The organism is Chryseobacterium sp. FR048 (assembly GCF_056844665.1).
Genome location: NZ_JBXDSE010000005.1, coordinates 1 through 115,343, shown reverse-complemented (window position 1 = coordinate 115,343; position 115,343 = coordinate 1). Strand labels below are relative to the sequence as shown.

Genomic DNA, 115,343 nt, shown 5'->3' with positions numbered 1-115,343 from the left:
CGGCATAATCTACGATGCCAATCACCGATTCTCGTAAGAAAATGGGCGTGTTGGAAGCAATTACAGCAGTTGCCCAGGAAGTATCCCTTGCTTTGGAAATAGCAAAATCGAGTACAGCATTATCCTTTCCGTTGGCAAGCTGATCGATAAGGTTTACAGGGTAACATATTTTATTTAAAGAATCCTGAACATTCTGATTGATGGAAGCAATGACATTATTAATATTTTCAAAATCTGTCTTTAGTGGATTTATTTTCCGGTAGGGCATGATGGTGGCGGCAGAAATGCCAAGGTCCAGATTGATATGAGCATTCATACCCAGGAAAATGTGCTGCAGGATCAGCAGGTTTTTATTTTTAGTTGCTTCAAAAGCGATATACCAGGAATTGGAACATTTTTCCCCTTTGTGATAGCTTTCCCATGCCTGAAGGTATCTTTGTGCAAAAGCAATATCCAGCAAGGTCATTCTTGTTCCGTCTTCAAATTTCTTCTGCTGAATTCCTTTCAGTACCTGTGCGGTCATGATCCGGTAAGTACAGGCGAAATATCCTGCAGAACTTTTGTTTTCTTTACACCAGATGATGATTTCATCCAGTTTTTTAAGGACTTCTTCAATAGTTTTCATGGCGGGTTTTGTTTATTTAAAGATACTAAAAAAGTGAGCCGGAAAGCTCACCTTGTTTATTGTTTATCAGATGATGGGGTCGATGTTAATCGGATCAGGAAAAGGTTCAAGAACCAATGGTTTGCACATTGCTGCTGGTTGGCAAGTTCCTCCCATACAGACAAAATTAGTCATCGTGGTGGTGCCGTCAGGACATCTGATCATGCCTTCACCGTGGCATCCTCCCGGGCATTCTGGCAAATGTAAATACCCGCCAAATACATCTTTCAACTCTGTTCTTGAAAGTCTTGTTAAGTTCTTTTTCATGGTTTAATTTTTTTTGTTTAGTAAAATAATTTATTCTTAACACTCTTATAATTAAATAAGTAAGTTTAAAAACATTAAACTAAAATAGTAAATTATTCTATGATAATTGAATTAATTTATGATAAATGTTGAAAATAAGCGTTATATTTTTTGAAATGCCAAATAAGTTTAAAATAGAAAAAGGTCAATTGGACTTGAAATCTAACGATGAAATAGTTAGTGATGTGACTTCTGTTTATTTGTGTTTTAGGATCATGTCTGATCTGGCTGCCGTAAATAAATTTACTTCTTCAGGATTTTCAATGTTCTTTTTAAGGTAATATTACGGGTTTTCCTTTGTGATCTCTTCGTGATGTTTTAAATACAATGGTAAAGCAGCAGATCCATACCACGGGAAAATTTCATAACTAAAGACTCCGGCTTGTACAGCGGGATCTGTTTTTACCCATTGCTCAGCTTCTTCTTTAGACTTTGTATTGAAAATAAACATACCCCGGTAGTTCTCTTTATTCTTTTCGAGGAAAGGTCCGGCTACAACAATTTTACCTTCATCTGCCAGTTTTCCGATATTGGCCATGTGGCCTTTCATGAGTTCTCCCATTTTAGCTTTGTCATCAATTTTTGCAGAACCTGTTGTTAGCATGACAATAGTATAAGGTTTCATTCCATATTGATCAGCTCCTAAAGAAGTAGCAAGTTCCTGATTATATTTAGGTTTTTCTGTTTTCTTTTCCTGAGCGAAGGACAATGTTGATATAAGGAGGGATGCCGTTAGTAATATTCCTGATTTCATTTTGTTTGTTTTGATAAATATAGTAAAAGCTTATAGATTTTTTTAACTTGAATTTCTAATAATGATATAATAAAAAAAACCTCGATGATTACGAGGTTTTTTTATTATTGTTCCGATAAGATTACTAGTCTTTAATTCTCAAAAACTCCTTAGCCAGTTCAATCATTTTAGGATCACCGGTATATTTTCCATGTTCATCTGAAAGTTTTACTGTTGGAATCCATTCCTTATTAGGAGCCTGTACTCCGATCAGTTTCATCACGATATTCATAGGTTTCAATCCTACATCGTTGGTAAGGTTGGTTCCTATTCCGAAAGAGATCCCTATTTTTCCTCTGCAGTAGTTGGTGATTTCTTCCACTTTTTCAAGATTTAAAGCATCAGAGAAGATGATGTATTTAAACATTGGATTGATGCCGTTCTTCTGATAGTGAGCAATAGTTTTATCAGCAAACTCAAGAGCATCACCACTGTCATGGCGCACCCCATCAAAGAGTTTTGCGAATTTTTTGTCAAACTGCTGGAAGAAAACATCAGTAGTATAAGTATCTGAAAGAGCTACTCCGAGATCACCTCTGTATACATCTACCCAGTGTTCCAAAGCGAGTTCGTTGGCCATTTTGAATCCGTATTCTGCAGCATGGAACATAAACCATTCGTGCGCATGGGTTCCTATTGGTTTTACGCCATATTTCATAGCAAAATGTACATTTGAGCTTCCGATAAAAGTAGAATCTTTTTTCTGATTCAAAGCTTCCATCACCAGGTTTTGTACTTTATAAGAATGTCTTCTTCTGGTCCCGAATTCTGCAAAAGTAACACCCAGTCTGCCCAATGAATCTGCCTTTTCAAGCGTCTTGCTCATCACCACCTCATTAGAATCCCTTTCCATATGGTTCATTTCATAATGAAGCTCACTGATAAGGGCCAGCAAAGGAACTTCCCACAGAATCGTTCTGTACCAAAGCCCTTCTACCGTTACAGAAAGATCACCGCCTTCCTGATGAATCTTCACTTCAGAAGGATCATAATGATAACCTTCTAAAAAATCAAGATAAGGAAGGTCGATATAAGGACAGGTTTTTGCCATGAATTTCTTTTCATCCTTGGTAAGTTTAAGTTCTGCCATTTTATTGACCGCTTCTCTTAAAGCAGCATCAAAGCCTTCCGGAAAGTGGTGTTTTCCCCTGTTAATAAATTCGTATTTGACAATAGAACCAGGAAAAAGTTTTACCACTGCATTCTGCATGGTTATTTTATAAAAATCATTATCAAGAATGGAGTTCAGTCTTACGTCGTTCATAATATGTGTAATTTTAACGCAAATATAAAAATAAAAAATAAAATCGCCTAAATGTAAGGCGATTTTTTTGAAATATTTCAATGCTTTTGATGGACTTATTTCCCAAGATAAGAATTATACATCCAAACTTCTTTTTCCTGCTCGGTGATATAATCGCTCATCTGAGAGTTGGTACCTTCGTCACCTGCTTCATCAGTAATGTCTAAAAGTTCTCTCTGAAGGTCGATCACTACTTTGAAAGAGCTTAAGATCTGTTCTACACTTTTGGTGCCATCCGTTACTTCTTTGCTTTCTTTAATAGTGGCCACTTTTAAATAGTCAGAATAGTTATGAGCGGGAGTAGCTCCTAATGTCAGGATTCTTTCTGCAATTTCGTCAATCTTTAAAACCAGACTGTTGTACAACTCTTCAAACTTCGGGTGAAGGGTAAAGAACTGGTCTCCCTTGATGTTCCAGTGAGAGCCTCTGGTATTCTGATAGAATACGGAGTAATTCGCTAAAAGTACATTTAATTTTTCTGAAATCTTTTTACAATCAGCTTCTTTAAGGCCGATGATACTAGCATTTTTCATATGTATATATTTATTTTTCTGAAGTTTATCTTTTGTGTATTTCAAATTTACGAAATATCGTGCCGAACACCACCGGATGTCGATAGATGCTAACTATAAGGTGTTTTTTGAAAATAATTCAGATAAATTTGTTTAATATTGCAGATGATCAAGAGCTTTTTAACAACTGTGGCTTTATTTTTCGGGATAGGTCTGATCTATCTGTTGATGATGCTGTCCAAAACCGAAAATTATTTTACCTATATATTGGATGATGCTTATATTCATCTTGCCATAGCTAAAAATTTTGCACTGCATGGAGTTTGGGGAGTAACACCATATACTTTTTCTTCATCCTCTTCATCTCCTGTTTTTACTCTTATTCTGAGTGGTCTTATTTATATATTTGGAAATAATGAGCTGATTCCTTTGATCTTTAATGCGGTATGTATATTCTTTACCATTTACTTTCTGAATACCTATTATGCTCTATTTTACAGTAAAAATAAATCCATAGTAATAGCCAGCCTTTTTACATTGCTTTTTACATCGGTTCTTTTTCTTCTTTTTTCAGGGATGGAACATATGCTGCAGGTGACAGTTATAGTAATCAATATTCTTTCCTTTGAAAAATGGGTGAGGTCAGAATGGAACAACTCAAAAGCTGCCGGATGGTTTTTTCTTTCCCTTGCTTTGCTAGGGCTGATAAGATTTGAAAGCATGTTTTATTTTGTATCCCTTATTGTCATCGCCTTATTGCTGAAAAGAATAAAACTGGCTGCTCAGGTATTGATTTTCGGCTTTCTGCCAATCCTGATCTTTGGGTATTTTACCTATCAGCATACCGGTTATTTTTTTCCCAACTCAGTATTGATAAAAGGATTGAGATTTGATTTTTCAGGAAACTATGTCCCGCAAATAGTTGATATTATTTTATTCAAAATTGTATACAACCCATACTTCTATAATGCTGCTTTGTTTCCGTTGTTGATTTCCTTTGTTTTTATTGGGAGGGATCTTAAAAATAAATTGAGCTTTCAGGAATTAATCACTAAAAATTTCCTTCTCATAGTGTGGATCATTACTTTGCTGATGCACAGTATTTTCAGTCAGCTTAACAATTTCTACAGATATGAGGCTTATATATTGACGGGATTTGCCATGGCATTGGTTCCAAGGTTTAAGAACTTTGCCTTTTGGTCAAAACAAAACAGAATATTATCCGGTCTGGCTGTCTCCTCATTTGCTGCATTGATGTTGAAAATCGGGATGGTGAGTTTTTTAATTGTAACTGGCAGTAAAAATATCTATGAACAGCAGATACAGTCTGCAAGGTTTCTGGAAAAATATTACAAAGAATCTAAAGTTGTGGCGAATGATATAGGGGCAATCTGTTACTTTACAGATATTCATTTGTTTGATTTTGTAGGACTGGGATCAAAGGAAATTGTTCCTTTGAGAATGCGTAAAAATGAAACAGATGATGAGATTGAAGATTTTTTAACCGATTATCTTTCTAAGAATAGGTATCAACTGGCTATCGCTTATGAAGAATGGCTGGACGGGCATGTTCCGGAAAACTGGAAAAAAGTGGCCGAGTTAAAAATAAAAGGACGTAGTGCTGTGTTAGGAAAAAAACACCTGTTTATCTATGCTGTAGATCCTGCTATTTATTATTCCTTAAAAGAAAATGTGAGAAACTTTCAATGGAATAAGAATGTGGAAGTAAGGATTATTGACTAAGCTTCCTGAGAAAATATATAATAAGTAGTCTTACAAAAGTTTAAGTACTATTGTATTTTGAAGTGACGGATATGAATTCTAAAACAAGAGTGGGGAAGCTGGCGGTTTATTTCGCGTTTTGAATCAGAATACAAATTTCATAATTATTTAATATTCGTTTTTTTAAGAGCTGAAAAATCATTTTTTTAAGCTCTTTTCCGCATATATATTATACTTCTTTGATGGCCACAAAGAAACCTGTTTGTTTTTTGATGTAAGTATTTGATTTTAATTTTCATATAAGTATTTGCAGATTAAAAAAATATTCCTATTTTTGCACCCTAAAATAAAAAGCAATTAAATGCCTACTATTCAACAATTAGTAAGAAAAGGAAGAGCCACGCTTGCCAAGAAGAGCAAATCGGCTGCCCTTGATTCTTGTCCACAAAGACGTGGAGTATGTACGAGAGTATATACTACTACACCTAAGAAACCTAACTCTGCACTTAGAAAAGTTGCAAGGGTAAGACTTTCTAACGGTAAAGAAGTTAACGCCTATATCCCGGGCGAAGGACATAATCTTCAAGAGCACTCGATAGTATTGGTTAGAGGCGGAAGGGTGAAAGACCTACCGGGAGTACGTTACCACATCGTAAGAGGTGCATTAGACACAGCTGGTGTAAATGGAAGAACTCAGAGAAGATCTAAGTACGGAGCTAAGAGACCTAAACCAGGACAAGCTGCTGCAGCTCCTGCAAAAGGAAAGAAAAAATAATCATTAAATAAGGTACAGAAGCAATGAGAAAGACAAAAGCGAAAAAAAGACCGTTGTTACCAGATCCGAAATTTAATGATCAATTGGTAACGAGATTCGTAAACAACCTAATGCTAGACGGTAAGAAGTCTATCGCATTCAAAATTTTCTATGATGCATTAGACATCGTTGAAACTAAAAAAGGAGATAACGAAAAAACTGCACTTGAAATCTGGAAAGATGCACTTACAAATGTAATGCCTCACGTAGAAGTACGTTCTAGAAGAGTAGGTGGAGCTAACTTCCAAATCCCTATGCCAATCAGAGCTGATAGAAAAATTTCTATGGCAATGAAATGGTTAATTAGCTACTCTAAAAAGAGAAATGATAAGTCTATGGCTTTGAAATTAGCTAATGAAGTTGTAGCTGCTTCAAGAGAAGAAGGTGCAGCTTTCAAAAAGAAAACTGATACTCACAAAATGGCGGAAGCTAACAAAGCGTTTTCACACTTTAAATTCTAATCTGAAATGGGTAGAGATCTTAAATTTACAAGAAATATTGGTATTGCTGCTCACATTGACGCGGGTAAGACTACCACTACAGAAAGGATTTTATTCTATACAGGGGTAAACCACAAAATTGGAGAGGTTCACGATGGTGCTTCTACAATGGACTGGATGGAGCAGGAAGCAGAAAGAGGTATTACTATTACTTCTGCTGCAACTACTTGTTCTTGGAACTTCCCAACAGATCAGGGAAAACCTCTTGCAGATACTAAGCCTTACCACTTCAACATTATCGATACACCGGGACACGTTGACTTCACTGTAGAAGTAAACAGATCTTTAAGAGTATTAGATGGATTGGTATTCTTATTCTCAGCAGTAGATGGAGTTGAGCCTCAGTCTGAAACAAACTGGAGACTTGCTGACAACTACAAGGTTGCTAGAATGGGATTCGTAAACAAAATGGACAGACAAGGTGCTGACTTCCTTAACGTGGTAAACCAGGTTAAAGAAATGTTAGGATCTAACGCAGTTCCAATCGTTTTACCAATCGGTGCTGAAGAAGACTTTAAAGGTGTTGTAGACTTAATTAAAAACAGAGCGATCATCTGGGATGAAGCTGGACAAGGTGCTACTTTCGAGGTAGTTCCAATTCCTGAAGACATGAAAGATGAAGTTCTTGAATATAGAGAGAAATTAGTAGAAGCTGTTTCTGAATATGACGAAACTTTGATGGAGAAATTCTTCGAAGATCCGGATTCAATTACAGAAGAAGAAATCAATGCTGCATTGAGAGCTGCTACTATCGATTTATCTATTATCCCAATGACTTGTGGTTCTTCATTCAAGAATAAAGGAGTACAGTTTATGTTGGATGCAGTATGTAAATACTTGCCTTCTCCATTGGATAAAGATGATATCAAAGGTACTGACCCAAGAACAGACGCTGAAATTACAAGAAAGCCATCTGTAGATGAGCCTTTCTCTGCTCTGGCATTTAAGATTGCTACTGACCCGTTCGTGGGAAGATTAGCATTCTTCAGAGCATATTCTGGAAGACTAGATGCTGGTTCTTATATCTTGAACACTCGTTCAGGAGATAAAGAAAGAATCTCTAGAATCTATCAGATGCACGCTAACAAGCAAAACCCGGTAGAATATATTGAAGCTGGTGATATTGGTGCAGCGGTAGGATTCAAGTCTATCAAAACTGGTGATACGATGTGTGACGAGAAAAACCCAATCGTTCTTGAATCGATGGTTTTCCCTGATCCGGTAATCGGTATCGCTGTTGAGCCTAAAACTAAAGCTGACCAAGATAAAATGGGTAACGCTCTAGCTAAATTGGCTGAAGAAGATCCAACGTTTACTGTTAGAACTGACGAGGCTTCTGGACAAACGATCATCTCTGGTATGGGTGAGCTTCACTTAGATATCATTGTAGACCGTATGAAGAGAGAATTCAAGGTTGAAGTAAACCAAGGACAACCTCAGGTAGAGTACAAAGAAAACTTAACAAAAGTTGCTCAACACAGAGAAGTTTACAAAAAACAATCTGGTGGTAAAGGTAAATTTGCTGACATTGTATTTGAACTAGGACCTGCAGACGAAGGTAAAGTTGGTTTAGAATTCATCAATGAGATCAAAGGTGGTAACGTTCCTAGAGAATTCGTTCCTGCTATTGAAAAAGGATTTAAAGCTGCAATGAAGAACGGTCCATTGGCTGGTTTCGAAGTTGAAGGTATTAAAGTTACTCTTAAAGATGGATCTTTCCACGCGGTGGATTCTGATGCACTTTCTTTCGAAATGGCTGCTAAATTAGGATTTAAAGAAGCGGGACGTGCTGCTAAGCCAGTAATTATGGAGCCTATTATGAAACTGGAAGTTGTAACTCCGGAAGAATATATGGGTAACATCATTGGTGACCTTAACAAGAGAAGAGGTACAATCAGTGGTCAGGAAGAGAAAAATGGAGCTGTTGTAATCAAAGGTTCTGTTCCACTTTCTGAAATGTTTGGATATGTAACAACTCTAAGAACACTTTCATCAGGAAGAGCTACTTCTTCTATGGAATTAGAGAAGTACCAAGCTACTCCACAAAACGTTGCTGAAGAAATCATAGCTAAAGCAAAAGGTTAATTTTTAAATTAAAGAAATGTCACAAAGAATCAGAATAAAACTAAAATCTTACGATTACAACTTGGTAGACAAGTCTGCTGAGAAAATCGTAAAAACGGTAAAGGCTACTGGTGCTGTTGTAAACGGTCCAATTCCATTGCCAACGAATAAGAGAATCTTCACAGTGTTGAGATCTCCGCACGTAAACAAGAAAGCAAGAGAGCAGTTCCAATTATCAGCTCACAAGAGACTAATGGATATCTACTCTTCTTCTTCTAAAACTGTTGATGCTCTAATGAAATTAGAACTTCCTTCAGGAGTTGACGTTGAAATTAAAGTGTGATAACTGCATACTTTGCAATGATTATAGAATCCGTCCCTTTTTTGGGACGGATTTTTTTATTATAATTTTTCAAAAAGATATTGATCTATGAGGTAGAATCAAACTTTAGTTATATTTTTGGCCAAACTCATATTATGAAAAAACTAATACTCTTATTATTTCCTTTACTATTTAGTGCCCAGACACATCGCTTTGTTTATTTGCTTCAATATAAGAAAGATTCGCTCGCACAAGATTTTACCAAAGCCAATATGGTTTTGGACGTCAATCCTAATGATGTCAAATTTTATCCTTATTCTTATGCTCAAACTGATTCTCTGAATATTGTTCGTGGCCAGAGAAGTGCAAGATGGGATGATGACCTTCCTACCATTATCAGAAAGAAAAACTCTTTTGAAAATACCTCATTGATTTTGATGAATGATTTCTTTTCTTTAAAATCTACTGATAAAATGAATTGGACGCTTCTGAATGATACAAAAGTTGATGGACAGTATAATTTACAGAAAGCAACAACAATCTTTGGAGGTAGAAAATGGGTAGCCTGGTTTTGTAAAGACATCAATTTGAGTGAAGGCCCATACAAGTTCCGTGGACTTCCGGGGCTCATCTTTGAAATAGAAGACACTCATAAAAATTATATTTTCAAACTGGCTAAAAGCTTGAAGTTCCCAAAGACCTATGAAACCCCATTCCTGAATAGTTTTGCAGGGAAAAAACCTATTCCTGTGACTGAGAAGATCATTGCAAAAAAACAGTTGGAACTCTACAATGATCCATTGCAAGATATTGCAGAAGCATTTAAATCAAATACTAATCCAGACAACACATTTTACGTTTTAGGAGTACAGGTAAAAAGCATAGACCAGTTGAAAGGAATGTCTGATGAAAGAAGGAAAATGATGCTCAAAGAAAATAATCCGATCGAAATTGATAAAGCTGTAAAATATCCTCTGAATTAAAAAAATTAACAACACCCAATAATTATATCCCTCCTTTCTACAGGAGGGTTTTTTGTGATGAAATGTCTGAAAAGTGAGATATATTAAATCTTATAATTTACAAAAAAATTATAAGATGAATAAAGTAGTATCCTTTTCTCTGTTGTTACTTAGTTGTAGTTTATACATATTAATATAATAAATATATTATTATGTATTGCAAGGTTCTTCTTTGTTTGTATATTTGTTAAAAATATTACTATGAAAAGATATTTGCTAATCATGTTATTAATGAGTTTCTGTGTAAAATCACAAACACAGCGGTTTATCTATGAGTTGCAGTTTAAAATGGACAGTACAAAAGACGTCCATGAGAAGATCAATTTTGTTCTGGATGTCAACCCAAAAGAAGTGAAATTTTACGAGTATGATTACCTTAAAGCTGATTCCATCAACAAGGTCAACGGAAATTATGCCCATCATTACGGAGGCTGGTTTCCGTCTGTAAAAAGAGAAAAAAATACATTTAAAAATCAAAATTATGAATTGATTGGGCAGGATATGTTCACCTATTCCTCAGATGATATATTGACCTGGAAGCTGGCAGACGAAACCAAAAAATTCGGTGACTATACCTTACAGAAAGCTACCACTCATTTCGGGAAAAGAGATTGGACGGCCTGGTTTACTAAAGAGGTAAACGTTTCAGAGGGGCCTTACAAATTTAGAGGGCTTCCCGGATTGATTTTCCAGTTAGAGGATTCAAAATCCAATTATATTTTTACTTTAGTCAAAAACAAAAACTTAAAAGATACTTACAATACCGTTGGTTTTATTGAAACATTTTACGGGATAAAACCATTAGAGATTTCCGAAAAAATGCGAATGAAAAAAAGACTCGAATTGTACAATGACCCCTTAATTGAGATGAGAAGAAGCTTTAAAGAAAACTCAGGAATAACCATGAATGTCATGGGTACAAAAGTTACCCATATCGAACAGTTTAAAGATCTTTCCGAAAAAGTACAGGAGTTTCTCAGGAAAACTAATAATCCGATAGATCTCAATACAGCAGTTAAATATTAATTGATAATGATAAAATAGGCAACCTTAAAACAGGTTGCTTTTTTTGTGGTTTGTTATTTTGATTGATAATAAGGATTTGATTCATTTACTTTAATGATTGATAGAGTATAGTTAAAGATCCTTAGCATATTTCCGGATGCCCTTTTAATCTGACATTTATAGTTCTGCAGTAGGTGACATATGTCAGTTTGATTTATTTATTTAGAATTAATAAAAATAATAATTTTGCAAAAAATTATCAGATGAATAAAGTAGTATCCTTTTCTCTGCTGTTATTGGGTGGGGTTCTTGCAAATGCACAGAAGACGAATGATTCGATCAAACACAAAAAGATCGAAGAAGTAGAACTGTTTGGTGAAAGAAAGAAACAGCCGCAAGGTTTGGAAGCAATCACAAGATTGCCGTTGAAAACCAGAGATCAGATTCAGAGTATTTCTGTGATCTCCCATAAAGCAATTGAAGAATTAGGAGCACTTACAGTCACTGATGTTGCTAAGAATGTACCGGGAGTAACATTGTTCTCCAGCTACGGTGGTGGAAGTGAAAGTATGTCGATCAGAGGATACCGTGGAGTTCCTGTACTGAAGAACGGTGTTCAGATGGATTCTGATTTCCGTACGGCAGGATTGATGACGGATATGCAGGGAGTAGAAAGCATTCAGGTGATTAAAGGTTCTGCTGCAGTAAGCCAGGGTATCGGTAATGGATTAGGTTCTGCAGGGGGAGTGATCAACGTGGTGACGAAAAGACCTCAGTTCATTGATCAGACCAATGTCGGATTCCGTTACGGAAGCTGGGATTTTTACAGACCTACAGTAGATTTCCAGAGAGTTTTGGATTCTCAGGGGAAAGTCGCTGTAAGATTCAACGGAGCCTATCAGAATAACAATTCATTCAGAAGCCATGTAAAAGGAGAAAGAATCTATGTGAATCCTTCAATAGCTTTCCGTCCGGATGATAAGACCTACATCAATGTAGAGATGGATTACTTACATGACAAAAGAACTCCGGACAGAGGAACCATCAACCTGGCGCCTGGAGATACAGAAGCATTATACCATATGCCAAAAGGAAAATTCCTTGGATATACTTCAGATTTTGCCACTACAGAAACATATAATTTTGCGACTACAGCCATTCGTCAGCTTAATGATAAACTGAAAGTGAGAGTTGCTTTCGTCAACTCTACAAGCAATTCAGCGAATGAAGCTTCATCAATATCTTTACCAACGGGAGGTACAAATTATAATATAAGACAGCGTACTATTGGTAAATCCGAATCATTGGACATCAACAGAGTTTTACAATTGGATTTCATCGGTGAACAGGTAAAAACGGGATTCATCAAGCACACCTTCCAGGTTGGATTTGACTGGAGAGAGACAGAGACCTCTTCTGTAACGTATGAAGCGTACAAAAACTCTATTGCTGATGCCAACCTGATTACGGCAAGACCAACAGAAATAAACGGTGTAAAGTATGCTGCCAACCCATTAGATACATTTGATGTAGTGAACGGATCTATTCCAAATACTCTTCCCGTAAATGTTGTTTATAAAAGTCTTGGACGTTCCAATGCGGTGATGACTCCAAGCATCGGAGCAATGGCACAGGATGTCATGTCGATCGGTAAATATGTAAAAGCACATTTAGGGGTAAGATACAGCAGATTGAATGGTTCAGCTAATGAAACTGTTGATACATGGAACCCATCTTTCGGATTGATCCTTTCTCCAATTGAAAATATTAATGTATTTGGATCTTATACAACAACGACTTCATTGAGATCTTCCAATAATATTCTTCAGGTTGGAGGATTGGTAGGACCATCACAGACAAGACAATGGGAAGCAGGGATCAAGTCAGACTGGTTCAATGAACGTCTGAGATTCAATGTTACTTATTTTGACATCAATACCGATAATCTTTCATTCCAGATCCTGGATAAAAATTATAATCCTATAAAAGATAAACAGAATAATATCCTTTACGGATTGGCTGGTAATCTGAAAAGAAAAGGGGTAGAAGTAGAGTTGATCGGAAGAATTTTACCTAACCTTCAGGTGATGTCCGGATGGGCGTATTTAGATGCTCAGTATCAGGATAGCCCGGCATACATCAACGGGTCAAGACCAATGAATGCTCCGAAACATACTGCCAACGCATGGTTGAATTATAAATTCAACAGAGGAATCTTAGATAGAGTAGATATTGGTGCAGGTATTTATTATGTAGGGAAACGTCCTGTAGATGAGTGGACTCAGAAAACATTTACAGCCGGACACATCAATAGTGTAAAAGCAGGAGATCAACCTTTCGATATGCCTGAATATACTACGGTAGATGCTCAGGTAGGTTATTCACTGAAAAACGGAATGGGCGTAAGAGTATTCTTCAACAATATCTTTGATAGTGTAGGGTACAGCTCTTATTTCAGAGGTGGATATATCGATCAGATTCAGCCAAGAAACTTTGCCGTACAGGTAAACTATAAATTCTAATCAACAAATCATCAATTATGAAAAGTGTAAAAACAGTATTCTTAGCATTAGCTCTTGGAGCGGTTACCATGTCATGTTCAGGAGATAAGAAGAAAGGAATTGACTATAACGAGTTCAAAACCGAAGTACAGCTTACCCCGGATCAGGTAAAAAGTTTCGATGAGATCACTAAAAAATACCAGGACCTTCAGGAGCAGAACTTCCAGGCTGCAAAAGCACAGGGAGGAAATATGGACCGTGTGGCCTTAGGCATCAAAAGTGAAGAACTGAGAGCACAACAGGCTCTTGAAATGGCTAAAGTACTGGATGGTCCTCAAATGGAAAAATTCAATAAATTCGTTGATGAAAATTCCAGAAAAAGACCAAGATATGATAATGCTCTTTTAGAAAGAATAAAAGCAGAAGCTCAGCTTTCAGAAGATGAATTCAAAGTGGTAAACGCAGCCAATGATGCATTCGAAAAAGCATTCAACGATGCCCATGATGTGTACCACGGAAATAATGATCTGGCCAAAGAATATTGGGAGAAATTTGATACGCAGAGAAAAGCTGCTATTCAGAAAGCACTGACTCCGGAGCACTATACAAAATTCGAAGAAATTGTGAAGGATGTACAGTTCAAAGGAAGAAAATAACTTTAAACATTCATATTAATTTTAATTTAAAGAACATTAAGATCGTCAAAGGTCTTAATGTTTTTGTCATTAATACCCCAGATGAAAACATTATTTAAAAGTCTTTACAGGAAAAGAAGGAAAAATGAATCAGTCACCAAATATCTGACGTGGCTGTTGCATCTCTGGCTGGGGCTTTTATCATCTATAATTGTTTTTGTGATGTGTGTCACCGGTTGTCTGTATGCATTCAAAAATCAGATTACCGATTTTACTAACCGGGATAAAGTATATATCAGTCCAGATTTTGATAAGGTAAAAAATCCTGATCTGATCCAGGCTGAGCTCTTGAAACAGAATAAGGAGCTTACCTCGATGATGATTCCTGATGATAAAGGGAGATCCTATATGATTGGCTACCGTGAAAATCAGCTGGACAAAAGTGCTTATTACAATCAGTATACGGGCAAGATACTTGGGCAGCCGGAAGTAGGATCGGGCAGGTTCTTTGAAATGGTTCTCGATCTCCATAGAAATCTGATGATGGGAAATGTGGGCCGCCAGATCGTAGGAGCATCGGTATTGATTTTTTGCGTTCTCCTGATTTCTGGTTTGATCCTTTGGCTTCCTAAAAAACTCAAGTTTCTGAAACAGGGCTTAACCGTCATGTGGAAAGCCAAATTTCAGCGGGTCAATTATGACCTTCATAATACCCTTGGTTTTTATACTTTTCTGATGCTCTTCTTTATTGCGGTGACCGGATTGTACGTCACGTATCCCTGGGTGAAAAATGGTATTATCGTTAGTTTGGGCGGATCTTCAATAGACAATATTTCTAAGGAGAAAGATAATGGTGATGATGCCTTTGGAGGCCTTCTGGAAGATATGCTTCAGAAGCAGGATGAAAAGAAAAACCTTAAAGATGTAGCTTCGGCTTCCATCGATGAGATTTTGAAACTTTCCGATCAGCATCTTCCTTACAAGGCGGTGACCAGTATAGAACTTCCAAATAAAGACAATCCCAGGTACGTCGTTATTAAAACCAATACCAATAATCTACTGGGGATGATGCTTCCTGATGAAGTCACTTTTGATAAAACCGGCGTTTTTAAAACCAAAGAATTATTTGCTGATAAACCTTTGAACAAACAGTTTACCTCTCTGGCTAAGCCATTGCATACCGGAGAAATTATGGGATTGCCGAGTATTATATTGTACTTTATTATATCCCTAATCGGATGTTCATTGCCCATTACAGGATTTCTGATCTGGTGGCACAGATATAGAAAGATAAATCATAAATAAGTTTTTTTGAAGAGGGCAGAAAGAAGCTTCAGCTTTACATCCCTCACTTTTTCATTTTATCTCTTTGATGTCAAGTTAATTTTATACATTTATTAATATAAAAGTAATTGGTATGAATCATAGGAATAATAATTTTTTCGAAAAATTTTCTAACTGGGCCGTAAAATTTACCGGAAGCCAGTTTGCATTTCTTGGCGCTATGTTTATTGTGATCGCATGGGCTGTTACCGGTCCGTTTTTTCATTATTCTGAAACATGGCAGCTCGTTATCAATACCGGAACTACCATTATTACCTTTCTTATGGTTTTTCTTATTCAGAAAGCACAGAATAAAGACTCAAAAGCGATACAGATTAAACTGAACGAGCTCATTGCTGCTCACGAAAAGGCAAGCAACCGGATTGTAGATATTGAAGACCTTACAGAAATGGAACTGGACCAGCTTCATCACTATTATGAACAGCTTGCCCAGTTGGCCAAGAATGATTTGGATATACATACTTCTCACTCTATTGATGCGGCACAGAGAAATCATGATTATAAACATGAGTTTTTTAGAAGAAAGCATGAAGAATGGTTGCAGAAAAATAATAAACCCTCGCAATAACGAGGGTTTGTACTACTACAATATTTTAAATATATAAGGTCGTCTTAAATACTGGCCTATTGAAAAAGCAAATATTGCAACTAAAAATATCCATTGATTATACTTTATCAGCCAATAAACAAATGGCAAACTAATAAGCAACCACTCAAAAATTAATATATAATTTGTGTATTGCGACTTTTTGTCAAAACTAAAGAATAGAACGTCTAATAAAGCAATTAGCATCGAAAACCCTAGCCAAAAGGGAAGGTCGTAAACAATTAAACTTCCAAAAGTATTATAGAGCGCATCCTTTAAAGTTGCAATACCTGGAACTAACTCAGAAATAAACAGCCATCCAAACATAAAGATATACACCGTTAAAATATTGACCCAGTTTGTCAATGCAATTTTTAATACTTTTTTCATAATTATTTTTGTTTTTGAGTAGGTTGAGAGATGAATCGTTTATTCCAATCTTTTATACTATAAGTTGTTTTTCCTTCTTTAACTCCTGTAAAATTGCCTTTCTTATCTGTAGTAATTATAAAGTTAAAACGGGTAATAGGCCTTTCATTTTTGAATGGTAATTCCGTGAAGGGTCCAAAATCTTTATCAACTCCTGCCGCTATTTGTCCCACTCCAATAAATAAATTATTCCCTGAAGAATCTGTAATAAAGGCTTCTGTACTAGGGAAATTATCTCCTCTCAGAGAACCACTGACTGAAAGAGTACCTTCTTTTTCATTTTCAGTAATAGAAAAATTTGAAAATATGTCAATTTCTGGTGTACCAGGTGGAGTAAGTGGATTAGCCGCTCCAACATGGGAACCAAAATCAAATGTTGTATTATCCCCTTTTGAACTTATCACAGAATCTCTTGTAAATCTAACCGAAGGTATTGCTGTCTTTTTATTACTGGGATCGGATGTTTTCCAAGTCGGACTACTCCAGGCATTCGTTGTGATTGATGTTTTATCAGTATCAAAATTTATTACCTGATGCACTCTAGCTGAGACATTTCCTGTTGAGTAACCTCTATTATCTCCGTGGTACCCAAATCCAAAATGTTTAAACGGAGCAAACCCTCTTATTGTAATTGGGTATGGCCAGCTATCATTTGTAATAGCCTGCGAGCTGTACATTGCTGATTTTATATCTAGATAATTACGCATCTGATCAACGTTCAAAGTCGTCATAAAACTTTTTTCAACCTCTTTAGTCTCAGGATGATTAAAATTGCCGGTTCTTGCCAGGCTTTCTTGAAGTTTTTTATATAGTAATTCTGAACCTGAGTTCGAATGAGGAGTCATTGGCCGTTGCATTTGCTGGTGAGGCTTATTACTTGCTTCTACAGGGTGTATTGATTTCATGTTTTAATAGTTTTTAAGATTCGAAATTCGCCTTTTTTTTGGAGAATTCCTTGTTTTTGAAGGGATGATTCCTGTAGATGCAATAAGAAGTTTTTCCAAAGTTTAGGATAGCCTTTTACTGTATTTGTAAATGTATTGATATTTTTGAAATATCAGAAAATTCCGAATAGGGTAATTCAATGTTAGGGACTTTGAACAGCAAAAAGACCTCACAAACTTTAGATTAAGATCATTATTCTATTTTTTTAAATATGTAATTATATACGTTATATTCAATTTCTAAAACATCTTTACTATCTTTTGGTTTTTCCCAATAAGCAGTCGAAACACCAATATCAGGTTTTGAGAATATCATATCTGACTCATTGTGATCAGTAAACAACAAAAAATTATTACATGTAATGGTTTTCCCGTCTGCTTCAATGGTTCCATTCGTTTCATATAACACTTGTTTTTTATCTTTAGAATAAACTTTATTGTTAAATGTAAAGTCTGAATTCAATTTTAGTATCGAAGCCTCTCCTGATGGAAATGTATATAAATATGTTCCTGGCAAGTATTTTTTTGCATCTTTTTCACTATAATAGTCACAGCTGGATAAACCGATAGAAAATAGTAGTATGAATACAAACTTTACAAACGTATTATTTTTCATAGTATTTTATTAAATTATTATGTTTTTAGTTGAATAAATTAGTTACTTGTCTTGCGAGAGCAGCCTTATGTAGCTTGGTTGTCAGATTATAATTGACTTGTATTGTTCTCATATATCCATTGGGACCATAATAGTTGTTGGGAATAGTAGCCTTGCCAGAATATTTACCTTTAACCGGAGGGTTTCTAGTGCCCGATGTTGCACCCATATAATCTGTACAAGTTACTTTTACAGTATAAGTATCTATAAGATTGCCACGATCCACTTTTATAATGCTTGCCTTTGCAACAAAACTTCCATGAAATGTACTTGTTGGATTAGTAAGAATGGTACTTAAAGCATCCGCCATATATTCCGCATCATCAAGCCATTGACTTCCAGTGTTGAATTTTTTAGGATTATTTCGGCTGACATCCTTGGATCTGGTACCATCTTTTAAATAAAGGCCCAAAAGCTCTTCGATGCCAAAATATATTTCATCAATTCGTAAGAATTGTTTTCCCATTTTAGAATTTTCATCAAAATTTCTCACGGCTTTACCTGTTCCAAATACCCATTGATAAAACAACGAATATGGGTCAACTTCCTTGTCTGACTTTTCACGGGAAAGTCCTCCTCCGGAAGCAGCATTAACCGTTTCAGCAATTCTTTGATATTTTAACCTGTAAGCCTTTTGCTCCTTGGATTCTTTTCTTCCGCACGTACCACATGTTCTTTGTTTAGGTGAACCGTCTGAGTTAAGTGCTTTCAGTTTCATGTCATTATAAAGACGCAACTGATCAACACTTAAAATCATCATATAGCTTTTTTCAAACTTTTTAGTCTCAGGATGATTGATATTGCCGGTTCTGTCTAGGCTTTCTTTGAGTTTTTTATATAGTGTTTCTGCATTAAGATTTGAAGGATGAGTGGTCTGCTTTTTCGCCTGCTGGTGGGGCTTGTTACCTTTTTCTACAGCATTTGTTGATTTCATGGTTTTAGTATTTTAAATTTTAAGGTTCAAAATTCAACCTTTTTCTCAAAAAACTCTTCCTTTTTAAGAAGAGTTTTCCGTAGTTGCGATAAAAAGCCTGTCTATTACTATTACCTCATAAAATAACTAAAATAAGAACAGCTACCCATTAGATTCTTTGTTGTTTCAGTATCTGAATACTGTGCTTTCAGCTGAGCAAAATAAGTTCTGTATTTCTGGTTTCTCAGATTATCCATCTCTTTTTGGCGGGCATCTTCTTTTTCAGACCACTTCGGATCAGAATAATCGAAGTCTTTTGGAGCTTTAGCTTCATACTGGTAGTATTTACCCTGCTCTGCACTCGCCATCTGGAATAGAATTCTAGCCTTTTCTTCTTTATTCTTAGAAAACTTAAGGGCTTTTTGGTAATAGTTGATGGCTAAATCAAAATTATCAGGTTCTATGTAAGACGTATCAAGGAAGTTTTTATAATAATACTTATACGGATTACCTTTATCATTATTCCAGAAGTAATATTTCCCGCCATTACTATTGTCAATGTCCATTACAAACAATTGACGGTAATAGCCTAAAATAGAAGTATTATACAGCAGGTTTCCGATAAGCTGATTGGCTCTTGCTGCTTTTTCATCATTACCCGTTCCAATCTTTTTAAGCTGGATCAGAATGTCTGTCAGTTCCAGTTTATTCATATTGCTTTTGATGAAAGGGAAATCTGTAAAACCTTCAGATTTCATAGACTCATCTGCTGTACTTTGGTAGCTTTCCCATACATTATGACCGAAAACTAAATCAGAAATATTATTGAACCCATCATAATTTTTTCCATTATATACAAGTTTTTCATAGTTCCCGGTTTGAGGATTGTATCTCTCATAATCCTGTCTTGGTATTCCTCCAAACTTCTGAGCCTTTTCATAATAGGATTTGGCCTTTTCAAAATCAGCAAGCCGAATTGCTCTGTCACCATAGATCGTATTAAAGAAAGCATCTATATTTCCTACGCTATCCATATTTTTGGCAATAATTTGCTGTTCAAACTGGGTTTTGTTAGGTTTTCTGTAGAACTCTTCAACACTTTGTACCAGGCTGGAGTTCGGGTTGTACTGAAGATCAGAAAGCTTGTTATTCATCAGGAAAGATTTTCCATCCTCTCCCTGAAGGAAGTAACGGTTGGCCATTACGTCTTTTAGGAAATCAGCAGTGGAAGGTGCATTTCCATAATAGTCGTAATCACTGTTGACATTTGCTGTATCTTTTTTCACTTCTTTTTCCACAAAATATTCAGCATAGTCTTTCATCAGATGATCTTCAAAAGCGGCATCCACTTTTGGCTGAGAAACAATGTCATTAAGAACTTTCATTCTTTTAATTTCTTCCAGATACTCAGGGTTGGTGGTTTTGATGTCGTTCAGGATTTCAGTGCTTTCTTTATAGTCTTTCTTTAAAAATTTAAGATAAGCATCTGCAATCTGCCAGTATTCATCTTTTGATTTCTCTTTCGTCTTTGAAGTGAACTTTTCAAGATCATTCAGATAATCTTTAGTCTGATCATCATAGCCGCTATATCCGGTTGTGTAAAAAGGAATTCTGTTGGGATTATTCAATAGCTCATCATCACTTTGGTCCGTTTTACTTCCAGTGGCAGATGAATCCGATTTGGAACCGCCGAAAAGATTTTTGAAAAACCTTACAATTTTCTGCCAGAAAGAGATTTTTTCTTCTTTTACCTCTTTTGCCTCCGTGGTTGTTTTATCTGAAGCGGCGTCTTTTGAAGTATGATTTTCAGTATTTCCCCTGTAGACAGATACTCTTCCATAGGAATCAGAAGTGTAATAATAGGTGGGAAGGTAACTTCTTTCCAGCTCATTGATGCTTCTTACGGCCATTACCTTCAGGATTTCAGAGTCCGGATTGATGTCAAACATCTTTTCCATAGTAGGAATAGGATTGTTGAAATCTTCATACCCTAAAAGGAAGTAAGCCATATTCTTTTCCTCACTCGTATTGGCTCTTTTCATAATATTACTGAAAGAAGCTGTGTCCGAAAGTTTCATAGAAACAAAAGCCGATTCCTTACGGTCCTTACTTTTCATAAATACCTGAAAGAAGTTCCAGTTGGCATCACTGTTCATTTCCATGCCTCTTTGAGCACCTGCCAATTGATCCAAAGCCATATAATAGACGGTACCTTTTAATTTAATAGGCTCAATATAGCTTTTGAAGGCCTGCATCGCTGAGTTATAATTTCTGGTATAATGATTCAGACGTACAAGCTGGTATCCGTAGCGTTGCTTTATTTCAGGATTTCTGGCAGCATTATATAAAGAAGTCAGTGCACTGATCGTTTTATTGTAATCCAGCGCTGTAGCATTCTTTCTGTTCTCATCTCTATTATAGTAAAATGAGTTTTCACTTTCAATATAATTGATACTCATGTAAGGCTCCAGGTATTTGGCCTCAATTAAATAATCAATTCCTTCTTTATATTTCTGATAAAAATTAATTCCAAGTTTTTGTAGAAGAGGGTTGGAGGGAGTTCCGTTTTTCAGTGCATTGAGATCGTTCATGCTTACTTTATAAACAAGATCTTTGGTCTCTGCATAATTTAGCTGATTATTGAAATACTTTTTCCATGTTTCAATATTGTCATCAGGAATCACAGAAGGATTGTAATCCCCAAAAAACCGTGTAGAATAAGTACGAAGAAAAGGAAGGTAAGATTTATCCTTAATGATGCTCTGCGTAAAAAGATTGAAGTATTCATAATCCGGATCCGACCATGCGCAGGCGTTGGAGTTGGTGTAGAAAAGAGATACAACCGCAAGTGAAAGAATATACTTTTTCATAGGGTGTGTAGTGTTTTTTAGTTTTTATAGAGTTATTTTGTAATCTGGCTGCAGATAGAAATTACATAAGATATTGATTATATATTCTCTGTCTTAATCTGTAAAAGATTTAAAATTTCCGATCTAATACAAATTTACTATCTAATTGATAATAAATAATATTAAAGTGAGGTATTTTTTTCTGGAGAAAACGGGTTACGTCTTCCAGCTGTTCTTTCGAAATCTCTTCAACCTTTATTGTAAAACCTTTATTGAGGTAATGTCCGAAATAAAAGCCGTCTTTCAGAACTTCAGCCTCAAAGTCTGACATCTTCTTAAAGTTAGGGTTGTCGAGATCCTTTTTAGAAAGAGCATTGATGAGTTTATGCTTGCCGAGATGATTCGTAATGATTCCCCATGAATAAATAGGTAAAGCCACTTCAATTTTTTTGACAGGGTAGTCTTCCATTTTCGAAAGATAGCTTTTCAGGATATTCACATCCAGAATAGAATTTTTATCTGATTTTTCTAATGGGGAAGAAGTAGAGTAGCACATCAGATAAACTTTATCAACAGGGGGAATTCCTGTTTGTTTTTTATCTTTAACCTGATGAAGGCGTAAAGTGCAGGTAACTTCCTTTCCGGAAATTCTTTTAAGTTCTTTTAAAAATTTAAAATAATCATCCCGTGTGCCTGCTGTCCAGTCGCAGTCGATTTGAATTTCATTATTTATCTTTAAATGGTATTCCTCTGCTTTCTTCTGAACCAGGTGATGAACGCTTTCTGCCAAAAATCTGATTTCTTCCTGACTAATCCCGACTAAAGTTGGATTTGTGATAAAAACAGTTGGCACGATCTGCTTATCCGTCTGGAAACTCTTGTCTTTTGTAATAACAGCAACAGGCTGGAATTTTCCGCCTACCTTATCTACATCGAAAAATCTTGTATATAAAAAAGGAACCGTTGCTTGATCTAAAACCTTCTTTTCTTCCTGGTCAAGTTTCAGATTCGTTTTCCAATAATAAAATGTGTAAGGGTGATTCTCTTTTTCACTGCAGGAAACAATAAAAAATAAAATCCATAAAATCTTTAGTATTTTCATACTGAGGTGTGCAAAATTGATTCTTCAAAAGTAAAGATATTTACCTAAACCATAAACCGTAAAATCCCGGTGATAAAGTGGGAAAATATAATTGGTATTCCCCAATCCTCATTCCTACAAGGAACAAAATCGGTATAACTATTCCCCTCCCTTGGAGGGGTGGCAAATCTTCGATTTGACGGGGTGGTTAAATATTGTCCCTACTCATACAACTCGCTTTCACAATTACACGTATCCTTATCCATACTTTCTTTGGAAGAACAGCAGCCTTCAAGATTCAGAACATTTCCTTTCTCATCGGTCATAAAGATTTTATTCTTATCAAATTTGACAAAGAAAGTTTCTTCCCCTTTTTTGAAATGTACTTTCATGACTTTATTTGGGGCGTATTTCCCGGCATTTACTTCCTCTTTAGTCTCTTTTTGATTGGCCTGGTTCACCTGTACATATCCAAAAAAGACATCTCCGTTTTTTTTCACATCCAGATAATAATGAGGAGTGCCAGTGCCACTGTAGCCTTCCATAATGTCAAAACTTCTGTGGCCTGTAAAGGGAAGTTTGGCCTGTTGTGCCAAAGTGAACATACTTATACACAGAATCATTAAACTGAAAATCTTTTTCATATTTTTTTATTCAAAGTTAAAAATATCTGTCAAACCTATAAACCGTAAAATCCCGGTGATTTATGGTCCATAGCAAATCCTAAACTCTCAAACTCCCTTTTCAACCAGACTCTACAATTTGTAAGAGCATTCCCCTCCCTTGGAGGAGTGTCAAAAATTCAAAGAATTTTTGACGGGGTGGCCTTTTCCTCCATAAAGCAAAAAACCACCCCAAAAGGAGTGGCCTATATCATGAGTTAAAATCAGATTAAAAAACAGTTGCCGCCAACTGAATCCTTGCATACTTATTAGAAGGATTCCACATCGCCATCATAGAAACGGGTAGACTGTAATGGTCTGTGATTTTAATGACCTTTCCGGCTTTTACCCCCACATTGACAATGTCAAAATTATTTTTTCCATTGCTATACAAAAAGGTATTGCCGTTTAATGAAAATCCTGCCCCTACAAAAGCGTCAAGATTTACTTTTTGTCCACTAATCACAGGATAGCTTGCCTGAACATAAGTAGAATACCTGTTCTTTTTATAGCTTCCATCCGGCTCCAGGATCACTTCTCCCGCATTCGCTCCTCCGTACAGCATGATGTCAGCTTCAATATTGATTGGAAAAGACGGTCCGAAGGTATAATTCGTTCTTAAATCGATAATGTGAGCCGTTCTCCTCTGCGAGTAACTGAAAATATCATCTGCAGCCACAGCCGTGTTGATATTCCTTGAGTTGTAAAGATCCCATAATCCGATATAAAAACGTCCGTTAGAATATTGAACATAGTAATTGATCTCCTTATAATGGGTATTGTCTTTATCATCTGCAAGGGCTGAAGCTCCCCAAATACCAATTTTCCATTTCTTTTCAGCATCCAAAGCGTAAGAAAGATTTCCCATGACCACAGGTTTATCCGTGATGATCAATCCTCTCCACAAGTGATTGTTCTGAATATTGGCTGTAAAATCAAGTCTGCCTTCTTTGGAAGTGTTCGTTTCGCTGCTTTCCTGAGAAAATAACTTTCCTGTGCTTAATACAAGCAGGAAGATTCCCTTTAAGATTTTCGTCATTGTATTCTTAGTTTTTTATTTTAACATCGTGAATACTAATGCCGCAAGTACAGCTCCGGTAACAGGTCCTAACACGGGAATCCAGGCATAGCTCCAATCGCTGCTCCCTTTTACCGGAAGAATAGCGTGCATTATTCTTGGTGCAAGATCTCTAGCCGGGTTAATGGCGTATCCTGTAGTTCCTCCCAAAGATAATCCGATTACCCAAACAAGAAACGCGACAGGGATTGCCCCTACAGAGCCAAGACCTACTTTTGCTGACGGATCGGCATGAAGCGAAATACTCGGATCTGAAAAATAAAAGATCACAAAGACAAGGACAAATGTTCCAATGATTTCACTGATAAGATTGGAAGATGTTTTTCTGATAGCAGGACTGGTACTGAAACAGGCCAGTTTGGCGCCTTCGTCTTCAGTAATCGCAAAATGATCCTTATGGAAGAGCCATACAAGAAATGCGCCCAGCATTCCGCCGATCATCTGAGCTGCGATATAAGACGGAACGAGATCCCAAGAGAATTTTCCGGCAGTGGCCAGGCCAATCGTTACAGCGGGATTCAGATGGGCACCGCTTACAGGTCCTGCAACTGTTACCCCTACAAAAACAGCAAGTGCCCATGCGGTGGTAATTACAATCCAGCCTGAATTATTTCCTTTAGTATCTTTCAATACAACGTTGGCTACAACACCATTTCCTAATAATACAAGGAGTGCTGTGCCTATTAATTCTGCAATAAATGGAGTCATGTGAGTTTTTTTAAGGTCAGGAAATTAATCTTCTATCCAGCTTTGAGCACGGGAAACAGCTTTGTTCCACATATGGATCATTTTATCTACTTTTTCTCTTTCCAGTTGAGGATGGAAATCTTTGTCTACAATCCACTGAGCCTGTATTTCATCGATGCTTTTCCAGTATCCTACGGCAAGACCGGCAAGATAAGCAGCACCAAGAGCTGTAGTTTCTAAAGTTTTTGGCCTTGTGATTTTAAATCCGAATAAATTAGACTGTATCTGCATAAGCAGGTCGCTTGCTGAAGCGCCGCCATCTACTCTCAATTCAAGACTTTCTCTTCCGGAATCAGCTTCCATCGCTTTTACAATATCATAAACCTGGAATGCAATTCCTTCTAAAGTAGCTCTGGCAATATGTCCTTCGGTAGTTCCTCTGGTAATGCCTACAACAGTTCCTCTTGCATATTGATCCCAGTGAGGAGCACCTAGTCCGGTAAGAGCAGGGACAAAATAAACACCGCCATTATCTTCAACAGAAGCTGCCAGTTCATTGACCTGATCAGAAGAATCGATCAGCTTAAGCCCGTCTCTCAACCATTGGATAGCAGCTCCGCCTACAAAAACACTTCCTTCTAAAGCATAATTGACTTCTCCATTGATCTTCCATGCTACTGTGGTAAGAAGGTTGTTTTTAGAAGAAACAGCTTCTTTTCCTGTATTCATTAATAAGAAACATCCTGTTCCGTAAGTATTCTTTACCATTCCGGGAGAAGTACACATCTGTCCGAATAAGGCCGCCTGCTGATCTCCTGCGATTCCGGCAATAGGAATTTTAGTGGAAAACAGGGTAGTGGCTGTTTCTCCATATACTTCACTGCTTTGCTTTACTTCAGGAAGGATGGCTTTAGGAATGTTGAATAATTCCAAAAGATCATCGTCCCATTCCAGGGTATGGATGTTCAGGAGCATTGTTCTGCTGGCATTGGATACATCGGTGATGAACATTTTGCCACGGGTAAGTTTCCAGACAAGCCATGTATCAACGGTTCCGAAGCATAATTTTCCGGCTTCTGCTTTTTCTCTTGCTCCATCTACATTGTCGAGAATCCATTTCAGTTTGGTGGCAGAGAAGTAGGCATCCAGTACAAGTCCTGTTTTTTCTTTGATGGTTTCAGCATGCCCCTGTTCTTTCAGCTCATCGCAGTATTTTGAAGTTCTACGATCTTGCCAAACGATAGCATTGTAGATGGGCTCGCCGGTTTCTTTATCCCATACAACAGTAGTTTCCCGTTGATTGGTAATCCCGATGGCGGCTACTTCCAATCCGGAGATTCCTGCTTTTGCTATAATTTCAGCAGCTACGGAGATCTGTGATGACCATATTTCATTCGGGTCGTGTTCTACCCAGCCTGGGGTAGGGAATATCTGTCTGAAGTCTTTCTGAGATACATACCTGATCTCTCCACTGTGGTTGAATAAAATCGCTCTGGAGGAAGTTGTTCCCTGGTCTAGAGCGAGAATTAGTTTTTCATTCATATAGGTAGTGTTAATTTAGGTTAATAACTTTAGGAGAATAAGGAGTTAATAAATAACCTCTCGCCAGATCAATGAATTCATTTTCCTGTTTCTGTGCCCATTCTTCAGAATATCCTTTTTCTTCAGCGATAATTCTGGAAACATTTTGTGCGCTGTCAATCGCTGCTCTTGCATCTAAGAATAAAAGACGTACTCTTCTGGCCAGAATATCCTCAATAGTTTCTGCCATTTCCTGTCTTACGGCCCATACTATTTCTGCTACGGTGAAAGGATGATCCGGGTGGATCTTCTGAGCATAACGTGGGTTGCTTTCCTGTAATGCTTTTATGGCTGGGATGTCTGATCCGTAAACATATAAATGATTGGTTCTGTCTACCTGTTCAGGTTTTACATTCCCATGAATGGAAAGATGTTCCGTTTTAGACGGGGTATTTCCCAGTCTGTGAACTTTCATCGCTTCATTTACCGTATCCTCTGCCATTTTACGGTAAGTGGTCCACTTTCCTCCGATGATGGAGATGAGTCCTGTGTCGGAGGTAACCACTTTATGGCTTCGGGAAACCTCTTTAGTACTTTTGCTTCCGTCTTTGGGAGCGGCAAGCGGACGAAGCCCGGCAAAAACAGATTTTACATCCTCACGGGTTGGTTTTTTAGACAGATATTGTCTTGCGGTATTTAAAACGAAACTGATCTCTTCTTCCAAAGCACGAGGTTCGAAACTTTCATCTTTTAATAAAGTATCCGTGGTTCCTACCAAAGCTCTGTCGTGCCATGGAACAACAAACAGGACTCTGCCGTCTGAAGTTTTCGGGATCATGATCGCATCATCGCTCTTCAGGAAAGATTTATCCAGTACCAAATGGATTCCCTGGCTTGGAACAACGAATTTTCCATGCTTAGGGTTGTTCATATTAAGAATGTCATTGGTAAATACCCCTGTGGCATTGATGACCACGTTTCCATGGATCTGGTATTGTTCCTGGCTGAACTGATCTTCGGCTGTAACCCCGATGATTTTTCCGGAATCATTTTTTAAAAGACCCACTACCTTCATGTAGTTGATAGCTGTTCCTCCTTTTTCAATAATGGTCTGGGTAAGGTTGATTGCCAACCTTGCATCATCAAATTGCCCATCCTGATAAACAACACCGCTCATCAGATGATTTTGTTCAATCGTTGGCAGTTTTTCAACGGTTTTCGATTTGCTGATGTATTTCGTTTTTCCCAAACTTAGTTTTCCGGCAAGGAAATCGTAAACGGATAATCCTATTTTATAATAGATTCCACCCCACCATGTATAATTAGGAATAATGAAAGACTGGTTTTTTACAATATGAGCTGCATTTTTAGCCAAAAGACCTCTTTCTTTCAATGCTTCTTTCACCAATCCTACATCTCCCTGTGCTAAATATCTTACTCCGCCATGTACCAGTTTGGTACTTCTGCTGGATGTTGCTTTCGCAAAGTCATGAGATTCAAGCAATAAAGTTTTGAATCCTCTGCTTACTGCGTCTAATGCCGACCCTAAACCACTAGCTCCACCTCCTATGACAATAAAGTCCCATTCTTTTACATGGGTTAACTTACTGAGTTCTTCGTTTCGTTTCATAAATGTTTCGTTTGTGTTTCGTTTTCAAATATATAAATTAAAAATGAAAGCAAAAAGAAAATAAATGAAATTTTAAGGAACGAAAAAAAAGCGGTACTTTTGAGGAAACGAATAAAATGGAAAAGCTAATTCCAAGGCATGATGAAATATTGAAAGAGCTTGACGAGAAAGGACATGTTCTTGTTCAGGATCTGTGCGAAAAATTTAATGTGTCTTCGGTTACGATCCGAAAGGATCTGAACTATCTTGAAAGTTTAGGACTTCTTTTCAGAAATCATGGTGGAGCCAGTAAGCAGGTAAGGTATGCTTATGAAAAAAATGTTGGAGAAAAGGAAAATATTAATGTGGAGGCAAAGCAGGCTATTGCCAGGGCAGCGCTTTCATTGATTCAGGAAAATGACTGTATTATTCTGGCTTCGGGAACTACAATGCATTATCTCGCGAGGATGCTGGTGAATTTCGGTCCGCTTACGGTATTGACTTCTTCTTTACGGGTGGCTATCGAACTTTGCAATAATCCCAATATTAACATCATTCAATTAGGAGGCGAGGTGAGGAAAAGTTCCACTTCTATAGTAGGTTCTATTTCTGAGGGAATTCTCAAGCAGTTTTCCTGTAATAAACTTTTCCTGGGAGTAGATGGTATTGACCCGGAATTTGGGATCAGTACTTCCAATGCTGCAGAGGCACACCTGAACCAGGTGATGATTGAATGTGCCGATCAGACGATTATTCTTGCCGATTCTTCGAAGCTGAATAAAAAAGGTTTCGGTAAGATCGGATCTCTCGATCAGATCGATTATCTGATTACGGATAATGGAATTTCATCAGAAGACCAGTTGAATTTGGAAGAAATTGGAGTGAGTGTTATCAAATAGAATCATCATATTATGTATGCTGATGGAAAAACGAGTGTTGATTTTGTCATCTTATCTCGTTATGAAATACAAACCTTGTGAATGCACAAGGTTTTTTTATTGAGTGCAGGTAAAATTGTCATCATGACAGATCGGGATGTGATTGTGTTTTTGTTAGCGATCTTATGATTTCAGAAAAAATAAGGAAAAAGTGGCGAAATATTTCATTATCCTGTAGTTATGGCATTTTTTTTGCGTCTTGCAGTTAGCCTTAGCGTTGCTGAAAAGTGTGGTGGAGGTGAAGTGTATTTTTTATGATGAATTCTTTTTTGCAAAACCTGTTCTGTTTTTCGAAAATGATCTAAATGATTAAAAATCAAAATATTTTAATTGAAATATTTGTCAGTTACAAAATTATTCATAAATTTGCACACTCATTTTAGGAGCGTAGTGTGCCTATATCAAAAGTAGAAATCACTTCAGACTTCCGAAAAATGGGAAAAATAAAGGATAAATTTTATTATAATATAAACAATGTCAGGTATTATTGGTAAAAAAATCGGTATGACATCTTTGTTTAACGAAGAAGGGAAAAACATTCCTTGTACAGTTATTCAAGCTGGTCCATGCTCGATTTTACAGGTCAGAACCTTAGAAAACGACGGTTATACAGCTGTGCAGTTAGGTTTCGATGACAAGAGTGAGAAGAACGTTGGTAAAGCGTTAGCTGGTCATTTCAAAAAGGCTGGTTCTACTCCTAAAGCTAAATTAGTAGAATTCCACGATGGATTCTCAGATGCTAAAGTAGGAGAGGAAGTAAATGTTCAACTATTCATCGAAGGTGAATATGTAGACGTAACAGGAACTTCAAAAGGTAAAGGTTTCCAAGGTGTTGTTAAAAGACACGGATTTGGAGGTGTAATGCAGGCAACTCATGGTCAGCACAACAGACTTAGAGCTCCAGGTTCTATCGGTGCTGGATCTGACCCTTCAAGAGTATTCAAAGGGATGAGAATGGCTGGAAGAATGGGAGGTAAGCAGGTAACTGTTCAAAACCTTCAAGTGTTAAAAGTTGATCAAGAACAAAATCTTTTAGTAGTAAAAGGTGCTGTTCCGGGAGCTAAAAATTCTTATGTAATTATCAGAAAATGGAACTAGTAGTATTAAATACATCAGGAAAAGAGACCGGAAGAAAAGTAACTCTAGACGAAACAGTATTCGGAATTGAGCCAAATCAGCACGCGGTTTACTTAGAAGTTAAACAGTACCTTGCTGCACAAAGACAAGGAACTCATAAAGCAAAAGAAAGAAGCGAAATTACTGCTTCTACTAAAAAGCTTAAGAAGCAAAAAGGATCTGGATCTGCTAGATATGGTGATATTAAATCTCCAACTTTCAGAGGTGGAGGTAGAGTATTCGGACCAAAACCAAGAGACTACAGATTCAAATTGAACAAAGCTCTTAAGAGATTAGCTAAGAAATCTGTTTTATCTCAAAAAATGAGAGACAACAGCATTAAAGTTTTAGAAGATTTGAGCTTTGGAGCTCCTAAGACTAAAGATTTCATCAATGTATTAAACGCATTGGAACTTAACGGTAAGAAGTCTTTATTCGTTCTTCCTGAAGCTAACAAGAATGTGTATTTATCTTCAAGAAACTTACCTAAAACTAAAGTAATGAACTTCAACGAAATCAGTTCTTACGATTTAGTAAACGCTGGTGAGATCATTTTCTTAGAAGGTGCAGTTGAAAAATTCCAGGAAAATTTAAAGAAATAAGTCATGTCAGTTATTATTAAACCAGTTATTTCAGAAAAGGCTAACTACCTTACAGATTTAAGAGGTACTTATTCTTTCTTAGTAAACCCTAAGGCGAATAAGATCGAGATCAAAAAGGCTGTTGAAGCAGCTTACGGTGTAAAAGTAGCAGACGTTAACACAATGATTTATGCTCCGAAGGTTTCTTCAAAATACACTAAAAAAGGTCTTCAAGTAGGAAAGACAAACAAATTGAAAAAAGCGGTAATCAAACTTGCTGAAGGTGAGGTTATCGATATTTTTGCTGTAAATTAATTATTAATTATAAATAATAGTAATGTCTGTTAGAAAATTAAAACCTATCACCCCGGGACAGAGATTCAGAATTGTAAACAATTTTGAGGAAATTACTACTAACAAGCCAGAGAAATCTCTAGTTGTTGGTATTAAAAAGTCAGGTGGACGTAACAATACAGGTAAAATGACCATGCGTTACACCGGAGGTGGACACAAAAAGAAATACAGAATTATTGACTTCAAAAGAAACAAAGCAAACGTTGAAGCAACTGTAAAATCTGTAGAATACGATCCAAACAGAACTGCATTTATCGCTTTATTAGAGTATGCTGACGGAGAGAAGAGATATATCATCGCTCCAAACGGTATCAAAGTTGATCAGAAAGTAATTTCTGGTGAAAGCGTAGAGCCAAATGTAGGTAACGCAATGAAGTTGAAAAACATTCCTTTAGGTACTGTAATTTCTTGTGTTGAAATGAAGCCTGGTCAAGGTGCAATTTTAGCAAGAAGTGCTGGTTCTTCAGCTCAATTAACATCTAGAGATGGTAAATATGCAATCATCAAATTGCCTTCAGGAGAATCAAGAATGATCCTTACTGAATGTATGGCAATGATTGGATCAGTTTCCAACTCAGATCACCAATTAACTGTATCAGGTAAGGCTGGTAGAAGCAGATGGTTAGGTAGAAGACCAAGAACAAGAGCGGTTGTAATGAACCCGGTTGATCACCCAATGGGAGGTGGTGAAGGACGTTCTTCAGGAGGTCACCCAAGATCTAGAAACGGTAAACCAGCTAAAGGTTACAAAACTAGAAAGAAAAACAAAGTGTCTAACCGTTACATCGTATCTAAAAGAAAATAATTATGGCAAGATCACTTAAGAAAGGACCGTTCATTCATCATACTTTAGATAAGAAGGTTCAGGCAAATATAGAGTCTGGTAAGAAGACAGTTATCAAAACTTGGTCTAGAGCATCTATGATCTCTCCGGACTTCGTAGGACAAACTATTGCTGTACACAACGGGAAATCTTTTATCCCAGTTTACGTTACAGAAAACATGGTTGGTCACAAGTTAGGCGAATTTTCTCCAACAAGATCTTTCAGAGGTCATGGTGGTAACAAAAACAAAGGAAGCAGATAATCATGGGATCAAGAAAACAAGATAGTTCAATCGCAAGAAAAGAAGCTAACAAAGACGTTGTAAAAGCTTCATTAAATAATTGCCCGTCTTCTCCAAGAAAAATGAGATTAGTTGCTGATATCATTAGAGGAGAGCAGGTAGATAAAGCTCTTTATATCCTAAAATATTCTAAGAAGGATGCTTCTAACAAGTTAGAAAAATTACTTCTTTCTGCTATGGCAAACTGGCAGGTGAAAAACGAAGGTGCGGATATTGAAGAAGCTAACCTTATCGTTAAAGAAATCTTCGTGGATAGCGCAAGACAATTGAAGAGACTAAGACCAGCTCCACAAGGTAGAGGGTATAGAATCAGAAAAAGATCTAACCACGTTACATTAATCTTAGGTAATAAAGAAAATTAATCAAGGTATGGGACAGAAGACAAATCCAATTGGTAATAGATTAGGTATCATCAGAGGATGGGATTCTAACTGGTTTGGTGGAAACGATTATGGAGACAGAATCGCTGAAGACTACAAAATCAGAAGATACCTTGAGGCTAGATTATCTAAAGGTGGTATTTCAAAAATCTATATTGAAAGAACCCTTAAATTAGTAACAGTTACAATCACTACTGCTAGACCGGGATTGATCATCGGTAAAGGAGGTCAGGAAGTTGATAAATTGAAAGAAGAGTTGAAGAAACTTACAGGTAAGGATATTCAAATCAACATTTTCGAAATCAAAAGACCTGAATTAGATGCTGTACTAGTTGCTGATAGTATTTCTAAGCAAATTGAAAACAGAATTTCTTACAGAAGAGCTGTTAAAATGGCAATGGCAAGTACTATGAGAATGGGTGCTGAAGGTATCAAAGTTCAAATCTCTGGTAGATTGAACGGAGCTGAAATGGCAAGATCAGAATCTTTCAAAGAAGGAAGAATTCCATTGTCTACTTTCAGAGCTGATATCGATTACCACTGGGCAGAAGCTCACACTACTTACGGTAGATTAGGGGTAAAAGTATGGATCATGAAAGGAGAAGTTTACGGTAAAAGAGAACTTTCTCCACTAGTGGGACAACAGAAAAAAGGAGGTCAGTCAGACAGAGGAAACAGAGGAGGAGACAGAGACAACAGAAGACCTAGAAAAAACAACAACAATAACAATAATAATTAAAATTTTAGATTAGAAATTTTGAATTTTAAATTACCGTTACTTTTTTAAAATTAAAAAAAATCTAAAATCTAAAATCTAAAATCTAAAATTTAGAAATTATGTTACAACCAAAAAGAACCAAATTCCGTAGAGTTCACAAGATGAAGATGAAGGGGAATGCCCAAAGAGGTAGTCAACTTGCATACGGAACTTTTGGGATCAAAGCAACGGAAGGAGCTTGGATCACAGCTAGACAAATTGAAGCGGCTCGTATCGCTGCGACAAGATATATGAAGAGAGAAGGTCAACTATGGATCAAAATCTTCCCGGATAAGCCAATTACTAAGAAACCAGCCGAAGTAAGGATGGGTAAAGGTAAAGGTGCTGTTGAATACTGGGTAGCTGTAGTAAAACCAGGTAAAATTATGTTCGAAGTTGGTGGAGTTCCTTACGAAGTAGCGAAAGAAGCTCTTAGACTTGCAGCACAGAAATTACCAGTAGTTACTAAATTCGTAGTTGCTAACGATTTTGTTAAACCTCTATAATCTTTGAATACAATGAAAAAAGCTGATATTAAAAATTTAAGCGCGGGTGATATTCAAGCTCAATTAACTGAAGCAAAAGCTCAATATTCTAAATTGAAATTAGCTCATGCGATCAGCCCAATTGAAAACCCGATTCAAATCAGAGATTTGAGAAAGACAATCGCAAGACTAAACACTGAGTTAACTAACAAACAATAATTTCATTTTACAATGGATAGAAATTTAAGAAAAGAAAGAATCGGAGTGGTTTCCAGCAATAAAATGGAAAAAACTATTGTTGTTAGTGAAACTACAAGAGTAAAGCACCCGATGTACGGTAAATTCGTTCTAAAAACGAAAAAATATACTGCACACGACGAGAACAACGAATGCACAGAAGGTGATACAGTTTTGATCCAAGAAACTAGACCTTTGAGCAAGAGCAAGAGATGGAGATTAGTAAGAATCATTGAAAAAGCTAAGTAATAATGTTACAAACAGAATCAAGATTAAAAGTTGCTGATAATACAGGTGCAAAAGAAGTACTAGTTATCAGAGTTCTGGGAGGAACCAGAAGAAGATATGCTTCAGTTGGTGATAAAATCGTTGTTACGATCAAAGATTCTACACCATCAGGAAACGCAAAAAAAGGTCAGGTATCTAAAGCTGTAGTAGTAAGAACTAAAAAAGCAGTAAGAAGAAAAGATGGTTCATACATCAAATTCGACGACAATGCTTGTGTATTACTAAACGCAGCGGGAGAAATGAGAGGAACGCGTGTTTTCGGACCGGTTGCTCGTGAGTTGAGAGACAAAGAATATATGAAAATCATTTCATTAGCTCCTGAAGTACTTTAATTTTTAAAATTTTTTAAAGAAATGTCAAAGTTAAAAATAAAAAGAGGAGATAACGTAATCATTACTACTGGTAAGAAAGATATCAAAGGTAAGACTGGTGAAGTTATTGAAGTGATCAAGAAAGAAGGAAGAGACCCTAGAGTAATTGTTGCAGGACTTAACATCATCAAAAAGCACGTTAAGCCTTCAGCTTCAAACCCTCAAGGAGGAATCGTTGAAAGAGAAGCTTCTATTCATATCTCAAACGTAGCTTTAGTTGGTAAAGACGGAAAAGCGATCAAAATCGGTTACAAAATCGAAGGAGATAAGAAAGTAAGAATTAACAAAAAAACGGGTGAAACTTTATAATTTGAATTAACATGGAATTTATAGCAAGACCCAAAAAAGCATATAAAGAGACAATTGTTCCTGCAATGATGGAAGAATTCGGGTACAAGTCAATCATGCAAGTACCTAGATTAGAGAAAATCGTTGTATCACAAGGTTTAGGAGATGCTACTGCAGATAAGAAAATCATTGATTATGCTGTAGAAGAATTGACAAACATCACAGGTCAGAAAGCAGTAGGTACAATCTCTAAGAAAGACGAAGCTGCATTCAAACTAAGAAAAGGAATGCCTGTAGGTGCAAAAGTAACTTTGAGAGCTCAGAGAATGTATGAGTTCTTAGACAGACTTACTTCTTCTGCTTTACCACGTATTAGAGATTTCTCTGGTATCAAAGCAGATGGTTTCGATGGTAGAGGTAACTACAACTTAGGTATTACTGAGCAAATTATCTTCCCTGAAATCGTAATTGACAAAGTGAAAAAAATCCAAGGGATGGACATCACTTTCGTAACAACTGCGAAAACAGATAAAGAAGCTAAAGCATTATTAACTCACTTCGGTTTACCATTTAAAAAGAACTAAGAAATGGCTAAAGAATCAATGAAAGCGCGTGAGCGCAAAAGAGAAGCACTAGTTGCTAAATACGCTGCTAAAAGACAAGCTCTTAAAGAAGCTGGTGATTACGAAGGACTTCAAAAATTGCCTAAAAATGCTTCTCCTGTAAGATTACACAACAGATGTAAACTAACAGGTAGACCAAGAGGATACATGAGAACGTTTGGTATTTCCAGAGTAACTTTCAGAGAAATGGCTAACAACGGTCTTATCCCAGGTGTAAGAAAAGCTAGCTGGTAATAATCACTAGATAAAAAATCGGAACAATTAAGTTGTTCAGATACTAAAGATAAAAATATCAGACCGAAGATTTCTGACGTCTGATATTTTACTCTTCAAGTCTTTGCAAAACTGATTGTTCTTTAACCAATAATTTATAAAAGAAAAATGGTAACAGATCCAATTTCAGATTTCCTAACAAGAGTAAGGAACGCACAAAGCGCAGGCCACAAAGTGGTGGAAATTCCTGCATCGAAAATCAAAAAGGAGATTACTAAGATCTTATTTGATCAAGGGTATATCTTAAACTACAAGTTTGAAGATAGCGCTGTTCAAGGAGTGATCAAAATCGCTTTAAAGTACGATAAGCAAACTAACAAACCTGCTATTAAGTCTATTCAAAGAGCTTCAAGACCAGGTTTAAGACAGTACAAAGGTTCTGCTGAACTTCCAAGAGTACTAAACGGTTTGGGTATTTCTATCATCTCTACTTCTAAAGGAGTAATGACTGACAAGAAAGCTAGAGAAGAGAAAGTAGGCGGTGAAGTAATCTGCTATGTTTATTAATTTTTAATCAGAGGAAAATGTCAAGAATTGGTAAAGCAATTATAACAATTCCAGCTGGAGTTACAATCACTGAAAACGAAGGTGTAGTAACTGTAAAAGGAGCAAAAGGAGAACTTTCTCAAGAGCTTACAGCAGGAATTACTATAGAACAAAAAGATGGTGAACTTAACGTAAACAGACCATCTGATTCTAAGCAACACAAAGCGCTTCACGGTTTATACAGAGCGTTAATCAACAACATGATTGTTGGTGTAAGTGCAGGTTTCGAAAAGAAACTTGAACTAGTAGGGGTAGGATATAGAGCAGCACACGCAGGTCAAAAACTTGAGCTAGCTTTAGGATTCTCTCACGGTATCGTATTGGAACTTCCAAACGAAGTAAAAGTAGATACATTGACTGAAAAAGGTAAAAACCCAATTATTACTTTAACGTCTCACGACAACCAACTTCTAGGGATGGTAGCTGCAAAGATCCGTTCTTTCAGAAAGCCTGAACCATACAAAGGAAAAGGTGTGAAATTCGTAGGAGAAATTGTTAGACGTAAAGCTGGTAAATCTGCTTAATAAATTATAAGTATTATGGCATTAAGTAAATTAGAAAAAAGAATAAGAATCAAAAGAAGAGTAAGAGGGAAAATCTCTGGTTCTTCTGAATTGCCAAGATTATCTGTATACAAAAGTAATAAGGAAATTTACGCTCAGTTAATCGACGATAAAAATGGTACAACGCTAGCATCTGCTTCTTCTAGAGAAAAAGGTGTAGACGCTAAAGGTACTAAGACTGAAGTTTCTGCTGCTGTTGGTAAAGCTATCGCTGCTAAAGCTATCGCTGCAGGAATCGAAAGTATTGTATTTGACAGAAACGGATTCGTATACCACGGTAGAGTAAAAGCTCTAGCTGACGGTGCAAGAGAAGGAGGACTTAAATTCTAATCATTAAATTTCGGAAAATATGTTAGGACTAGATAATATAGAAAGAGTAAAACCGGGAGGATTAGAATTAAAAGATCGTCTCGTAGCTGTTAACAGAGTAACAAAAGTAACAAAAGGAGGTAGAGCTTTCGGATTTTCTGCTATTGTTGTAGTAGGAAATGAAGAAGGTGTTATCGGTTTCGGATTAGGAAAATCTAAAGAGGTTGCTTCTGCAATTGCTAAAGCAGTTGAAGACGCTAAGAAAAACCTTGTGAAAGTTCCTGTAATGAACCACACTATCCCTCACCAAACTACTGCTAGATACGGTGGTGCAGATATCTTCTTAAGACCTGCTTCTCACGGTACAGGACTTATCGCCGGTGGTGCGGTAAGAGCGGTATTGGAATCTGCTGGTATTCACGATATCCTTTCAAAATCTAAAGGATCTTCTAACCCTCACAACGTAGTGAAAGCTACTTTCAAAGCGTTATTAGACATCAGAAGACCTGAAGAGATTGCTAGAATGAGAGGAATTTCTCTAAGTAAAGTGTTTAACGGTTAATAATTAAAACAATGGCAACAATTAAAGTAAAGCAAGTAAGAAGCGCTATTGGTAGAACAAAAACCCAAAAGAGAACGCTTGAAGCATTAGGATTAAAAAAACTTCACCAAGTTGTAGAGCACGAAGCTACTCCTTCTATCTTAGGAATGATCGCTGCTGTAGGTCACTTACTTGAAGTTCAAAAATAATTTTATAAAAGAGAAATTAAAATGAATTTAAATAACATACAACCAGCTGCAGGATCTACTTTCAACTCAAAGAGAATTGGTAGAGGTCAGGGTTCTGGAAAAGGAGGTACTTCAACAAAAGGACACAAAGGTCAAAAAGCTAGAGCTGGTTATTCTCAGAAAATCGGTTTCGAAGGTGGACAGATGCCTTTACAAAGAAGATTACCGAAATTCGGATTCAAAAACGTAAACAGAAAAGAGTTTAGAGGTGTTAACCTTGATACTATCCAAACTTTAATCGAGAACAAATCCATCACTGGAGAAATCACGAAAGAAGTTTTAGTAGCAAACGGTATCGTTTCTAAAAACGAATTAGTGAAAATTATGGGTAGAGGAGAATTGAAATCTGCGGTTTCAATCTCTGCTGATAAATTCACGAAATCTGCTGAAGAGCTTATTGCTAAAGCAGGTGGAAAAGCAATTACCTTATAATACTTACTAATGAAAGAATTTATACAAACACTTAAAAATATTTGGAGTCTTAAAGAACTTAGAGATAAAATTCTCTTCACTTTAGGGATTATCCTTGTGTATAGATTCGCATCTTATATCTCACTTCCCGCAATTAACCTTGCAGAGGTGGGAGATCTCTTAGAGCATTATAAAAATCAAGGCGGTAACAAGCAAGGAGCAGGTCTCCTTGGCTTGCTTTCGTCGTTTACGGGGGGGGCTTTCAGCCACGCTTCCGTAATGGCGTTAGGTATCATGCCTTATATTTCTGCTTCTATTATTGTTCAGTTGATGGGGATGGCTATTCCTTATCTTCAGAAGCTTCAGAAAGATGGAGAGTCAGGTAGAAATACATTGAACCAAATTACAAGATGGTTAACGATCGGGGTTTGTCTGGTACAGGCACCTTCTTACTTAACTTCTATTACTCAATTATTCTTACCGTATGCTCAGTTCCAATCTGCATATTTTGTAGAACCCAATTCAATCATGTTCTGGCTGCCAAGTATTGTAATCTTGGTAGGTGGTTCAGTATTTGCAATGTGGTTAGGTGAAAAGATTACCGATAAGGGAATCGGAAATGGTATCTCTATCCTTATTATGGTGGGGATCCTTTCAAGATTACCTGAGGCATTCGTACAGGAGATGGCCGTGCAGAACGGAAAAGGAGGAATGGGATCTATCATGATCCTTATTGAAGTATTATTCTGGATGTTGGTAGTTCTTTTAGCAGTGATCTTATCAGTAGCTGTTAGAAAAATTCCAATTCAGTATGTAAGCAGAGCTCAAGCAAGAGGAGGTGTAAACAGAAATCTTATGCAGGGCGCAAGACAATGGATTCCATTGAAAGTAAATGCTGCTGGTGTAATGCCGATTATCTTTGCTCAGGCATTGATGTTCGTACCAGGATTATTAACAAAATTCGATGAGTCTAACACTTTTCTTGCAGGTTTCAAGAATGTTTTTAGCTGGCAGTACAATGTATTGTTTGCGCTATTAATTATTATCTTCTCATTTTTCTATACTGCAATTACTATTCCGGTAAACCAGATGGCTGATGATTTAAAGAGAAACGGAGGTTTAGTACCGAAAGTAAGACCCGGAAAAGAGACCGCTGACTATTTAGATGATATTTTATCAAAAATTACCTTGCCAGGTGCAATTTTTTTATCTATCTTTGCAGTCCTTCCAGCAATTGTGCATGGAAGCTTTGTTCAGACAGATGCGTTTGCCCTATTTTTCGGGGGAACGTCACTATTGATTATGGTGGGTGTAATTTTAGATACAGTTCAACAGATCAATACTTATCTGCTGAACCATCACTATGATGGCTTAATGCAGTCTAAATTGTCAAGAACGACTGGATATTAATTTATGGCAAAACAAAAACATATTGAACAAGATGGCGTTATTACGGAAGCACTTTCGAACGCCCAGTTCCGTGTAGAACTAGAGAATGGGCATATCCTTATTGCTCATATTTCTGGTAAAATGAGAATGCATTATATTAAACTTTTACCTGGTGATAAGGTAAAACTAGAAATGTCTCCCTATGATTTAACAAAAGGGAGAATCACATTTAGATATTAAAACAAATTAGCCAAATGGAATTCTCATTCCATTTGGCATTTGTAAAAAATAAATACTATCAAAATGAAAGTAAGAGCATCAATTAAAAAAAGAAGCGCTGATTGCAAAATCGTACGCAGAAAAGGTGTACTATTCGTAATCAACAAGAAGAACCCAAAATTTAAACAAAGACAAGGTTAATTAAATTATGGCGAGAATTGCAGGTATTGATTTACCAAAAAACAAAAGAGGAGTTATCGGTTTAACTTACATTTATGGTGTTGGAAGAAGTACTTCTTCTGAAATCCTTAAAGCTGCCGGTATCAGCGAAGACAAGAAAGTCAACGAATGGAATGACGATGAATTGGCTGCAATCAGAACTTATATCTTAGAAAACGTAAAAGTAGAAGGAGAATTAAGATCTGAAGTGCAATTGAACATCAAGAGATTGATGGACATAGGATGCCAACGAGGAATACGTCACAGACTTGGATTACCTTTAAGAGGCCAGAGAACGAAAAACAACTCTAGAACCCGAAAAGGAAAGAGAAAAACTGTTGCTAACAAGAAAAAAGCTAGTAAATAATCGTTAGGAATTATGGCAAAACAAACTAAAGTAGTTAAGAAGAGAAAAGTAAAAGTTGAAGCTATTGGTGAAGCACATATTCAAGCTTCTTTCAATAACATCATCATTTCTTTAACAAATAAAAACGGAGAGGTTATCTCTTGGGCTTCTGCCGGTAAAATGGGTTTCAGAGGTTCTAAAAAGAATACTCCATTTGCTGCTCAGATGGCAGCTGAAAATTGCTCTGCTGTAGCTCACGAAGCTGGTTTAAGAAGAGTAAAGGTGTTTGTGAAAGGTCCAGGTGCAGGTAGAGAATCTGCTATCAGATCAATCCACAATTCAGGAATTGAAGTTAGCGAAATCGTTGATGTGACTCCAATGCCACACAACGGATGTAGACCACCAAAAAGAAGAAGAGTTTAATTTTTAGAATTTACCCATTATGGCAAGATATATTGGACCTAAAACTAAGATTGCTAGAAAGTTTGGTGCTGCAATCTACGGAGATGACAAAAACTTCGAAAAAAGAAAAAACCAACCGCCAGGACAACACGGTCCTAACAAAAGAAGAGGTGCTAAAAAATCAGAATACGCAGTTCAGTTAGCTGAAAAACAAAAAGCTAAATATACTTACGGTATCTTAGAAAGACAGTTTGCTAACTTATTTGAAAAAGCACACAGAAGTAAAGGGGTAACAGGGGAAGTTCTATTACAACTTTGTGAATCAAGATTGGATAACGTTGTATACAGATTAGGTTTTGCTAAAACTAGATCTGGTGCAAGACAATTGGTTTCTCACAGACACATCACTGTGAACGGAGAGATTCTTAATATCCCTTCTTACTTGGTAAAAGCTGGTGATGTAATCGCTGTAAGAGAAAAGTCTAAGTCTCTTGAAGTTGTTACCAATGCATTGGCTTCTAAGTCAAACTATGAGTGGTTACAATTCAACGATGAGAAGAAAGAAGGTACTTTCATTTCTGCTCCTGAAAGAATCCAGATTCCGGAGGACATTAAGGAAAACCTTATCGTCGAACTTTACTCTAAATAATTTTTTAATCAAATTTTTGCTCAACCCAATAATATGGCAATTTTACAATTCATAAAACCCGATAAAGTAATTTTACTTAACTCTGATGAATTTAAAGGTCAATTTGAATTCAGACCTTTAGAACCAGGTTTCGGGCTTACAATCGGTAATGCTTTGAGAAGAGTGTTGCTTTCTTCTCTGGAAGGATACGCTATTTCATCTATCAAAATAGAAGGTGTAGAGCACGAATTTTCAACTATTCCAGGAGTAATCGAAGACGTTACCGAAATTATTCTTAACCTTAAGCAGGTAAGATTAAAAGCTGCAGCAGAAGGCCAGGCTAACGAGCAGGTTGTTGCTAAAGTTTCAGGTCAGACGGTTATTACTGCTGGTGATTTAGGAAAATCTATCAATGGATTTGAGGTTCTTAACCCAGATTTAGTGATTTGTAACCTAAACAGTGATGTAACTTTCGAAATTACTTTCAATATTGAAAAAGGAAGAGGGTATGTTCCTTCTGAACAAAATAAGTCAAACAATGCTCCTGTAGGAACTATTGCTATCGACTCTATTTTCACGCCGATCAAGAAAGTACAATACAGCATTGAAAATTATCGTGTAGAGCAAAAAACAGACTACGAAAAACTTGTATTAGATATAGAAACTGACGGGTCTATCAGCCCTCAGAATGCTTTAACAGAAGCTTCTAAGATATTAATTTATCACTTCATGCTATTCTCTGATGAGAGAATCACCCTTGAAACTGAAGCTGTAAAAGCATCTATCCAATATGACGAAGAAACACTTCACACAAGACAACTTCTTAAGTCTAAATTAGCAGATATGGATCTTTCTGTAAGAGCCCTAAACTGTCTGAAAGCAGCTGAAGTAGAAACTCTTGGAGAATTGGTTTCTTACAGTAAGTCTGATTTGATGAAATTCAGAAATTTTGGTAAAAAATCTTTGACAGAACTAGAAGAATTAGTGCATTCAAAAGGTCTTAACTTCGGTTTCGACGTTGCAAAATATAAGTTAGACGCTGATAAATAATTAATAATGAGACACGGTAAAAAATTCAATCACTTAGGAAGAACAGCTTCTCACAGAAGTGCTTTACTTTCTAATATGGCTTGTTCTCTAATTGAGCATAAAAGAATCAACACTACTGTAGCTAAAGCTAAAGCTTTAAGAGTATATGTTGAGCCTCTATTAACAAAAGCAAAAGAAGATACTACACACAACAGAAGAGTAGTATTCTCTTACCTTCAAAATAAATTTGCGGTTGCTGAATTATTCAGAACTGTAGCTCCTAAAATCGCTGAAAGAAACGGTGGTTATACAAGAATCATTAAGACAGGTTTCAGACCAGGTGATGCTGCTGATATGGCTCTTATCGAATTGGTAGATTTCAACGAGCTTTACAACCCTAATGCTGAAGAGAAAAAGACTACAAGAAGAAGCAGAAGATCAACTGCTGCTCCTAAGAAAGCAGAGGTAGCTGATGCTCCTGCAGTAGAAGAAGCTAAAGCTGACACTACTGAAGAGAAAACTGAAGAATAATATTCATTCAGAGATATAATAAAACCATCCGGATTCCGGGTGGTTTTTTTGTTTTATTTCACCTTAGACATCAGAACGATTCCTGTTGCTCCTTTTCAATATATCTTACCAAAAAGAGCCCGGTAAATACTAATATTATAAAAGAGAAACTCGAAAAAAGCTAAAATACTATTTTGTTAAGAGTTCATAAAACAGTCGTAATGATTATTTAAGCACATCAATCAGAACTTAATAGTTGAATAATAAAGAAAATTATGTTTATTATTGATTATTTTCTTCATTTCTTTGACGTTTAATTTATTTTTTTAGAATAAATTTGAAGCCTTAAAAAAAAACTTCTTCATGATCATCGTAAAAGATAAGTTAGGAAAAACAATTTCCGGCGAGAGTGTTAATTTTATAGAAACGCTCAATAAAGAGGGAATTATTGTTCCGGAATACATTATCATTCATTTTACAGCAGACCGCGGTGTTGAAAATTCTATAAACTGGTTTCAGGATCCTATGGCGAAAGCCTCCGCTCATGTTATTATAGACAGAGACGGAAGGATTACTCAAATGGTTGAATTTAACCGAAAAGCATGGCATGCCGGAAGAAGTCGTTGGTCTGACAGATCAGGGTTCAATGATTTTTCTATTGGTATAGAGCTGGAGAATCCCGGAAAACTTACCAAAGTGAATGACAGATTTTATGCATGGTTTGAAAAAGAATATTCAAAAGATGTTGTAGTGGCAGCCAAGCATAAACATGAGAACACGACATCTTATTGGCATAGCTTTACTGAAAAACAACTTGAGGTTTGTTTTCAGGTATGCAAGCTGCTGATGGAAACTTATAATATTAAAGGTATTCTGGGACATGATGATATTGCCCCTTTTAGGAAAAATGATCCGGGACCGGCATTTCCTATGGAAAGCTTTAGATCAAAATTATTCGGAAGAGAAGATGACTCTGCAGACATTTATAAAGTCACGGCAAACAATATCAATATAAGGAAAGGACCGGGTGCTGAATTTGATCCGATCGTACAGCTTAATAAGGATACTGAAGTAGAATTTATCAAAAGTAAACTAGGATGGTTCTATGTGTATGTTTTATTAACAACCCCAAAAGATGAAGAGCCGGTATATGGCTGGATTAATGGTGACCTGCTGACGAAGGTCTAGCCTGATGATATTTGAAAAAGAAATGTCCCTCAAATCCGAGGGACATTTTTGTTTTATATTTTGGTTCTTTTCAGTTCAATGATATTATTACCCTGCTCAAGGTGAAGACTGTCGCCTTTTACTCTTGCAGTCATATCATCTTTTTTATAGATCGTTTCATCCCCTTTCGTTTCAGATTTTGGAAGGGTAAATGTCTTTTTGTTGCTGGTAATCGCTACCGTATTTTCTTTTGGATCATTTTTGAATACTACTTTTACCAGTGTTCCGTCTGTAGCTTTATAAACAAAATCGGTTTTTTCAGTTTTTTGTCCATTGATGTCTACCGTTGACGAACTTTGCGTTACAGAATCTATTTTTCCGTTGGTGTCTGTAATGACGGTTGATGAGCTGTCTGTTTTGATAACGCTTTTGTTTCCGCTTTCACTTTTTTTGCAGCCAATAACTGTTAAGGTAAGTACTGCTCCAAGTACTAAAATACTTTTTCTCATGATTATTTTATTTGATATTCAATATGATTTTTATTCTTTAATTTTACAAAAATCATGCCTTCTAATATGAGAAATTTTAGCCGATATTTATATATAATTCTTTTGGTTTTCCTGGCCAATTCAGCATTTTCCCAAAAAGGGAATTTTGAAATAAAAGAGGGCCATTTTTTATTGAACGGAAAGCCATTTACGATCTATTCAGGAGAAATGCATTATCCCAGAGTTCCATCTGAATATTGGAAACATCGGCTGCAGATGATGAAAGCAATGGGATTGAATACGGTGACTACGTATGTTTTCTGGAATTATCACGAAGAAGCTCCCGGTAAATGGAATTTTTCAGGAGAAAAAGACTTACGGAGATTTATAAAAACAGCACAGGAGGTAGGTTTATATGTCATCATTCGTCCTGGCCCTTATGTTTGTGCAGAATGGGAGTTCGGCGGTTATCCCTGGTGGCTGCAGAAGAATAAGAGTTTAGAAATAAGAAGAGACAATAAGGCTTTTTTGGAAGAATGTGAAAAGTATATCAGTCAGCTGTCGAAGCAGATTGTTCCCTTACAGATTAATAATGGCGGCCCGATTATCATGGTGCAGGCTGAAAACGAGTTTGGATCTTATGTGGCCCAAAGGAAGGATATTCCATTAGAAGAGCATCGGAAATACAGTCATAAAATAAAAGATATGCTTTTGAAAGGCGGTATCTCGGTTCCATTATTTACTTCAGATGGCAGTTCACTTTTTAAAGGAGGTTCTATCGAAGGAGCTTTACCTACTGCCAACGGTGAAAGTGATATTGAAGTCCTCAGGAAAAGCATTAACGAATATAACGGAGGGAAGGGACCTTATATGGTTGCTGAATATTATCCGGGATGGCTGGATCATTGGGCAGAGCCTTTTGTAAAGGTATCCACTGAAGAAGTAGTGAAGCAGACAGACTTGTATATAAAGAATGGAATTTCTTTCAATTACTATATGATTCATGGAGGAACCAACTTTGGTTTTACAAGTGGAGCCAATTATAATAAGGAATTTGACATCCAGCCGGATCTTACCAGCTACGATTATGATGCGCCTATCAGTGAATCAGGCTGGGCAACTCCAAAGTACCATGCTTTAAGGGAAATTTTTGAGAAGATCCATAACGGTAAGCTTCCTGAAATTCCCCAACCAACAAAAGTGATCACCATCCCCAATATTGAGTTTTCAAAAACAAGCAGCCTTTTTGATGTTATTGCCAGGATAAAACCTGTTATAAAAGATCAGCCTCTTACTTTTGAGGATCTGAATATCGGAAACGGATATGTTTTATACCGAAGAAAATTTGATAAGGCTCATAAAGGATTATTGGAAATAAAAGGATTAAGAGACTATGCCAATATCTATGTAAATGGAGTTTGGAAAGGTGAGCTTAACAGGATTCACAAAAAATATGATCTTGAAATCGATCTTAAGTCCGGGGATCAGTTGGATATTCTGGTAGAAAATATGGGCAGGATCAATTATGGAGCTGAGATTGTTCATAATTTAAAAGGAATTATAGAACCTGTAAAAATAAATCAGGCTGACATCACCGGGAATTGGGAGATGTTTCCTCTGCCTTTCAATCAGTTTCCAAAACATATTTCCAATACTAAAAAAATGATCGATGGTTCGCCCATCATTCAGGAAGCAGAATTTAACCTGAATGAAACAGGAGATACTTTTCTGGATATGCGGAATTTTGGAAAAGGGATTGTTTTCATCAATGGAAAGAATCTTGGAAGATACTGGAGTAAAGCAGGTCCGCAGCAAACACTTTATATTCCCGGAGTATGGCTGAAAAAAGGAAAGAATCTTATTCAGATCTTTGAGCAGATTCAATCCCCGAATTCAGTCAGCAGTATTGATCATCCGATCCTGGATCAACTTGCAAAATAATTGATGATTTATTTAAATGAAACTGACTTTTGCAATGGAAAATTGATTAAATTTAATAGACTAAAAACTGACCATAAACAAACACTCAAAATATTAAGATTACACAAAGGTGTAATTGATTCTTATCTGTTTTCTGTTGAAATTTGCTTCAAACAAAAATGACATGAGCATTTCCATCGCCATAGTAGAAGACGAAAAGAACTACAACAATGCGTTGAAGAAGGTGATCAATTACCAAAAAGATATGAAGGTAGTTGCTCAGTTCTTCGATGGAAATACTGCGCTTAAAAATCTTTCTGAAATTTCCCCGGATGTTGTCATGATGGACATTCAGCTTCAGGATATGCTCGGAATAGAAATTATTGAGAAACTCAGAAAGGATATGCCGGATACCCAATTCATCATGTGTACAAGCTTTGAGGATGATGAAAAAATCTTTAATTCTTTAAAAGCTGGTGCTATGGGCTATCTCGTAAAAGGAGAAAGCATGGATAAAATCCTTTCGTCTATCCGGGATGTCCATAGTGGCGGGGCTCCTATGAGTTTTTCTATTGCCAGGAGAGTTCTTAAACATTTCGAAAAGAAACTCCCCGAAATCAAAGGTTTTGATGAACTTACCGAACGTGAAAAGGAAATTCTTGAACTCCTCTCACAAGGACTTCTGTACAAAGAAATTGCTGATAAAACGTTCATCAGTATCGATACGGTAAAAAAACACGTTGGCAATATCTACAGAAAGCTGCATGTCAGCAACAAAGTAGAAGCAATAAATAAATTTAACAATTTCAAAAACTAAGAAATCATGAGTACAAAAAATCTAAAGCTTACCGCAAGCGACATTGACTGGAGCAAAATCAAAATCTATGATCAAAAAATCGCAGGATTAATTTTAGGGGATACCCCTATTATTAAAGAGTACGATGTTCCTCAGGAGCTTCATCAGCTTCATGGTATAAATGTTTATAAAGGCTTTATTGTAAAAAAAAATGGGCAAGAAGTTTTAATACCGGTTACTAGTGAGTTTCCTGCAGGACCGGCTTTTAAAATGGTGAACACGTACAGCCAATTGGTAGAAGATCAATATGAGAAACCGATAATGATTAAAAAATCAGTTGCCGACGATATTTTTTTAAATGAAACTGAAGTTCACATATTTTTAGGAGAAGGAGAAGAGGGCATAGTTTTTATGACTGAAGATAAGGAAGGGAAATATTATATTATTAGTAATTGTGATAATAAAATTGAAATAGAACGGGCAGATTTTTTTAGTAATAGAAATATTTATAATAACGCATTGAAGAGTAAATTAGACGCATATATTCAAAAACAGCTAAATGATCCTACAGAAAGTAATACGAAACGATTTACACTGGCAGATGCTGTTTATAATAAATGCGTGGAAAAACAAGCCGAGGATCCTACACTAAACATAGGAATTGCATGTTATCCGGCAATTCATATGGCAAGTGATGTTTATAAATACAGATTAACTTTTATCATGATATTGGGAAAATATAATGGAACGGATTTTACCCCATTTGAAGATGTTGGGGTTTATGACAGAAACGGTCTTTGCCCTCCAGGAAACTGTTAAATATGACTATACCAGACATTATATATTATAATATAATCAATATAAATTTTATTGTTTCCATAGTGTATAAAAGGCTGTGGAAGCAATTTTTTTTTCTTTATTTCGGAATTACTTTAGTGATTGAAATCATGATTGCTGTTGAAATGAAGATAATCACGTCAAGGATATATAGCTATTTGGATTTATTTTGTATCGCTTATTTTGGATATATTTATTATAAAGAAATTAATAACAGTAATATTATTAAGACTGCTACGCTTATTTTTCTTACAGTAAGTAGTTTTATTATTTTAAACTCTTTTTCTGAGAAAGAATATTCTATTTCTACTGGATATTTTTACTCTGTATTCTTAATTTTTATTGCTTTGTTTTGGTTATATAAAAAGATTTCGAGCGTAGATGAAGAAAATAATATTTTAGATCTACGCTTTTTCTGGTTGAGCAGTTCTTTATTATTTTGGGCTGTTTTCTATATTTTCAGAATGCTTCCTATGTATTTTTTTAACAATACTGATCGTGATTTTTTAACAAAAATTTCTCATATTTTTACCTTTATAAATATCACAACCTATTTATTATTTTTACGTAGTTTATTTTGTAAACAATGAACAATCTGCCCATCGAAATAAAGATCGTATATATAACAGCAATAAGCATAATGATGTTGTTTGTAGGGTTCCTTATTTTTGTTGTTCTCATCTATAACCGGAAACAGTTGTTGCATTTAAAAGAAAAACAACTCAAAGAAGCTGAATACCAAAACCAGCTCCTCCAAAAAGAACTCGAAAAACAAAGATCAATAGAGCAGGAAAGAGAACGTATTTCCCATGATATGCATGATGACCTTGGGGCAGGTATTTCTGCACTGAAGCTTCAGGCAGAATTTCTAAGGCAGAGAGCTGAAGATGCAGAGCTCCAGAATGATATTGACGAACTGCTGAAAACTTCAGAAGAAATGAATATTTCTATGCGGGAAATGCTTTGGAGTCTGAATTCTGGAAATGACACATTAGAGCGTTTTATGGATTATACTACATTGTATGCCGGGAATTTTCTGAAAAAAACAAAAATAGTACTGCATTCAGAATGTAAGGGAATTATTGCAGAAACAGCTATTTCTACAGAGCAGCGAAGGAATTTGTTCTTATGCTTAAAAGAAACGATTAATAATGCTTACAAATATAGCCAGGCAAGTCAGCTAAAACTTTCATTTTCCCAGAATGCCAATATTTTTACCATGGAAATTTCAGATAATGGAATAGGAATTCCTGAAGAATGTCAGGAAGGAAATGGCCTTCGGAATATGAAAAGAAGAATGGAGGAATTAAAGGGTGAATGTGTACTGTCATCTGACAAGACCGGAACCAGCCTGCTCTTCAGGGTTACATTATAAATCAATACAATTTTTATAAACAGCGTCATTTCTAATGGTGCTGTTTTGTTTGTAATATCACCCGTTTGGGTAATTGACATGAATGTTTTTTTGGCAGAACTTTATATCATAAAACTGATAACCATGGAAACTTTAGCTAACGGAAGGTTTCAATATGTAAGAGGAGCCTTTATCAACAGAAATAATACTGGGCAGCCAAATAAAAATCACAGATCAGTACGTTCTGGTTTGCCTCCCAAAGATGATATTTGGATTTGCCGGGCGATTGTTATTATTCTGGGGCTGGTAATCCTGATGATTATTATTGGAGTCTTTGTGCTTTCAATAATAAAAGGAGGAATTAAGGTTGAAGTGATTACCATATGTACAGCCATCTCTTCCGGAGCAATTGGTACTTTGGCAGGGCTTCTGGCCCCATCACCCAATAGGCAATAGCTTAACGATTAAAAACTAATGACCCTATTCTTTAGATTTTTCAATGGATTTAAAGACCGATGTCTCCAATTATTCATCAATATTTGGAGACATTTTTATTGGGAACTGACATTTCCAAACGGATGTATTCTATGAATAAAATTACTGCGTTTATCATAATATAAATTAACTAAAATTTAACTTGGATTTATTTCAAAAAGATCCTCACGGAATACCCCTAAAAGTTAAATTTTGATTAAATTTGTATAAACTAAAAAAAATAAAAAATGAGTGCAATTTCTTACATAGAAGCAAGACAGATTTTAGATTCCAGAGGTAATCCTACCATCGAAGTAGATGTATTCACAGAAAATGGAGCAATGGGGCGTGCAGCTGTACCTTCAGGAGCGTCTACAGGTGAACACGAAGCTGTGGAATTACGTGACGGTGGTTCAGAATATCAGGGAAAGGGAGTTTTGAAAGCTGTTGAAAATGTAAAAGAAGTAATTGCAGAGAATTTAGTTGGGCAGCCGGTTTTCGAGCAAAACTATATCGACCAGATTATGCGTGACCTTGACGGAACGCCTAACAAAGGAAATCTTGGTGCCAATGCAATCCTTGGAGTTTCTTTAGCAGTGGCAAGAGCTGCAGCTGCAGAACTGGGAATGCCTCTTTACAAATATGTAGGTGGGGTAAATGCAAACACCCTTCCTGTACCAATGATGAATGTAATCAACGGTGGTTCTCACTCAGATGCTCCTATCGCATTCCAGGAATTCATGATTATGCCGGTAAAAGCTGATTCTTTCTCTCACGCATTGAGAAAAGGAACAGAAATTTTCCACAACCTTAAGTCGATCCTTAAAGGAAGAGGTCTTTCTACAGCAGTAGGAGACGAAGGAGGTTTTGCTCCAACTTTCAACGGTACTGAGGACGCTTTGGATACTTTACTTCAGGCAATCGAAAAAGCAGGTTATAAGCCAGGTGACGACATCATGTTGGCATTAGACTGTGCCGCTTCAGAATTCTACAAAGACGGTACTTACGATTACAGAAAATTCGAAGGAGACAAAGGAGCGCACAGATCAAGAGAAGAGCAGGTTTCTTACCTTGCAGAATTAGCGGCTAAATATCCAATCATTTCTATCGAAGACGGTATGCAGGAAGATGACTGGGAAGGATGGAAAATGTTAACTGATAAAATCGGTGACAGAGTACAGTTGGTAGGTGATGACTTATTTGTAACAAACGTTGACAGATTATCAAGAGGAGTAAAAGAAGGAATTGCTAACTCAATCCTTGTAAAAGTAAACCAGATTGGTTCCCTTTCTGAAACAATGGCAGCAGTACAGATGGCTCAGAACAACAAGTTCACTTCCGTAATGTCTCACAGATCAGGAGAAACTGAAGATTCTACCATCGCTGATTTAGCAGTAGCTATGAACTGTGGACAGATCAAAACAGGTTCCGCTTCAAGATCAGACAGAATGGCGAAATACAACCAGTTACTAAGAATTGAAGAAGCTCTTGGTGAAACTGCAATTTTCCCAGGTTTAGAAGCATTTAAAATTAAAAGATAATTGAATTTATAAATAACGGCAAGCGATAATTTTTGTTTGCCGTATTTTATGGAAAGTGGTATATTTAAAAAAAATAAATAAATAATGTCAGACAACAAAGTAATATTGAATTACGACGGTAATTCATATGAATATCCAATCGTGGATAGTACTATCGGAGACAGAGGGATTGATATTTCAAAATTAAGAGACCAGACAGGTTTGATCACTCTGGATTTAGGTTACAAAAATACAGGAGCTACTATTAGCGACATCACTTACTTAGACGGAGATAAAGGAGAATTATTCTACAGAGGTTATCCAATCGAGCAGATTGCTGAAAAATCTAACTTCACAGAAGTAATGTATCTTTTATTACATGGAGAATTACCTACTCAGGATCAATTTACTTCTTTCGACAACAACATTAAAAAATATAACTTCATCGCAGACGAAATGAAAAAAATCATTGATGTTTTTCCTCGTTCTGCTCACCCTATGGGAGTTTTATCTTCTTTAACTTCTGCTTTGACAGCCTTCAACCCGAAAGCCGTTAACGTAAACTCTAAAGAAGAAATGGATCACGCTGCTGAGCTGATGATCGCTAAGTTCTCTCACCTTTGTGCTTGGACTTACAGAAAAACTCAAGGTTTACCATTAAACCACGGAGACAACAACCTAAACTACGTAGAAAACTTCTACAAAATGGCATTCAGATTACCAAACGCTGATTTCGAAATCGATCCGGTAGTAGTAAATGCACTAGATAAATTATTAATCCTTCACGCTGACCACGAGCAAAACTGTTCTACTTCTACAGTAAGAATGGTAGGGTCTGCTCACACAGGTCTTTTCGCGTCTATCTCTGCTGGAGTATCTGCACTTTGGGGACCACTTCACGGTGGTGCTAACCAGGCTGTAATCGAAATGCTTGAGCTTATCGAGAAAGATGGTGGTGACGTATCTAAATATGTGGCTAAAGCGAAAGACAAAGGAGATAGCTTCCGTCTAATGGGATTCGGACACAGAGTATACAAAAACTTCGACCCAAGAGCAAAAATCATCAAGAAAGCTGCTGACGACATCCTTAAAGCATTAGGAATCCAGGATAAAGCTCTTGACATTGCAATGCAGTTAGAAAGAGTAGCTCTTGAAGACGAGTACTTCGTAGAAAGAAAACTATATCCAAACGTAGACTTCTACTCTGGTATTATCTACAGAGCGTTAGGAATTCCTACAGAAATGTTTACTGTAATGTTTGCATTAGGAAGACTTCCAGGATGGATTTCTCAGTGGAAAGAAATGAGATTGAAAGGAGACCCAATCGGAAGACCAAGACAGGTTTACCAAGGTGCTCAGGAAAGAAACTACATCGACATCGCAAGCAGATAATATTTGCTTATACCATAAAAGAATCCCAAGGCTTGCTTTGGGATTTTTTGTTTTTAATGATTAGGAGCTATTTCCCGCTATCCACTCGTACTCCTCACGCCTCTGCATTTCCGGCGCATGTTGCGGGGTAACCGTTTCTATCGGGGCTAGGATATAAGCAATGAGATTAGCTGTGGGAGATCTTAAACACGAATTCCACTAATATTTTTTCACAAATAACACGATTTAACCAGACCAAAAATACGGCACAAAGATCTGCGTGAAATTAATTTAATACTTTAATAAATTAATATCAATAGAAACGGATCTTAATCTGTTGGCAAAGAGGTTCATAGATTCATCAATATCAAGATAACTTTTCCGCAATATGATCCACAAAGTTTATCATTCAATAGAAACGGGCTTTAGCCCGTTATCCAATAGACAAAAATTCCATTGGCTTTAGCCAAAACTTAAAATACCCATATTAATTTCAAGAAAACATCAATCTGTCTGAAATTCAATCCAATAATTTATTAAATTTACTCTTGCAGATTATTATAGGCTTTGGCTAAAGCCAGATGAATGAACTCTATAAGTTGAACGGACTAAAGTCCGTTCCTATCGATCCGGTTTGTAAATATATTTGTATCAAAAAAATTAATCAATCATGACTTTCGGACAACAGATGTTATTTTTCTTCAGTGCAGTAGGAGCATTCAATGGACTTCTTCTGGGAATCTACCTGCTGTTTGTCAAAAAACTGAAATACGTACCTGATTTTTTTCTTGGGCTTCTTTTGTTCACACTGAGTTTAAGAGTGGGTATTTCCGTATGTATCTATTTCTATCCTGATTTGCCGAGGCTTATTCCTCATTTGGGATTGTCAGGACTGGTTTATACAGGGCTGGCTTTGTATTATTATGTGAAATCTTCTTTTCAACAGGAACATTTTGATTGGAAGAGCTGTCGCCGTTTGTTTGGAATATTAACCCTGATCTTAGGGGCCGTCGGGTTGCTCTATTTATTTTTTCCGGTGACCTGGGATCATTATTTCGGAGGCTTTATTTATACCGTTTGGTCGATATTTGTGTTTCTTACGGTTTATCAATATTATCTTTATTCAAAACAGAATATCAGAAGTCCCAATAAATTTGTGGTTTCCGTTCTGGTTAGTAATTTGATTATATTTCTTACGTATCAGCTTATTTCTACAGGTTGGGTACAGATCTATTGTGCAGGAGGAAGCCTGGTGTTTTCATTCGTTTTGTATGCTAATTTTCTAATTTTATTCAATAAAAAATACCAGCAGACTCCAATAAAAGAAGTCAGTAGCAGGTATTCTAATAAAAAGATTTCCGGAGAGCAGGCAGATGGCTTTGCGGTGAAACTGGAGCGGTTAATGGATTCAGAAGAACTTTATAAAAACCCGAATCTGAAATTAAGTGATCTGGCTTCCAGAATGAATATATCTGCCCATCAGCTTTCCCAGTTGTTAAATGATAATTTAGGTAAAAGTTTTTCAACCTATATCAATGAATACAGAATTGATGAAGCTTGTGAGAAAATTGAAAACGGATCTTATCTTAAAATTGAAGAGATCGGATATGAAGTAGGATTCAATTCCAAGTCTACATTTTTTTCTACATTTAAGAAAATAAAAAATACAACCCCTCTTTTGTACAAACAATCTCAAACCCCTTCTGAGCCAAGGTTCCAGAGTTCAAATTTATAATTTCGTACTGCGGAATTTCAATTCCAAAACCTCATTTCTACTTTGAGCCTATACTTTTGGATTCATAAAATTAAAAATTATGATATTCAAATTATGGCTTCTGCTGCTATTGCTGTTTCTCTCACTTTTAGGAAAGGCACAGGAAAGAAAATTGCCAGACTCGCTTACAGAATCAAAATCTGTCACAACGAATATTTCAGAAGTTGTTATCCGTTCAGCTCCCCGAAGTACAAAACTTAATGAGGGAAATGTAGTGGTGACCGTCTCCGGAAACAAAGACTTTAAAACATCGGTCAATCTTCTTGACGTTTTGAGAAAAACTCCTGGGGTAACGGTGGATCAGGAAGACGGAATTTTTGTAGGCGGAAGAATAAGTCCGGCGATCCTTGTCGATGGGAAACCTGTTGTGATGAGTAACCAGGAACTTCAGGCCTATTTACGGTCATTATCACCGGAAATGGTAGCTTCTGTAGAAGTCAATACCAATCCATCTGCAAAATACGATGCTGAGTTTAAAGGAATTATTGATATTAAATTAAAAAAGAATACCAACCTCGGCTGGAAAGGAAATTATGGTGCTAATGTATATGTCAACCGGTTTAATTACAGAGAAAATACATTCAACCTTTCTTACACTACAGGAAAAGTTACCTACAATCTTCAGACAGGATATAACAATGGAATGTCCACTTACCGGTACAATGCTGTACAAAGATTGGCTAATACCAATATGATGCGGACCAATACCTATCAGAAAGACGATATTTTGGCTTACAATATACAGGCAGGTGCAGATTTCCGATGGAATGAGAACAATAGAATAGGCTTAAACCTGAGAGGTAATTTTCGGGATAATAACCGCTCCCGTGACGGATCACTTTATACAACTGATAAAAATGAAAGCCAGCTGATTTTTAATACAGTGAGTGAAAATCCTTCTGATTATGGGCAGGATACTTATGGATTGACAACTGATTATTCTTTTCAGAAAAAAGGATTCAGACTCAACTTTCTAGGGAACTACCTTTCAGTGAAAAATAAGCAGAAAGATGATTTCATCAATAGAAATCAACCTGCAAATGAGATTTTGTCTTATTGGAAGTCGGATCTGCTTAATAAAATTGACATTTATACCGCTCAGATTGATGCTTCACAGAAGCTGGGAAATGCAGACATTGAAGCGGGGGTAAAGTTCAGCAGCTCAGATACCAACAATAATATCAGGTATGATACTTTGTCGGTTGCCGGGCAATTCGTATTTGATCCTTCGAGAAGCAATACATTTTCCTATAAAGAAAGAATATGGGCCGGGTATTTGGGCTATCGTCAAAAATTTGGAAAACTCCAGATCAATGCAGGACTAAGATTTGAAAATACAAATAGTATTTCTAATGCAGTTACCATAGATTCTGTCGTTTCAAGAAACTACCTGGAATGGCTGCCGTCTTTCAGTGCAAGCTATGCATTCAATACCTCGAATGAACTTTCCCTTTCATACAGCAGGAGAATGACAAGACCCGTTTTCTCACAGCTTAACCCGTTCCGTTTTTATTTTAGCCCACTGAACTATTGGATAGGAAATCCTTACTTACAGCCTTCTTTTACCAGCCAGATTAAGGCAACTTATCGATATAAAAACTGGATCACAAGTTTTACTCTTGGGAAAGAAAAGGAGGTAATGACACGCTATCCACTATACAATCCGGAAACCAATGTTTTGGAATATTTAGGAACGAATCTTCCTTATAGGAATTTCGCCGTTCTGGAAACCAGTTTCCCTGTTAAAATAGTAAAATGGTGGAACATCACCAGTCAGATTGCCGGATATTACAACTATGAATTCAGACCCTATCTGGATGAGGTTTTTGCAATAGGTATTTACAATTATGAAGTCCGGCTCAATCAGGTTTTTTCACTTCCAAAAGGGTATACGATTAATCTCTTTGCCAATTATGAATCCAGAACCGGAAACAGTCTTTATATAATTAAACCAAGATATACGGTAGACCTGTCCATCCAGAAATCATGGCTTGGCAATACACTCAATACAAAAATTGGGTATAATAACATCTTTGATTCCTATGATCAGCGATTGGAATTCAGACATAAACAGATCATGGATAACCGCTTTACACACTGGTGGGATAGCAGCCGCCTGTTTCTTTCACTCACCTATAATTTTGGAAGCTCGAAATATCAGGCAAAAGAAACTCAGAAAACAGAAGAAGAAAACAGAGCCAGATAAAAAGAAAACCTGCTTTTAAGGCAGGTTTCTTAGTTGATTATGGACATTGGCATCTGTCACACGTCCATATATAACATTTTCCAGTGACATCATCCCATTCGCAGCATCTTCTGTTTCCTGGTGGGATGGCACCTCCCATTAGTGTTTTTTGTTGCTCTCTTCCTAATTTTTGTGCATTTTTCAGCACCGGATTGTTCTTGTTCATGACTTTGTTTTTTTGATGTTAATAGTAAGTTTTTTTTGTCTATAATTGCTCGAGAATTATATCACTAATATAGGAAATTAAATTTAAAAAATATCTGTTTTATCATACTTATGTAGATGAAATATAGTAAGTTGTAGACGTTTTTGCATACTGTATCTATGGTTTGTCTGATAGGAGGTGAATTTTGCTGAAGGCCGCTGCCAGAGGCGGTTAAATTTAATATATAAAATAATCCAAAAGTTTTGCAGATAGAGACCTTTACTTATATTTGTAGTATTGCATAAATCTTTATGAGACTAAACATTAAAAACGAAACGGGAAGGCTGAGGTCAGTAGTACTAGGTCAGCCTAATTCTTTGGGGGCGGTTCCCACACTGGAAGAAAGTTATGACGCCAAGTCATATTACTCAATCGAGCACAACATTTATCCTAAAGAAGAGGATATCATCAATGAAATGAACGCTTTTGAAGCGGTTTTAAAGAAGTATGACGTTGAAGTCCTTCGCCCAAGTATCATAGAAGATTATAACCAGGTTTTTTCAAGAGACGTAGCCTTTGTAATTGACGACAAAATGATCATTTCCAACGTGATTGCTGACAGAGCAGACGAGCAGGAAGCATACAAAAGCGTTTTCGAAAAAGTGGCATGGAGAAAAATTATCAATCTTCCTGAAACAGCCCATATCGAAGGTGGGGATGTCATCGTATGGAATGATTTTATTTTCATAGGTACCTGCTTCAGCGAAGACTACAGAAACTATAAAACGGCGAGAACGAATGAATACGCCATCGAAATCTTAAAAGAATATTTTCCTAAGAAAAGAATCATCGATCTTGAACTGAAGAAAAATGATAAAGTTCCGTTTGAAGGAATTCTGCACCTTGACTGTACCTTCAACCCAATAGGAGAAGATAAGTGTATCATCTATAAAAACGGATTTGTAGATGAAAGTGACTACCGTCTGATCATTGATATTTTTGGAGAAGAAAATTGCTTCCACATCAATGACGAAGAAATGTTTGAAATGTTCCCGAATATTTTCTCTATTTCTCCGGAAATTGTAGTTTCAGACAAAGCCTTTACGAGAATGAATAACCACCTGAGAAACGAGTGGGGAATGACCGTAGAAGAAATCCCTTACAGAGAAATTTCTAAAATGGGCGGATTGTTGAGATGCTCTACGATGCCACTTGTGAGAGAGTAGCGTATTTTGGGTAGACTATTTTTCATATTGGTAGTTTTTCTTGCAGTCATAAAAACTGATGCACAGCTTTTTGACTGGAAGAAAATTTATTCCGGAGATCTTGAAACATACAAACAGTATAATATTAAGACTGCTGTTTTGAAGAAGAATGGAGAAGAAGTCAACAGGATTGAGATATTAGCCAATAAAAATGAAATCATTACTTCCAATATTAATGGAACTTCCTGGCTCATTTATGACAGACAAAATAGGCTATCCCGTGTAATATCTAAGAACACAGAGTTCAGAGTTTCATATTCTGCTGGCGGAATGATCGCTTCTGTGGAAAAAGAGAGCAAAAGCGAAAACGGGGTTCATATTTTTAGAAATTACTGTCCGGATCTTAATAATCCAAAAAGTATCAATTATGAGGCGAACTTTCTGGAGACTAAGACTGGAAAAAATGAGTTTTATAAGAAACGTTTTGTTTTTAATTCCAAAGACTCACTCTTGAGTTTTAATGAGAACACTTCTGAGACCGGATATTATAGATTGTATCGGAATGGAACAAAAGTGAGCAAAACGCTTTTTGAAAAGGGCTTTGAAATAGATTCTTCTTATTATGTGTCACCCAATAGGCTCTACGGCTATAATCATATCCGTAATAAGGAAAGAGATAGTATTATCAAAAGTCAGGATTCAATCTACATTGAAACCTACCTTCGGGGTAAAATAGAAAGCAGAGTGGTAAAGCATAATGATTTACTCTATGATGAAGAGCTTTTTATTCCGGATCATCAGAAGAATAAGTATATTTATTATACAGGTGATGATAAAAGATATGTTCTTTGGGAAATAAGATCTACCAATGCTAATGGGAAAATAAGAAGCAAATATCCCTCGAAAAGATATTATGATCTGATAGATGGGAAATTAGTCAGAAATAAAAGAAAAATTAAAAATGAAATAATAAAGATGCGGAGCTGTGGAGGGGCTTACTACAAAAAAAAAGAAATCTGGATGACAGAATTTGATATTTTTTCGCCCTCAGTTTTGTTTTCAAGAAATATCAGCCAGAGAGTTTCTGATAATCTTGATGCTTCTGAAATTTTTTCTCACGAACTTGGAATTATCTATAATCGATTAAAGTCAGATACATCGGTAAAGAAAGAAGATTACTTAGGAAACAATATCTCTTTATCTCCGAGATTTTATAATTTTCTGACGGAGTTCATCTGCAGAGAAGATTACACGGTTGAAATAACCGACGGAAACGGAAAGGTTTTTACCAGAAGATTCTTTGAGCATCCAGATGAATTTTCAATTATTTTAAATATTTTTAGTAAACAAGAATAAAAAATGCAAACAACAGATACAGTACTAATGATAGAACCGATTGCATTCGGTTACAATGCAGAAACTGCGAAAAACAACTACTTCCAGGTAGAACAGACAGGTTCTGATATTCAGTCAAAAGCTTTGGCGGAGTTCAATACCTTTGTCGGAAAGCTGAGAGAAAAAGGAGTTAATGTTATTACCATCAAAGATACATTAGATCCGCATACACCGGATTCTATTTTCCCGAATAACTGGGTGAGTTTCCATAAAGACGGAAAGGTGGTTTTATATCCGATGTTCGCCTCCAACAGAAGAGTGGAGAGAAGAGAAGATATTCTTGAAAGTATTGAGCAATTAGGTTTTGAAATTGATGAAATTGACGACTGGTCTTTCCCTGAAACACAAGGTCATTTTCTTGAAGGGACGGGAAGTATGATCTTTGACCATGACAATAAAATTGCTTATGGATCAGTTTCTTTAAGACTGGATGAAAAATTGTTCAGAGAATTCTGTGCAAAATACGGTTTCACGCCGGTAGTTTTCCATTCTTATCAGACTGTAGGGACAGAAAGACTTCCTATTTATCACACCAATGTAATGATGTGCGTTGCAGATAAGTTTGTAGTGATCTGTCTTGATTGTATCGATGATGAGCTGGAAAGAGAAAAAGTTATTGAAACCATCAAAAACTCAGGAAAAGAGATCATCGAGATTTCAGAAGAGCAGATGCAGCAGTTTGCAGGAAATATGCTTCAGGTTCAGAACAAAGACGGTAAAAAGTTCCTGGTAATGAGCCAGACAGCTTATCAGTCTTTGACATCAGAACAGGTAGCAGCGATTGAAAAATACTGCGAAATCATTTATTCAGACCTGAATACCATTGAAGTAAACGGAGGAGGAAGTGCAAGATGTATGCTTGCAGAAGTTTTTCTTCCAAAAAAATAATATATTTACGAAAAAATTAATTGAACCCATTATCAAATAAAGGTTTACATATTCTTCTGACTTTGGAAACAGAGTCAGAAGATTTGTTATTAGACAGCAAAGGTTTTCTGGCATTTACAGAAAGTATCCTGAAAACCAAAGACGTGGAGATTGTAGGAATGACCAATCATATTTTTGACAATCAGAGTTTTACTTCGGCAGTATGCCTTAAAGAATCGCATCTTTGCATTCATACATGGCCGGAATTTAAACAACTTACTTTTGATGTTTTTCTGTGCAATTATACACAGGACAATACCTTGAAAGTGGAGCAGATTGCCGATGAAGTGGTTCAATATTTTAAAGCTAATACCATTCAGAAACACAAAATTTACAGATAAAAATGGATCACATCTGTCCCTTTTGCCAAACCAACAATAATGATCTGGCCATTGACTTTTCCGTTGAAGAATTTATCTGCAGCCATTGTGACAGCCTTGTTGAGGTAGGAAAAACTACCAAAAAGAAAGTCATAAAGAAGCCTGTAGAAAATGTTGTTCTGGAAGTAGGGCGCAAGGGGACGCTCTATGGTACGGAATACTGGATTATAAATATCGTCATCAAAAAATACGGTTCATCTACTTTCTGGAGAGAATATTCCCTGAAAGACCGGGCCGGAAATAATGTCTACCTCAGCGAAAGTGATGGACATTGGGTACTTCTTCGGCCTATTGATTTTGCTTTTAAAGAATATCAGTATTATGCTGAGGCAGATGGCAAGAATTACAGATGGTATGAAACCACTCCTTGTACAGTACATGCAGCTACTGGTTTTTTTGAAGATAAACTGTCATTCGGGTTAGCTACCTATAAAGAATATGTGAACGGAGCAGAAATGATCTCCCGGGAAGAGTATGGAAAATCCGTTCAATTCTTCAAAGGGAATCATATTTCAAGAGCGGCGATCAGAAAAGCCTTTGGAATAAAAGATATGCCGTATCGCACCGGAATAGGAATTGTTCAGCCTTTTCCACTTAATGTGAAACAGTGTATCAACATTATGGCTGTCATTGCCTTGTTGATCTGTGTATTGCAGCTGTATGTGGTGACCTCAAGAAACAACCAGACCGTTTTCGAGCAGAATATCAATTTTTCAGATGTTAACGACAAAGAATTGGTCAGCAAAAGCTTTACCCTTTCAGGAGGCTCAGCTCCTCTGAAGATCCATGCCTTTTGCGATGTGGATAACTCCTGGGCCAATGTAGGAATAGGCCTGGTGAATGAAAAGACCAACGAAGTTGTCTATGCTTCTAAAGACATTGAACAATATTCCGGATATGAAGATGGCGAAAGCTGGAGCGAAGGCAGCAAAAGTGAAGATTTCAATATCTGTGGAGTCGCTGCAGGAACTTATCATTTTCTGGTTTCAGCAGAAAAAGAAGGCGGAATAACAGATCCGTTTAAAGCTGGATACAGGCCGGAAAATGGAGATTTTTCAGTTATACAGAATGAAACCGGGACCTATTTTTTGCAGAATGATAAAGACAAAAGCGTTAATAGCTACCATGACAGAGATTCCCTAAAGAACAAAATAATAGAAAGAACAGGCCTTCTGAATAATGTGAAAGCAATGGGAAAAATAGATTCTGTTCTTGTCAATATGGTTCCTGATTATGGGTATCCTAGCAAATATGAGCAGAATGCAGCAATAAAACTTAAAGCTACATGGCTTCCGGTTTCCTTCTGGAACTTTGGAATTGTACTCTTCTTTTTAGCCTTGTTTACTGGATTGACTTATCTGATCAAACGTATTTTTGAAGGGAGCAAATGGAGCAATAGCTCGAATTCACCTTATCCTACCAATTAAGCTATGGAAAAAATCATCAATTATATCAGAAACAACTGGATGCTGTTTGCTATTGGAGGAGTATTTCTGGGCTGGTTCGTTTATCTGACTTTTACAGGAAACCAGTTCTGTGATTGCACCAAAACAGAAAAATATCGTGATGGCACTACAAAAAGCCATTCCAGAGCAGGATTTTACAGATATTATCACAAATAAAAATATAAAACTATGGACAACTTCAATGTATTACCAATATTCAATTCGATTCTTTATTCATTTCTGGGAATCGCTATTTTACTGATCTGTTATTTCATTATAGAAAAACTGACACCGGAAAAAACATGGCACGAGATCGCTCAGAATAAAAATATTGCACTGGCAATTGTTTTCGGAGCATTCATTATCGGAATTTCAATGATTATAAGCGCAGCGATTCATGGATAAAAAGAGGATCCCTCTTGAAATGCTTTTATTGTTCTCGGTATTTGTCATTGCTACATGTGGGTTGATTTATGAATTGGTGGCCGGGGCATTGGCAAGCTACCTGCTAGGAGATTCTGTCAAGCAGTTTTCCTTTATCATCGGTGTTTATCTCTTTTCGATGGGAGTAGGTTCCTATCTGGCAAAATTTATCAAAGGAAATCTCATCGATAAATTCGTGGAGATCGAAATTCTGGTAGGTATTGTGGGGGGGATCAGTTCCGTTGTACTGTTTATTCTTTTCAATACAATGGCTCATTTCGAAGCCGTTCTTTACCTGTTTGTATTCTTTACCGGATGTCTGGTTGGGGTAGAAATTCCTCTTCTGATGAATATCCTCAAAGATCGGATAGGGTTCAAAGATTTGGTTTCGAATGTATTTGCTTTTGATTATATCGGGGCACTCTTGGCTTCCATCCTGTTCCCACTGGTACTTATTCCACATCTTGGAATTGTAAAGACCCCGCTGTTCTTTGGACTGATCAATATTTCAATCGCTATTTTTCTATGCTTTTACCTGACAAGAGAACTGTCGAAACCGATTTCCTTAAAAGTAAAATCTATCGGAGCCTTTATACTTCTTCTTGGTCTTTTTATTTTTTCAGATACCATTCTGTCATATTCAGAAGAGAAGCTGTATGGAGAAAATGTGGTGTACACCAAGAGCTCGCCCTATCAAAGAATTGTTCTGACCAGAAACAGTCATGAATTCCGTCTGTATTTAAATAATAACTTACAGTTTTCCTCTACCGATGAATACCGTTATCATGAAGCGTTGGTACATCCGGCAATGTCAATGGCCAAAAACGTAGATAATGTCCTTATCTTAGGAGGTGGTGATGGTTTTGCCGTACGTGAGGTATTAAAATATAAAGACGTTAAAAAAGTAACCCTTGTAGATCTTGATGGTGAAATGACCAGGTTCTTCAAAAACAATGAGACCATGCGCGGGCTTAATCAGAATTCTTTTTCCAATCCCAAAGTGGAAGTAATCAACAAAGATGCTTATATCTGGGTAAAAGACTGCAAAAAGAAATTCGATGTGATTATCATAGACTTTCCGGATCCATCCAATTACAGCTTAGGAAAACTGTATTCACTGCAATTTTATAAAGAACTTGAGAGGCTGACGACCCCTGATACCAAAATTGTGGTTCAGACGACTTCTCCATACTTTGCCCCGAAATCGTTCTGGTGTATCGAAAAAACAATCAATCAGATTTTTCCTTTCACGGCTGCATATCATACCTATGTACCATCATTTGGAGAGTGGGGATTTTCGATGGCTTCCTTTGAACCGATCAATAACAGAGTCTACAGAAAGCTGCCCAATCTAAGATTTTATGATTATAATTTTTCACAGATGTCTTATTTCAACAAAGATATGAAGGTGAAAGAAGTAGAAGTTAACCGTCTGGATAACCAGATATTAGTGCGTTATTTTGATGAAGAGTGGGGGAAAGTTCAGTAGGAAGGATTTCCTTAAAACTATATTTTTAGGTAGCCTGATGCTTCCTTTTCTGCAGTATTGTGGGAAGAAGGTAAAATCGTTGTTGCTGAAGATCACCGGGACCAATCATGTTCTGGGACATCGGCTTTGGGCAAAAGATTTTCCACAGTTTTCAGAAGTTATCCACACTCAATACCTCATTGTGGGTGGTGGGATTTCAGGGCTTTCTGCAAGCAGATTCCTTAGTTTGAATAATAAGAAAGATTATCTCCTTCTGGAAATGGAAAACCATTTGGGTGGAAACTCTTCCAACGGGCAGAATCAGTTTTCAAAATTTCCTCTGGGAGCCCATTATTTACCTTTACCCAATAAAGAGAATACCGAGATCATAGATTTTCTGAAAGAATGTGAAATTTGTCTGGGAACAGATGAAAACGGAGAGCCTGTTCTTGACGAATATCAGATGACTTTTCCACAGCAGGAAAGACTTTTCTTCAGAAATTCCTGGCAGAACGATATAGTTCCGCAAAAGGGGATTACAATAGAAACTCAGAAAGAGCTTACCCGTTTTTTCAAAATGATGGATACATTTCGGGAAAAGAAAGATATACACGGAAAATATTGGTTTGCTATTCCTGTACATGATTCCAGCAGGCAAGATGAGGTGATAAAGCTTGAAAATATGCTTTTCAGAGATTGGCTTAAAGAACAGAATTACCATTCAGAAGAGCTGATGTGGCTATTGGATTATTCCTGTAGAGATGATTACGGATTGGGTCTTGATTATGTTTCAGCCTGGGCGGGAATTCATTATTTTGCAGGCAGGAAAAACAACTGGAGTAAAACCTATAAAGACCAGGTTTTCACATGGCCGGAAGGAAATGCCAGACTGGCACAGCATTTTTCAAAATATACAGAAGGAAAACACTTATCCGGACATCTTGTTTTTGAGGTGAAGATCAATGATAAAGTTGAGGTATTAAGCTTCGACAGTGTTCAGAAAAAAACAAAAAAGATCATTGCGGATAAAGTACTCTTTGCAACACCGCAATTTGTGAATGAAAGAATATTAGGCGATAAAAGAGCAGATTCATTTCATTACGTTCCGTGGCTTCTTACGACCATTACCTTAAAGAATGAATTTGGGGGTGATGAAGAGCTGGCCTGGGATAATGTGATCTACGGATCGTCAGGCTTAGGTTATATTTACGATCAGCATCAGAACCTCAATCAGAATCTTGGAGAAAAAGTGATTACTTACTATAAAAGTTTTTCCGGTAGCGATTGCAGAAAAGCAAGAAAAGGGCTGTACGCAATGAAAGAAGCAGAACTGAAAACTTTAGTTTTGGAAGATCTGAAGAAAGCGCACCCATTGATAGAAGATTTTATTCTGGAAATGCAGTTTCATAAAATAGGACATGCAATGATCGCTCCGGTTCCCGGCCAGATTTTTGGTACGAAAGCGCAGGCTGCAAAAGAACCTGTAGATCAGAAAATTTTCTTTGCTCATTCTGATCTCTCAGGAATCTCTATTTTTGAAGAAGCTTTTTATCAGGGAATGAGAGCCGCAGAACAAATGATATAAAGCAACCAAAAGCAAATCATCATGAAGCAACCTTGGATTCATAACGCAAAAACAGACGGGTGGCTGATCTTATCACCGCCTTTTCTCGTTCTTTTGATTATTTTCCTTTTTCAGAAACAGATTCAGGACCTGGAAAGCAGCTATTCTTTTTATACATGGCTTTTTCTGATTGTTTTTGTAGACGTTGCCCATGTGTATTCCACACTGTTCAAAACCTATTTTGTAAAAGGAGAAATACAGAAAAGAAAGCTCTTGTATATCGGAATTCCTTTGATAAGCTGGGTTCTTGGAATTATTTTATTTCAGTTTGGAGGCCTTACATTCTGGTCTGTCCTGGCATTGATTGCTGTTTTTCATTTCATCCGTCAGCAGTATGGGTTTATGAGGATCTATGCCCGTTTCGAGCCGAATAACTGGAGCAAAAGAATCGATGAGGTTGCCGTTTATGCAGCGACTATTTATCCCATGTTATACTGGTTTAAGACTCCAAGAGCCTTTACCTGGTTTGTAAACAACGAATTCGACTGGCTTCAGAATCTTCCGGACTATACCGGCTTTATTACCGTTTTATACTTTGGGATATTGATGACCTGGCTGATAAAGACGGCTTTTGAAGCGTTTAAAACAAAACAGCTGAATATTCCTAAAACCGCTCTGATTGCCGGGACTTATCTTTCCTGGTATTTCGGAATTGTTTACTTTAATAATGACCTTCTTTTTACCTTTCTGAACGTTATTTCTCATGGAATTCCTTATATCGCGCTGATCTATATCCGGGAAATCAGACAAAAAGAAAACAGCCAGCTGGACGGATTGCTGATCTTCAAATCTGTAATGGGGATCTTTTTATTTGTAGGAGTCATTCTTGGATTTGCTTTTCTTGAAGAATTCTTATGGGAAACATTGGTTTGGAACGAACATTTTTCCCTGGATTTTACAGTTCCGGAAATCCTCCTTCAGTTTCTGGTTCCACTATTGGTGGTTCCGCAGCTTACCCATTATCTTCTGGATGGTTTTATCTGGAGGAAACCGAAAAAAGTTAGCTAACTTTGCCTCGAATATAAAAATCTAAAAATGAGACAATATCTTTTATCGCTAGCCATTTTCCTCGGAATGTGGGTGAGTGGTCAGCAGAAAACCTTCTGTAACCCCATCAACATCGACTATGGTTATACCCCTTTTGAAGTTTTTTCCAAACAAGGGAAACATCGTGCTACGGCAGATCCGGTAATTGTCAATTTTAAAAATAAACTTTTCCTTTTTTCTACCAATCAGGAAGGATACTGGTACAGTGATGATATGCTGGACTGGAAATTTGTGAAAAGAAAATTCCTGAGAGATAACAAATATATCCATGACCTTAATGCTCCGGCGGTATGGGCTATGAAAGATACGCTTTATGTCTATGGTTCTACCTGGGAGCAGGACTTTCCGATCTGGAAAAGTACCAATCCTACCAAAGACGACTGGAAAATAGCGGTGGATACTTTAAAAGTAGGAGCCTGGGATCCTGCATTTCACTATGATGAAGATCAAAACAAATTGTACCTGTATTGGGGATCCAGCAACGAATGGCCTCTATTGGGAACAGAGGTAAAAGTAAAAAATCTTCAGTCCGAAGGCTTTGTAAAACCAATCATCAAGCTAAAACCTGAAGATCATGGCTGGGAAAGATTCGGGGAATATAACGATAATGTTTTTCTTCAGCCTTTTGTGGAAGGAGCATGGGTGACCAAACATAATGGAAAATACTATATGCAGTATGGAGCGCCGGCTACAGAATTCAGTGGATATTCAGACGGGGTTTATGTGAGCAAAAAACCTTTGGAAGGTTTCGAGTACCAGCAGCATAATCCGTTTTCCTATAAACCCGGAGGTTTTGCAAGAGGAGCGGGGCATGGAGCTACTTTTGAAGATAACTACAAAAACTGGTGGCATGTTTCTACCATTTTTATTTCCACAAAAAATAATTTTGAAAGAAGGTTGGGAATATGGCCTGCCGGATTTGATAAAGACGATGTGATGTATTGTAACACGGCTTATGGAGATTATCCTACTTACCTTCCGCAGTATGCACAGGGAAAAGATTTTACAAAAGGCCTTTTTGCCGGATGGATGTTGCTGAACTATAATAAACCCGTTCAGGTTTCTTCTACTTTAGGAGGTTATCAGCCTAATTATGCGGTAGACGAAGATATTAAAACCTATTGGAGTGCAAAGACCGGAAATTCCGGGGAGTGGTTCCAGACGGATCTTGGTGAAGTATCTGCGATCAATGCCATTCAGATCAATTATGCAGATCAGGATGCTGAATTTATGGGGAAAACTTTAGGGAAAATGCATCAGTATAAGATCTACGGATCAGATGACGGGAAAAAATGGAGCGTCATTGTTGATAAAAGTAAAAATACAAAAGATGTTCCTCACGATTATGTAGAATTGGAAAAGCCGGCTAAAGCAAGATTCCTTAAAATGGAAAATCTGAAAATGCCTACCGGTAAGTTTGCCCTGAGTGGTTTCAGAGTATTCGGGAAAGGAGCAGGAGAGAAGCCTAAAAAAGTAGAAGGATTCGTTCCTTTACGAGCTGATCCCAAAAAGTATGGTGAAAGAAGAAGTATCTGGATGAAATGGCAACAAAACCCCGAAGCTGACGGATACGTGATCTATTGGGGGAAATCTCCTGATAAAATGTATGGAAGTATCATGGTCTATGGTAAAAATGAATACTTCTTTACCGGAGCAGACAGAACGGATGCTTATTATTTCCAGATTGAAGCTTTCAACGCCAACGGAATGTCTGAAAGAACGGAGATTGTAAAATCTGAATAAAACATATTATATTCCTATAAAACAAACGCTTTGATCATTTTCAGAGCGTTTATTTTTTGTCAATTCGTTTCAGAAAAAGATCAATTTTATCAATAAGGAAAAGATCATTGGGAGAACGATCCCAATCCAGATGTCCTCCGTTGAATTCATAAGTCTCGTGTATTACATTGTTTTTACTTAAGACAGAATCCAGGATCTTTCCTTGGGCTGCAGGAATCACACGGTCTGTTTTTCCGTAATAGGAAAGGGTAGGAGGAGTGTTTTGCGTAATCCAGTGGATGGGGCTGGCAAAATCAATACGTGATATGCCTGGTTCAGGTATATGGGGATCCACAAGTCTTCTTTCTACAAATGAATATTCCTGGTAGCTTTTGAAGCTAGGATCTGAAAGATTGGTTGGCCCAACAATATTGATCACGGCTTTAATCTTCTTCAACGAATCGGAATGATACGCATACAACATAGATAAATGTCCGCCGGCACTGTTTCCCAATAAAATCATTTTCGGGCTGTAATGAAGCCTTTTCTCTAAAAGTTTTGAAACCTCCTGAATATCATAAAGCTGATTGGGTAAGGCATAGTTAGTTTCCGATGCAAGCCTGTAGTTCATATTGACAAAAATATGATCAGGAAACCTTTGCATCAGGGAGAGCGTGAAGGATGTAAGTTGAGATTTATTACCGCTGCGCCAGCCTCCACCATGAATAATCACGAATACTTCTCTTTCTTTTGCTGATTTTTTCTGAGGAATATAAAGATCCATGATCTGCTCAGGAAGATTTCCATAAGCAATATTTGTTTCTTTCTCAAAGTGGACGTTTTTTCCCAGACTGATCTTTTTTTCATTACAACAGATCAATAAAAGAAATATGATAAGAGCGGCAAATGAGATAACAAGACTTTTTTTCATACCATTAAAGATAAAAAACCCGACGAAAACTCGACGGGTTATACAAAATAATTAATTGAATATGAAGAAAGATAACTATTATCTGGTTCTGCTTTTGATGGAATCTGATGCTCCTTCTATGTCTCTTACCTTTTTCACTTTCTGATTTCCGAAATTGTAGGTAAGACTTATTGTAAAGCTTCTGTTGTAACGGTTCTGATGGATGTAATTATAATTTCCGTTAGCCTGGTAATCTTCAATTTTAATGATATTGGTATTTAAAATATCATTGACGTTGGCTGCAAAGGTCCACTCATTCCAGACTTTCTTTAAACTAAGATCTAAACTCATCAGGCTTTTCAGTGATCCCAGTTCGATCTGCTGTCGGTCTACGAAGAAATAATTAAGCCCAAAGAACCATGTTTTCTTTTTATCAAGACGGATCGTGTTGTTGGTCTGAATCAAAAGACTGGTAGAATTTGTTTTGTTGGTATACACGATATATTCTCCGTCTTTGTTTTTGAAACGATCTCCTGTAGTAGGGTCCGTATCGAGGCTGCCGTTATTGATATTATGCTGAACGCCGATGTTGAAATTGGTGGTCCAGTATTGTTTAAAGAATGATTTTTGCATCCCTATCATTGCAGACATTTCCTGTTTGTTCCCAAAATTCGTTCTGATGTATCTAAGAACAGGATTTGCTCCCACGCTTCCATCAGGAGAAACAGGGTATCCCTGTAGCGGAACCTGAGTAATGGCATCCTGGATATAAGAGTGGTTCAAAATAAGGAAGTATGAATTCTTATACATATAGGTCAGTTCCTGATTATAAGTGGAAGAGGCCTTTACAAAAGGGTTGTTTTGAGTATAATTATCATCCGTCAGGATATTTTTTACCGGATTCAGTTCCCAGAAGCTAGGTCTTCTCATTCTGCTCGAAAATGAATAGGAAATATTGTTCTTGTCATTGATCGCATAATTGAAGCTTAAATACGGAAGGAAATTCTTATAATTTCGTTCAATTCTTTTGAGCTCTTCAGTAGAGGCATTATCAGAAGTTCCCAAACTGTTGGTAATTTCATATCTGGCCCCGATTTTTCCGGAGATTTTTTCTGAAAACTTCTTTTCAGCTGTTAGATAGACCCCATAAATATTTTCATCATAAATAAAATGGTTCGGTCTTGGATCAGGAGCTTTTGCGGGATCAAAGAAATAAGTAATGTTTTTAGAATCGTTGTCTGTTTTTGTTTTATTATAGTTTCCTCCTATGGAAATCGTAAGATCATTTTTAAACTTTTGGATATAATCTGCCATTCCGGAAAAATTATTAATGATCTGTGGCAGATCCTGGATCACCTGGGTAGTATTCGTTCCTATTCCTCTGTTGGCATCCGAAATATAAGTCTTGTTATCTGTATACTGAAACCTTCTGTAGTTCAGATAAGCAGCATTCACATTCAATTTACTGCCCAGAGAGTCTGTTTTCAGCTCATAGTTTAAGTTCAGGGAATTGTTATAAGACCTTGCATCTTCTTTATTTTTAGACCATGTATACCTTGGGTCTTTACCATTATCTTTAATCGTATTGAAAAGGTTCACGGTAGAATTATAGCTTTTATTCGCCCAGGTATTCCAGGATAAAGCCAGATTACTTCTATCATTCAGTTGATAGTCGATGTTCAGATAACCCCCGATATTTTTGTTCGGATCATCAATATCTCCTGTAGATTCATTAGACGTAGACGCAGTACCATTCCTTAAAGTATAGGTCTGAGCTTCGATATTCTCACCACCGCTAAGACTGGCATTGATCCCAAGTTTTCCCTTTCTGTAATTGGCTGAGAAACTTGCCTGGCTTGCATTGTATTTGTTGGTGGTATTAGACATTCTCATATTTCCGTTGAGACCATCACTCATTTTTTTCTTTAAAACGATATTGATGATTCCATCTGAAGATTCTACCTGATATTCACTTCCTGGAACGGTAATCACTTCAATTTTCTGAATATTCTCAGCAGGTGTATTTTTCAGAAACTGAACCAGAGATTCAGAATCCATATTGGTTTTTCTTCCGTTGATATAGATCAGCGCATTATTCTTTCCTGCAATTTTTAAGGTTTTATCATCTGTAGAAGATAATAACGGAGTCTGTTTCAAAAGGTCAAAAGTGGTATTTCCTTTGGCAACGGGGGAGGCGGCTACGTCGTATACAAAACGGTCGCTTTGCTTTTTAAATACCTGTTTGGTAATAGTGATACCTTCTATATTCTTCGTTTTGGCCGTGTCAGATTTTTTCTCCTGAGCAAAGGCGCAGGTTCCGAAGACGATGGCTATAGATAAAAGGATACGTTTCATGTTGGTTTTCTTTAGAGAGTGGTAAGTGATAAGTTTTTTATAGATTAGGTTCTTGATTTTACAGCATCATTCGCTGATTTCATTTCCCTTGCTTTTTTCAGTTTCTGATTTCCGAAATTATAAGTAGCGCCAATGCTGATTATTCTTGGATAGCTGAAGTTGGTGATATTATTATACATTCCGTTAGGCTGTATTCCTTTCACCCTATAGAAGCTTTGATTGAAGAGGTCGCTTACTTCCGCCATAATCGTCCAGTCACCTGCGATTTTTTTCAGGCTCAGATCGAAACTTTGTCTTGTGCCTACTGTACCACTTTCCATGGCTACTTTACTTCCGAAGAAATAATTGATACCCAGATACCAGTCTTTTTTGGAAGAAAGTCTGATCACATTGTTAAGAGAAGCAGACATGCTGTAGTTTTTGACATCAATGATGTAAGGATCCAGGGTTTCAGTTTCTCCCGGAGTCGGTATCGCTGTCGGGTCTTCCCATACTCCGCCTTTGTAAGTAGAATAGGTTAAATTAACCGAATAATTCGTTGTCCATATATCTTTGAACCATGACTTGTTCATTCCAAGCGTTAAGTTTAGCTCTCTGTTCTTTCCGTAGTTGGTTCTTATATATCTCAGGAATCTTACCGTTTCCATGACTTTATTTCCGTTGTTGTCAAGGATGATATTTCCATTAATATCTCTTTTAGGCCGTGTGATACTTCCCTGTAATGGAAGCATATCAGAAGCGGAAGCATCTTCTACCATATTATAACTAAGGTTGGCATAGAACGAATTTTTATACATATAATTCAATTCCTGATTATAATACTTAGCAGCCAGGATAAAAGGGTTGTTCTGCGTATAATTGGTAAGAGTAAAATACGTTATGGATGGGTTCAGCTCCCAGAATCTCGGTCTTCTGATTCTGCTTGAAAAAGTATAGCTGAGGTTGTGATCCGAACTGATGGCGTAGTTTAAATTCAGATAAGGCAGCAGGTTGTTGTAATTTCTTTCAAATCCTGTTTTATCTACAATATCACCTGTACTTCTTGTCATTTCATATCGGGCTCCGATTTTCCCGGATAACTTTTCAGTAAGCTTTCTCTCATAGTTGAGGTAGATTCCTAAAATATTTTCTTTATAAATGAAATGATTCGTTTGCTTAGGATCTTCTACGAATTCTCCGTTCAGAAGTCTGTCCTGCTTGGCATCATTATCCGTATTCGTACGGTTATAGCTTATTCCCATCAGCCATGTAGCCCCTTTAGCTGTTTTTTTCAGGTAATCTATATTGGCTGCATAATTGTTGATGATCTGCGGTACAGATTGATGCAGAGCAGAGTATCTATTGTTAGGATCAGTATTTAAAGGAAAAGTTTCGTTGAAGCTTACCTTGTCTCTGTTGAACCAAAGATAAGATACATTCGATGTCAGCTTGCTTCCCAGTGAATCCGTTTTTACTTCATAATTCAGATTGAAAGAATGATTTCTGGTTTGGGCATCCTCATTATTGACCGTTCTGTTGGTTAAAACCCCGTTTTGCCAGTTTGTAATATCCAAAACAGAGTTGAAACTTTTATTGTATCTCATGTTATACGAGAATCCAAGACTTTGTTTCTTGTTGATTTCATAGTCAAGGTTGAAACCGCCACCGAAATTTTTATTGGGATCATCATTGTATCCGGAGGATTCATTTCTGAAAGTAGGGTCCCCATTAGAAAGTGTATAATTTTGTCTTTCCGTCCAGCTGCCCATTCTGAAATTAGAATTCCCGGACCACTTTCCCTGTCTGAAATTAAAAGAACCTCCTGCATTAGGATTGTTGTAATAAGCCTGTTCATTCTGCATTTTCATCGTCCCGTTGTAGCCGTTATTTTTGTTCTTTTTCATCACGATGTTGATGACCCCTTCCTTAGATTCCACCTGGAATTCACTTCCGGGAACAGTAATGACTTCAATTTTCTGAATATCTTCTGATGGCGTAGACTTCAGCATTTCAATTAATGCCTCAGAATCCATATTCGTCTTTTTGTTGTTGATGTAGATTACCGCATCATTTTTTCCCAGAATCTTCAGTGTTTTTCCGTCAATACTGGAAATCATAGGAGTCTGCTTCAACAGATTGAATGTATTGGTTCCTTTGGCAATAGGAGAAGCAGCTACATCATATACCAATCGGTCTCCTTGTTTTTTGAAAACCTGTTTCTTGATATTGACAGCCTCAATGCTGTTCACCTTCAAACTGTCTTTTTTCTGCTGAGCTATAGCAAATCCGCTGAAAAATAGGGCTGCAATAAAAAATTGAGTTTTCATGATTGTTAATTTTTTAGTTTAATAGCTTGTATGGTTTGTTATTTAACATTACAAAGATATATAATAAATTTAGTATCATGCAATACAAAGTACTGAAAAATAATTTTAATTAAATTTAACTTATTGATTTTCAGTTGTTAAAATTTTATATTAAAAAATTGATTGCTTGACCTTTCTGTATAATAAGACAACTGTAACAATAATTTTGTTACAGCAAAACATGAAATTTTATGAAAAATAATTTTATTCTCTGTCGAAATTAGCCAGCTTTTTATCTACCCATACCGTAGCAAAAGGAAAAAATGCAGCCAATAAAGCGAATACAAAATCTTCATCATCCCAATTGTAAATTTTTCTTGCGGGAAGACAGAGTAAAAGATAAAGCGTGAAAAATAATCCGTGTAAACTACCAATCACACTGATGAAAATAATAGAATACAGATTCTCATCATACCGAATCCAGATCATCGCAACACAATACAACAAAACACATGAAATGGCTTCTGCAAGACAAATCTGTTTAAACCATTTGATGAGTTTTTCCTGAGAGTATTTTGAAAAGAATTTTTCGATGAAGTTCATTTCTAGAATTATAGGTTATGAATGATAAGCATTGAATCTGAACTAAGCATTACATACTAAAGCTCAGTTTCTGAACTGCAAAATTACTTATAAAAATTACTTCCATCCAAATATTCAAAAACTTCAGGAGGAAGCATAGGTCTTACATTTTTGTCATCTTTGATCATATTACGGATCTCCGTGGCAGAAAGCTCAATAACCGGAGCCTTGATCATAGAGATATTTTCGTGTTGTAGATATTCAGAATCTTTTTTCTCTCCTTCAAATACTCTTGGGTAAACAATGATATGATGGTTTTTGATCAGAAGATCTGAGTTTTTCCATTTGTGAAGACTCTCCAGGTTATCTTCACCCATGATCAGGCTGAAAGAATAATCCGGATATTTTTCATGAAGGTAGGTGAGGGTATCGATCGTATAGCTAGGCTTCGGTAAAGAAAACTCTACATTGGATGCCCTCATATTAGGGTAGTTTTTTACAGCAAGCTGCACCATATCCAACCTGTTGTGATCTTTCAATAAAGATTTTTTATCCTTAAATGGGTTTTGCGGACTTACTACAAACCAAAGTTCATCCATATCAGAATTTTCCAGGATATAATTAGCCAGAATAAGATGCCCGATATGTATTGGATTGAAAGACCCGAAAAATAAACCGATTTTTTTCATTTTTGTTAAGTAGTAGGTAGCTGATAATAGGGGATAACACTTTAAAGTATAAACAAGGAAATTAAGTTTTTTAGGTTGACAGAATTTTCTGCTTTGGTTCTGATTTTACCTGCAACCTAAATCCTGCACCTCACTTAGTCTCTAAATTTTACATCCTTGATATTAAGATAATGCGTTACATTGCCTTTCCAATGATTTTCTTCAAGAGTAAAAGCCAGATCGAAGTTTTTGTTTTTAAAATCTTCCACAAACTGACCCAGTTTGAAGCCTACGCACTCTATATTCCTCCCACTGGATTCCTGTCTTATATAAAACTTCAGGTGATTATTGTCCTTTCCCATTGTTTTTACATAGCCGGAAAGTTTCTGATCCGTCAAGGTAAAAATAGGTTTCATATTATGAGGTCCGAAAGGAGCCAGTTTTCTATGGAAATTGATAAACTCTCTGTTGATCTCATCCACTCTGATTTCAGTATCAATGGTGATGGAAGGCTCTTTCTGATGCTCCTGGATTTTTTCAGAAACAATTCTTTCAAACTTTTCCTTAAAGGCATCAAATTTATCCTTCTCCATGGAAAGTCCTGCTGCTGCATGATGTCCACCGAATTTAAGAAAATATTCCGAGCACATATCAAGCGCTTCATGTACATCAAAATCAGAAACAGATCTTGCGGAAGCTACCATTTCCCCATTATTACCATCGGTAAATACAAGAGTAGGTTTATAATAGGTTTCAATAAGTCTTGATGCAACAATTCCAATTACTCCCTTATTCCATTCAGGGTGGTAAACGATTGTAGTATGTTTGGTTTCCTGCTGAGATTCTATGATCTGATTCAGTGCAGAAAGTGTAGAGTTCATATCCAGTTCACGCCTTTCATCGTTGAGGTTCATAATGTCATTCACGATCTGATTGGCATGCTTCAGGTTATCCGAGACCATAAGCTCTACAGCGGCCTTACCATGTGAAATTCTTCCGGCAGCATTGATTTTGGGAGCGATCTCAAAAACGATATTGGATATTTCAAAATGAGAAAGCTTATCCTCAGGAATCAGTAATCTTAATCCAAGATTTCTTGTCTTTCTGAGAGTTTTCAATCCCATTTTAGCCAAAACTCTGTTTTCTCCGGTCATCGAAACAATATCTGCTGCAATAGAAATGGCAAGAAGATCTGTAAGCTCAAACAATTCAGCTTCCGGAATTTTATAGATGGTATTCAGTCCCTGGCAAAGTTTAAAGCCTACGCCACATCCTGAAAGTTCTTTAAAAGGATACCTGCAGTCGCTTCTTTTAGGATCAAGTACGGCAACTGCATTAGGGATTTCTTCTCCGGGAAGGTGGTGATCACAGATAATAAAATCGATGTCCAGACTGGTGGCATAATTGATCATATCAAGTGACTTGATTCCACAGTCCAGAGCGATGATCAATGAGAAACCATTTTCTTTGGCGAAATCAATTCCTTCCGTAGAAATTCCATATCCTTCGGAGTTTCTGTCCGGGATATAGTAGTCCAGGTATTTTTTCTCAACAATTTTGCTGAGGTATAGGTACATCAGGGCTACAGCTGTAGTTCCGTCCACATCGTAGTCACCATATACCAGTATTTTTTCTCCATTTTCAATAGCCGTTGCAATACGCTCTACAGCTTTTTGCATGTCTGCCATTAAAAACGGATTGTGTATATCGTTAAGGTTTGGTTTGAAAAATTCTCTCGCCTTCTGATAGTTGTCAATTCCTCTTAGAACGAGAAGTTTAGATTCAAAAGTACCAAAACCAAGCGACGAACTTAGTCCGTCCACAATTTCCTCATCGGGTTCGGGCTTATAAATCCATTTTTGACTCATGTTCACAAAAATAAGGAAAAAAAATAGCATTCCATAAAGAACAGGAATTAAGTTTTGACTTAATAATTGTTAAAAAATAATTACCTTCGTGCTCCAAATTTTAAATGATTATGAAAAAAATTATTGTATGCCTTATCCTATTAGGGGCTACACATTCGATCACTGCACAGAAAATCAATCTTGGTAAAGCTGCCGGTATGGTTTCTAATGGTGCAAAAGCTTTAACATTTTCCAACGAAGACGCTATTAAATTATCCAAAGAATCAGTAGATTGGATGGATAAGAACAATCCTGTAGCCGGAGCCAAAGATCCGTATACGGTGAGATTGAACAAACTGTTTGGAAAACACAAGTCTCAGGACGGATTGAACCTGAATTATAAAGTCTATAAAGTGAAAGATATTAACGCTTTTGCCTGTGCAGACGGAAGCGTACGTGTATTTTCTTCATTAATGGATATTATGACGGATAACGAATTATTGGCTGTAATAGGTCACGAGATTGGTCACGTTAAAAATGAAGATACCAAAGATGCTATGAAATCTGCTTATCTGAAAGCAGCAGCACTGGATGCCGCATCTTCTGCGTCTTCAGCCGTAGCGACTCTTAATGAAAGTCAGATTGGGAAAATGGCTAACGCTTTTGTAGATGCCTCTCACAGCAAAAAACAGGAATCTGAAGCAGATACCTATTCCTATGATTTTATGAAGGCAAACAAATATGATGTCGTAGGAGCGTATACTGCTTTCAAAAAATTGGCATTACTTTCACAGGGAAGTACACAGACCGGTTTTGAGAAAATGTTCAACTCTCACCCGGATAGTGAAAAAAGAGCCCAGGCCATCAAGAAGAGAGCTGAAAAAGACGGGCTATGGAAAGATCCGGGAACTGTTGCTCTGCCTACTGCAAAGCTGACAAAGTAATTTATTTTACCGATAAAAATAAGAAACTGTTTCACCATTTGTGAAGCAGTTTTTTTTGTTATTTCTACACTTATTTGATTTTTGGCAACACTTAAACAGATTTCGTCTACACTTGAAGGATACTTATTGACCGTAAAATTGATTATCACCATATTAGTTGAAGATTTTTAGAGAATGTATCTCTACAAAATCAGGCTTTAAAAAACACATATTATGAAAACAAAACTACTACTAGTATGCTTTCTCGTGCTATTCTGTATGGGGAAAGCTCAAATCGTTAATATTCCGGATGCCAATTTCAAATCGAAACTACTGGAATCGTCGGCTAACAATCAGATTGCCCAAAATTTATCAGGAAGTTATTTTGCCATAGATGCTAATAATGATGGCGAAATACAGGTTTCTGAGGCATTGCAGGTAAAGGAACTCAAGATGATCTATCCGAATACTTTTGCAATGATCCAAAGCTACGACGGTATTTTATCATTTATGAATATAAAGAGCCTTACCATTGATTACGCTAACGTTCCTTCCGATCCTTTTGTTATTTCAAACCTTACTTCACTCAATACTCTGAACGTTAGATTTGGGAATTATGATCCGGGTACAATAAAGGTATCAGGCTGCCCGGCTCTGAAAAACCTGAGTATTTATGGAATTATTCTTGAAACACTCAGCAACAATCCTTTAATAGAGAATTTTTCGTTGTACAGCCAGACCGTTTCTAGTGACATAATAACTGAGATCGAACATTTAACTCATCTTAAAAATTTGGAGTTTAGAGAATTTATAGATGGGATCGGAAATGCATATCTGGATTTAAGCAATCACCCTAATTTACTATCATTGAAAGTGATCTGTACAAATTTGAATGTTAATGTGTCCGGATGCCCTTTATTGAAGAGTATCACTTTAAATGCTACAGATGATCCTTATAATTTTATTTATACGCCTTCCGTAAAAATCAACTCCAGTAATTGTCCAAGTCTGGTCAACTATACAGTAGGTGAATATTTTGATATTGTTGCTGAAATTATTTCAGACAACTGTCCGGGCTTGCTTAATTTTTCCTCCGAGTATGGGGACGTTACATTATCTTTCAATAGCTGTATCAATTTGAAAACGATTGATGTAAGAAATCTGAGAACATTGTCTGTAAATAATTGCAGTAATTTAGAGACAATCAAAGCGCTCCGCTTCAGAGATACTTCCCTGGATTTATCTAACAAAGGATTGAATTCCTTAAAAAATCTGGAAATCAGTTATATTTCTCCTTCCATTGTAGATTCGGGAAGCTTAACCAATCTTAATGTACAGGGGATTACCTCTTTGAAAGTATTGGAATGTGCCAATCATGAGATCACCAATCTGAATGTTGCAGGATGCACCGGTTTGCAAACTCTGGATTGCAGTAAAAATAAACTGCCAACCTTAGATCTTGGTAGTGCCATCAATCTTCAGACGGTTGATTGCAGTAATAATTTGCTTACCTCACTACTGATAAAGAATGGCATGAATGAAACAATTGAGTTTCTTAATAACCCTGACCTGATGTATATTTGTTGTGACAACAGCCAAATGCAGGATATACAGAATCAGGCAGCTATGTATGGTTATACAAATTGCACAATAGACAGCAGTTGCAATGCAGTTCTGGCAAGTATAGAATCAGGACCGAAAACAGATGGAAATAAGATCATCATTTACCCTGTGCCGGCAAAAGATGAAATAACAGTAAAGTCAGAGGTCAGTATTATTTCCGTGGCTTTATATGATGCTCAGGGAAGAATCCTTAAACAAGAAAAAACAGATTCTAAAAATACAAAGATCAATATGCAACGCTATCCTTCAGGTATATATTATTTAAAAATCAATACAGAAAAAGGAAGTATTCTAAAAAAGGCTGTTAAGAGCTAAAATGAACGCAAAAAAAATCCTCAAATAAGCTTGAGGATTTTTTCTATAATAAGTTTTAATGCTTCTCTGCAATTAAGAATACATTTTTTCTCTTAATTCTTTTACCTTTTTATCAGCAAGGTATTCGTCATAAGTCATTTCTCTGTCGATGATTCCGTTAGGAGTCAATTCGATGATTCTGTTACAGACCGTTGACAACATTTCGTGGTCATGAGATGCCAATAAAAGATTTCCTTTGAAGTTAGACAAAGAGTTGTTCAATGTTGTGATACTTTCAAGGTCCAGGTGGTTGGTAGGTTCATCTAATAAAAGAACATTAGCTTTCTGAAGCATCATTCTACTAAACATACATCTCATTTTTTCACCTCCGGAAAGTACTTTACAAGATTTTAAAGCTTCATCACCAGAGAAAAGCATTCTTCCTAAGAACCCTCTTACGAATTCTTCATGACGCTCTTCATCGTTTTTAGTGAATTGTCTTAACCAATCAACCAGGCTTAAATCTTCCTGGAAGAAATTGGTATTATCTAAAGGCATGTGAGACTGGTTTGTAGTAACTCCCCATGCAACACTTCCTTTGTCTGCTTCAACGTTACCAGCCAAAATTTCGAAGAATTCTGTGATCGCTAAAGAGTTTTTAGAAAGTACAGCTACTTTATCGCCCTTTTTAAGATTTAAATCGATATTAGAGAACAATAATTCTCCGTCTTTTGTTTTTTCAAGACCTTTTACATCAAGGATCTGATCTCCGGCTTCTCTTTCCATTTCGAAAATAATAGCTGGGTATCTTCTTGAAGATGGTTTAATGTCGTCAATATTTAATTTGTCGATCATTTTCTTTCTTGCAGTAGCCTGTTTAGCCTTAGCAACGTTAGAACTGAATCGGGCAATGAAATCCTGAAGTTCTTTTTTCTTCTCTTCAGCTTTCTTGTTAGCCTGAGCTCTTTGTCTTGTCGCTAGCTGAGAAGCCTGGTACCAGAAAGAGTAGTTACCAGTATAAAGGTTAAGTTTAGAATAATCTAAATCTCCGATGTGTGTACAAACCGTATCCAAGAAGTGACGGTCGTGAGATACAACGATTACTGTATTTTCATAGTCAGCAAGGAAATCTTCAAGCCAGGAGATTGTTTCAATGTCAAGGTCATTGGTAGGCTCATCCAGGATTAGTACATCTGGATTTCCAAAAAGAGCCTGAGCCAAAAGAACCTTTACTTTGTCTTTGTTCTCAAGTTCACTCATTAGCTGCCAGTGCATATCATCAGTGATTCCTACGTTTGAAAGCATAGTCTGTGCATCAGATTCAGCAGTCCATCCTCCCATTTCATCATAGATTACACCTAGTTCACCTGCTTTAATTCCGTCTTCGTCAGAGAAATCTTCTTTTGCGTATAACGCATCCATTTCCTCTTTTATCTCAAATAATTTCTTATTACCTCTCAAAACAGCTTCAAGAACAGTAAACTGATCATAAGCAAAGTGATCCTGCTCCAAAACTGACATTCTTTTCCCTGGTTCCAGAGATACGTTACCTGTTGTCGGATCCTGCTTTCCTGTTAATATTTTAAGGAATGTGGACTTTCCCGCTCCGTTTGCTCCGATGATTCCGTAGCAGTTTCCTTTGGTAAACATAATATTTACCTCGTCAAAAAGAACTCTTTTCCCGAATTGTAAAGATAAGTTAGATACTGTTAACATATAGTTTTGTAAATTTGGCGCAAAAATACAAAAAGAATTTGGGTATTTTGTAATAATATAATAGTCAAGTTTTTAAATGTATGGTATTTTTTATATATTTCATTAACGAAATTCTAAAATGATGAAGATTGAAAAAACAGTTAGTATATTAAACAAAAGAGCCCGCTTTGAATATGAAATTCTTGAAGAATATGAAGCCGGAATGGTTTTGACGGGTACAGAAATAAAATCTTTACGCTCTTCCAAAGCATCTATCACAGAATCTTTCTGTCAGTTTATTGATGGGGAATTATACATCATCAACATGATGATTGATGAGTATAAATTAGGAACTTTTTACAACCACAAAACAAAAAGGGAACGGAAATTGCTCTTGCACAAAAAAGAATTACAAAAACTTGAAAAAAAGTTAAAGGATGCAGGTAATACTATTGTACCTTTAAAATTATATATCACGGACAGGGGCAAGGCAAAGGTGCTGATAGCGCTGGGTAGAGGGAAAAAGCTCTTCGATAAAAGAGAGGCCATAAAAGATAGAGAAAATAAGCGGAACCTGGACAGAATATTAAAGAAAAGTTAAAAATCATTTGAAAAACTTTGTATATAAAGAAAAATTATATTTATTTTGCATTATCAATTATTTAATCATTTAATTCTATGAAAAATCTAAAATTAGGAATTTCAGCATTGGCGCTTACCGTTGCCTCTACTGTTTTCGCACAGACTACCAACAATCCGTGGTTGATCGGAGTTGGTGCTCACGCTGAAAACCACGTAGCAGCAAGAACTACATTCGGTAACACGTTCTCTGCGAATAATTTAACGAAAAATATGTTCAATGTGAACAATTTTTCTATTACACCTCCATTATCTAAGTTAACAGTTGCTAGAAACATTGGAAAAGGTTTAGTAATCGACTGGCAAACTACTGTTGGAAATGTTGAAAACAAAAGATTCAACATGGGGAAAGAATTTTTCTTAATGACAGGTATTGGTTTCCAGGCTCACGCTGCAGGTCTTTTATGGAACGAAGAATCTTGGTTTGATCCATATTTAAGAGTTGGAGCTAACTACTTAAGACATGACTATACTGCACTTGCTTTCCCAAGAACAAGTGTTGACGCTAATGGTAACGCAATTGAAACTGTTAATAACGGTAGCGGTGGGAACGAAAACGGTAAAGCTAATCACTTTGCTGTAGCTACAGGTGCTGGTGCTAACTTCTGGGTAACTAAGAACTTCGGTCTTGGTATCCAAGGAGATTATGTATCAACTCCAGGTGATAAATCTACAGTTGCTAACTTCTGGCAAGCTTCTGCATCTATCTTATTTAGATTCGGAAACAGAGACAGAGATAAAGATGGTATCCTAGATAAAGATGACCTTTGTCCAGATACACCAGGTTTACCAGAATTCCAGGGATGTCCTGATACAGACGGTGATGGAGTTCCAGATAAAGACGATCAATGTCCAGAAGTTGCTGGTCCAGTTGAAAACAACGGTTGTCCTTGGCCAGATACAGACGGTGACGGTGTAATCGATAAAGATGATGCTTGTCCTACTGTAGCAGGTCCTGCTGAAAACAACGGTTGTCCTTGGCCAGATACAGACGGTGACGGTATCTTAGATAAAGACGATGCTTGTCCTACTGTTCCAGGTCTTCCAGAATACAACGGATGTCCTAAACCAAAAGAAGCTACAGCTATTGATGTTGAAAAGAACCTTAAGAGTGTATACTTTGATTTCAACAAAGCTACTATCAAAGCTGAATCTAAAGGAGCTTTAGATACTGCATCTGAAATCATTAAGAAAGACGGAGGTAGATTCCTATTAGTTGGTGAAACTGACAAGAAAGGAAGTGATGCTTACAACTTGAAATTATCTAAAGAAAGAGCTGCTTCTGTAGTTGCTGCTTTAGATGCTAGAGGTGTAGATGTTAACGCATTAAAATCAGTTGGTATTGGTGAGCAGAACGCTAAAGTTGCAGAATCTGCATCTGATGCTGAAAGACAAGCTGATAGAAAAGTAACTGTTAGATACATTGGTGATGACAGTGAATGGAACAAATATCAAAAATCTGATGTTGTTGCTCCAGCGAAAAAAGCTACTAAGAAAGCTACTAAAAAAGCTCCAGCTAAGAAAAAAGCTGCTGCTAAAAAGAAAAAATAATTAATTTTTCTAAATAATGAATACCTCCAATTTTTTGGAGGTATTTTTTTTTTGTTGACTTTTAAGTAATTTTGCTGAAAATTTAAAATTTAAAAATGGGAAGAGCATTTGAATATAGAAAAGCTTCTAAAATGGCCAGATGGGATAAAATGGCCAAAACATTCTCTAAAATAGGTAAGGATATTGCACTGGCAGTAAAAGCTGGTGGAACAGACCCGGAATCAAACCCGGCGCTAAGAAGATGTATCCAGAATGCGAAAGGGGCTAATATGCCTAAAGATAATGTAGAAAGAGCAATCAAGAAGGCAAGTGGTGCCGATGCAGAAAACTATGAAGAAATCACTTACGAAGGTTACGGACAAGGCGGAGTTGCTTTCTTTGTAGAATGTACTACAAACAATACAACAAGAACAGTAGCGAATGTAAGAGCTGTTTTTAACAAGTTTGATGGTAACCTTGGGAAAAACGGTGAATTAGCATTTATCTTCGACAGAAAAGGAATTTTTACCATTGATCTGGCTCAGGTTAAAATGGATTGGGATGATTTCGAAATGGAAATGATCGATGGAGGAGCCGAAGATGTAGAAAAAGACGACGAAGAAGTAATGATCACGACTGCTTTTGAAGATTTCGGATCTTTATCTCATAAATTGGATGAACTTGGAATTGAAGCAAAGAGTGCGGAGCTTCAGAGAATTCCGAATAATACAAAAGAAGTAACCTTGGATCAGTTCAAAGCCAATATGAAAATGCTTGAGCGTTTTGAAGAGGATGATGACGTTCAGAATGTTTACCACAATATGGAAATAACTGAAGAGCTGATGAACGCTCTATAAAAAATAATATAGCATTCATATACAGTTAATTTACAATTAGTTTCTTTGTATAAAACTATGAAACGCCTTGTTCTGTTTTGATAACAGTAAAGATGAAGGCGTTCCATCCGGCCAAATTAAAAAAGCTGAAAATATACGGATGAAAAGAAACGTAGAATTAGTTGTTATATCGGATGTTCACTTGGGAACTTATGGATGTAAGGCTAAAGAATTGCTGAGATATCTGAATTCTATTCAGCCTAAAACTTTAGTTTTGAATGGAGATATTATTGATATCTGGCAGTTCAAAAAGTCTTACTTCCCTAAACCTCATTTGAAGGTAATCAGAAAGATTCTTTCATTTGCTACCAAAAACACTGATGTTTATTATATTACAGGCAACCACGATGAAATGTTCCGTAAATTCACGGATTTTGAACTCGGGAAACTTAAGGTCTGTAATAAAATCTGTCTGACTATCGATCAGAAAAAAACCTGGATATTTCATGGGGATGTTTTCGATACCTCTGTCCAGCATTCCAAATGGATCGCCAAACTTGGCGGAAAAGGATATGACCTCTTAATTATTATCAATAATGTTGTAAATTGGTTCTTAGAAAAAATGGGTAAAGAAAAATATTCATTTTCAAAAAAGATCAAGAACAATGTGAAAAAAGCAGTAAAATATATCGGAGATTTTGAGCTTACAGCTTCCGAGCTGGCTATTGACAATCATTATGACTATGTGGTTTGCGGACATATCCATCAGCCACAGATCCGTGAGGTAGTCAATAAAAAAGGTTCATGTACTTATCTGAACTCTGGTGACTGGATCGAAAATCTATCTGCTTTGGAATATCATGATAAGGAATGGAAGATCTTTTACTATGATGAACATAAGCACCTGCTTAAGGATGATGAAGCAGAAGAGATTCAGGAGATGGACCCTTCAGCGCTTTTGAAAATAGTAACCAATTTTTCTTAAATGAAGGTTCTTTATGCATTTCAGGGGACTGGGAACGGACATGTTGCCAGAGCGCAGGAAATTATTCCTCTCCTTAAAAAATATGCTTCGGTTGATACATTAATCAGCGGACACCAGTCTCAATTAAAGGCTGATTTTGATATTAATTTCCAATATAAAGGGATTTCCCTGCTTTATAACAAAACAGGCGGTTTATCCTACCGTAAAACATTTACAGAAAACAAATTTTTTGAAGCCGCCAGAATTATAAAAGAACTGGAACTGTCAGACTATGATCTGATCATCAATGATTATGAGCCACTGACAGGCTGGGCTTCCAAATTGAAGAATCTTCCGATGATAGAGCTCAGCCATCAGGCATCAATGAGCTTTTCTGAAACACCAAAGCCCAACAAAAAAGATTTTCTGGGGGAAATGATTTTAAAATATTATGTTCCCAGTGAAAGAAAGATCGGTTTTCATTTTGAAAATTACCATCCTCAGATCAAAAAACCGGTTATCAGAAGAAAGATCCGAAATCTTAATCCCTACAAGCAGGGGTATTACCTTGTTTATCTTCCAAGCTTTGCTGACGAAAATATTATCAAGGTTTTAAGGAAAATTCCTGTTGAGTGGAAGGTGTTTTCCAAATACAGTAAAGTGCAGGTAAAAGTGAAAAATGTGGAAGTGTTTCCTATTGATGAAAGTCAGTATCTGAAATATTTTGAAGGCTGTGAAGGTATTTTATGCAATGCCGGTTTTGAGACTCCTGCCGAAGCTCTTTTTATGGACAAAAAACTTTTCGTGATCCCTATTCATAATCAATATGAACAGGAATGTAATGCCTGTGCTCTTGATAAAATGGGGATACCTAATTCTAAAGTATTAAATCTTCAGGAAATTATGGAGTGGGTAGCTTCTGATCATCATTTAAAAGTAGACTATCCGAATGATATTGAAGATATTCTGGTAAATGAAGTTTTGAAAATCTGATGGATACCGTTTTATTGTAAGACGACGAATCCTACAGTGAATGGAGGAATTGTTCCCACCGTTGAGTTTTCTCACTCAGGACATAAATATCCGTGCGGTTTTTAACATTGCAAAAGATAATTACCAAGCTACCTTTTGTCAGCTATGGTAAGGATTTGGGAAAAACTGTCAACAGAAAATAAAATAGCTGTTCCCAACAGAAAGTTTCCTATCTGATCTTTAAGTTGTGGATGTAGCAAAAGTATTGAAGATGTTAGACGGAAAATAAAATCAGTTCTTTAAAAATATATCCTCCACATCATTCATTCTCATCATTACTGCTCTTGCATATGAACAGTGAGGGTAAACCTTCCATTGATTCTCTCTGGCAAATTTTATCGCTTCTTCCACCAAATATTTGCCCATTCCTCTTCCTTCAAATTCAGGATGTACCAATACAAAAGAAATGATCAGTTTATGATCTTCCGGGAAAATGGTATAGGTCAGTCTTCCTACTTCTTTGACTTCGTTGTTCAGAGTAAGAACACCACCATTTCCGGATTTATTATTTTCAAATTTCATGAGATCTGCTTTGTTTCTGTTGTTCTGTTAAAATATTTATACAGATTATCCTGCTCAGGCCAACCCTATAAATAGATTATTTATGTACTCTAATTTACGTAAAAATCAGAAAAAAATCATCAATATGTTTTGAATTTCTTTGAGATATTTGAAATGCTGAGCAAGTGATAACACCACTTCAGAACTCATGATGAAAAAAACGGGCTATTCTTTGAGAATTATTCTTTCCCTGTATAGTAATTATAATCTTTAATAATAATACCGATAAATTGTCTTTCGGTCATTTTTGTGGGATCAATCTCCAGTTTCAGAATGCTTTTGATCTTATCAGAAAGTTTACTGATGATCTGGCGGTCATCCACTTTTAAAGCTTTGGTATAATTGTCTTTGATGATCCGCATGTCATTGTCACTCAATGCAATGACCTGTGGGAAAGACGGGATATAGTTTTCATGGATGTTTTCTAAGATGGTATGGGAAATATTGATGTTATTTTTTAAAGAAATGACTGCCGTACCTGAGGCAATATCTCCTAAACGCTGATTATTCTTAGAGACAATCATGGAGATTAATCCTATCACTCCAGCAAAAGAAACATCAATGATTCTGAAGACCCATCGGATCATATAATCGCCAAAGCTGGCCTGGTAGCCATCAATCTTCACGACCTTTATTTTCATGAGTTTTTTTCCCGGAGTCTGGCCTTCCATAAGGCTTTCCAAAACAACAGGATATATGTAGACCGGAAATGTAAGAATAATGTAAACCGCTCTGATAGACCAATCATCCAGACCATTTAATATATAGCCCAGATCAAAAATATTGAAGAACAGATACAGCGTAATAACGATATAAGCAACCCTTATCAGAAGATCGATAATGAATGCCAGCATCCTTTCTCCTATACTGGCAGTATTAAAGCTGATATTTACATTTTGTGAAGTATTTATCGCAATTTGAGACATATTTTTTATTATTTTAGCCTTACAATTATGAGAGAAGTTTATTTCATTAAACAAAATAAAGAAAAATGGTTGGGAATAGAACAGGTTATTGATGGGAAAGTAAAAAAAAATCCTGATGACCTGTCTTCATTATACATCAACCTGATCAACGATCTTTCTTTTGCCCAGACGTATTATCCCAAAAGTAATACGACGGTTTATCTTAACCATCTGTCATCTCAGATTTTTCAGAAGATCTATAAGACCAAAAGGGTAGAAGAAAACAGACTGCTGTATTTTTTCAGAACGGAAGTTCCTCTTTTGGTGTATCAATACCGCAGATACTTGCTTTATGCTTTTCTGTTTTTCATCTTGTTTACCTCCATTGGTGTGCTTTCGGCTATCCATGACAAACGTTTTCTGGCAGTTGCGATACCCAATGGGGAAGCTTATGTCAATGAAACCATAGAAAATATAAAAAGCGGAAATGCTGTAGCTATATATGATAGCGGTTCTACGTGGGGAAGTACCATCGGGATTATTTTTAATAATATAGGAGTAGGAGCCAAATTGTATGTTTATGGCATTTTCGGTGGAGTAGGAACTTTATATGCATTGCTTTCCAATAGTGTAATGTTAGGGGCTTTTCAATATTTTTTCTATGATTATGGAGCATTGAAAGACAGTGCAAGAGGAATATGGCTTCATGGAGTATTCGAAATTTTTGCTATGGTTATTGAGGCTATGTGTGGATTGATTTTAGGAGCCTCCATTCTGTTTCCCAAAACTTTTTCAAGATTCAATTCTTTTAAAAAAGGCTTTAAAGACTCTTTTAAAATATTTTTAAGTACCATACCTTTCACTATTTGTGCCGGGATTATTGAAGGTTATGTTACAAGACATGCTTTGAGAATGCCTTTGACGGTCAACTTATTGATTATTTTTACTTCACTGGCCATTGTGATATTTTATTACCTTGTGTATCCATCCATTGTCAATAAAAAAACTAATAAACAGATCCATGATACAGTTTTATAAAAAAAGAGATTTTGGTACTTTTATCAGTGATAGTTTCAATTTCTTTAAATTATATGGAAAGAATTATTTCAAAAGCTATCTGTTGATCAACGGGCTCTTGCTCATACTTATGGTAGGAGTCATTATTTTCGGATACAGAGAACTTTTTACCCGGGTTTTAGGATCCAACATGGATGGCGATTCCGGATATTTTGAGCAGTATTTTTCTGATAACGGAGGAATGCTGATTGTTGTGGGTATGCTCACCTTACTGCTTTTTATGATTCTGGCGATCATCAGTTATCTGTATCCCGTTTTCTATATGAAGAGAATTGTTCAGGGAGCGGAGAATATCAAAACAGATGAAATTCTGGGAGATTTTAAAAAGAATGCAGGGAAAATAGCCAAGCTATGTATCGGGCTGATTTTTATTGTTACCCCATTGGCTTTCTTTGTGATAGGATTTTCTTATATCCTTATCTTTCTTATTATCGGATTTTTCCTTGTAATGCTGATCTATCCTACCATATTTAATGTTGTTACATTTTTGATGTATGATTATTTTAATTCGGACAGAAGGTTTTTTGAAAGCCTCAGCTACTCTATACGATCACAGTTCTCTTACCCGAACGGAAGTGAAAAATCACCTTATTGGAAATATTGGGGAGCATCCATCATTATGATTACGATGGTATCTATTATTTCTTCCGTATTCACGTATATTCCGGTTATATTTTTTTATGGATCGATTTTGACTACAACCCCTGATGGGAATTTTGAACAAAACCCCTTCACCGGAACTGTAGGAATGATTTTTTTTGTATTTTATGGAATTTCTATGCTGCTTTCATTAGTTCTTTCCAATTTGCTGTATGTGAATTCCGGGCTGATGTATTATGACAGCAGAACTGATCTTCACCAGAAAGTAGAACTTGAAGAAATAGACACGATAGGTATCAATGAATAAGATTCTTTTTTTTATCCTTTTTTTTCTTTCTCTTGGGCTCGTTCAGGCTCAGGATGACGGGCCTGTAGGTGATGATCTGGTAGATTCTCTTTATACAACCGAGCATTACCGCAATATGCTGCGTGCAGATTCGGTATTGATGAAAACCCCGGTTTCCGAGAATACAGTTTATCCTAAACAGTTCAAAGAGAATATTCCATCAAGATATAAAGGAAATGAGTTCGATTATTCAGTATCCAAACCCAGAGAATCTTTCGGGCAAAAACTGATGCGAAAAATAGAGCAGCTTATACAAAGCATTTTTGGTGAAACAGCTTTTACAAAATCTGCGGAATTCACAGTTCTTCTTATTCGTCTGTTTGCTATTATCCTTGTCGGTTTTCTGCTTTATTTCATCATCAAATATATTCTTGGAAAAGATGGAAACTTCATTTTCGGTAAGAAAAATAAAAAACTGAATCTGAATGTAGAAGAGCTACATGAAAACATCCATGAGATTAATTTTCCTGAAAGCATTGCCAAATTTGAACTTGCAAAGGACTATCGCTCAGCGGTACGGTATCAGTTCCTGTTTATTCTTAAGAAATTGAGTGATAAAAAATTGATCAACTGGAACCCTGAAAAAACAAATAAAGATTATACCGCTGAATTAAAGGCAGCTCACCTGAAAAATGAATTCTTCGATCTGTCCTATATTTTTGACAATGTCTGGTACGGGGAGTTCAATATCGAAGAACAAAGCTATCAGAAATTTAAAAATAAATATCAGGCATTTAAACCATAACAAAAACTAATCATGAATAAAACTTTCAAAATATATGCTGTAATTTTCATCATTGTGATGACGATTCTGGCGTTGCTTGAAGTTAATAAAAAAGAGACCCTAAACTGGCGGAAGAATTTTGATATTCATGAAAAATCTCCTTTTGGTCTGTTTGTTTTCAATAATGAAGCTGGAAATCTCTTTAAAAATAATCTGAAGAAAATTGAGACGGCTCCTTACGAATACTATAGCCAGCATAAAAAGGGAATCCATAATATCATTATCATCGAAAACGACATAGATGGCCAGTCTTGGAAGAAAATTCTGGATCAGGTTTCTGCCGGATCAGAAGCAATGCTGATGGTAAGCCGTATGCCTAAAGAGATTTCGGACAGCATAGGATACTATGACTCGGAAATATCATTTGAAGAAGAAAATGTACTGAAATTTACAGATAAGAAATATCAGAATGATTTCATTAAATTAGATAAATTTCCATCAGGAAGAGGGTTTTCATTTATTAAACCCGGAGTTGAAATACTGGGAAAAACGGTAGAAAAGAGGAATACAGATCAGGCAAACTTTATTAAAGTGAAATTTGGCAAAGGAATTATCTATGCCCATACAGAACCGCTTTTTCTTACCAATTATTACCTCCTGAAACCCGGAAATATAAAATATGCACAAGATGTGTTTTCCTATCTTCCGGATAAAGAAACGCTTTGGTTTGTAAAAAGCAACACAAAGACTTCTCAGTTCTTTATGAGGTTTATATTAGCCAATCCGGCTTTAAAGTATGCATGGTGGATCCTCTTGGGAGGACTTATACTGTTCATTTTCTTTAATGCAAAGCGAAAACAGAGAATAGTGCCTATAACAGAACCATTGCGAAATACTTCCCTGGATTTTGTGAAAAGTATTGGAAATCTCTATCTTCAGGAAGGCGATTTTCATGATATGATGTCAAAAAAAGCCCAGTATTTCCTGAATAAAGTAAGACTGGATCTGCTCATTGATACCCAGAATTTAGACGAAGACTTCGCTAAAAAACTACAATTAAAGACTGGAAAACCAATGGAAATGATCAATGAAGCCATCAACCTGATCAAAAAAGCACAGGATCCTTATGCCAGTGTGATCAAGGAAGACCTCGCAAGGATCAATAAACTGCTTGACGAAATATTTAAATAATATAATAGTACAACAGTAGAGTAAACCAATAGAAATACAAACTATTTTAATAAAACTGTATAATTATTACATTGCTGTATTGAAAAAAGAGAGTCCCAACGGGACGATTTAGCCAAAGATAGAACGAAGTCCTATCAAAACAAAAATAAAAATTATGGAAAACTTCGATAACCCAAACACAGAAAATCAAACTTCTATAAACCTCAATAAAAACGAAGATCAGTTTCAGTCCAGAATAGATATGATCGAACTTCGTGCAAGCTTAGACAAAGTAAAAGCAGAAATAGGAAAGGTCATTGTAGGTCAGGAAAATATGATAGACCACCTTTTGGCGGCACTGCTTTCAAACGGGCACGTCCTGATTGAAGGAGTTCCAGGAGTGGCTAAAACCATTACGGCTAAACTATTAGCTAAAACCATTGATGTGGGCTTCAGCAGAATTCAGTTCACACCGGATCTTATGCCTTCAGATATTCTGGGGACATCCGTTTTCAGTGTAAAAAACTCCGAATTTGAATTTAAAAAAGGCCCAATTTTTTCCAATTTTATACTCATTGACGAGATCAACAGATCGCCGGCGAAAACACAGTCCGCTTTATTTGAGGTGATGGAAGAAAGACAGATCACAATGGATGGTACCCGTTATACGATGCAAGAGCCATTCCTTGTCGTTGCTACCCAGAACCCGATAGAGCATGAAGGTACCTATAGACTTCCGGAAGCGCAGCTGGACCGTTTTCTATTCAAGATCAACGTGGGGTATCCAAACCTTGAGCAGGAAATCGCCATTATCAGAAATCAGCATGAAAGTAAGAAAGAAGATAAAACCGAAGGAGTACACAGTGTCATTACAGCAGAACAACTGAAAAATTATCAGCATCTGGTAAAAGAGATTATCGTAGAGGCTCAGTTGATGGAATATATTGCTAAAATTATCATCAATACCAGAGAAAATCAGTTCTTATATCTGGGAGCTTCTCCAAGAGCATCATTGGCACTTCTTACTGCATCAAAAGCTTTCGCTGCCTTAAGAGGAAGAGATTTTGTAACCCCTGAAGATATTAAAGAAGCAAGTTATGCTGTTTTAAGACACAGAGTAATCGTTTCTCCGGAAAGAGAAATGGAAGGACTTACTGCAGATGAAATTATCCGTCAGATCTTAGAAGGAATAGAGATTCCCAGATAGGAAGTCGATTACAGGTAGCAGGTAGTAGGTGATGGAGAACCAAGATTTAAATTAAGTACAAAATATTCAATATGGCAAATTTCAAAGACCTTTTAGTTTGGCAGAAATCTATTGATTTTGTTACTGAAATTTATAGAATTACAGATGCTTTTCCTAAGAATGAAGTTTATGGACTAATATCACAGATTAGAAGAGCCTCCGTTTCTATACCATCCAATATTGCCGAAGGAAATTCAAGAAGAAGCAAGCCTGATTACCTGCAATTTTTAAAAATATCAAGAGGCAGTTGTGCAGAAGTGGAAACACAATTAATAATTTCAAAAAATCTCAATTTTTTAAAAGAAGAGGATTATTTAAAATTAAATCATGAGATTATAGAAATTTCGAAAATGTTAAATGGCTTAATCAACTCCTTACAATAATAATGATCGGGATAAAGCGAATGAGTATTTATCTAAAACCTAAAACCTATAATCTGCAACCTGCCACCTAAATAATGAAAAACTTATACATCAATACACGCTTTTTCTTTACACTCATAGGAGTGGGAGTGCTGTATGTCTTAGCATTTTTCTTTCCGGTCCTGATGTGGGGGGCTCACATTGTTTTGTTGATCTGCTTTCTTGCGGCTATGGTAGATTATCTGTTGCTTTTTAATCATAAAAATGCATTACAGGCTCAGAGAATATTACCGGAAAAACTATCCAACGGTGACGAAAACTTTGTGAAAATTGATATTAAAAACAACTACAATTTTACAATAAACACCAGGATCATTGATGAAATCCCTTTCCAGTTTCAGAAAAGAGATTTTTTAATTGAGAAGAAGGTCAGCCCAGGGTCCAATACCTTTTTTCAGTATACCCTGGAACCCAAAGAGAGAGGAGAATATCATTTCGGAGGATTGAATATCTATGCATCTTCACCTTTAGGACTGGTCTCAAAAAGATATACATTCCAGAAAGATGCAACATTGGCTGCTTATCCATCATTTATTCACCTGAGAAAATATGAGCTGATGGCTTTGCAAAGCGAATTTTTGTTGGGTGGAATTAAGAAAATCAGAAAGCTGGGACATACCATGGAATTTGAGCAGATCAAAGACTATGTCCCTGGAGATGACATCAGAACAATCAACTGGAAAGCAACCTCCAAGGCCAATCGGCTTATGGTCAATCAGTTTCAGGATGAAAGATCACAACGGATCTTTATGCTGATTGATAAAGGAAGAACGATGAAAATGCCTTTCAACGGATTAAGCCTTCTGGATTATTCGATCAATGCTACTATGGCATTATCACACATTATTCTCCGAAAAGGAGATAGGGCAGGAATGATGACTTTCTCGAAAAAAGCAGAGAATAAAATTGCCGCCGACAATAAATCGGGACAGCTGAAAAAAATTTCAGAAGCACTTTATAACATTAAAACCGATTTTTTTGAAAGTGATTTCAATCGTTTATACCAGGATGTAAAATATTCTATCAATCAAAGAAGCCTTATTTTACTCTTTACCAACTTTGAAACCCTTGATGGGCTCAACCGCCAGTTGAAATATCTCCGCGGAATTGCCAAGAACCATTTGCTGGTAGTTGTATTTTTCAAAAACTCCGAGCTGCAGACACTGATCAATAAAAATCCTGAAAATATGCAGGAGATTTATGATGAAATTGTCGCTGAGAAATTCGAATTTGAAAAGAAACTCATTATTCAGGAGCTCCGCAAATATGGAATCTATACCGTATATACCCTTCCCGAGAATTTGAATATCGATGTTATCAATAAATATTTGGAAATAAAAGCGAGAGGAATTTTATAACTTTGCAACAAGCAACAAGCAACAATGAAAATAACACTTAACAGAATCAACGACGACTTTTTATTTGAATGTACCAATAGCCAGGGAAATTCTATTCTTTTGGACAATACTTCTCAGCCCGGAGCAAAAGGAGTATCCCCAATGGAAAGTGTACTGATGGCAGTGGCAGGCTGCAGCGGGATTGATGTAGTTTCTATTTTAAAAAAGCAGCGCCAGGAGATTAAGAGTTTTCAGGCAGAGGTAGAAGGTGAGAGAGTTCAGGTAGATGATGCCAAACCTTTCAAATCTATTAAAGTGAAATTCCTTTTAGAAGGAGAGATTGATCCTAAAAAAGTATTGAAAGCAGCAGAATTGTCTTTTGAAAAATATTGTTCCGTATCAAAAACCTTAGAACCGAATGTAGAAATAGGCTACGAAGTCTATGTAAACGGAGAAAAAATATAAATTTTGATGGGGCTTGAATGCCTCATTTTTTATTTTGCCACGGATGCACGAATAAGATAATAGATAATAATACCTAATATTTAATAAAGAAGGATTTATACAATAAAAAATATAGTTGTATAGATCTTATGCAAAAAGAATCATTCGTACATCCGTGGCAAAAAATACATACAAAAAGAAACCCGGATAAGAATATCCAGGTTTTTATTATTCATTAAAAAGTAAGTCTCGGCTTGATCAGCTTCGCCACAGTGGCTGTCCAACCGGTTTGGTGAGAAGCTCCCACACCCCTTCCATTATCTCCATGGAAGTATTCAAAGAAGGTGATATAATCTCTAAAGTGTTCATCATAATTAAACTTTGGATTTCCTCCATTGAAAGCTCGTTGGCCGTGTTCATCCTTTAAGAAAATCGAACAGAGCCTTTTACTGATATTTTGTGCCACTTCATCAAGATTTCTCTTATCTCCGCTTCCGGTAGGGAGGTCTACTTTCAAGCTGTTGCCATAATAATAATGGAAACGTTGCAGACTTTCTACAATCAGGAAGTTGATCGGAAACCAAATGGGGCCACGCCAATTACTGTTTCCACCAAACATTCGGCTGTCACTTTCTGCAGGAGTATAATACACTACATTTTCTGTTCCGTGAACCGAGAATACAAACGGATTTTCTTCATATACCTTAGACATGGCCCGTATTCCATAAGAACTTAAAAATTCTTTTTCGTCCAGCATCCTTGTTAATACCTTTGTCAATCTGTTTTTACGGAGAATACTCATAAGATGCTTTCTTCCGTGTCCTTCTTCATCCCAATGAGAAACAAGTTTCGTGAGTTCTGGTTTATTTTTTAAGATCCATTCCATTCTGGTTTTGAAGTTGGGCATCTTTTCCAGTAGGCGGTGATCCACAATTTCTACGGCAAACAAAGGAATTAATCCTACAATACTTCTTAATCTTAAAGAAACACTGTCTCCGTTTCCAAGCTGGAGAACATCATAGAAAAAGCCATCCTCTTCATTCCATAAACCTTTCGTTCCTTCCCCCAGATTTTCCATGGCTTCGGCGATATACAGATAATGCTCAAAGAATTTGATGGCCATATCCTCATATACCTGATAATATTGGGCAAGCTCCATCGCAATTCGCATCATATTCAAGGCGTACATTGCCATCCAACTTGTTCCGTCGGCTTGCTCAAGGTGCTGGCCATCCTTTAACTCAATGTTCCGGTCAAAAGCACCGATATTATCAAGCCCAAGAAAACCGCCTCCGAAAATATTCTTCCCGTTTTTATCCTTACGGTTGACCCACCAGGTAAAATTCAAAAGAAGTTTCTGGAAAACTTTTTCAAGGAATAAAAGATCTGGCTTTCCATTATTTTTCTCATCAATCTTAAAAACACGGAAGCAGGACCATGCGTGTACAGGCGGGTTTACATCACTCATGTTCCATTCATAGGCAGGAAGCTGTCCGTTAGGATGCATATACCATTCTTTGGTCAGTAATAAAAGCTGCCCTTTGGCAAATTCGGCATCAATAATAGAAAAGGGAACACAGTGAAATGCCAGATCCCACGTAGCATACCAGGGATATTCCCATTTATCAGGCATGGAAATAATATCCTTGTTGTGAAGGTGATTCCATTCCGTATTTCTTACATATTCGTTGAAATTTCTTGGAGCTTCAAAATTAGGATCTCCTTTCAGCCATTTTCCGATATTGTAATGGTAGAATTGCTTATTCCACAGAAGTCCGGCAAAAGCCTGTCTTTGAACATTCTTTTCATCTTCGTTTACCGTATCATACTGAACTTCGCTATAAAACTCTTCAGCTTCCGTCTGTCTGGCAGTAAAGATTTCGTCAAAATTAGCAAAAGGTTCATCCGTTTCATCAGGACACAGCCTGAATTCAAAAACTTTAGACTGTCCTGCCTCAATCATTTCATCGATCAGAAAAGCCGCTTTCGTTCCTTTATGTTCAGGATTAACGGTGTTGGACCTATGAATAACAAAATCATTGATCCCATCTTTAAAATAATTATTTTCAGCTAAAGGAGCTCCATAAAGCTTAGACGTATTGGTCTCATTATCACAGAATACACGCTGTACATTAGAATTTCTTGAATACAGCTTTTTGATTGAAATACTGTCATGCCCGATATTGATGCTGTCATCATAAGAATAGGCATTCATCTCTCCCTTATAAGTATTGTACCCCCATTTCCAGTTGTTTCTGAACCAGACAGTAGGAATGACCACAATGGGAGCTTCATGCTGACTTCTGTTGCAGATGGTAACCCTTGCCAGAATATCGTTGTGATCAGCCTTGCAGTACTCGATGAAAATATCAAAATATTCATCATTATCGAAAACTCCGGTATCAAAGATTTCATATTCCGGATCCTGTTTACTTCGTCTTCCGTTTTCAATAAGAAGCTCATCATAAGGAAACTCATTGATCGGGTATTTGTACACCATCTTCATATAGCTATGCGTAGGTGTATTGTCCAGATAATAGAAGATTTCTTTAATGTCTTCCCCATGATTTCCTTGTGGGTTGCTCAGACCAAAGAAACGCTCCTTTACCATTTTATCTTTCTTATTCCAGAATGAAAAAGCGAAACAGAAAAGCTGTTTTACATCGGAGATTCCTGCAATACCTTCTTCACCCCAGCGGTAGGCATAGCTCTCGGCATTATTATGATTGGTAAAGTTCCATGCATTTCCGTTTGGGCTGTAATCTTCACGTACATTACCCCATTGCCGGTTGCTTACATAAGGTCCCCAGTTTTTCCATTTGTTATCTTGTAATCTTTCCTTTTCGGCGATCATATATCATCATTTTTCAATACGAAGTTAGTTTTTTTGTAAAATAATTCCAATTCTTTCTATCTGAATAATAATTAATATAGTTCTGAAAGACTTGTATTTAAAGGCTTTTTTTAATATTAAAATAATTTTTTTTTGAAATTAAAATAAAAGAACTACCTTTGCACCATTCGTTCATTCAAATATTGAAAATGTTATCAAGAAAGGTTGAGGGATTAGACCCTATGAAACCTTAGCAACCCTTTGTGCAAGCAAAGAAGGTGCTACGTTCTACCAAAATTATTTTGGACAGATAACTTACTGAAGTTCTTTTCAGCCATTTCCTGTGGCATTTTCAATTGTATTAAAATAATAGAATTGAAAACAGAACTAAACTATATTAATCTTTCGTATCAGACCTATTCCCAAAAGGAATATCGTATCTCGTTAAGCTATGAGCTTTTCGGGAAAGACCTGTTTACAGCTCCCATCATTTTGATCAATCATGCCCTTACCGGAAACTCTGCAGTATCTGGAGAAAAAGGTTGGTGGAAACAGCTTGTAGGAGAAAATCAGGTGGTTGATACCAATAAATACACAGTTCTGTGTTTCAATATACCCGGAAACGGTTATGACGATTTTTTAATTGAAGACTATGAAGACTTTACCCCTTCAGATATAGCCAATCTATTTCTGAAAGGGCTGGAAGCTTTACATATCAAAAATGTATATGCCATTATTGGAGGCTCTCTGGGAGGAGGAATAGCATGGGAAATGCTGGCAAAGCAACCTAAGCTTGCAGAAATTTTTATTCCTATAGCCTGCGATTACAGAACCCACGACTGGCTTCACGCACAATGCCTAGTTCAGAAATTCTTATTGAATTCACAGGATGAACCTTTACAAAAAGCGAGAATTCATGCCATGTTGTGTTACAGAACCCCACAATCGCTCAATGACAGATTTCAAACTCAATATAATCAGGATAAACAGCGGCTCGAATCAGAAGACTGGCTGATATATCATGGTAATGCACTAAACGAAAGGTTTAGTTTAAAAGCATACAGACTGATGAACCACCTTCTGATGAATATTAATGCCGATGAAGCCGCACTGGAGAAGATAGAAGCACGAATGCACATGATCTCCGTAGATACAGATTTGTTCTTCCCGGCTTCTGAAATCCGAATGTGTTTTGAAAGCTTAAAAGAGAAAAAGAAGAACGTTTCTTATCACGAGATCCAATCTATGCATGGGCATGATGCCTTCCTAATGGAATATCAACAATTAAATAATATCATAAAAAACATCTTATAGACTAATGAAAAAGGTTAATGAAATAAAATTTTTAAAGAACAGGTCAATTATCAAATTTGAAGGCGAAGATTTCTTAGGAGAAATCGGAATTGACGGACGAATTTTTAAAGCGCTTACTTTAGCAAGAATTAGCGTAGGAGTGATCTCCCAGCAAGCCATAGAAAACGGAATTTCTATTTTGGTTCACGAAAATGACGCCGAAAAAGCAGTTGCTTGTCTTATCGATGAATTCGAGGCAGAAAGAAAATCAGGAAAAGTTTCACAGATCTATAGCATCAATAATGTGTCTGTTATCGGATTTGTAGCAGAAGATTTCAATAAAGTTCTTGCTGAACTGGCTAGAAATAATGTGTTTCCATTACTTTTAAATCAGATCGCAGGAGAAAACAGAGTCAATATTGTAGTCACTTCCTCACAGGACGAAAAAACGAAAAATATCATCGAATCCGAAATTTTCAAAAAACCGAAAACCGTTCATTTGGCGATTATTGGCCACGGAAATGTAGGGAAAACTTTGATTGATCAGGTTCTGGAATCTTCAGAAGAGATCAAAAGACGTAAGAATATCGACCTTAAAGTAGTAGCAGTAGCCAATTCCAAAAAAATTGCATTCAATAAAAAAGGTTTTGAATCTAACTGGAGTGATGAGGTTTTGACAGCGGAGCACCCATCCAATGTAGAAGAGCTGATCAATTTCTCTAATGAAAATCAACTGGAGAACTTTATCGTTGTGGATAACACGGCAAGTAAGGATTTTGTTAAAAATTATCATGCACTCGCAGAAAACGGATTCGATCTGGTTTCTTCCAATAAGATTTTCAACACCCTTCCTATCGAAGAATACCGTAAGTTAAGATATACCCTGAACAAAAAGAACAGACGTTATCTGTATGAAACCAATGTAGGAGCCGGGCTTCCGTTAATTGATACCATCAAATTATTACACCTTTCAGGAGAAAATATAACGAGAATTAAAGGTGTTTTCTCCGGAACATTGAGCTATGTTTTCAACAATTTCTCTTTGAGAGAGGATAAATTTTCAACCATCATCAATGAAGCTCTGGAAAAAGGATACACAGAACCGGATCCAAGAGAAGATCTGTCCGGAAATGACGTGGCAAGAAAACTATTGATTCTGGCAAGAGAATTAGATTTGATCAACGAGTTCGAAGATATTAAAATCCAGAATCTGGTTCCTGAGAATTTACTTTCCGTTTCAAAATCAGAATTCCTTTCAAGATTAGAAGAACTAGATGATGAATACCAAAAAATAAAAGAAAACCAGGAACCTGGCCATGTCTTGAGATATGTTGGTGATCTGCACGGTGATTTACAGAAAGACAAAGGCGAATTAGACGTAAAACTGATTTCTGTTCCTGCCACTTCAGCATTAGGACAATTAAAAGGTTCAGACTCCATCTTTGAAATTTATACAGAAAGCTACGGTGAAAATCCAATCGTGATCATGGGAGCCGGAGCCGGAGCTCTGGTAACAGCAAGAGGAGTTTTCGGAGATATTTTAAGACTAAGTGAAACAAAATAAAATTAATGTAGGAATCTAACAAGGTAACAGTTTACCCATGATTGTTAATTGCCATACTGTGCAAAACGAAGAATCTCATTGTTACACTGTTAGATCCATACATCGGTAAATTAATTAAAACTATATGGAAAATTTCGAAACATCAGCAATAAGAACCCAGACTGAAAGATCTCAGTTTGATGAACATTCCACTCCATTATATCTTACCTCCAGTTTTATTTTTCAGGATGCTGAAGATATGAGAGCAAGCTTTGCTGAAGAAAAACCTAAAAACTTATACAGCCGTTTCTCCAATCCAAATGTATCTGAGTTTACAGAGAAGATTGCAAAAATGGAGGGAGCTGAAGCAGGTTACGCCTTTGCAACAGGAATGGCAGCTATTTATTCAACATTTGCAGCTTTGCTAAGTGCGGGAGATCATATTGTAAGCTGTCAGTCTGTTTTCGGGTCTACTCATACCTTGTTTACCAAGTATTTCCCGAAATGGAATATTGAAACCACTTACTTCAAAGCCGAAGATGCAGAGAATGTAGAACAGTATATTAAGCCTAATACAAAGATCCTATATCTGGAAACACCTACCAATCCGGCAATAGAAATTCTAGATCTGGAGTTTTTCGGGAAAATTGCAAAAAAGCATAACCTTATTTTTATTGTAGATAATTGTTTCGCAACACCTTATCTTCAGCAGCCGATCAAATATGGTGCGGATGTTGTTGTACATTCTGCAACGAAGCTGATCGACGGACAGGGAAGAGTATTAGGTGGAATTGCAGTAGGAAAAGCAGACCTGATCAGAGAAATCTATCTTTTCGCAAGAAATACAGGGCCTGCATTATCTCCTTTTAATGCCTGGGTATTATCAAAAAGCTTAGAAACATTAGCAATCCGTGTTGAAAAGCACTGTGAAAATGCATTGAAAGTTGCCGAGTTTTTAGAGAGCCATCCTAATGTAGAATTGGTAAAATATCCATTCCTGAAATCCCACCCAAGCTATGAAGTAGCCAAAAAACAGATGAAGCTTGGTGGAAATATTGTTGCCTTTGAAATAAAAGGTGGAATAGAGGGCGGAAGAAACTTCCTGGATAAGATACAAATGTGTTCGCTTTCTGCCAACTTAGGTGATACAAGAACGATCGTTACTCACCCGGCATCAACAACACATTCTAAGCTGTCAGACGAAGAAAGAAACGAAGTAGGCATCACGGCAGGTTTAGTACGTTGCTCAGTAGGTCTGGAAAATGTAGACGATATTATCGCAGACTTAAAGCAGGCTTTAGATTAATTGACAAAGAGCCCCAAAGGGGCGATTTAACCCCAGATAGAACGAAGTCCTATCACCTAGCAATACACACTATGACAAATATAGAATCCCTAAACAAAGCCCTTAAAGAACGCATCCTCGTCCTGGACGGTGCCATGGGAACCATGCTTCAACGATACAAATTCGAAGAAGAAGATTACCGTGGAGAACGTTTCAAAGACTGGGAGCATCCTGTAAAAGGAAATAATGATCTTCTTTCCCTGACGCAGCCCCACGCCATTGAAGAAGTTCACAAGAAATACCTGGAAGCAGGAGCTGATATTATTGAAACCAATACATTCTCCGGAACAACCATTGCAATGGCAGACTATCACATGGAAGAGTTGGTGTATGAACTGAACTATGAGTCTGCAAAAATTGCCAGAAAAGCCTGTGACGAGTATACAGCAAAAAATCCGGATAAGCCTAGATTCGTGGCAGGATCTATAGGACCTACGAACAGAACCGCTAGCTTAAGTCCTGATGTGAATGACCCAGGATACAGAGCCATTACTTTCGAAGAATTGAGAGTAGCTTACAAACAGCAATGCGAAGCTTTATTAGACGGAGGTTCCGATATTCTTTTGGTGGAAACTATTTTTGACACCCTGAATGCAAAAGCTGCTTTGTTTGCAATTGATGAAATTCAGGATGAAAGAGGAATCAAAATTCCGATTATGGTTTCAGGAACCATTACAGATGCATCGGGAAGAACATTGAGCGGACAGACTGCAGAAGCTTTTCTGATTTCTGTTTCCCATTTGAACCTGCTAAGTGTTGGATTCAACTGTGCCTTAGGAGCAGATCAGTTGACCCCTTATCTGGAAACCCTAGCTCATAATTCAGAATTCCATGTTTCAGCCTATCCGAATGCAGGATTGCCGAATGCTTTTGGGAAATACGAAGAAACTCCGGAAGATATGGCCAGACAGATCAAAGAATATACAGAGAAAGGTTTAATCAATATTATTGGAGGATGTTGTGGTACCACTCCGGAACATATCAAAGCCATTGCAGATCTGGTGGCAAACTATCCGCCAAGAAAATTGAGAGAATTTGTGTAATAAGATAGATTTTTTTAATTAAAATCAAGAATGGGGGCTGGGTTATAAATATTATCTTTAAATAAATCACAAAATTTAATATAATGGAAAAGCCGAGTTACTTAAAAGATTCAGAAGACGCCAGACTGTTTAATGAACTGAGAAAGAAAGTAAACCAACGGGTAGAAGCCATTTCTGAAAACCGTGATATTTATATTCAGATGAAGGCTATACTGCTGCCCCTGATCTATGTAGGTTTATATTTCTTTGCCTTGTTTAATGCTGAAAAACATTGGGCTTATATATTGAGTTTTGTTTTAATGGGTATTTTCCTGGTTCTGATTTATCTGAATTTAATCCATGAAGCAGCCCATAACAACATCTATAAAAGCAAAAGGCTAAACTGGATGGTCTTACACATTTTTGATTTTATAGGCGCCAATTCCTATATCTGGAAAAAAAGGCATATCGCAAGCCATCATGCCTATCCTAATGTGGATGGATGGGATACAGATATTGAGCAGAGTGGTTTGTTGCTGATAGTACCTTGGATCAAAGCAAAAGGAGTTCAGAAGTATCAGCATAGATTTTTCTTTTTAGTATATCCGTTGTATCTGTTCAATTGGATGTTTATAAGAGACTTCAGAGACTTCTTTGACAAGGAAAGAGTGATTTTGAAAACCCAGGGAAGAATACCTGTAATAGAAAAAGTGAAAATGGTGAGCTATAAACTGTTCTATTTCTTTTATCAGATTGTAGTTCCTGTGTTGTTCTTTAAAGTATCAATAGGGTTGGCTTTAGGAGCTTGGTTTTTACAGGTGATTTCGGCAAGTATTTTTGCATTGTTTGTTTTATTGCCTTTGCATCCGCTTCCTGATAATGCCTTTCCAAAATTAAATAAAGAAAATGGGCTTCCGTTCAGCTGGCTTCGGCATCAGTTGGAAGTGACCAATGATTTAAAAGAAAATAACTGGTTTGTGAGAAATGTATTAGGAAATTTTAATTTTCATGTGGCCCATCACTTATTCCCAAACTACAGTTATATGTATTATAACGAGATCACAGAGGAGATTGAAGAATTTGCTAAAGAGCATGGCTTAGCATACAAAAGATTTCCGTTGATCACTGCTTTAGGTAAGCATAGAGATTTATTGAGGCAGAATGCGAATAATGCCTACTATATTTTAGAAGAATAAAATGAAGTATTTAAGATTATCAGGCCTTGAGCCTCTTATCATAACGCCGGAGAGTAATTTCATCAATGTTGGTGAAAGAACTAATGTTGCCGGTTCCAAAAAGTTTTTAAGACTCATAAAAGAGGAGAAATTCTCTGAAGCGTTAGATATTGCCCGCCATCAGGTAGAAGGCGGTGCCCAGATTTTGGATGTTAACTTTGATGATGGTTTGATCGACGGAAAAGCATCCATGATCAAATTCCTGAATTTAATTGCTTCTGAGCCGGATATAGCAAGGATTCCAATCATGGTAGACTCTTCCAAATGGGAAATTCTGGAAGCGGGTCTTCAGGTGGCACAGGGAAAATGTGTGGTCAACTCTATCAGCTTAAAAGAAGGAGAAGAAGAATTTATCAAACATGCCAAAGCCATCAAGAGATACGGAGCCGCAGTCATTGTAATGGCATTTGATGAGGTCGGGCAGGCAGATAATCTTGAACGAAGAATCGAAATCTCAAAACGTTCTTATGATATTCTGGTGAATCAAATCGGTTTTCCGGCAGAAGACATCATTTTCGACCTAAATATCTTCCCGGTAGCAACAGGAATGGATGAACACCGAAGAAATGCCATCGATTTTATTGAAGCTACACGTTGGGTAAGACAAAATCTTCCTTATGCATCCGTAAGTGGGGGAGTGAGTAATGTATCCTTTTCATTTCGTGGAAACGATACCGTAAGAGAAGCGATGCACTCAGTATTCCTTTACCACGCCATTCAGGCCGGAATGAATATAGGTATTGTGAACCCTGCTATGCTGGAGGTATATGACGAAATCAATAAAGAACTTCTGGAACTTGTAGAAGATGTAATCCTTGATAGGAGAGAAGATGCTACAGAAAGACTTCTTGATTATTCCGAAAAGCACAAATCGGTAAAAAAAGAAAAGACCGAAGATCTGGAATGGAGAAACAATCCGCTACAGGAGAGGATTACCTATGCCCTGGTAAAAGGAATTGACCGTTTCATTGAAGAAGACGTAGAAGAAGCCAGACAATTGGCAGCAAGACCACTTCATGTTATCGAAATTAATCTGATGACTGGGATGGGAGTAGTGGGAGACCTGTTCGGAAGCGGAAAAATGTTCCTGCCGCAGGTAGTAAAGTCAGCAAGGGTAATGAAAAAAGCTGTGGCCTATTTACAACCTTTCATTGAAGCTGAAAAGGATGGTTCAAAGCCGGCAAATGGCAAAATCTTAATGGCAACAGTAAAAGGAGACGTTCATGACATTGGAAAGAATATTGTGAGTGTTGTCCTGGGCTGTAATAATTACGAGATTGTTGACCTCGGAGTGATGGTTCCTGCAGAAAAGATTATCCAGACAGCTATTGAAGAAAAAGTAGATGTTATCGGATTAAGCGGATTGATCACACCGAGTTTGGATGAAATGGTATATATCGCTTCAGAATTAGAAAGACAGAATTTAGATTTTCCTTTATTGATTGGTGGTGCAACAACTTCGAAAGCACATACCGCTGTGAAAATCGATTTAAAATATAAAAATGCAGTCGTTCACGTAAATGATGCTTCAAGAGCAGTCAACGTAGTAAGCTCATTATTGGGTGACAGAAATAAAGAATATGTGTCAGATTTGAAAAATGATTATTCGGATTTCAGAGAGAAATTTTTAAACAGGCAGGTAGATAAAGACTATGTCTCCATTGAAGAGGCCAGAGAAAATCATTTTAGTATTGATTGGGATCAGGAAGAAATTTTCACACCGAATAATTTAGGTATAAAAATTATCGAAAATCAGGATCTGAATGAACTTCTTCCTTTCATCGACTGGTCACCGTTCTTCAGAAGCTGGGATCTTCACGGGAAATACCCGAATATTCTGGAAGATGAGGTCGTAGGAGTACAGGCAAAAGAATTATTCAAAGATGCTCAGGTGATTCTGAAGAGAATTTTAGATGAAAAACTTTTAACAGCAAAAGCAATCTTTGGAATCTTTAAAGCCAATTCCAATGAAACCGATGATATTCTGATTTTTGATGAAAATAACAACGAACAGGCTAGATTCTTAACTCTGAGACAGCAGGCCCAAAGATCAAAAGGCAAAGATTACCTTGCATTAAGCGATTTCATTGCCCCTCAAAGTTCCGGAAAAACCGATTATATGGGGTGTTTTTGTGTAACGACAGGCTTTGGTACAGATGAGTTGTCAGCAGAATATGAAAAAGCCCATGATGATTACAACTCCATTATGGTAAAAGCATTGGCAGACCGTTTTGCAGAAGCGTATGCTGAGTTTTTACATAAAAAAGTCAGAACAGAATATTGGGGCTATGCCGTTCAGGAAGATTTGAGCAATGAAGACTTAATTGCTGAAAAATACAAAGGAATCCGTCCTGCACCAGGGTATCCGGCTTGTCCTGATCACCTGGAAAAGAAAACGATTTGGGACCTTTTGAAAGTAGAAGAAAATACAGGAGTTTTCCTTACAGAAAGCTTGGCAATGTTCCCTACGGCATCAGTTTCCGGATATTATTTCGGAAGTCCACATGCCAAATATTTCGGATTAGGAAAAATTACAGAAGACCAGCTGAAGGATTATGCCGACAGAAGAAGTTGTAGCATCCAGGAAGCGAGAAAATGGTTGTCACCAAATTTAGCAGATTAAAATTGATATGAAGATAACAGAGCACATTAAAAACGCAAATGGGAAAACTTTATTCTCCTTAGAAGTTGTTCCGCCACAAAAGGGGATTGGTATTGAAGACCTTTACACGAATATAGATCCTTTGATGGAGTTCAAACCACCATTCATTGATGTGACCACTTCAAGAGAAGAATATATCTATCTTGATAAAGGAAACGGCTTGATGGAACGTCGTATCACAAGAATGCGTCCCGGAACTCTGGGAATTTGTGCAGCAATTCAGCATAAATATAATGTAGATACAGTACCACACCTTCTTTGCGGAGGATTCACAAAAGAAGAGACAGAATATCTTTTGGTAGACTGTATGTACCTTGGGATTGATAATGTAATGGCATTAAGAGGAGATGCGATGAAAGGACATCAGTATTTCGAACCTACTCAAGGTGGCCATGCCAGTGCAATGGATCTTGTAAACCAAATTAATGACCTGGGAAGAGGAAAATACCTGCACAACGAAGAACAGGTTTGTGATGAACTGAACAAATTCTGCATTGGGGTAGCAGGATACCCTGAAAAACACATGGAAGCCCCTTCTATGAATTATGATTTGAAATGGCTGAAGCAAAAAGTAGATGCCGGAGCAGATTATATCGTCACCCAAATGTTTTTTGACAATAAAAAGTATATTGAATTCGTTCAGAAAGCAAGAGAGATGGGGATCACAGTTCCGATAATTCCGGGAATTAAGCCGATTGCCACTAAAAAGCATTTGAAAATCCTGCCACAGGTATTCAAAATAGATCTTCCGGAGGAGCTTATCAATGAAGTAGAGAATGCAAAAAATAATGAAGCTGTTAAGCAAATCGGAATAGAATGGGCCATTGCTCAATGTAAAGAACTTCTTGATTTTGGAGTTCCCGTTTTACACTTCTACTCAATGGGAAAAAGTGATAACATAAAAAAAGTAGCCGGTGAGCTATTCTAATAAAAGTACCAAAAATGAAGGAACCCCTGTGATTTTCACAGGGGTTTATTTTTTATCCGTTCATAAAGTTAACCAGTTTAATAAGATCCTCTTCTTTATTGAATTTGATATTATTAGATTTTACGAATGTTTCAAAAGATTCTTTCTTAGCAGGATACAGCTCCAGAATATCTTTTAACTTTTTAGGTTTCTTAATGAAGCCTTTTTCAGTTTTGATATAATAAACCGGATCTAATGTTTTAAAGAAAGCCGCTTTATCTGTTGCATACGAATTGGCAGCAGGAACAGCATCATTAAATTTAGTCTTTACTTTTTTATAAAGTTTATTTTGACCATTAGCGATCTCAAAAAAATAGCCACTCAACTCATCATTGGTCTGTAATAGCACCAAAGTATTCTTAGGAGAAGAAACTTCGATTCTGGAATATTGCTCCTCTTTAGGAAGAACCCATGGCTTTCCTTCTTTCTGAAACTCTATTTCATCCTTATAACTATTGTACCTTACAGGCACTTTGTCAAAATTTTCAGCCACTTTAGCAGGATGAAATTCAGCGCTGTAGTAAGGTGATCCTGCAACTTCGTCATACTTTAAAGACCTTCCTGAATTTTCAGATTTTACCCCGAATACAGCATGGTCTCCTCCAAGGCTATTGACAGAAAGAGTGCTTGAGTAAGCAGACTGATAACTACCTGGGGTAAGATTTTGTGCATAAATAATGCTGGAAGCAACCAAAAAGGCGCCTATAATTACTTTTCTCATTTTGTATGGTTTTATTTGAGTTTTTTCAAAGTTATGATCAAAAATAGAAAATATTCTCTTTAAATCAGTGAAAAAAAGAAATATTCTTAATGATTTATAAGGTTGGATGCCTTTCAAACTCTCGATTTCTGTCAAATAAATACCGGTAAGTTGCCAGCTTTCTCGTCACAGAAGTATCTAGTGTTTCTGCAATTTTCACCATTTTGGGATTAAAATCACCGATCCACTGGAGCTCAGTAGTTGTAAAATCAGTATGTTTTCTCAGATGTTGAGTTCCTTCCCAGATCATATACCCGTCAATCCCTTTCTTTTGCCATTCAGGAACCACTCCGAAAACGAGGCCAACCATTTTCTCATTCTTTTTAAACCGCTGAAGAAACCAGAACTTAAGCTTTTCAAAGACTCCGAATTTCCCGTTCAGATATTTGAACCACTGATTAAGATCCGGAAGATTGATCCACATGGCAATAGGTTTTTCATATTCATAGACAAACCAGGAAATATGCTCGTTAAGGATAGGTTTCATTTTAGTAAACATCTTCAATACCTTGGCTTCTTCCAGATGCTTTCCTTCCCCATGAGCTGCCCATGCTTTATTATAAACCTCCGTGAAATCTTTGGCAAACTTTTCCAGTTTATTTTTCTTCATCGGCTGAGCTGAAATGGCGGGATTTCTTTTGTTTTTTTCATGAGCAATGGTGAAAATCCTTGAAACTTCTGCGAAAATGGGTCTGGTAAAACAAAGCTGCTCAAAATAAACCTGAAAACCATAATTTTCAAAAAGATCTTTGTAGTAAGGGAAATTGTAATTCATCCCAAACAGAGGCTCAATAAAACCGTCAGTCAAAAGTCCCCAGAATTTATCCCTTTCCCCAAAATTGATAGGCCCGTCCATGGCTTCCATCCCTTTTTTTTGAAGCCATTCTTTACAATGGTCGAAAATAAAATTGGCCACCTGCTGATCATTGATACAGTCAAAGAATCCTATTCCTCCGGTAGGTTGTTTCTGCTCATAACAATTGTTGATGAAAACGGCTACTTTACCAATGGTCTTTTTGTTTATTTTAAACAGAAATCTTTCACATTCTCCATTTTTGAAGAACTTATTTTTTTCAGGATCAAAAATCTCTTCAATGTGTTGATCTAAAGGGCGGATATAATTTTTGTCGTGTTGATAAAGTTGTGCCTGGAATTCCAGAAATTCCTTCTTTTGGTGTTTGCTTTGTACTTCTTCGACAATAATCATAGGTTTTAATCAGAATAGGTTATAAAAGATAATGTTTTTTCGTCCCAATAGAATATACAGGAACAGATATTATCCGTATTTTTGCTGCAAATTAAATAAAAATGGTTGATTTTACTGATAACGACGATGATATTTTCACTGGAAAAGAACATACGCCTATAAGGGAAGATGCTTTTGATAAATCGCCACAGGAAAAGATAGAAAAAATTACGGAACTTTTTGGCGAGATTATGGAGACATTGGGGCTGGATATGACAGACGATTCCTTAAAGGATTCTCCAAAACGTGTTGCTAAAATGTATGTGAACGAAATTTTCGGAGGGCTTCTTCCGGAAAACAAACCGGGTATATCTACTTTCTCCAATAAATATAAATACCGTCAGATGCTGGTGGAAAAGGACATCACAGTATATTCTTTCTGTGAACATCACTTTTTACCCATCATAGGAAGAGCACATGTGGCTTATATCTCGAATGGAGAAGTAATAGGACTTTCAAAAATTAACAGAATTGTTGATTACTATGCAAAAAGACCTCAGGTTCAGGAAAGACTGACGATGCAGATTGTAGATGCTCTCAAAGAAGCATTGGGAACAAAAGATGTAGCCTGTATCATAGATGCAAAGCACCTTTGTGTAAACTGCAGAGGAATTAAAGACACAGCAAGCTCTACCATTACAGCAGAATTGAGCGGAATCTTCAGAACAAACCCTATCACAAGACAGGAATTCTTACATTATGTAGGAAGCCACGCCAAATTAGATTAATAGTAATGAACTACCAGATCCTTAAAAATATTATAGATGAAGAACTTCAGAGATTCCAAACGATTTCTGAAGAAGAGTGGATCTACAGGGCGGCACCGGAAAAATGGTCCAAAAAAGAAATAATTGGTCATCTTTGTGACAGTGCTTTTACAAATATCCGTAGATTTGTAGTTACTCAATATAAAGAGAACGAGAATATCGTATACGATCAGAATATCTGGGTAAAGGCACAGAACTATCAGAATGTACCAACTTCCGAATTGATTAATCTTTGGAAAGCATTGAACTATCAGATTGTTCACATTGTAGAAAATATTCCTGATGAAGCACTGCAGAGAATTTGTGATACAACCAAAACAGAACCTCGGAGGTTTACGTTAGAGTTTATCATCAATGATTATGTAGATCATTTGCAGCATCATTTAAAAGCGATTTAATAATGATAAAATTTAAAAAGGTTTCACATAAAATTTTTATCACAACGATTATTTGTTGTGACAGAATATTATTTTAACTAATTTTTAAATCTAAAAACTATTGAATCTTTTAATAAAAAATAAATGCAACTAAAAATATATAACTCGCTTACAGCAGAAAAAGAAATATTCAAACCTATTTTAGAAGGAAATGTAGGAATGTACGTCTGCGGACCTACAGTGTATAGCAATGTGCACTTAGGAAATGTAAGAACTTTCCTTTCCTTCGATTTTATCTACCGTACCTTAATGCATTTAGGGTACAAAGTGAGATATGTAAGAAATATTACTGATGCTGGCCACCTTACTGATGATGGGGATGTAAATAACGACAGATTCGTAAAACAAACCAGACTTGAAAAGCTGGAGCCTATGGAGATTGTGCAGAAATACACCGTAGATTTCCATAAAGTTTTAGATATGTTCAATCTGCTTCCTCCTAATATTGAGCCTACAGCTACAGGTCACATTGTAGAACAGATTGAGCTTACTCAAAAATTAATAGATACAGGATTTGCTTACGAAAGCAATGGTTCAGTATATTTCGATGTATTGGAATACAATAAAAGAGGATTGAACTATGGTGAGCTTTCAAAACGTAACATAGAAGAACTTTTTGCCAATACCCGTGATCTTGACGGACAGGGTGAAAAGAAGAATCCTCAGGATTTCGCTCTTTGGAAAAAAGCATCTCCCGCTCACATCATGAGATGGAACTCTCCTTGGGGAGAAGGATTTCCTGGATGGCATCTTGAGTGTACAGCAATGAGTACTAAATATCTAGGTGAAACGTTTGACATCCATGGAGGAGGAATGGACTTGAAATTCCCACACCATGAATGTGAAATTGCTCAGGGAAAAGCTTGCAATGGAGCCGCACCGGTACACTACTGGATGCATGCCAATATGTTGACTATGAACTCTCAACGAATGAGTAAGTCTACAGGAAACTATATTCTTCCAATGCAGTTGGTGACAGGGGATAATGACTTCTTTGAGAAGCCTTTCCATCCGTCAATTGTACGTTTCTGCTTCCTGCAAGCGCATTATAGAAGTGTTTTAGATATTTCCAATGATGCCATGATTGCAAGTGAAAAAGGATTTATCAGATTGATGGAGGCTGTGAAAGTATTGAATACAATCACTCCTGACGATACAAAACAATCCGGTTTCAGCCTGAAAGAGTGGAAAGATAAATGTTATGATGCATTAACAGATGATTTCAACTCTCCAATCCTGATTGCTCATCTATTTGAAGCAGTAAAATACATTTTTGCTTTGAATGATGGGAAAGAAACAATCTCAACAACAGATCTTGAAGATTTGCAATCAACATTACACGCATTTATCTTTGATGTTCTAGGATTGCAGACTGTAGAAGAAAACAACAATGAGAAGCTTGATCAGACCCTGAAAGTTTTGATCGAATTGAGAAACCAGGCAAGAAAATCCAAAAACTTTGAACTTTCAGATCAGATCAGAGATAAACTGCTTGCTGAAGGTATCGAATTAAAAGACGGTAGAGACGGAACATCCTATGTTCTGAACTAGAAAATATAACTTCGTTTTAAAATCATTCCGTAGGAGTCCCCCAATATTCAGGATTCTTACGGAATGTTTTTTTATCCCTCTTTAAATATTCCCTCCCATCTTAATAGAGTTATACATTCCCAGCTACCAAATTCTCTAAGACTCATTAGTTTATCATTTCTAATTTATTTCAGAGCTATTTCCCGCTATCCACTCATACTCCTCGCTCCCGCGCGCTCCAGTGCTTCGACCTTTGAGCTTTCCAACTCGTGCTGTGGGGTAACCGCTTCTATCGGGGCTAGGGTAGGGGACGGGAATTACAAATGATCCACGGTAATAGGTAATAGGTAATAAGTGTATCTCAGCATGAGTTCCAGCATCTTTTACAGAATCTATCGTTCCGAAAAGAAATAATAGACAGCTCTTATATAAGAAGGACCTGTTATATCCGCCCAGTCTTCCATCACTAGGAACGGGCTTTAGCCCGTTCACCTAAAAAGCCCACGATCCATTGGCTTTAGCCAAAACTTAGAAATATTCATTACCCCAGGCACCCATTTCCACAGTCTTTATCATGCCGTAGGCATCTCAACAAAGCTTTCCAGATTACTATATAAATAGAAAATTCAAAAAACATACTATATAATAGGTATAATTTTCATTATGTATCCACTGCACCTACTATATATGCACTCCAAAAATCCTTTCCAAACCCTCATTTTCCTCCAATTTCCAGATTCTTCAATATCTTATCCCCAACCCTCAAACATTTGTTTAAAATTTTTCCCACTCCTTCTCAGACGTTTACGCTAAAATATTACCCGAATATGAACTTTATGTTAAATAAACTTGTTTTGCTTAGTATAATGTTGTTATCTTTGCCCCACTGAAAAACGAAAGCGGATCAGTAAGCGCAGAAGAGCTTTTAGATAAGCAGAAACAATATACTCTAAAGAAGAAACGAACGAAAAAAAAACTTTAAATTTTTAATCAATAAAAGTTGCGAGTTAAAAAAGAGTTTGTATCTTTGCAGTCCCAATTAAGGGAGCGCAGGAGTAGATGGATTAAGGGTTTTAGAGAGGTTAAGGTTAATAAAAAAAACTTTAAAATTTTCTTTCAAAACATTTGGTCAAGTCAAAATAAAGTTTTACTTTTGCACTCGCAAATACGGAGCGACACTGACAGAAAGATTGCTTCGTTACAAAGCGGAAGATATAAAGATCATTGACATACAATATAACAACCAAGTAAGGAAAAACTAAAG

Annotated in this window: 117 protein-coding genes and 1 riboswitch (1 of these 118 running past the window's edge); of the genes, 87 read left to right on the top strand and 30 right to left on the bottom strand. The window is 36.7% G+C overall.

Annotated elements, in window-relative coordinates:
- The 5 genes from AC106K_RS15325 to AC106K_RS15305 all read right to left on the bottom strand — a co-directional run.
- On the bottom strand, window positions 1–625 hold the 5' portion of the coding sequence (locus tag AC106K_RS15325; RefSeq protein ID WP_482446360.1) for a DUF5995 family protein. It extends 131 nt beyond the left edge of the window; 625 of the gene's 756 nt are visible here — the first part of the coding sequence; it begins with the start codon at window positions 623–625; its stop codon lies off the left edge, out of view.
- Between the two features lie 66 nt (window positions 626–691).
- Entirely contained in the window at window positions 692–931 is a 240-nt protein-coding gene (locus AC106K_RS15320) for a hypothetical protein (protein ID WP_482446359.1), read from the bottom strand.
- A gap of 322 nt (window positions 932–1,253) precedes the next feature.
- Window positions 1,254–1,724 (bottom strand): YciI family protein, encoded by a 471-nt coding sequence (locus tag AC106K_RS15315; protein WP_482446358.1) that lies wholly within the window; start codon window positions 1,722–1,724, stop codon window positions 1,254–1,256.
- Window positions 1,725–1,848: 124 nt separating this feature from the next.
- Window positions 1,849–3,027, bottom strand: coding sequence for a nicotinate phosphoribosyltransferase (gene pncB / locus AC106K_RS15310; RefSeq protein ID WP_047096846.1), 1,179 nt, complete (start codon window positions 3,025–3,027; stop codon window positions 1,849–1,851).
- 95 nt (window positions 3,028–3,122) lie between these two features.
- On the bottom strand, window positions 3,123–3,599 hold the full coding sequence (locus tag AC106K_RS15305; protein WP_047096845.1) for a Dps family protein: 477 nt from the start codon (window positions 3,597–3,599) through the stop codon (window positions 3,123–3,125).
- 144 nt (window positions 3,600–3,743) lie between these two features.
- Here AC106K_RS15305 and AC106K_RS15300 point away from each other — a divergent pair, with 144 nt between their 5' ends.
- From AC106K_RS15300 to AC106K_RS15250, 11 genes are all read left to right on the top strand, one after another.
- A complete protein-coding gene (locus AC106K_RS15300; protein ID WP_482446357.1) occupies window positions 3,744–5,321 on the top strand; it encodes a hypothetical protein in 1,578 nt (525 codons plus the stop codon).
- A 340-nt stretch (window positions 5,322–5,661) separates the two neighbouring features.
- Entirely contained in the window at window positions 5,662–6,075 is a 414-nt protein-coding gene (gene rpsL / locus AC106K_RS15295; protein WP_002983146.1) for a 30S ribosomal protein S12, read from the top strand.
- 23 nt (window positions 6,076–6,098) lie between these two features.
- Complete coding sequence (rpsG, locus tag AC106K_RS15290; RefSeq protein WP_047096843.1) at window positions 6,099–6,575, top strand: 30S ribosomal protein S7; 477 nt, start codon at window positions 6,099–6,101, stop codon at window positions 6,573–6,575.
- A 6-nt stretch (window positions 6,576–6,581) separates the two neighbouring features.
- Entirely contained in the window at window positions 6,582–8,699 is a 2,118-nt protein-coding gene (gene fusA / locus AC106K_RS15285) for an elongation factor G (RefSeq protein WP_079240231.1), read from the top strand.
- A gap of 16 nt (window positions 8,700–8,715) precedes the next feature.
- Window positions 8,716–9,021 carry a 30S ribosomal protein S10 gene (rpsJ, locus tag AC106K_RS15280; protein ID WP_002661363.1) on the top strand — a complete coding sequence of 102 codons (306 nt, stop codon included), beginning with the start codon at window positions 8,716–8,718 and terminating at the stop codon, window positions 9,019–9,021.
- 134 nt (window positions 9,022–9,155) lie between these two features.
- Window positions 9,156–9,983, top strand: a complete 828-nt coding sequence (locus AC106K_RS15275; protein ID WP_482446356.1) for a GLPGLI family protein — start codon at window positions 9,156–9,158, stop codon at window positions 9,981–9,983.
- A gap of 240 nt (window positions 9,984–10,223) precedes the next feature.
- Complete coding sequence (locus AC106K_RS15270; protein ID WP_482446355.1) at window positions 10,224–11,048, top strand: GLPGLI family protein; 825 nt, start codon at window positions 10,224–10,226, stop codon at window positions 11,046–11,048.
- A gap of 242 nt (window positions 11,049–11,290) precedes the next feature.
- A complete protein-coding gene (locus AC106K_RS15265) occupies window positions 11,291–13,549 on the top strand; it encodes a TonB-dependent siderophore receptor (protein WP_482446354.1) in 2,259 nt (752 codons plus the stop codon).
- 17 nt (window positions 13,550–13,566) lie between these two features.
- Entirely contained in the window at window positions 13,567–14,184 is a 618-nt protein-coding gene (locus AC106K_RS15260; protein ID WP_482446353.1) for a hypothetical protein, read from the top strand.
- Window positions 14,185–14,265: 81 nt separating this feature from the next.
- Entirely contained in the window at window positions 14,266–15,468 is a 1,203-nt protein-coding gene (locus AC106K_RS15255; RefSeq protein WP_482446352.1) for a PepSY-associated TM helix domain-containing protein, read from the top strand.
- Between the two features lie 112 nt (window positions 15,469–15,580).
- Window positions 15,581–16,075 (top strand): low affinity iron permease family protein, encoded by a 495-nt coding sequence (locus AC106K_RS15250; protein WP_482446351.1) that lies wholly within the window; start codon window positions 15,581–15,583, stop codon window positions 16,073–16,075.
- Between the two features lie 15 nt (window positions 16,076–16,090).
- Here AC106K_RS15250 and AC106K_RS15245 read toward each other — a convergent pair whose 3' ends face one another.
- From AC106K_RS15245 to AC106K_RS15195, 11 genes are all read right to left on the bottom strand, one after another.
- Window positions 16,091–16,483 (bottom strand): hypothetical protein, encoded by a 393-nt coding sequence (locus AC106K_RS15245; RefSeq protein WP_482446350.1) that lies wholly within the window; start codon window positions 16,481–16,483, stop codon window positions 16,091–16,093.
- Between the two features lie 2 nt (window positions 16,484–16,485).
- Entirely contained in the window at window positions 16,486–17,427 is a 942-nt protein-coding gene (locus AC106K_RS15240) for a hypothetical protein (RefSeq protein WP_482446349.1), read from the bottom strand.
- 232 nt (window positions 17,428–17,659) lie between these two features.
- On the bottom strand, window positions 17,660–18,082 hold the full coding sequence (locus AC106K_RS15235; protein ID WP_482446348.1) for a hypothetical protein: 423 nt from the start codon (window positions 18,080–18,082) through the stop codon (window positions 17,660–17,662).
- Window positions 18,083–18,107: 25 nt separating this feature from the next.
- Entirely contained in the window at window positions 18,108–19,055 is a 948-nt protein-coding gene (locus AC106K_RS15230) for a hypothetical protein (protein WP_482446347.1), read from the bottom strand.
- 110 nt (window positions 19,056–19,165) lie between these two features.
- Window positions 19,166–21,904 (bottom strand): hypothetical protein, encoded by a 2,739-nt coding sequence (locus AC106K_RS15225; RefSeq protein ID WP_482446346.1) that lies wholly within the window; start codon window positions 21,902–21,904, stop codon window positions 19,166–19,168.
- A gap of 109 nt (window positions 21,905–22,013) precedes the next feature.
- Complete coding sequence (locus AC106K_RS15220; RefSeq protein WP_482446345.1) at window positions 22,014–22,985, bottom strand: hypothetical protein; 972 nt, start codon at window positions 22,983–22,985, stop codon at window positions 22,014–22,016.
- Between the two features lie 200 nt (window positions 22,986–23,185).
- Window positions 23,186–23,608, bottom strand: coding sequence for a hypothetical protein (locus AC106K_RS15215; protein WP_482446344.1), 423 nt, complete (start codon window positions 23,606–23,608; stop codon window positions 23,186–23,188).
- Between the two features lie 247 nt (window positions 23,609–23,855).
- Window positions 23,856–24,665 (bottom strand): hypothetical protein, encoded by an 810-nt coding sequence (locus AC106K_RS15210; protein ID WP_482446343.1) that lies wholly within the window; start codon window positions 24,663–24,665, stop codon window positions 23,856–23,858.
- 15 nt (window positions 24,666–24,680) lie between these two features.
- Entirely contained in the window at window positions 24,681–25,412 is a 732-nt protein-coding gene (locus AC106K_RS15205) for an MIP/aquaporin family protein (RefSeq protein ID WP_482446342.1), read from the bottom strand.
- A 24-nt stretch (window positions 25,413–25,436) separates the two neighbouring features.
- Entirely contained in the window at window positions 25,437–26,933 is a 1,497-nt protein-coding gene (gene glpK / locus AC106K_RS15200; RefSeq protein ID WP_482446341.1) for a glycerol kinase GlpK, read from the bottom strand.
- Window positions 26,934–26,943: 10 nt separating this feature from the next.
- On the bottom strand, window positions 26,944–28,542 hold the full coding sequence (locus AC106K_RS15195) for a glycerol-3-phosphate dehydrogenase/oxidase (RefSeq protein WP_185288824.1): 1,599 nt from the start codon (window positions 28,540–28,542) through the stop codon (window positions 26,944–26,946).
- A gap of 116 nt (window positions 28,543–28,658) precedes the next feature.
- On the opposite strand from AC106K_RS15195, the gene AC106K_RS15190 reads away from it, so the two are divergent.
- The 30 genes from AC106K_RS15190 to AC106K_RS15045 all read left to right on the top strand — a co-directional run bounded on the left by AC106K_RS15190 (window position 28,659) and on the right by AC106K_RS15045 (window position 44,885).
- On the top strand, window positions 28,659–29,420 hold the full coding sequence (locus AC106K_RS15190) for a DeoR/GlpR family DNA-binding transcription regulator (protein ID WP_482446340.1): 762 nt from the start codon (window positions 28,659–28,661) through the stop codon (window positions 29,418–29,420).
- Window positions 29,421–29,933: 513 nt separating this feature from the next.
- Window positions 29,934–30,557 carry a 50S ribosomal protein L3 gene (gene rplC / locus AC106K_RS15185; RefSeq protein ID WP_482446339.1) on the top strand — a complete coding sequence of 208 codons (624 nt, stop codon included), beginning with the start codon at window positions 29,934–29,936 and terminating at the stop codon, window positions 30,555–30,557.
- The gene (gene rplD, locus AC106K_RS15180; RefSeq protein WP_047096820.1) at window positions 30,548–31,177 is read left to right on the top strand and encodes a 50S ribosomal protein L4; all 630 of its coding nucleotides are present in this window, start codon (window positions 30,548–30,550) and stop codon (window positions 31,175–31,177) included. Before rplC ends, rplD begins: the two co-directional genes overlap by 10 nt.
- A 3-nt stretch (window positions 31,178–31,180) precedes the next feature.
- A complete protein-coding gene (rplW, locus tag AC106K_RS15175; protein ID WP_045491154.1) occupies window positions 31,181–31,471 on the top strand; it encodes a 50S ribosomal protein L23 in 291 nt (96 codons plus the stop codon).
- Window positions 31,472–31,493: 22 nt separating this feature from the next.
- Window positions 31,494–32,315, top strand: a complete 822-nt coding sequence (gene rplB / locus AC106K_RS15170) for a 50S ribosomal protein L2 (protein WP_047096819.1) — start codon at window positions 31,494–31,496, stop codon at window positions 32,313–32,315.
- A gap of 2 nt (window positions 32,316–32,317) precedes the next feature.
- A complete protein-coding gene (gene rpsS / locus AC106K_RS15165) occupies window positions 32,318–32,596 on the top strand; it encodes a 30S ribosomal protein S19 (RefSeq protein WP_002983209.1) in 279 nt (92 codons plus the stop codon).
- 2 nt (window positions 32,597–32,598) lie between these two features.
- Window positions 32,599–32,997 carry a 50S ribosomal protein L22 gene (rplV, locus tag AC106K_RS15160; protein WP_002983214.1) on the top strand — a complete coding sequence of 133 codons (399 nt, stop codon included), beginning with the start codon at window positions 32,599–32,601 and terminating at the stop codon, window positions 32,995–32,997.
- A gap of 7 nt (window positions 32,998–33,004) precedes the next feature.
- Window positions 33,005–33,754 (top strand): 30S ribosomal protein S3, encoded by a 750-nt coding sequence (rpsC, locus tag AC106K_RS15155; protein WP_034694675.1) that lies wholly within the window; start codon window positions 33,005–33,007, stop codon window positions 33,752–33,754.
- 98 nt (window positions 33,755–33,852) lie between these two features.
- Entirely contained in the window at window positions 33,853–34,278 is a 426-nt protein-coding gene (gene rplP / locus AC106K_RS15150) for a 50S ribosomal protein L16 (RefSeq protein ID WP_047096817.1), read from the top strand.
- 12 nt (window positions 34,279–34,290) lie between these two features.
- Window positions 34,291–34,476, top strand: coding sequence for a 50S ribosomal protein L29 (rpmC, locus tag AC106K_RS15145; RefSeq protein WP_027381309.1), 186 nt, complete (start codon window positions 34,291–34,293; stop codon window positions 34,474–34,476).
- Between the two features lie 12 nt (window positions 34,477–34,488).
- On the top strand, window positions 34,489–34,743 hold the full coding sequence (gene rpsQ / locus AC106K_RS15140; protein WP_027371715.1) for a 30S ribosomal protein S17: 255 nt from the start codon (window positions 34,489–34,491) through the stop codon (window positions 34,741–34,743).
- Window positions 34,744–34,745: 2 nt separating this feature from the next.
- Window positions 34,746–35,114, top strand: coding sequence for a 50S ribosomal protein L14 (gene rplN, locus AC106K_RS15135; RefSeq protein WP_002983226.1), 369 nt, complete (start codon window positions 34,746–34,748; stop codon window positions 35,112–35,114).
- Between the two features lie 21 nt (window positions 35,115–35,135).
- Window positions 35,136–35,462: a 50S ribosomal protein L24 gene (rplX, locus tag AC106K_RS15130; RefSeq protein ID WP_047096816.1), complete on the top strand. Its 327-nt coding sequence runs from the start codon at window positions 35,136–35,138 to the stop codon at window positions 35,460–35,462.
- Window positions 35,463–35,473: 11 nt separating this feature from the next.
- On the top strand, window positions 35,474–36,025 hold the full coding sequence (rplE, locus tag AC106K_RS15125) for a 50S ribosomal protein L5 (RefSeq protein WP_027371713.1): 552 nt from the start codon (window positions 35,474–35,476) through the stop codon (window positions 36,023–36,025).
- Between the two features lie 3 nt (window positions 36,026–36,028).
- Window positions 36,029–36,298, top strand: a complete 270-nt coding sequence (gene rpsN, locus AC106K_RS15120; RefSeq protein ID WP_002983233.1) for a 30S ribosomal protein S14 — start codon at window positions 36,029–36,031, stop codon at window positions 36,296–36,298.
- A 147-nt stretch (window positions 36,299–36,445) separates the two neighbouring features.
- Entirely contained in the window at window positions 36,446–36,844 is a 399-nt protein-coding gene (gene rpsH / locus AC106K_RS15115) for a 30S ribosomal protein S8 (RefSeq protein ID WP_482446338.1), read from the top strand.
- Between the two features lie 17 nt (window positions 36,845–36,861).
- Window positions 36,862–37,407, top strand: a complete 546-nt coding sequence (rplF, locus tag AC106K_RS15110; protein WP_482446337.1) for a 50S ribosomal protein L6 — start codon at window positions 36,862–36,864, stop codon at window positions 37,405–37,407.
- Between the two features lie 15 nt (window positions 37,408–37,422).
- Window positions 37,423–37,776: a 50S ribosomal protein L18 gene (gene rplR, locus AC106K_RS15105; RefSeq protein ID WP_027371711.1), complete on the top strand. Its 354-nt coding sequence runs from the start codon at window positions 37,423–37,425 to the stop codon at window positions 37,774–37,776.
- 19 nt (window positions 37,777–37,795) lie between these two features.
- Window positions 37,796–38,317: a 30S ribosomal protein S5 gene (gene rpsE, locus AC106K_RS15100; RefSeq protein WP_002983245.1), complete on the top strand. Its 522-nt coding sequence runs from the start codon at window positions 37,796–37,798 to the stop codon at window positions 38,315–38,317.
- A gap of 11 nt (window positions 38,318–38,328) precedes the next feature.
- Window positions 38,329–38,505, top strand: coding sequence for a 50S ribosomal protein L30 (rpmD, locus tag AC106K_RS15095; protein ID WP_027371710.1), 177 nt, complete (start codon window positions 38,329–38,331; stop codon window positions 38,503–38,505).
- A gap of 21 nt (window positions 38,506–38,526) precedes the next feature.
- Window positions 38,527–38,976 (top strand): 50S ribosomal protein L15, encoded by a 450-nt coding sequence (gene rplO / locus AC106K_RS15090; protein WP_047096813.1) that lies wholly within the window; start codon window positions 38,527–38,529, stop codon window positions 38,974–38,976.
- Window positions 38,977–38,985: 9 nt separating this feature from the next.
- Window positions 38,986–40,365: a preprotein translocase subunit SecY gene (gene secY / locus AC106K_RS15085; protein ID WP_027371708.1), complete on the top strand. Its 1,380-nt coding sequence runs from the start codon at window positions 38,986–38,988 to the stop codon at window positions 40,363–40,365.
- A gap of 3 nt (window positions 40,366–40,368) precedes the next feature.
- On the top strand, window positions 40,369–40,584 hold the full coding sequence (gene infA, locus AC106K_RS15080; RefSeq protein WP_034684855.1) for a translation initiation factor IF-1: 216 nt from the start codon (window positions 40,369–40,371) through the stop codon (window positions 40,582–40,584).
- Window positions 40,585–40,647: 63 nt separating this feature from the next.
- Window positions 40,648–40,764 (top strand): 50S ribosomal protein L36, encoded by a 117-nt coding sequence (gene rpmJ, locus AC106K_RS15075; RefSeq protein ID WP_007839480.1) that lies wholly within the window; start codon window positions 40,648–40,650, stop codon window positions 40,762–40,764.
- Window positions 40,765–40,771: 7 nt separating this feature from the next.
- Window positions 40,772–41,149, top strand: a complete 378-nt coding sequence (gene rpsM / locus AC106K_RS15070) for a 30S ribosomal protein S13 (RefSeq protein ID WP_034694696.1) — start codon at window positions 40,772–40,774, stop codon at window positions 41,147–41,149.
- Between the two features lie 12 nt (window positions 41,150–41,161).
- The gene (gene rpsK / locus AC106K_RS15065; protein WP_034694697.1) at window positions 41,162–41,551 is read left to right on the top strand and encodes a 30S ribosomal protein S11; all 390 of its coding nucleotides are present in this window, start codon (window positions 41,162–41,164) and stop codon (window positions 41,549–41,551) included.
- 19 nt (window positions 41,552–41,570) lie between these two features.
- Window positions 41,571–42,179: a 30S ribosomal protein S4 gene (gene rpsD, locus AC106K_RS15060; RefSeq protein WP_045491111.1), complete on the top strand. Its 609-nt coding sequence runs from the start codon at window positions 41,571–41,573 to the stop codon at window positions 42,177–42,179.
- A 33-nt stretch (window positions 42,180–42,212) separates the two neighbouring features.
- Window positions 42,213–43,208 carry a DNA-directed RNA polymerase subunit alpha gene (locus AC106K_RS15055; protein ID WP_047376582.1) on the top strand — a complete coding sequence of 332 codons (996 nt, stop codon included), beginning with the start codon at window positions 42,213–42,215 and terminating at the stop codon, window positions 43,206–43,208.
- A 6-nt stretch (window positions 43,209–43,214) separates the two neighbouring features.
- Entirely contained in the window at window positions 43,215–43,718 is a 504-nt protein-coding gene (gene rplQ, locus AC106K_RS15050; RefSeq protein ID WP_045491105.1) for a 50S ribosomal protein L17, read from the top strand.
- 342 nt (window positions 43,719–44,060) lie between these two features.
- Window positions 44,061–44,885 carry an N-acetylmuramoyl-L-alanine amidase gene (locus AC106K_RS15045; protein WP_482446336.1) on the top strand — a complete coding sequence of 275 codons (825 nt, stop codon included), beginning with the start codon at window positions 44,061–44,063 and terminating at the stop codon, window positions 44,883–44,885.
- Window positions 44,886–44,938: 53 nt separating this feature from the next.
- Here the strand turns inward: AC106K_RS15045 and AC106K_RS15040 are convergent, their stop codons facing one another.
- Complete coding sequence (locus AC106K_RS15040) at window positions 44,939–45,373, bottom strand: hypothetical protein (protein WP_047096809.1); 435 nt, start codon at window positions 45,371–45,373, stop codon at window positions 44,939–44,941.
- Between the two features lie 66 nt (window positions 45,374–45,439).
- On the opposite strand from AC106K_RS15040, the gene AC106K_RS15035 reads away from it, so the two are divergent.
- The 10 genes from AC106K_RS15035 (at window position 45,440) to AC106K_RS14990 (ending at window position 57,604) form a co-directional block, all read left to right on the top strand.
- Window positions 45,440–47,293: a glycoside hydrolase family 35 protein gene (locus AC106K_RS15035; protein ID WP_482446335.1), complete on the top strand. Its 1,854-nt coding sequence runs from the start codon at window positions 45,440–45,442 to the stop codon at window positions 47,291–47,293.
- A 163-nt stretch (window positions 47,294–47,456) separates the two neighbouring features.
- Window positions 47,457–48,089: a response regulator gene (locus AC106K_RS15030; protein WP_482446334.1), complete on the top strand. Its 633-nt coding sequence runs from the start codon at window positions 47,457–47,459 to the stop codon at window positions 48,087–48,089.
- A gap of 6 nt (window positions 48,090–48,095) precedes the next feature.
- Window positions 48,096–48,887, top strand: a complete 792-nt coding sequence (locus AC106K_RS15025; RefSeq protein WP_482446333.1) for a hypothetical protein — start codon at window positions 48,096–48,098, stop codon at window positions 48,885–48,887.
- 2 nt (window positions 48,888–48,889) lie between these two features.
- The gene (locus tag AC106K_RS15020; protein ID WP_482446332.1) at window positions 48,890–49,495 is read left to right on the top strand and encodes a hypothetical protein; all 606 of its coding nucleotides are present in this window, start codon (window positions 48,890–48,892) and stop codon (window positions 49,493–49,495) included.
- A complete protein-coding gene (locus AC106K_RS15015) occupies window positions 49,492–50,280 on the top strand; it encodes a sensor histidine kinase (RefSeq protein WP_482446331.1) in 789 nt (262 codons plus the stop codon). Before AC106K_RS15020 ends, AC106K_RS15015 begins: the two co-directional genes overlap by 4 nt.
- 123 nt (window positions 50,281–50,403) lie before the next feature.
- Window positions 50,404–50,715, top strand: a complete 312-nt coding sequence (locus AC106K_RS15010; RefSeq protein ID WP_482446330.1) for a hypothetical protein — start codon at window positions 50,404–50,406, stop codon at window positions 50,713–50,715.
- Between the two features lie 266 nt (window positions 50,716–50,981).
- Window positions 50,982–52,274: a phosphopyruvate hydratase gene (gene eno / locus AC106K_RS15005; protein WP_047096803.1), complete on the top strand. Its 1,293-nt coding sequence runs from the start codon at window positions 50,982–50,984 to the stop codon at window positions 52,272–52,274.
- Between the two features lie 84 nt (window positions 52,275–52,358).
- Window positions 52,359–53,645: a citrate synthase gene (locus AC106K_RS15000; protein WP_047096802.1), complete on the top strand. Its 1,287-nt coding sequence runs from the start codon at window positions 52,359–52,361 to the stop codon at window positions 53,643–53,645.
- A 649-nt stretch (window positions 53,646–54,294) separates the two neighbouring features.
- A complete protein-coding gene (locus tag AC106K_RS14995; RefSeq protein ID WP_482446329.1) occupies window positions 54,295–55,359 on the top strand; it encodes a helix-turn-helix domain-containing protein in 1,065 nt (354 codons plus the stop codon).
- A 79-nt stretch (window positions 55,360–55,438) separates the two neighbouring features.
- Window positions 55,439–57,604: a TonB-dependent receptor domain-containing protein gene (locus AC106K_RS14990; protein WP_482446328.1), complete on the top strand. Its 2,166-nt coding sequence runs from the start codon at window positions 55,439–55,441 to the stop codon at window positions 57,602–57,604.
- Window positions 57,605–57,641: 37 nt separating this feature from the next.
- Here the strand turns inward: AC106K_RS14990 and AC106K_RS14985 are convergent, their stop codons facing one another.
- Window positions 57,642–57,809, bottom strand: a complete 168-nt coding sequence (locus AC106K_RS14985; protein WP_482446327.1) for a hypothetical protein — start codon at window positions 57,807–57,809, stop codon at window positions 57,642–57,644.
- 290 nt (window positions 57,810–58,099) lie between these two features.
- Between AC106K_RS14985 and AC106K_RS14980 the strand changes: the two genes are divergently transcribed.
- Genes AC106K_RS14980 through AC106K_RS14930 form a run of 11 tightly spaced genes read left to right on the top strand, consistent with a single transcriptional unit; the run spans window position 58,100 to window position 69,445 of the window.
- The gene (locus AC106K_RS14980) at window positions 58,100–59,014 is read left to right on the top strand and encodes a dimethylarginine dimethylaminohydrolase family protein (protein ID WP_482446326.1); all 915 of its coding nucleotides are present in this window, start codon (window positions 58,100–58,102) and stop codon (window positions 59,012–59,014) included.
- A 6-nt stretch (window positions 59,015–59,020) separates the two neighbouring features.
- The gene (locus AC106K_RS14975; RefSeq protein ID WP_482446325.1) at window positions 59,021–60,349 is read left to right on the top strand and encodes a hypothetical protein; all 1,329 of its coding nucleotides are present in this window, start codon (window positions 59,021–59,023) and stop codon (window positions 60,347–60,349) included.
- A 3-nt stretch (window positions 60,350–60,352) separates the two neighbouring features.
- Window positions 60,353–61,276, top strand: a complete 924-nt coding sequence (ctlX, locus tag AC106K_RS14970; protein ID WP_482446324.1) for a citrulline utilization hydrolase CtlX — start codon at window positions 60,353–60,355, stop codon at window positions 61,274–61,276.
- A gap of 20 nt (window positions 61,277–61,296) precedes the next feature.
- The gene (locus AC106K_RS14965) at window positions 61,297–61,656 is read left to right on the top strand and encodes an S-adenosylmethionine decarboxylase family protein (protein WP_482446323.1); all 360 of its coding nucleotides are present in this window, start codon (window positions 61,297–61,299) and stop codon (window positions 61,654–61,656) included.
- A gap of 2 nt (window positions 61,657–61,658) precedes the next feature.
- Entirely contained in the window at window positions 61,659–63,122 is a 1,464-nt protein-coding gene (locus AC106K_RS14960) for a DUF4178 domain-containing protein (protein ID WP_482446322.1), read from the top strand.
- A gap of 3 nt (window positions 63,123–63,125) precedes the next feature.
- Window positions 63,126–63,317 (top strand): hypothetical protein, encoded by a 192-nt coding sequence (locus AC106K_RS14955; RefSeq protein WP_482446321.1) that lies wholly within the window; start codon window positions 63,126–63,128, stop codon window positions 63,315–63,317.
- A 12-nt stretch (window positions 63,318–63,329) separates the two neighbouring features.
- Window positions 63,330–63,545, top strand: a complete 216-nt coding sequence (locus tag AC106K_RS14950; protein ID WP_482446320.1) for a DUF350 domain-containing protein — start codon at window positions 63,330–63,332, stop codon at window positions 63,543–63,545.
- A complete protein-coding gene (locus AC106K_RS14945; protein WP_482446319.1) occupies window positions 63,538–65,052 on the top strand; it encodes a polyamine aminopropyltransferase in 1,515 nt (504 codons plus the stop codon). The genes AC106K_RS14950 and AC106K_RS14945 overlap by 8 nt, the downstream gene beginning before the upstream one ends.
- Window positions 65,027–66,616 (top strand): NAD(P)/FAD-dependent oxidoreductase, encoded by a 1,590-nt coding sequence (locus AC106K_RS14940; RefSeq protein WP_482446318.1) that lies wholly within the window; start codon window positions 65,027–65,029, stop codon window positions 66,614–66,616. Before AC106K_RS14945 ends, AC106K_RS14940 begins: the two co-directional genes overlap by 26 nt.
- A 21-nt stretch (window positions 66,617–66,637) precedes the next feature.
- Window positions 66,638–67,663 (top strand): hypothetical protein, encoded by a 1,026-nt coding sequence (locus AC106K_RS14935; protein WP_482446317.1) that lies wholly within the window; start codon window positions 66,638–66,640, stop codon window positions 67,661–67,663.
- Window positions 67,664–67,690: 27 nt separating this feature from the next.
- Entirely contained in the window at window positions 67,691–69,445 is a 1,755-nt protein-coding gene (locus AC106K_RS14930; RefSeq protein WP_482446316.1) for a discoidin domain-containing protein, read from the top strand.
- A gap of 49 nt (window positions 69,446–69,494) precedes the next feature.
- Here the strand turns inward: AC106K_RS14930 and AC106K_RS14925 are convergent, their stop codons facing one another.
- The 6 genes from AC106K_RS14925 to recJ all read right to left on the bottom strand — a co-directional run bounded on the left by AC106K_RS14925 (window position 69,495) and on the right by recJ (window position 78,092).
- Window positions 69,495–70,355: an alpha/beta hydrolase fold domain-containing protein gene (locus tag AC106K_RS14925; protein ID WP_482446315.1), complete on the bottom strand. Its 861-nt coding sequence runs from the start codon at window positions 70,353–70,355 to the stop codon at window positions 69,495–69,497.
- 78 nt (window positions 70,356–70,433) lie between these two features.
- Entirely contained in the window at window positions 70,434–72,689 is a 2,256-nt protein-coding gene (locus AC106K_RS14920) for a TonB-dependent receptor domain-containing protein (RefSeq protein ID WP_482446314.1), read from the bottom strand.
- A gap of 44 nt (window positions 72,690–72,733) precedes the next feature.
- Complete coding sequence (locus tag AC106K_RS14915) at window positions 72,734–74,995, bottom strand: TonB-dependent receptor domain-containing protein (protein WP_482446313.1); 2,262 nt, start codon at window positions 74,993–74,995, stop codon at window positions 72,734–72,736.
- 243 nt (window positions 74,996–75,238) lie between these two features.
- The gene (locus AC106K_RS14910; protein ID WP_482446312.1) at window positions 75,239–75,577 is read right to left on the bottom strand and encodes a DUF3817 domain-containing protein; all 339 of its coding nucleotides are present in this window, start codon (window positions 75,575–75,577) and stop codon (window positions 75,239–75,241) included.
- Window positions 75,578–75,660: 83 nt separating this feature from the next.
- Complete coding sequence (gene nadD, locus AC106K_RS14905; protein ID WP_482446311.1) at window positions 75,661–76,245, bottom strand: nicotinate (nicotinamide) nucleotide adenylyltransferase; 585 nt, start codon at window positions 76,243–76,245, stop codon at window positions 75,661–75,663.
- A gap of 134 nt (window positions 76,246–76,379) precedes the next feature.
- Window positions 76,380–78,092 (bottom strand): single-stranded-DNA-specific exonuclease RecJ, encoded by a 1,713-nt coding sequence (gene recJ / locus AC106K_RS14900; protein WP_482446310.1) that lies wholly within the window; start codon window positions 78,090–78,092, stop codon window positions 76,380–76,382.
- 110 nt (window positions 78,093–78,202) lie between these two features.
- Between recJ and AC106K_RS14895 the strand changes: the two genes are divergently transcribed.
- Together AC106K_RS14895 and AC106K_RS14890 are read left to right on the top strand one after the other, a co-directional pair.
- Window positions 78,203–79,015, top strand: coding sequence for a M48 family metallopeptidase (locus tag AC106K_RS14895; RefSeq protein ID WP_482446309.1), 813 nt, complete (start codon window positions 78,203–78,205; stop codon window positions 79,013–79,015).
- 213 nt (window positions 79,016–79,228) lie between these two features.
- Window positions 79,229–80,932 (top strand): T9SS type A sorting domain-containing protein, encoded by a 1,704-nt coding sequence (locus AC106K_RS14890; RefSeq protein WP_482446308.1) that lies wholly within the window; start codon window positions 79,229–79,231, stop codon window positions 80,930–80,932.
- A 72-nt stretch (window positions 80,933–81,004) separates the two neighbouring features.
- Here AC106K_RS14890 and AC106K_RS14885 read toward each other — a convergent pair whose 3' ends face one another.
- A complete protein-coding gene (locus tag AC106K_RS14885; RefSeq protein ID WP_047096783.1) occupies window positions 81,005–82,627 on the bottom strand; it encodes an ABC-F family ATP-binding cassette domain-containing protein in 1,623 nt (540 codons plus the stop codon).
- A gap of 121 nt (window positions 82,628–82,748) precedes the next feature.
- Between AC106K_RS14885 and smpB the strand changes: the two genes are divergently transcribed.
- From smpB to AC106K_RS14860, 5 genes are all read left to right on the top strand, one after another.
- Entirely contained in the window at window positions 82,749–83,207 is a 459-nt protein-coding gene (gene smpB, locus AC106K_RS14880) for an SsrA-binding protein SmpB (RefSeq protein WP_076597029.1), read from the top strand.
- A 77-nt stretch (window positions 83,208–83,284) separates the two neighbouring features.
- Window positions 83,285–84,796 (top strand): OmpA family protein, encoded by a 1,512-nt coding sequence (locus AC106K_RS14875; RefSeq protein WP_482446307.1) that lies wholly within the window; start codon window positions 83,285–83,287, stop codon window positions 84,794–84,796.
- Between the two features lie 95 nt (window positions 84,797–84,891).
- Window positions 84,892–85,632, top strand: coding sequence for a YebC/PmpR family DNA-binding transcriptional regulator (locus AC106K_RS14870; RefSeq protein ID WP_482446306.1), 741 nt, complete (start codon window positions 84,892–84,894; stop codon window positions 85,630–85,632).
- Window positions 85,633–85,771: 139 nt separating this feature from the next.
- Complete coding sequence (locus AC106K_RS14865; RefSeq protein ID WP_482446305.1) at window positions 85,772–86,596, top strand: UDP-2,3-diacylglucosamine diphosphatase; 825 nt, start codon at window positions 85,772–85,774, stop codon at window positions 86,594–86,596.
- Complete coding sequence (locus AC106K_RS14860; protein ID WP_482446304.1) at window positions 86,597–87,568, top strand: glycosyltransferase family protein; 972 nt, start codon at window positions 86,597–86,599, stop codon at window positions 87,566–87,568. It abuts the gene before it with no gap.
- Window positions 87,569–87,838: 270 nt separating this feature from the next.
- Here AC106K_RS14860 and AC106K_RS14855 read toward each other — a convergent pair whose 3' ends face one another.
- Window positions 87,839–88,129: a GNAT family N-acetyltransferase gene (locus tag AC106K_RS14855; protein WP_482446303.1), complete on the bottom strand. Its 291-nt coding sequence runs from the start codon at window positions 88,127–88,129 to the stop codon at window positions 87,839–87,841.
- A 218-nt stretch (window positions 88,130–88,347) separates the two neighbouring features.
- Window positions 88,348–89,094, bottom strand: a complete 747-nt coding sequence (locus AC106K_RS14850) for an RDD family protein (RefSeq protein WP_047096778.1) — start codon at window positions 89,092–89,094, stop codon at window positions 88,348–88,350.
- A 27-nt stretch (window positions 89,095–89,121) separates the two neighbouring features.
- Here AC106K_RS14850 and AC106K_RS14845 point away from each other — a divergent pair, with 27 nt between their 5' ends.
- The 8 genes from AC106K_RS14845 (at window position 89,122) to AC106K_RS14810 (ending at window position 96,460) form a co-directional block, all read left to right on the top strand.
- Window positions 89,122–90,111 (top strand): stage II sporulation protein M, encoded by a 990-nt coding sequence (locus AC106K_RS14845; protein WP_482446302.1) that lies wholly within the window; start codon window positions 89,122–89,124, stop codon window positions 90,109–90,111.
- The gene (locus AC106K_RS14840; RefSeq protein WP_482446301.1) at window positions 90,095–91,057 is read left to right on the top strand and encodes a DUF4013 domain-containing protein; all 963 of its coding nucleotides are present in this window, start codon (window positions 90,095–90,097) and stop codon (window positions 91,055–91,057) included. Before AC106K_RS14845 ends, AC106K_RS14840 begins: the two co-directional genes overlap by 17 nt.
- Window positions 91,050–91,841, top strand: coding sequence for a DUF4129 domain-containing protein (locus AC106K_RS14835; protein ID WP_482446300.1), 792 nt, complete (start codon window positions 91,050–91,052; stop codon window positions 91,839–91,841). The genes AC106K_RS14840 and AC106K_RS14835 overlap by 8 nt, the downstream gene beginning before the upstream one ends.
- Window positions 91,842–91,853: 12 nt before the next feature.
- Entirely contained in the window at window positions 91,854–93,011 is a 1,158-nt protein-coding gene (locus AC106K_RS14830; protein WP_482446299.1) for a hypothetical protein, read from the top strand.
- A gap of 154 nt (window positions 93,012–93,165) precedes the next feature.
- Window positions 93,166–94,197: an AAA family ATPase gene (locus AC106K_RS14825; RefSeq protein WP_482446298.1), complete on the top strand. Its 1,032-nt coding sequence runs from the start codon at window positions 93,166–93,168 to the stop codon at window positions 94,195–94,197.
- Window positions 94,198–94,268: 71 nt separating this feature from the next.
- Window positions 94,269–94,619, top strand: a complete 351-nt coding sequence (locus AC106K_RS14820) for a four helix bundle protein (RefSeq protein WP_482446297.1) — start codon at window positions 94,269–94,271, stop codon at window positions 94,617–94,619.
- Window positions 94,620–94,693: 74 nt separating this feature from the next.
- Window positions 94,694–96,016: a DUF58 domain-containing protein gene (locus AC106K_RS14815; RefSeq protein WP_482446296.1), complete on the top strand. Its 1,323-nt coding sequence runs from the start codon at window positions 94,694–94,696 to the stop codon at window positions 96,014–96,016.
- A 24-nt stretch (window positions 96,017–96,040) separates the two neighbouring features.
- A complete protein-coding gene (locus AC106K_RS14810) occupies window positions 96,041–96,460 on the top strand; it encodes an OsmC family protein (RefSeq protein ID WP_482446295.1) in 420 nt (139 codons plus the stop codon).
- A gap of 214 nt (window positions 96,461–96,674) precedes the next feature.
- On the opposite strand, the gene AC106K_RS14805 is transcribed toward AC106K_RS14810, so the two are convergent.
- Window positions 96,675–99,293 carry an MGH1-like glycoside hydrolase domain-containing protein gene (locus AC106K_RS14805; protein WP_482446294.1) on the bottom strand — a complete coding sequence of 873 codons (2,619 nt, stop codon included), beginning with the start codon at window positions 99,291–99,293 and terminating at the stop codon, window positions 96,675–96,677.
- 188 nt (window positions 99,294–99,481) lie between these two features.
- Window positions 99,482–99,589: riboswitch (SAM riboswitch) on the top strand.
- 58 nt (window positions 99,590–99,647) lie between these two features.
- Here AC106K_RS14805 and AC106K_RS14800 point away from each other — a divergent pair.
- From AC106K_RS14800 to metF, 7 genes are all read left to right on the top strand, one after another.
- A complete protein-coding gene (locus tag AC106K_RS14800; protein ID WP_482446293.1) occupies window positions 99,648–100,586 on the top strand; it encodes an alpha/beta fold hydrolase in 939 nt (312 codons plus the stop codon).
- Window positions 100,587–100,590: 4 nt separating this feature from the next.
- On the top strand, window positions 100,591–102,129 hold the full coding sequence (locus tag AC106K_RS14795) for an ACT domain-containing protein (protein WP_482446292.1): 1,539 nt from the start codon (window positions 100,591–100,593) through the stop codon (window positions 102,127–102,129).
- Window positions 102,130–102,253: 124 nt separating this feature from the next.
- Window positions 102,254–103,414, top strand: coding sequence for an O-succinylhomoserine sulfhydrylase (locus AC106K_RS14790; protein ID WP_482446291.1), 1,161 nt, complete (start codon window positions 102,254–102,256; stop codon window positions 103,412–103,414).
- Between the two features lie 71 nt (window positions 103,415–103,485).
- A complete protein-coding gene (locus tag AC106K_RS14785) occupies window positions 103,486–104,496 on the top strand; it encodes a homocysteine S-methyltransferase family protein (RefSeq protein WP_482446290.1) in 1,011 nt (336 codons plus the stop codon).
- 83 nt (window positions 104,497–104,579) lie between these two features.
- Window positions 104,580–105,671 (top strand): fatty acid desaturase family protein, encoded by a 1,092-nt coding sequence (locus AC106K_RS14780; protein WP_482446289.1) that lies wholly within the window; start codon window positions 104,580–104,582, stop codon window positions 105,669–105,671.
- Window position 105,672: 1 nt separating this feature from the next.
- The gene (gene metH, locus AC106K_RS14775; protein WP_482446288.1) at window positions 105,673–108,333 is read left to right on the top strand and encodes a methionine synthase; all 2,661 of its coding nucleotides are present in this window, start codon (window positions 105,673–105,675) and stop codon (window positions 108,331–108,333) included.
- A gap of 7 nt (window positions 108,334–108,340) precedes the next feature.
- Entirely contained in the window at window positions 108,341–109,300 is a 960-nt protein-coding gene (gene metF, locus AC106K_RS14770) for a methylenetetrahydrofolate reductase [NAD(P)H] (protein WP_185288870.1), read from the top strand.
- Between the two features lie 52 nt (window positions 109,301–109,352).
- Here metF and AC106K_RS14765 read toward each other — a convergent pair whose 3' ends face one another.
- The gene (locus tag AC106K_RS14765) at window positions 109,353–110,060 is read right to left on the bottom strand and encodes a hypothetical protein (protein ID WP_482446287.1); all 708 of its coding nucleotides are present in this window, start codon (window positions 110,058–110,060) and stop codon (window positions 109,353–109,355) included.
- 94 nt (window positions 110,061–110,154) lie between these two features.
- Window positions 110,155–111,306, bottom strand: coding sequence for a hypothetical protein (locus AC106K_RS14760; RefSeq protein WP_482446286.1), 1,152 nt, complete (start codon window positions 111,304–111,306; stop codon window positions 110,155–110,157).
- A gap of 101 nt (window positions 111,307–111,407) precedes the next feature.
- On the opposite strand from AC106K_RS14760, the gene folE reads away from it, so the two are divergent.
- The 3 genes from folE to cysS all read left to right on the top strand — a co-directional run bounded on the left by folE (window position 111,408) and on the right by cysS (window position 114,100).
- On the top strand, window positions 111,408–112,073 hold the full coding sequence (folE, locus tag AC106K_RS14755) for a GTP cyclohydrolase I FolE (RefSeq protein ID WP_065395967.1): 666 nt from the start codon (window positions 111,408–111,410) through the stop codon (window positions 112,071–112,073).
- Between the two features lie 5 nt (window positions 112,074–112,078).
- A complete protein-coding gene (locus AC106K_RS14750; RefSeq protein WP_482446285.1) occupies window positions 112,079–112,510 on the top strand; it encodes a DinB family protein in 432 nt (143 codons plus the stop codon).
- Between the two features lie 123 nt (window positions 112,511–112,633).
- Window positions 112,634–114,100 (top strand): cysteine--tRNA ligase, encoded by a 1,467-nt coding sequence (gene cysS / locus AC106K_RS14745; protein WP_482446284.1) that lies wholly within the window; start codon window positions 112,634–112,636, stop codon window positions 114,098–114,100.
- The last annotated feature ends 1,243 nt before the right edge of the window (window positions 114,101–115,343 follow it).

Bases quoted from the DNA above. Each gene is read 5' to 3' on its own strand.
- AC106K_RS15320 (WP_482446359.1), bottom strand. From the start codon at position 931: ATGAAAAAGAACTTAACAAGACTTTCAAGAACAGAGTTGAAAGATGTA.
- AC106K_RS15315 (WP_482446358.1), bottom strand. From the start codon at position 1,724: ATGAAATCAGGAATATTACTAACGGCATCCCTCCTTATATCAACATTG.
- pncB (WP_047096846.1), bottom strand. From the start codon at position 3,027: ATGAACGACGTAAGACTGAACTCCATTCTTGATAATGATTTTTATAAA.
- AC106K_RS15305 (WP_047096845.1), bottom strand. From the start codon at position 3,599: ATGAAAAATGCTAGTATCATCGGCCTTAAAGAAGCTGATTGTAAAAAG.
- AC106K_RS15300 (WP_482446357.1), top strand. From the start codon at position 3,744: ATGATCAAGAGCTTTTTAACAACTGTGGCTTTATTTTTCGGGATAGGT.
- rpsL (WP_002983146.1), top strand. From the start codon at position 5,662: ATGCCTACTATTCAACAATTAGTAAGAAAAGGAAGAGCCACGCTTGCC.
- rpsG (WP_047096843.1), top strand. From the start codon at position 6,099: ATGAGAAAGACAAAAGCGAAAAAAAGACCGTTGTTACCAGATCCGAAA.
- fusA (WP_079240231.1), top strand. From the start codon at position 6,582: ATGGGTAGAGATCTTAAATTTACAAGAAATATTGGTATTGCTGCTCAC.
- rpsJ (WP_002661363.1), top strand. From the start codon at position 8,716: ATGTCACAAAGAATCAGAATAAAACTAAAATCTTACGATTACAACTTG.
- AC106K_RS15275 (WP_482446356.1), top strand. From the start codon at position 9,156: ATGAAAAAACTAATACTCTTATTATTTCCTTTACTATTTAGTGCCCAG.
- AC106K_RS15270 (WP_482446355.1), top strand. From the start codon at position 10,224: ATGAAAAGATATTTGCTAATCATGTTATTAATGAGTTTCTGTGTAAAA.
- AC106K_RS15265 (WP_482446354.1), top strand. From the start codon at position 11,291: ATGAATAAAGTAGTATCCTTTTCTCTGCTGTTATTGGGTGGGGTTCTT.
- AC106K_RS15260 (WP_482446353.1), top strand. From the start codon at position 13,567: ATGAAAAGTGTAAAAACAGTATTCTTAGCATTAGCTCTTGGAGCGGTT.
- AC106K_RS15255 (WP_482446352.1), top strand. From the start codon at position 14,266: ATGAAAACATTATTTAAAAGTCTTTACAGGAAAAGAAGGAAAAATGAA.
- AC106K_RS15250 (WP_482446351.1), top strand. From the start codon at position 15,581: ATGAATCATAGGAATAATAATTTTTTCGAAAAATTTTCTAACTGGGCC.
- AC106K_RS15245 (WP_482446350.1), bottom strand. From the start codon at position 16,483: ATGAAAAAAGTATTAAAAATTGCATTGACAAACTGGGTCAATATTTTA.
- AC106K_RS15240 (WP_482446349.1), bottom strand. From the start codon at position 17,427: ATGAAATCAATACACCCTGTAGAAGCAAGTAATAAGCCTCACCAGCAA.
- AC106K_RS15235 (WP_482446348.1), bottom strand. From the start codon at position 18,082: ATGAAAAATAATACGTTTGTAAAGTTTGTATTCATACTACTATTTTCT.
- AC106K_RS15230 (WP_482446347.1), bottom strand. From the start codon at position 19,055: ATGAAATCAACAAATGCTGTAGAAAAAGGTAACAAGCCCCACCAGCAG.
- AC106K_RS15225 (WP_482446346.1), bottom strand. From the start codon at position 21,904: ATGAAAAAGTATATTCTTTCACTTGCGGTTGTATCTCTTTTCTACACC.
- AC106K_RS15220 (WP_482446345.1), bottom strand. From the start codon at position 22,985: ATGAAAATACTAAAGATTTTATGGATTTTATTTTTTATTGTTTCCTGC.
- AC106K_RS15215 (WP_482446344.1), bottom strand. From the start codon at position 23,608: ATGAAAAAGATTTTCAGTTTAATGATTCTGTGTATAAGTATGTTCACT.
- AC106K_RS15210 (WP_482446343.1), bottom strand. From the start codon at position 24,665: ATGACGAAAATCTTAAAGGGAATCTTCCTGCTTGTATTAAGCACAGGA.
- AC106K_RS15205 (WP_482446342.1), bottom strand. From the start codon at position 25,412: ATGACTCCATTTATTGCAGAATTAATAGGCACAGCACTCCTTGTATTA.
- glpK (WP_482446341.1), bottom strand. From the start codon at position 26,933: ATGAATGAAAAACTAATTCTCGCTCTAGACCAGGGAACAACTTCCTCC.
- AC106K_RS15195 (WP_185288824.1), bottom strand. From the start codon at position 28,542: ATGAAACGAAACGAAGAACTCAGTAAGTTAACCCATGTAAAAGAATGG.
- AC106K_RS15190 (WP_482446340.1), top strand. From the start codon at position 28,659: ATGGAAAAGCTAATTCCAAGGCATGATGAAATATTGAAAGAGCTTGAC.
- rplC (WP_482446339.1), top strand. From the start codon at position 29,934: ATGTCAGGTATTATTGGTAAAAAAATCGGTATGACATCTTTGTTTAAC.
- rplD (WP_047096820.1), top strand. From the start codon at position 30,548: ATGGAACTAGTAGTATTAAATACATCAGGAAAAGAGACCGGAAGAAAA.
- rplW (WP_045491154.1), top strand. From the start codon at position 31,181: ATGTCAGTTATTATTAAACCAGTTATTTCAGAAAAGGCTAACTACCTT.
- rplB (WP_047096819.1), top strand. From the start codon at position 31,494: ATGTCTGTTAGAAAATTAAAACCTATCACCCCGGGACAGAGATTCAGA.
- rpsS (WP_002983209.1), top strand. From the start codon at position 32,318: ATGGCAAGATCACTTAAGAAAGGACCGTTCATTCATCATACTTTAGAT.
- rplV (WP_002983214.1), top strand. From the start codon at position 32,599: ATGGGATCAAGAAAACAAGATAGTTCAATCGCAAGAAAAGAAGCTAAC.
- rpsC (WP_034694675.1), top strand. From the start codon at position 33,005: ATGGGACAGAAGACAAATCCAATTGGTAATAGATTAGGTATCATCAGA.
- rplP (WP_047096817.1), top strand. From the start codon at position 33,853: ATGTTACAACCAAAAAGAACCAAATTCCGTAGAGTTCACAAGATGAAG.
- rpmC (WP_027381309.1), top strand. From the start codon at position 34,291: ATGAAAAAAGCTGATATTAAAAATTTAAGCGCGGGTGATATTCAAGCT.
- rpsQ (WP_027371715.1), top strand. From the start codon at position 34,489: ATGGATAGAAATTTAAGAAAAGAAAGAATCGGAGTGGTTTCCAGCAAT.
- rplN (WP_002983226.1), top strand. From the start codon at position 34,746: ATGTTACAAACAGAATCAAGATTAAAAGTTGCTGATAATACAGGTGCA.
- rplX (WP_047096816.1), top strand. From the start codon at position 35,136: ATGTCAAAGTTAAAAATAAAAAGAGGAGATAACGTAATCATTACTACT.
- rplE (WP_027371713.1), top strand. From the start codon at position 35,474: ATGGAATTTATAGCAAGACCCAAAAAAGCATATAAAGAGACAATTGTT.
- rpsN (WP_002983233.1), top strand. From the start codon at position 36,029: ATGGCTAAAGAATCAATGAAAGCGCGTGAGCGCAAAAGAGAAGCACTA.
- rpsH (WP_482446338.1), top strand. From the start codon at position 36,446: ATGGTAACAGATCCAATTTCAGATTTCCTAACAAGAGTAAGGAACGCA.
- rplF (WP_482446337.1), top strand. From the start codon at position 36,862: ATGTCAAGAATTGGTAAAGCAATTATAACAATTCCAGCTGGAGTTACA.
- rplR (WP_027371711.1), top strand. From the start codon at position 37,423: ATGGCATTAAGTAAATTAGAAAAAAGAATAAGAATCAAAAGAAGAGTA.
- rpsE (WP_002983245.1), top strand. From the start codon at position 37,796: ATGTTAGGACTAGATAATATAGAAAGAGTAAAACCGGGAGGATTAGAA.
- rpmD (WP_027371710.1), top strand. From the start codon at position 38,329: ATGGCAACAATTAAAGTAAAGCAAGTAAGAAGCGCTATTGGTAGAACA.
- rplO (WP_047096813.1), top strand. From the start codon at position 38,527: ATGAATTTAAATAACATACAACCAGCTGCAGGATCTACTTTCAACTCA.
- secY (WP_027371708.1), top strand. From the start codon at position 38,986: ATGAAAGAATTTATACAAACACTTAAAAATATTTGGAGTCTTAAAGAA.
- infA (WP_034684855.1), top strand. From the start codon at position 40,369: ATGGCAAAACAAAAACATATTGAACAAGATGGCGTTATTACGGAAGCA.
- rpmJ (WP_007839480.1), top strand. From the start codon at position 40,648: ATGAAAGTAAGAGCATCAATTAAAAAAAGAAGCGCTGATTGCAAAATC.
- rpsM (WP_034694696.1), top strand. From the start codon at position 40,772: ATGGCGAGAATTGCAGGTATTGATTTACCAAAAAACAAAAGAGGAGTT.
- rpsK (WP_034694697.1), top strand. From the start codon at position 41,162: ATGGCAAAACAAACTAAAGTAGTTAAGAAGAGAAAAGTAAAAGTTGAA.
- rpsD (WP_045491111.1), top strand. From the start codon at position 41,571: ATGGCAAGATATATTGGACCTAAAACTAAGATTGCTAGAAAGTTTGGT.
- AC106K_RS15055 (WP_047376582.1), top strand. From the start codon at position 42,213: ATGGCAATTTTACAATTCATAAAACCCGATAAAGTAATTTTACTTAAC.
- rplQ (WP_045491105.1), top strand. From the start codon at position 43,215: ATGAGACACGGTAAAAAATTCAATCACTTAGGAAGAACAGCTTCTCAC.
- AC106K_RS15045 (WP_482446336.1), top strand. From the start codon at position 44,061: ATGATCATCGTAAAAGATAAGTTAGGAAAAACAATTTCCGGCGAGAGT.
- AC106K_RS15040 (WP_047096809.1), bottom strand. From the start codon at position 45,373: ATGAGAAAAAGTATTTTAGTACTTGGAGCAGTACTTACCTTAACAGTT.
- AC106K_RS15035 (WP_482446335.1), top strand. From the start codon at position 45,440: ATGAGAAATTTTAGCCGATATTTATATATAATTCTTTTGGTTTTCCTG.
- AC106K_RS15030 (WP_482446334.1), top strand. From the start codon at position 47,457: ATGAGCATTTCCATCGCCATAGTAGAAGACGAAAAGAACTACAACAAT.
- AC106K_RS15025 (WP_482446333.1), top strand. From the start codon at position 48,096: ATGAGTACAAAAAATCTAAAGCTTACCGCAAGCGACATTGACTGGAGC.
- AC106K_RS15020 (WP_482446332.1), top strand. From the start codon at position 48,890: ATGACTATACCAGACATTATATATTATAATATAATCAATATAAATTTT.
- AC106K_RS15015 (WP_482446331.1), top strand. From the start codon at position 49,492: ATGAACAATCTGCCCATCGAAATAAAGATCGTATATATAACAGCAATA.
- AC106K_RS15010 (WP_482446330.1), top strand. From the start codon at position 50,404: ATGGAAACTTTAGCTAACGGAAGGTTTCAATATGTAAGAGGAGCCTTT.
- eno (WP_047096803.1), top strand. From the start codon at position 50,982: ATGAGTGCAATTTCTTACATAGAAGCAAGACAGATTTTAGATTCCAGA.
- AC106K_RS15000 (WP_047096802.1), top strand. From the start codon at position 52,359: ATGTCAGACAACAAAGTAATATTGAATTACGACGGTAATTCATATGAA.
- AC106K_RS14995 (WP_482446329.1), top strand. From the start codon at position 54,295: ATGACTTTCGGACAACAGATGTTATTTTTCTTCAGTGCAGTAGGAGCA.
- AC106K_RS14990 (WP_482446328.1), top strand. From the start codon at position 55,439: ATGATATTCAAATTATGGCTTCTGCTGCTATTGCTGTTTCTCTCACTT.
- AC106K_RS14985 (WP_482446327.1), bottom strand. From the start codon at position 57,809: ATGAACAAGAACAATCCGGTGCTGAAAAATGCACAAAAATTAGGAAGA.
- AC106K_RS14980 (WP_482446326.1), top strand. From the start codon at position 58,100: ATGAGACTAAACATTAAAAACGAAACGGGAAGGCTGAGGTCAGTAGTA.
- ctlX (WP_482446324.1), top strand. From the start codon at position 60,353: ATGCAAACAACAGATACAGTACTAATGATAGAACCGATTGCATTCGGT.
- AC106K_RS14960 (WP_482446322.1), top strand. From the start codon at position 61,659: ATGGATCACATCTGTCCCTTTTGCCAAACCAACAATAATGATCTGGCC.
- AC106K_RS14955 (WP_482446321.1), top strand. From the start codon at position 63,126: ATGGAAAAAATCATCAATTATATCAGAAACAACTGGATGCTGTTTGCT.
- AC106K_RS14950 (WP_482446320.1), top strand. From the start codon at position 63,330: ATGGACAACTTCAATGTATTACCAATATTCAATTCGATTCTTTATTCA.
- AC106K_RS14945 (WP_482446319.1), top strand. From the start codon at position 63,538: ATGGATAAAAAGAGGATCCCTCTTGAAATGCTTTTATTGTTCTCGGTA.
- AC106K_RS14940 (WP_482446318.1), top strand. From the start codon at position 65,027: ATGAAGAGTGGGGGAAAGTTCAGTAGGAAGGATTTCCTTAAAACTATA.
- AC106K_RS14935 (WP_482446317.1), top strand. From the start codon at position 66,638: ATGAAGCAACCTTGGATTCATAACGCAAAAACAGACGGGTGGCTGATC.
- AC106K_RS14930 (WP_482446316.1), top strand. From the start codon at position 67,691: ATGAGACAATATCTTTTATCGCTAGCCATTTTCCTCGGAATGTGGGTG.
- AC106K_RS14925 (WP_482446315.1), bottom strand. From the start codon at position 70,355: ATGAAAAAAAGTCTTGTTATCTCATTTGCCGCTCTTATCATATTTCTT.
- AC106K_RS14920 (WP_482446314.1), bottom strand. From the start codon at position 72,689: ATGAAACGTATCCTTTTATCTATAGCCATCGTCTTCGGAACCTGCGCC.
- AC106K_RS14915 (WP_482446313.1), bottom strand. From the start codon at position 74,995: ATGAAAACTCAATTTTTTATTGCAGCCCTATTTTTCAGCGGATTTGCT.
- AC106K_RS14910 (WP_482446312.1), bottom strand. From the start codon at position 75,577: ATGAACTTCATCGAAAAATTCTTTTCAAAATACTCTCAGGAAAAACTC.
- nadD (WP_482446311.1), bottom strand. From the start codon at position 76,245: ATGAAAAAAATCGGTTTATTTTTCGGGTCTTTCAATCCAATACATATC.
- recJ (WP_482446310.1), bottom strand. From the start codon at position 78,092: ATGAGTCAAAAATGGATTTATAAGCCCGAACCCGATGAGGAAATTGTG.
- AC106K_RS14895 (WP_482446309.1), top strand. From the start codon at position 78,203: ATGAAAAAAATTATTGTATGCCTTATCCTATTAGGGGCTACACATTCG.
- AC106K_RS14890 (WP_482446308.1), top strand. From the start codon at position 79,229: ATGAAAACAAAACTACTACTAGTATGCTTTCTCGTGCTATTCTGTATG.
- AC106K_RS14885 (WP_047096783.1), bottom strand. From the start codon at position 82,627: ATGTTAACAGTATCTAACTTATCTTTACAATTCGGGAAAAGAGTTCTT.
- smpB (WP_076597029.1), top strand. From the start codon at position 82,749: ATGAAGATTGAAAAAACAGTTAGTATATTAAACAAAAGAGCCCGCTTT.
- AC106K_RS14875 (WP_482446307.1), top strand. From the start codon at position 83,285: ATGAAAAATCTAAAATTAGGAATTTCAGCATTGGCGCTTACCGTTGCC.
- AC106K_RS14870 (WP_482446306.1), top strand. From the start codon at position 84,892: ATGGGAAGAGCATTTGAATATAGAAAAGCTTCTAAAATGGCCAGATGG.
- AC106K_RS14865 (WP_482446305.1), top strand. From the start codon at position 85,772: ATGAAAAGAAACGTAGAATTAGTTGTTATATCGGATGTTCACTTGGGA.
- AC106K_RS14860 (WP_482446304.1), top strand. From the start codon at position 86,597: ATGAAGGTTCTTTATGCATTTCAGGGGACTGGGAACGGACATGTTGCC.
- AC106K_RS14855 (WP_482446303.1), bottom strand. From the start codon at position 88,129: ATGAAATTTGAAAATAATAAATCCGGAAATGGTGGTGTTCTTACTCTG.
- AC106K_RS14850 (WP_047096778.1), bottom strand. From the start codon at position 89,094: ATGTCTCAAATTGCGATAAATACTTCACAAAATGTAAATATCAGCTTT.
- AC106K_RS14845 (WP_482446302.1), top strand. From the start codon at position 89,122: ATGAGAGAAGTTTATTTCATTAAACAAAATAAAGAAAAATGGTTGGGA.
- AC106K_RS14840 (WP_482446301.1), top strand. From the start codon at position 90,095: ATGATACAGTTTTATAAAAAAAGAGATTTTGGTACTTTTATCAGTGAT.
- AC106K_RS14835 (WP_482446300.1), top strand. From the start codon at position 91,050: ATGAATAAGATTCTTTTTTTTATCCTTTTTTTTCTTTCTCTTGGGCTC.
- AC106K_RS14830 (WP_482446299.1), top strand. From the start codon at position 91,854: ATGAATAAAACTTTCAAAATATATGCTGTAATTTTCATCATTGTGATG.
- AC106K_RS14825 (WP_482446298.1), top strand. From the start codon at position 93,166: ATGGAAAACTTCGATAACCCAAACACAGAAAATCAAACTTCTATAAAC.
- AC106K_RS14820 (WP_482446297.1), top strand. From the start codon at position 94,269: ATGGCAAATTTCAAAGACCTTTTAGTTTGGCAGAAATCTATTGATTTT.
- AC106K_RS14815 (WP_482446296.1), top strand. From the start codon at position 94,694: ATGAAAAACTTATACATCAATACACGCTTTTTCTTTACACTCATAGGA.
- AC106K_RS14810 (WP_482446295.1), top strand. From the start codon at position 96,041: ATGAAAATAACACTTAACAGAATCAACGACGACTTTTTATTTGAATGT.
- AC106K_RS14805 (WP_482446294.1), bottom strand. From the start codon at position 99,293: ATGATCGCCGAAAAGGAAAGATTACAAGATAACAAATGGAAAAACTGG.
- AC106K_RS14795 (WP_482446292.1), top strand. From the start codon at position 100,591: ATGAAAAAGGTTAATGAAATAAAATTTTTAAAGAACAGGTCAATTATC.
- AC106K_RS14790 (WP_482446291.1), top strand. From the start codon at position 102,254: ATGGAAAATTTCGAAACATCAGCAATAAGAACCCAGACTGAAAGATCT.
- AC106K_RS14785 (WP_482446290.1), top strand. From the start codon at position 103,486: ATGACAAATATAGAATCCCTAAACAAAGCCCTTAAAGAACGCATCCTC.
- AC106K_RS14780 (WP_482446289.1), top strand. From the start codon at position 104,580: ATGGAAAAGCCGAGTTACTTAAAAGATTCAGAAGACGCCAGACTGTTT.
- metH (WP_482446288.1), top strand. From the start codon at position 105,673: ATGAAGTATTTAAGATTATCAGGCCTTGAGCCTCTTATCATAACGCCG.
- metF (WP_185288870.1), top strand. From the start codon at position 108,341: ATGAAGATAACAGAGCACATTAAAAACGCAAATGGGAAAACTTTATTC.
- AC106K_RS14765 (WP_482446287.1), bottom strand. From the start codon at position 110,060: ATGAGAAAAGTAATTATAGGCGCCTTTTTGGTTGCTTCCAGCATTATT.
- AC106K_RS14760 (WP_482446286.1), bottom strand. From the start codon at position 111,306: ATGATTATTGTCGAAGAAGTACAAAGCAAACACCAAAAGAAGGAATTT.
- folE (WP_065395967.1), top strand. From the start codon at position 111,408: ATGGTTGATTTTACTGATAACGACGATGATATTTTCACTGGAAAAGAA.
- AC106K_RS14750 (WP_482446285.1), top strand. From the start codon at position 112,079: ATGAACTACCAGATCCTTAAAAATATTATAGATGAAGAACTTCAGAGA.
- cysS (WP_482446284.1), top strand. From the start codon at position 112,634: ATGCAACTAAAAATATATAACTCGCTTACAGCAGAAAAAGAAATATTC.